The sequence below is a fragment of the Vibrio sp. 10N.247.310.17 genome (genome assembly GCF_041466605.1).
In the GTDB taxonomy this organism is placed as follows: domain Bacteria; phylum Pseudomonadota; class Gammaproteobacteria; order Enterobacterales; family Vibrionaceae; genus Vibrio; species Vibrio tasmaniensis_A.
The window spans coordinates 1-90,178 of the sequence record NZ_JBFSTC010000009.1; the positions used below are offsets into that span (position 1 = coordinate 1).

The 90,178-nt window shown below is 45.1% G+C and carries 90 protein-coding genes, 1 pseudogene and 1 riboswitch; of the genes and pseudogenes, 47 read left to right on the forward strand and 44 right to left on the reverse strand.

Features of this window, described 5'->3' with window-relative positions; genetic code table 11:
• Window positions 1-155 precede the first annotated feature (155 nt).
• The gene (locus AB6D80_RS04610) at window positions 156-701 is read left to right on the forward strand and encodes a gamma carbonic anhydrase family protein (protein ID WP_017099694.1); all 546 of its coding nucleotides are present in this window, start codon (window positions 156-158) and stop codon (window positions 699-701) included.
• On the opposite strand, the gene AB6D80_RS04615 is transcribed toward AB6D80_RS04610, so the two are convergent.
• The 4 genes from AB6D80_RS04615 to AB6D80_RS04630 all read right to left on the reverse strand — a co-directional run bounded on the left by AB6D80_RS04615 (window position 698) and on the right by AB6D80_RS04630 (window position 3,387).
• On the reverse strand, window positions 698-967 hold the full coding sequence (locus tag AB6D80_RS04615) for a DUF1488 domain-containing protein (protein ID WP_017099693.1): 270 nt from the start codon (window positions 965-967) through the stop codon (window positions 698-700). The two genes, AB6D80_RS04610 and AB6D80_RS04615, sit on opposite strands and share 4 nt — an antisense overlap.
• A gap of 17 nt (window positions 968-984) precedes the next feature.
• Window positions 985-1,815, reverse strand: coding sequence for a shikimate dehydrogenase (gene aroE, locus AB6D80_RS04620; RefSeq protein ID WP_371702041.1), 831 nt, complete (start codon window positions 1,813-1,815; stop codon window positions 985-987).
• 77 nt (window positions 1,816-1,892) lie between these two features.
• Complete coding sequence (hemF, locus tag AB6D80_RS04625; protein ID WP_372187882.1) at window positions 1,893-2,810, reverse strand: oxygen-dependent coproporphyrinogen oxidase; 918 nt, start codon at window positions 2,808-2,810, stop codon at window positions 1,893-1,895.
• A gap of 19 nt (window positions 2,811-2,829) precedes the next feature.
• Window positions 2,830-3,387, reverse strand: coding sequence for an L-threonylcarbamoyladenylate synthase (locus tag AB6D80_RS04630; RefSeq protein WP_029222950.1), 558 nt, complete (start codon window positions 3,385-3,387; stop codon window positions 2,830-2,832).
• 195 nt (window positions 3,388-3,582) lie between these two features.
• Here AB6D80_RS04630 and purE point away from each other — a divergent pair, with 195 nt between their 5' ends.
• Both purE and AB6D80_RS04640 read left to right on the forward strand, forming a co-directional pair.
• Complete coding sequence (gene purE / locus AB6D80_RS04635; protein WP_004735777.1) at window positions 3,583-4,068, forward strand: 5-(carboxyamino)imidazole ribonucleotide mutase; 486 nt, start codon at window positions 3,583-3,585, stop codon at window positions 4,066-4,068.
• Window positions 4,069-4,073: 5 nt separating this feature from the next.
• A complete protein-coding gene (locus AB6D80_RS04640) occupies window positions 4,074-5,204 on the forward strand; it encodes a 5-(carboxyamino)imidazole ribonucleotide synthase (protein ID WP_017098118.1) in 1,131 nt (376 codons plus the stop codon).
• Window positions 5,205-5,290: 86 nt separating this feature from the next.
• On the opposite strand, the gene AB6D80_RS04645 is transcribed toward AB6D80_RS04640, so the two are convergent.
• The 4 genes from AB6D80_RS04645 to AB6D80_RS04660 are packed head-to-tail and all read right to left on the reverse strand — an operon-like array spanning window position 5,291 to window position 8,553.
• Entirely contained in the window at window positions 5,291-5,860 is a 570-nt protein-coding gene (locus tag AB6D80_RS04645) for a type I DNA topoisomerase (RefSeq protein WP_081230711.1), read from the reverse strand.
• A gap of 12 nt (window positions 5,861-5,872) precedes the next feature.
• Window positions 5,873-6,349, reverse strand: coding sequence for a DUF494 family protein (locus tag AB6D80_RS04650; protein WP_009848094.1), 477 nt, complete (start codon window positions 6,347-6,349; stop codon window positions 5,873-5,875).
• 3 nt (window positions 6,350-6,352) lie between these two features.
• Window positions 6,353-7,465 carry a DNA-processing protein DprA gene (gene dprA / locus AB6D80_RS04655; protein ID WP_372187884.1) on the reverse strand — a complete coding sequence of 371 codons (1,113 nt, stop codon included), beginning with the start codon at window positions 7,463-7,465 and terminating at the stop codon, window positions 6,353-6,355.
• On the reverse strand, window positions 7,462-8,553 hold the full coding sequence (locus AB6D80_RS04660; protein ID WP_372187886.1) for a LysM peptidoglycan-binding domain-containing protein: 1,092 nt from the start codon (window positions 8,551-8,553) through the stop codon (window positions 7,462-7,464). The genes dprA and AB6D80_RS04660 overlap by 4 nt, the downstream gene beginning before the upstream one ends.
• Before the next feature lie 140 nt (window positions 8,554-8,693).
• Here AB6D80_RS04660 and def point away from each other — a divergent pair, with 140 nt between their 5' ends.
• The 6 genes from def (at window position 8,694) to AB6D80_RS04690 (ending at window position 15,202) form a co-directional block, all read left to right on the forward strand.
• Complete coding sequence (gene def / locus AB6D80_RS04665) at window positions 8,694-9,206, forward strand: peptide deformylase (RefSeq protein ID WP_004735769.1); 513 nt, start codon at window positions 8,694-8,696, stop codon at window positions 9,204-9,206.
• Window positions 9,207-9,244: 38 nt separating this feature from the next.
• Entirely contained in the window at window positions 9,245-10,192 is a 948-nt protein-coding gene (gene fmt, locus AB6D80_RS04670; protein WP_372187887.1) for a methionyl-tRNA formyltransferase, read from the forward strand.
• 119 nt (window positions 10,193-10,311) lie between these two features.
• A complete protein-coding gene (gene rsmB, locus AB6D80_RS04675; RefSeq protein WP_372187889.1) occupies window positions 10,312-11,592 on the forward strand; it encodes a 16S rRNA (cytosine(967)-C(5))-methyltransferase RsmB in 1,281 nt (426 codons plus the stop codon).
• Between the two features lie 110 nt (window positions 11,593-11,702).
• A complete protein-coding gene (gene trkA, locus AB6D80_RS04680; protein WP_004735766.1) occupies window positions 11,703-13,079 on the forward strand; it encodes a Trk system potassium transporter TrkA in 1,377 nt (458 codons plus the stop codon).
• Between the two features lie 96 nt (window positions 13,080-13,175).
• Entirely contained in the window at window positions 13,176-14,621 is a 1,446-nt protein-coding gene (locus tag AB6D80_RS04685; RefSeq protein ID WP_017077319.1) for a TrkH family potassium uptake protein, read from the forward strand.
• A gap of 26 nt (window positions 14,622-14,647) precedes the next feature.
• Window positions 14,648-15,202: a DUF3157 family protein gene (locus tag AB6D80_RS04690; RefSeq protein ID WP_371702039.1), complete on the forward strand. Its 555-nt coding sequence runs from the start codon at window positions 14,648-14,650 to the stop codon at window positions 15,200-15,202.
• A 22-nt stretch (window positions 15,203-15,224) separates the two neighbouring features.
• Here the strand turns inward: AB6D80_RS04690 and AB6D80_RS04695 are convergent, their stop codons facing one another.
• Both AB6D80_RS04695 and AB6D80_RS04700 read right to left on the reverse strand, forming a co-directional pair.
• Complete coding sequence (locus AB6D80_RS04695; RefSeq protein ID WP_009848101.1) at window positions 15,225-15,878, reverse strand: hemolysin III family protein; 654 nt, start codon at window positions 15,876-15,878, stop codon at window positions 15,225-15,227.
• A 173-nt stretch (window positions 15,879-16,051) separates the two neighbouring features.
• Entirely contained in the window at window positions 16,052-16,843 is a 792-nt protein-coding gene (locus tag AB6D80_RS04700) for a sporulation protein (RefSeq protein WP_371702037.1), read from the reverse strand.
• Between the two features lie 283 nt (window positions 16,844-17,126).
• Between AB6D80_RS04700 and AB6D80_RS04705 the strand changes: the two genes are divergently transcribed.
• The 6 genes from AB6D80_RS04705 (at window position 17,127) to AB6D80_RS04730 (ending at window position 22,241) form a co-directional block, all read left to right on the forward strand.
• Window positions 17,127-17,294 (forward strand): hypothetical protein, encoded by a 168-nt coding sequence (locus tag AB6D80_RS04705; protein WP_009848103.1) that lies wholly within the window; start codon window positions 17,127-17,129, stop codon window positions 17,292-17,294.
• 131 nt (window positions 17,295-17,425) lie between these two features.
• Window positions 17,426-17,689, forward strand: coding sequence for a YihD family protein (locus AB6D80_RS04710; RefSeq protein ID WP_009848104.1), 264 nt, complete (start codon window positions 17,426-17,428; stop codon window positions 17,687-17,689).
• A 326-nt stretch (window positions 17,690-18,015) separates the two neighbouring features.
• A complete protein-coding gene (gene ccoG, locus AB6D80_RS04715; RefSeq protein ID WP_017098109.1) occupies window positions 18,016-19,434 on the forward strand; it encodes a cytochrome c oxidase accessory protein CcoG in 1,419 nt (472 codons plus the stop codon).
• A 74-nt stretch (window positions 19,435-19,508) separates the two neighbouring features.
• Window positions 19,509-20,495 carry a serine/threonine protein kinase gene (locus tag AB6D80_RS04720; protein ID WP_009848107.1) on the forward strand — a complete coding sequence of 329 codons (987 nt, stop codon included), beginning with the start codon at window positions 19,509-19,511 and terminating at the stop codon, window positions 20,493-20,495.
• A gap of 53 nt (window positions 20,496-20,548) precedes the next feature.
• Complete coding sequence (locus AB6D80_RS04725) at window positions 20,549-21,148, forward strand: thiol:disulfide interchange protein DsbA/DsbL (RefSeq protein WP_371702035.1); 600 nt, start codon at window positions 20,549-20,551, stop codon at window positions 21,146-21,148.
• Between the two features lie 139 nt (window positions 21,149-21,287).
• On the forward strand, window positions 21,288-22,241 hold the full coding sequence (locus AB6D80_RS04730) for a DUF2860 domain-containing protein (protein WP_371702033.1): 954 nt from the start codon (window positions 21,288-21,290) through the stop codon (window positions 22,239-22,241).
• A 141-nt stretch (window positions 22,242-22,382) separates the two neighbouring features.
• On the opposite strand, the gene AB6D80_RS04735 is transcribed toward AB6D80_RS04730, so the two are convergent.
• The gene (locus AB6D80_RS04735) at window positions 22,383-23,906 is read right to left on the reverse strand and encodes a YifB family Mg chelatase-like AAA ATPase (RefSeq protein WP_135445424.1); all 1,524 of its coding nucleotides are present in this window, start codon (window positions 23,904-23,906) and stop codon (window positions 22,383-22,385) included.
• Between the two features lie 471 nt (window positions 23,907-24,377).
• Between AB6D80_RS04735 and ilvG the strand changes: the two genes are divergently transcribed.
• From ilvG to ilvA, 5 genes are read left to right on the forward strand one after another with little or no spacing between them, the layout of a single operon-like run.
• A complete protein-coding gene (ilvG, locus tag AB6D80_RS04740) occupies window positions 24,378-26,024 on the forward strand; it encodes an acetolactate synthase 2 catalytic subunit (protein WP_017096608.1) in 1,647 nt (548 codons plus the stop codon).
• A gap of 1 nt (window position 26,025) precedes the next feature.
• Window positions 26,026-26,310 carry an acetolactate synthase 2 small subunit gene (ilvM, locus tag AB6D80_RS04745; RefSeq protein WP_009848112.1) on the forward strand — a complete coding sequence of 95 codons (285 nt, stop codon included), beginning with the start codon at window positions 26,026-26,028 and terminating at the stop codon, window positions 26,308-26,310.
• A 12-nt stretch (window positions 26,311-26,322) separates the two neighbouring features.
• Entirely contained in the window at window positions 26,323-27,291 is a 969-nt protein-coding gene (locus AB6D80_RS04750) for a branched-chain amino acid transaminase (protein ID WP_017103133.1), read from the forward strand.
• A 45-nt stretch (window positions 27,292-27,336) separates the two neighbouring features.
• Complete coding sequence (gene ilvD / locus AB6D80_RS04755; protein WP_009848114.1) at window positions 27,337-29,178, forward strand: dihydroxy-acid dehydratase; 1,842 nt, start codon at window positions 27,337-27,339, stop codon at window positions 29,176-29,178.
• Between the two features lie 2 nt (window positions 29,179-29,180).
• Window positions 29,181-30,725 carry a threonine ammonia-lyase, biosynthetic gene (gene ilvA / locus AB6D80_RS04760; protein WP_102558252.1) on the forward strand — a complete coding sequence of 515 codons (1,545 nt, stop codon included), beginning with the start codon at window positions 29,181-29,183 and terminating at the stop codon, window positions 30,723-30,725.
• A 100-nt stretch (window positions 30,726-30,825) separates the two neighbouring features.
• On the opposite strand, the gene punR is transcribed toward ilvA, so the two are convergent.
• On the reverse strand, window positions 30,826-31,740 hold the full coding sequence (gene punR / locus AB6D80_RS04765) for a DNA-binding transcriptional activator PunR (protein WP_009848116.1): 915 nt from the start codon (window positions 31,738-31,740) through the stop codon (window positions 30,826-30,828).
• Between the two features lie 163 nt (window positions 31,741-31,903).
• Between punR and punC the strand changes: the two genes are divergently transcribed.
• A complete protein-coding gene (gene punC / locus AB6D80_RS04770) occupies window positions 31,904-33,115 on the forward strand; it encodes a purine nucleoside transporter PunC (RefSeq protein ID WP_009848117.1) in 1,212 nt (403 codons plus the stop codon).
• A gap of 123 nt (window positions 33,116-33,238) precedes the next feature.
• On the opposite strand, the gene glmU is transcribed toward punC, so the two are convergent.
• From glmU to AB6D80_RS04885, 23 genes are all read right to left on the reverse strand, one after another.
• A complete protein-coding gene (glmU, locus tag AB6D80_RS04775) occupies window positions 33,239-34,600 on the reverse strand; it encodes a bifunctional UDP-N-acetylglucosamine diphosphorylase/glucosamine-1-phosphate N-acetyltransferase GlmU (protein ID WP_372187892.1) in 1,362 nt (453 codons plus the stop codon).
• A 182-nt stretch (window positions 34,601-34,782) separates the two neighbouring features.
• Window positions 34,783-35,205 carry a F0F1 ATP synthase subunit epsilon gene (locus tag AB6D80_RS04780; RefSeq protein WP_004735742.1) on the reverse strand — a complete coding sequence of 141 codons (423 nt, stop codon included), beginning with the start codon at window positions 35,203-35,205 and terminating at the stop codon, window positions 34,783-34,785.
• Between the two features lie 18 nt (window positions 35,206-35,223).
• Window positions 35,224-36,627, reverse strand: coding sequence for a F0F1 ATP synthase subunit beta (gene atpD / locus AB6D80_RS04785; protein WP_009848119.1), 1,404 nt, complete (start codon window positions 36,625-36,627; stop codon window positions 35,224-35,226).
• 34 nt (window positions 36,628-36,661) lie between these two features.
• Window positions 36,662-37,528 carry a F0F1 ATP synthase subunit gamma gene (gene atpG / locus AB6D80_RS04790; RefSeq protein ID WP_009848120.1) on the reverse strand — a complete coding sequence of 289 codons (867 nt, stop codon included), beginning with the start codon at window positions 37,526-37,528 and terminating at the stop codon, window positions 36,662-36,664.
• A 48-nt stretch (window positions 37,529-37,576) separates the two neighbouring features.
• Window positions 37,577-39,118 (reverse strand): F0F1 ATP synthase subunit alpha, encoded by a 1,542-nt coding sequence (atpA, locus tag AB6D80_RS04795; protein WP_009848121.1) that lies wholly within the window; start codon window positions 39,116-39,118, stop codon window positions 37,577-37,579.
• Between the two features lie 13 nt (window positions 39,119-39,131).
• On the reverse strand, window positions 39,132-39,665 hold the full coding sequence (atpH, locus tag AB6D80_RS04800; protein WP_009848122.1) for a F0F1 ATP synthase subunit delta: 534 nt from the start codon (window positions 39,663-39,665) through the stop codon (window positions 39,132-39,134).
• A gap of 15 nt (window positions 39,666-39,680) precedes the next feature.
• A complete protein-coding gene (gene atpF, locus AB6D80_RS04805; RefSeq protein ID WP_010433231.1) occupies window positions 39,681-40,151 on the reverse strand; it encodes a F0F1 ATP synthase subunit B in 471 nt (156 codons plus the stop codon).
• Window positions 40,152-40,210: 59 nt separating this feature from the next.
• A complete protein-coding gene (gene atpE, locus AB6D80_RS04810; protein ID WP_004411110.1) occupies window positions 40,211-40,468 on the reverse strand; it encodes a F0F1 ATP synthase subunit C in 258 nt (85 codons plus the stop codon).
• A 49-nt stretch (window positions 40,469-40,517) separates the two neighbouring features.
• Window positions 40,518-41,315, reverse strand: coding sequence for a F0F1 ATP synthase subunit A (gene atpB / locus AB6D80_RS04815; RefSeq protein ID WP_009848124.1), 798 nt, complete (start codon window positions 41,313-41,315; stop codon window positions 40,518-40,520).
• Between the two features lie 8 nt (window positions 41,316-41,323).
• Entirely contained in the window at window positions 41,324-41,713 is a 390-nt protein-coding gene (locus AB6D80_RS04820) for a F0F1 ATP synthase subunit I (protein ID WP_008221392.1), read from the reverse strand.
• A 192-nt stretch (window positions 41,714-41,905) separates the two neighbouring features.
• Window positions 41,906-42,787: a ParB/RepB/Spo0J family partition protein gene (locus tag AB6D80_RS04825; RefSeq protein ID WP_012605105.1), complete on the reverse strand. Its 882-nt coding sequence runs from the start codon at window positions 42,785-42,787 to the stop codon at window positions 41,906-41,908.
• A gap of 23 nt (window positions 42,788-42,810) precedes the next feature.
• Complete coding sequence (locus AB6D80_RS04830) at window positions 42,811-43,584, reverse strand: ParA family protein (protein ID WP_009848126.1); 774 nt, start codon at window positions 43,582-43,584, stop codon at window positions 42,811-42,813.
• Window positions 43,585-43,598: 14 nt separating this feature from the next.
• Entirely contained in the window at window positions 43,599-44,231 is a 633-nt protein-coding gene (rsmG, locus tag AB6D80_RS04835) for a 16S rRNA (guanine(527)-N(7))-methyltransferase RsmG (RefSeq protein WP_009848127.1), read from the reverse strand.
• Window positions 44,231-46,126 carry a tRNA uridine-5-carboxymethylaminomethyl(34) synthesis enzyme MnmG gene (gene mnmG / locus AB6D80_RS04840; RefSeq protein ID WP_012605106.1) on the reverse strand — a complete coding sequence of 632 codons (1,896 nt, stop codon included), beginning with the start codon at window positions 46,124-46,126 and terminating at the stop codon, window positions 44,231-44,233. The genes rsmG and mnmG overlap by 1 nt, the downstream gene beginning before the upstream one ends.
• Window positions 46,127-46,606: 480 nt before the next feature.
• A complete protein-coding gene (gene mioC / locus AB6D80_RS04845; protein ID WP_029225327.1) occupies window positions 46,607-47,041 on the reverse strand; it encodes an FMN-binding protein MioC in 435 nt (144 codons plus the stop codon).
• 50 nt (window positions 47,042-47,091) lie between these two features.
• Window positions 47,092-48,453 (reverse strand): tRNA uridine-5-carboxymethylaminomethyl(34) synthesis GTPase MnmE, encoded by a 1,362-nt coding sequence (mnmE, locus tag AB6D80_RS04850; protein WP_029225326.1) that lies wholly within the window; start codon window positions 48,451-48,453, stop codon window positions 47,092-47,094.
• 129 nt (window positions 48,454-48,582) lie between these two features.
• Window positions 48,583-50,202 carry a membrane protein insertase YidC gene (yidC, locus tag AB6D80_RS04855; protein WP_371702029.1) on the reverse strand — a complete coding sequence of 540 codons (1,620 nt, stop codon included), beginning with the start codon at window positions 50,200-50,202 and terminating at the stop codon, window positions 48,583-48,585.
• A gap of 2 nt (window positions 50,203-50,204) precedes the next feature.
• Window positions 50,205-50,462, reverse strand: a complete 258-nt coding sequence (gene yidD, locus AB6D80_RS04860; RefSeq protein WP_004735802.1) for a membrane protein insertion efficiency factor YidD — start codon at window positions 50,460-50,462, stop codon at window positions 50,205-50,207.
• Window positions 50,429-50,752, reverse strand: a complete 324-nt coding sequence (rnpA, locus tag AB6D80_RS04865; RefSeq protein WP_029223763.1) for a ribonuclease P protein component — start codon at window positions 50,750-50,752, stop codon at window positions 50,429-50,431. The genes yidD and rnpA overlap by 34 nt, the downstream gene beginning before the upstream one ends.
• 45 nt (window positions 50,753-50,797) lie before the next feature.
• Entirely contained in the window at window positions 50,798-50,932 is a 135-nt protein-coding gene (gene rpmH / locus AB6D80_RS04870; protein WP_004735800.1) for a 50S ribosomal protein L34, read from the reverse strand.
• Window positions 50,933-51,126: 194 nt separating this feature from the next.
• On the reverse strand, window positions 51,127-51,876 hold the full coding sequence (locus AB6D80_RS04875) for an amino acid ABC transporter ATP-binding protein (protein ID WP_135445416.1): 750 nt from the start codon (window positions 51,874-51,876) through the stop codon (window positions 51,127-51,129).
• Entirely contained in the window at window positions 51,873-52,544 is a 672-nt protein-coding gene (locus AB6D80_RS04880) for an amino acid ABC transporter permease (RefSeq protein WP_009848134.1), read from the reverse strand. The genes AB6D80_RS04875 and AB6D80_RS04880 overlap by 4 nt, the downstream gene beginning before the upstream one ends.
• Before the next feature lie 134 nt (window positions 52,545-52,678).
• Window positions 52,679-53,428, reverse strand: a complete 750-nt coding sequence (locus tag AB6D80_RS04885; protein ID WP_029223762.1) for an amino acid ABC transporter substrate-binding protein — start codon at window positions 53,426-53,428, stop codon at window positions 52,679-52,681.
• 309 nt (window positions 53,429-53,737) lie between these two features.
• On the opposite strand from AB6D80_RS04885, the gene dnaA reads away from it, so the two are divergent.
• The 5 genes from dnaA to AB6D80_RS04910 all read left to right on the forward strand — a co-directional run bounded on the left by dnaA (window position 53,738) and on the right by AB6D80_RS04910 (window position 60,869).
• On the forward strand, window positions 53,738-55,159 hold the full coding sequence (gene dnaA, locus AB6D80_RS04890) for a chromosomal replication initiator protein DnaA (RefSeq protein WP_009848136.1): 1,422 nt from the start codon (window positions 53,738-53,740) through the stop codon (window positions 55,157-55,159).
• A gap of 81 nt (window positions 55,160-55,240) precedes the next feature.
• Window positions 55,241-56,341 (forward strand): DNA polymerase III subunit beta, encoded by a 1,101-nt coding sequence (dnaN, locus tag AB6D80_RS04895; RefSeq protein WP_009848137.1) that lies wholly within the window; start codon window positions 55,241-55,243, stop codon window positions 56,339-56,341.
• Window positions 56,342-56,415: 74 nt separating this feature from the next.
• Window positions 56,416-57,495: a DNA replication/repair protein RecF gene (gene recF / locus AB6D80_RS04900; protein ID WP_135445414.1), complete on the forward strand. Its 1,080-nt coding sequence runs from the start codon at window positions 56,416-56,418 to the stop codon at window positions 57,493-57,495.
• A gap of 17 nt (window positions 57,496-57,512) precedes the next feature.
• A complete protein-coding gene (gyrB, locus tag AB6D80_RS04905) occupies window positions 57,513-59,930 on the forward strand; it encodes a DNA topoisomerase (ATP-hydrolyzing) subunit B (protein ID WP_371702025.1) in 2,418 nt (805 codons plus the stop codon).
• Window positions 59,931-60,434: 504 nt separating this feature from the next.
• On the forward strand, window positions 60,435-60,869 hold the full coding sequence (locus tag AB6D80_RS04910) for an Hsp20 family protein (protein WP_009848140.1): 435 nt from the start codon (window positions 60,435-60,437) through the stop codon (window positions 60,867-60,869).
• Between the two features lie 230 nt (window positions 60,870-61,099).
• Here AB6D80_RS04910 and AB6D80_RS04915 read toward each other — a convergent pair whose 3' ends face one another.
• Complete coding sequence (locus AB6D80_RS04915) at window positions 61,100-62,350, reverse strand: valine--pyruvate transaminase (protein ID WP_371702023.1); 1,251 nt, start codon at window positions 62,348-62,350, stop codon at window positions 61,100-61,102.
• Between the two features lie 331 nt (window positions 62,351-62,681).
• On the opposite strand from AB6D80_RS04915, the gene AB6D80_RS04920 reads away from it, so the two are divergent.
• The 14 genes and pseudogenes from AB6D80_RS04920 to AB6D80_RS04990 all read left to right on the forward strand — a co-directional run bounded on the left by AB6D80_RS04920 (window position 62,682) and on the right by AB6D80_RS04990 (window position 74,172).
• Window positions 62,682-62,900, forward strand: a complete 219-nt coding sequence (locus AB6D80_RS04920; protein WP_009848142.1) for a Flp family type IVb pilin — start codon at window positions 62,682-62,684, stop codon at window positions 62,898-62,900.
• Between the two features lie 3 nt (window positions 62,901-62,903).
• Window positions 62,904-63,341: a prepilin peptidase gene (locus AB6D80_RS04925; protein WP_017103127.1), complete on the forward strand. Its 438-nt coding sequence runs from the start codon at window positions 62,904-62,906 to the stop codon at window positions 63,339-63,341.
• A gap of 7 nt (window positions 63,342-63,348) precedes the next feature.
• Window positions 63,349-64,137: an RcpC/CpaB family pilus assembly protein gene (locus tag AB6D80_RS04930; RefSeq protein ID WP_017103126.1), complete on the forward strand. Its 789-nt coding sequence runs from the start codon at window positions 63,349-63,351 to the stop codon at window positions 64,135-64,137.
• A gap of 10 nt (window positions 64,138-64,147) precedes the next feature.
• On the forward strand, window positions 64,148-65,467 hold the full coding sequence (locus tag AB6D80_RS04935) for a type II and III secretion system protein family protein (protein WP_009848145.1): 1,320 nt from the start codon (window positions 64,148-64,150) through the stop codon (window positions 65,465-65,467).
• Window positions 65,464-65,982 (forward strand): hypothetical protein, encoded by a 519-nt coding sequence (locus AB6D80_RS04940; RefSeq protein WP_102249191.1) that lies wholly within the window; start codon window positions 65,464-65,466, stop codon window positions 65,980-65,982. The genes AB6D80_RS04935 and AB6D80_RS04940 overlap by 4 nt, the downstream gene beginning before the upstream one ends.
• Before the next feature lie 24 nt (window positions 65,983-66,006).
• Entirely contained in the window at window positions 66,007-67,230 is a 1,224-nt protein-coding gene (locus AB6D80_RS04945; RefSeq protein ID WP_372187895.1) for a P-loop NTPase, read from the forward strand.
• Between the two features lie 9 nt (window positions 67,231-67,239).
• Window positions 67,240-68,523 carry a CpaF family protein gene (locus AB6D80_RS04950; protein ID WP_372187897.1) on the forward strand — a complete coding sequence of 428 codons (1,284 nt, stop codon included), beginning with the start codon at window positions 67,240-67,242 and terminating at the stop codon, window positions 68,521-68,523.
• A gap of 9 nt (window positions 68,524-68,532) precedes the next feature.
• The gene (locus AB6D80_RS04955; protein ID WP_372064224.1) at window positions 68,533-69,453 is read left to right on the forward strand and encodes a type II secretion system F family protein; all 921 of its coding nucleotides are present in this window, start codon (window positions 68,533-68,535) and stop codon (window positions 69,451-69,453) included.
• On the forward strand, window positions 69,453-70,358 hold the full coding sequence (locus AB6D80_RS04960; protein WP_372187898.1) for a type II secretion system F family protein: 906 nt from the start codon (window positions 69,453-69,455) through the stop codon (window positions 70,356-70,358). Before AB6D80_RS04955 ends, AB6D80_RS04960 begins: the two co-directional genes overlap by 1 nt.
• Window positions 70,351-71,130 (forward strand): tetratricopeptide repeat protein, encoded by a 780-nt coding sequence (locus AB6D80_RS04965; RefSeq protein ID WP_372187900.1) that lies wholly within the window; start codon window positions 70,351-70,353, stop codon window positions 71,128-71,130. Before AB6D80_RS04960 ends, AB6D80_RS04965 begins: the two co-directional genes overlap by 8 nt.
• Window positions 71,120-71,605, forward strand: a complete 486-nt coding sequence (locus AB6D80_RS04970) for a TadE/TadG family type IV pilus assembly protein (RefSeq protein WP_372064230.1) — start codon at window positions 71,120-71,122, stop codon at window positions 71,603-71,605. The genes AB6D80_RS04965 and AB6D80_RS04970 overlap by 11 nt, the downstream gene beginning before the upstream one ends.
• Window positions 71,580-72,158, forward strand: coding sequence for a tight adherence pilus pseudopilin TadF (gene tadF, locus AB6D80_RS04975; protein ID WP_009848153.1), 579 nt, complete (start codon window positions 71,580-71,582; stop codon window positions 72,156-72,158). The genes AB6D80_RS04970 and tadF overlap by 26 nt, the downstream gene beginning before the upstream one ends.
• Window positions 72,159-72,174: 16 nt before the next feature.
• A pseudogene (locus AB6D80_RS04985) lies at window positions 72,175-73,481 on the forward strand (hypothetical protein).
• A gap of 49 nt (window positions 73,482-73,530) precedes the next feature.
• Complete coding sequence (locus AB6D80_RS04990; protein WP_017099661.1) at window positions 73,531-74,172, forward strand: OmpA family protein; 642 nt, start codon at window positions 73,531-73,533, stop codon at window positions 74,170-74,172.
• Between the two features lie 15 nt (window positions 74,173-74,187).
• Here the strand turns inward: AB6D80_RS04990 and AB6D80_RS04995 are convergent, their stop codons facing one another.
• From AB6D80_RS04995 to glyQ, 4 genes are all read right to left on the reverse strand, one after another.
• Window positions 74,188-75,570 carry a sensor histidine kinase gene (locus tag AB6D80_RS04995; protein ID WP_017099660.1) on the reverse strand — a complete coding sequence of 461 codons (1,383 nt, stop codon included), beginning with the start codon at window positions 75,568-75,570 and terminating at the stop codon, window positions 74,188-74,190.
• 1 nt (window position 75,571) lies between these two features.
• On the reverse strand, window positions 75,572-76,252 hold the full coding sequence (locus AB6D80_RS05000) for a response regulator transcription factor (RefSeq protein ID WP_009848157.1): 681 nt from the start codon (window positions 76,250-76,252) through the stop codon (window positions 75,572-75,574).
• A 110-nt stretch (window positions 76,253-76,362) separates the two neighbouring features.
• Entirely contained in the window at window positions 76,363-78,429 is a 2,067-nt protein-coding gene (glyS, locus tag AB6D80_RS05005; protein WP_017099659.1) for a glycine--tRNA ligase subunit beta, read from the reverse strand.
• 2 nt (window positions 78,430-78,431) lie between these two features.
• Window positions 78,432-79,346: a glycine--tRNA ligase subunit alpha gene (glyQ, locus tag AB6D80_RS05010; protein WP_009848159.1), complete on the reverse strand. Its 915-nt coding sequence runs from the start codon at window positions 79,344-79,346 to the stop codon at window positions 78,432-78,434.
• Window positions 79,347-79,556: 210 nt separating this feature from the next.
• A riboswitch (yybP-ykoY riboswitch) is annotated at window positions 79,557-79,732 on the forward strand.
• 34 nt (window positions 79,733-79,766) lie between these two features.
• Here glyQ and AB6D80_RS05015 point away from each other — a divergent pair.
• Window positions 79,767-80,321: a TMEM165/GDT1 family protein gene (locus tag AB6D80_RS05015; protein ID WP_009848160.1), complete on the forward strand. Its 555-nt coding sequence runs from the start codon at window positions 79,767-79,769 to the stop codon at window positions 80,319-80,321.
• 151 nt (window positions 80,322-80,472) lie between these two features.
• The gene (locus tag AB6D80_RS05020) at window positions 80,473-80,727 is read left to right on the forward strand and encodes a hypothetical protein (protein WP_004736676.1); all 255 of its coding nucleotides are present in this window, start codon (window positions 80,473-80,475) and stop codon (window positions 80,725-80,727) included.
• An 83-nt stretch (window positions 80,728-80,810) separates the two neighbouring features.
• Here AB6D80_RS05020 and tusA read toward each other — a convergent pair whose 3' ends face one another.
• Window positions 80,811-81,062, reverse strand: a complete 252-nt coding sequence (gene tusA, locus AB6D80_RS05025; protein WP_004736675.1) for a sulfurtransferase TusA — start codon at window positions 81,060-81,062, stop codon at window positions 80,811-80,813.
• A gap of 149 nt (window positions 81,063-81,211) precedes the next feature.
• Between tusA and AB6D80_RS05030 the strand changes: the two genes are divergently transcribed.
• A complete protein-coding gene (locus tag AB6D80_RS05030) occupies window positions 81,212-81,397 on the forward strand; it encodes a hypothetical protein (RefSeq protein ID WP_004736674.1) in 186 nt (61 codons plus the stop codon).
• Between the two features lie 156 nt (window positions 81,398-81,553).
• A complete protein-coding gene (locus AB6D80_RS05035) occupies window positions 81,554-82,495 on the forward strand; it encodes a LysR family transcriptional regulator (RefSeq protein ID WP_012602956.1) in 942 nt (313 codons plus the stop codon).
• Between the two features lie 103 nt (window positions 82,496-82,598).
• On the opposite strand, the gene AB6D80_RS05040 is transcribed toward AB6D80_RS05035, so the two are convergent.
• From AB6D80_RS05040 to fadB, 3 genes are all read right to left on the reverse strand, one after another.
• The gene (locus tag AB6D80_RS05040; protein WP_372187905.1) at window positions 82,599-83,579 is read right to left on the reverse strand and encodes an MDR family oxidoreductase; all 981 of its coding nucleotides are present in this window, start codon (window positions 83,577-83,579) and stop codon (window positions 82,599-82,601) included.
• Window positions 83,580-83,822: 243 nt separating this feature from the next.
• Entirely contained in the window at window positions 83,823-84,986 is a 1,164-nt protein-coding gene (gene fadA, locus AB6D80_RS05045; protein WP_009848166.1) for an acetyl-CoA C-acyltransferase FadA, read from the reverse strand.
• 26 nt (window positions 84,987-85,012) lie between these two features.
• Window positions 85,013-87,184, reverse strand: coding sequence for a fatty acid oxidation complex subunit alpha FadB (fadB, locus tag AB6D80_RS05050; RefSeq protein WP_371702002.1), 2,172 nt, complete (start codon window positions 87,182-87,184; stop codon window positions 85,013-85,015).
• Between the two features lie 227 nt (window positions 87,185-87,411).
• Between fadB and AB6D80_RS05055 the strand changes: the two genes are divergently transcribed.
• From AB6D80_RS05055 to hemG, 3 genes are read left to right on the forward strand one after another with little or no spacing between them, the layout of a single operon-like run.
• Window positions 87,412-88,035, forward strand: a complete 624-nt coding sequence (locus AB6D80_RS05055) for a YigZ family protein (RefSeq protein WP_371702000.1) — start codon at window positions 87,412-87,414, stop codon at window positions 88,033-88,035.
• Between the two features lie 34 nt (window positions 88,036-88,069).
• Window positions 88,070-89,527, forward strand: coding sequence for a TrkH family potassium uptake protein (locus tag AB6D80_RS05060; RefSeq protein WP_009848169.1), 1,458 nt, complete (start codon window positions 88,070-88,072; stop codon window positions 89,525-89,527).
• A 9-nt stretch (window positions 89,528-89,536) separates the two neighbouring features.
• Complete coding sequence (gene hemG, locus AB6D80_RS05065; RefSeq protein WP_269337150.1) at window positions 89,537-90,064, forward strand: menaquinone-dependent protoporphyrinogen IX dehydrogenase; 528 nt, start codon at window positions 89,537-89,539, stop codon at window positions 90,062-90,064.
• Window positions 90,065-90,178: the final 114 nt, after the last annotated feature.

Genomic DNA, 90,178 nt, shown 5'->3' on the forward strand with positions numbered 1-90,178 from the left:
AGGTGGCATTATAGAGATTTCGATCACACTGGCAAGCCCTTTTTGAAGTTTTTCTTACCTTTTTGATTGTTCGAGCGTTTTTTGTTCAAAACACCCCATTTTCACTAGTATTCCCCTTAATTAAGGGCTTAAGGTACCTATATAAAGGAGGATTTATGAGTTCAATACGCAGTTATAAAGGAGTATCCCCTCAGATTGGACAAGGTGTCTATATAGATACAAGCTCTGTACTGGTTGGTGATATAAAAATCGGTGACGACTCTAGTGTGTGGCCTTTGGTTGCAGCTCGAGGGGATGTAAACCACATTCATATTGGAGATAGAACGAATATCCAAGACGGTAGCGTTTTGCACGTCACCCATAAGAATGCAGAAAACCCAGAGGGTTATCCTCTACTAATAGGTAATGATGTCACTGTCGGGCATAAAGTAATGCTGCATGGCTGCACCATTGAAGATCGTGTACTTGTTGGTATGGGAGCTATCGTGCTCGATGGCGTGGTTATTAAAGAAGATGTGATGATTGGTGCTGGTAGCTTGGTTCCGCCTAATAAGGTACTTGAAAGCGGTTATCTATATGTCGGAAGTCCAGTAAAACAAGCACGCCCATTAAATGATAAAGAGCGTGCCTTTTTACAGAAGTCAGCTGACAACTATGTTCAGAATAAAAACGACTATCTAGACTCTGTGTTACCAGTCTAAAACGCTTTGATCTGAATCCGATGAGAGGAGTCATACTCCTCTTCTTCTATTAACTCTTCCGCTAGCTCTTCAATATCGAAACGTAACTCTGAAAAGATAACTAAAGCTTGATCGCCTTCTTCTATATCTTTACCTGCCAATCGAGACAGCTCTTCAATAGACATAACACACTCAATCAGTGCGCCAGACTGCTGTGCTGGAAAGATGATTGATTGATTTTCTTCATCCCAATCTTGGATATCAGGAAATAGAATTGATTGATTCATTTTTTATAAATACCTCATTACATCTCTAGGTTTTTACGTAGTTCTCTTAAAATCTGTTTTGTTCCCGGACGAAGGCCACGCCAAAGCATAAAGCTCTCTGCTGCCTGCCCCACTAACATACCCAAGCCATCATAAGCAGCATGAACACCATTATCTAATGCCCACTGATTGAATACCGTGGTGCCCGATCCGTAAACCATGTCATAAACGGCGCTATTCGAATTGAAGATAATCTCAGAAACTTCAGGAAGTTGGCCACTTAGACCAGACGAGGTCGAGTTAATGATGACATCAAACCCTTCATTAACATCGCTTAACCCCATTCCTTTGATGTTTCCATGTGAAGAAAACATCTCGGCCAGAAGTTCAGCCTTTGAACTGGTTCGATTAGCGACTACCAACTGTTGTGGCTTTTGGTCGAGAAGAGGTTGAATCACTCCTCGAGCAGCACCACCAGCGCCAAGCAGAAGAACGCGAGCCCCTTCGAGCATAACTTGATGTTGAAGAAGGTCTTGAACTAAACCCTCACCATCGGTGTTATCACCAATGATCTCTCCATCATCGAGCTTCTTAAGTGTGTTTACAGCACCTGCTAGTTCAGCTCTTTCAGTCAGGCGATTAGCGAACTGATAAGCATCTTCTTTAAATGGCGCTGTGACATTACACCCTCTACCACCGTCACTAAAAAAAGCTTGAGCAGCAGTGATGAATTCACCTTGTTCTGGCTGGAGTGCTGTATAGGTAAGTTGTTGGCTGGTTTGGCGAGCAAATAGTGTATGAATGAATGGCGATTTGCTTTGCCCAATAGGATTACCGAAAACGGCATAACGATCTACTTGCTGTGTCATATCCTTACCTAACAGAAATAATAAAAAGGGTCATCTATATAGATGACCCTATCACTATCCCTATAAGGAAGGAAGAACTACCAAACTCGAGGTTTTAGGTAGTCACTATAAAGCAGAGCTTCTGGTGAGCCTGCTTGTGGTTCATAGCGATATTCCCAACGAGCCAACGGCGGCATAGACATCAATATAGACTCTGTGCGACCACCGCTTTGCAGACCAAATAAGGTGCCACGGTCGTAAACTAGGTTAAATTCAACATAGCGACCACGACGATAAAGTTGGAAGTCACGCTCGCGCTCACCGTAAGACGTCTCCTTTCGTCGTTCTACAATTGGTAGATAGGCGACTGCAAAGCCTTCACCGACAGCCTGCATATAAGCAAAGCTCTTATCGAAACCCCACTCATTCAGATCATCAAAGAACAGACCACCAACACCGCGTGTTTCGTCTCGGTGAGGCAGATAGAAGTATTTATCACACCACTCTTTATGTTCTTGATAGGCATCATCACCAAACGGCGCACAAAGATCTTTAGCGGTTTGATGCCAAGACTGGCAATCTTCATCAAAAGGATAGAATGGTGTTAAATCAAAACCACCACCGAACCACCAGATAGGGTCTTCCCCTTCCTTTTCGGCAATAAAGAATCGTACGTTGGCGTGTGAGGTTGGGATGTATGGGTTTTTAGGATGGATAACTAACGACACCCCCATAGCTTCAAACTTACGTCCGGCTAATTCAGGGCGGTGAGCGGTTGCTGAAGCTGGCATTGCCTTACCTGCAACGTGAGAAAAGTTAACACCACCTTGCTCAAAGACCGCACCGTTGGTCATCACGCGAGTTCGACCACCGCCACCAAGGCGTTCGCCAGGTTCACGCTCCCATGCATCTTCTTCAAACAGTGCTGTGCCATCAGCTTGCTCAAGCTGTTGGCAAATCGAATCTTGTAGGCTCAGTAAAAACTGTTTTACTGCTTCTTTATCAATTGCTGACATCTTTCTTCCTTTGCAGGGTTTAACCCTGTCTTAATATTTTCGAGGTTTTTGCATCTCTAATTTCGCTTGGCTTCTCACGACCACCCGTTTGACCTTCGAGAATAGCCACCAAATGTTGACCCAGTTGCTGTTGAACTTCTTCAGTCGTCATACAAGGTGGTTCACCTGTCAGGTTAGCACTGGTCGAGGTTAACGGCTTACCGAATTCATTACACATTCTTTGAACCAAAGGGTGATCAGTCACTCGTACCGCGATCGAATCAAATTGACCGCTTACCCAGTCAGTAACTTTACTGCTGGTTGGCATAATCCAAGTGACCGGACCTGGCCATGTCGCTTTAACCGTCGCTAATTGGTCATCGGTTAGTTGGCTTTCGTCAATATAAGGCAACAACTGCTCGTAACTTGCAGCAATTAGGATCAACCCTTTTTCCATCGGTCGTTGTTTTAAGTCGAGCAGTTTCTTAATGGCTTGTGGATTATCGGGATCACAACCGACCCCAAAAACGCCTTCTGTCGGGTAAGCAATGACTTCACCTTGTTGTAATGCCTGCAAAGTATGTTGAAAGTTATCCAAGGGTTGCCTCATTAATTCTGTTATCGAACTCGCTAAGTGTACAAATTATCATTCACTGTGACTAAAGCTATTTGTTTATAAAATGTATCAATTAACAACTTAGACTGACGCAAACGTTTTCCTTGAGCAATTTTACCCGTATAATGCGCGCAAAATATCTAATCACTAATTAAATCGTACCTGAAGGAGTTTGAGATGACTGTCGGTATTATCATGGGTTCTAAATCTGATTGGCCAACAATGAAGCTAGCTGCAGAAATGTTGGATCAGTTTGGCGTGGCGTACGAAACAAAAGTGGTTTCTGCTCACCGCACACCTCAGTTGCTTGCTGACTACGCAACCAGTGCGAAAGAGCGCGGTATTAAAGTGATTATTGCTGGTGCTGGCGGTGCTGCGCATCTTCCGGGCATGGCTGCAGCTTTCACAAGCGTACCTGTTTTAGGTGTTCCTGTTCAGTCTAAAGCACTGAAAGGCATGGACTCACTGCTTTCTATCGTACAAATGCCAAAAGGTATCGCGGTAGGTACTCTGGCTATCGGTGAAGCTGGCGCAGCCAATGCAGGCATCCTAGCCGCTCAAATCATTGGTACACACAATGAAGAAGTGATGGCGAAAGTAGAAGCGTTCCGCTCTGAGCAAACAGAAACGGTTCTTGCTAATCCAAACCCTGCAGAGGACTAATTCCCATGCATGTTCTTGTGTTAGGCGCGGGCCAACTTGCTCGCATGATGTCCCTAGCTGGGGCACCGCTGAATATTGAAATTTCTGCTTTTGATGTTGGCAGCAAAAATATTGTTCATCCATTAACGCAAGCGATTCTAGGCAACGGCTTAGACAATGCGATTGAGCGTGCGGACGTCATTACTGCTGAATTCGAACATATCCCTCACGATGTTCTTGAGGTATGTGAGCGCAGCGGTAAGTTCTTACCGACAACAGAAGCAATCAAAGCTGGCGGTGACCGTCGCCTTGAAAAAATCCTGTTAGACGAAGCAAGCGTGAAAAATGCTAAGTACTACGTGATTAACTCTCGCGAAGACTTTGACGCTGCGATCGCTCACGTTGGCTTACCAATGGTATTGAAGAGCACACTTGGCGGCTACGATGGCAAAGGTCAATGGCGCTTAAAGACATTAGATAACGTTGACGCGACTTGGACAGAAATGGCTGAGTGCATCGCAGCAACAGACAACCAAGCCATTGTTGCTGAAGAGTTTGTCCCGTTTGACCGCGAAGTATCACTGGTGGGTGCTCGTGGCGCCAATGGTGAGATTCAAGTGTACCCACTGGCTGAAAATGTTCACACCGATGGCGTGTTGAGCTTATCGACAGCGATTGATGACATTGAACTGCAAGAGCAAGCGAAAACCATGTTCACTGCCATTGCTGAACGCTTAGATTACGTTGGTGTGCTCGCGCTAGAGTTCTTTGATGTTCAAGGTTCACTGCTGGTTAACGAGATTGCACCACGTGTTCATAACTCTGGCCACTGGACGCAGCAAGGCGCTGAAACTTGTCAGTTTGAGAACCACCTACGTGCCGTATGTGGGATGCCACTAGGCAGCACCAAACTGATTCGCCCAACCGCAATGATCAACATCCTTGGCGAAGATACCCTACCTGAAGCAATTCTTGCTCAAGGTGGCTGTCATGTTCATTGGTATGGTAAAGAGAAGCGTGCAGGTCGTAAGATGGGCCACATTAACGTGAGCGCTGACTACAACGCAGAGCTGCAAAGAGCGTTATGCTCACTGGCAGACATTCTCGATAAGCAAGCCTACCCTGCTGTGCATGAATTTGCTGAGCAGATGAAGTAAGTCTACATTGCTTGATGAATATAGAACGTTTATTGGATATAGAAACGGCGCTCAGTGAGCGCCGTTTTTTTGTCTATAACATCAGGTTATTGAGATTGAATGTGGTGACACTTGCGATCAGCGCATTGCTTCTTGGTACCACTGGCTGTTTTCTTCTCAAGTAACAACGGGAACTGGCACTCTTCACAACGACCGATAACCGGCGGTTGGTTAACTGCGAACTTACACTTTGGGTAGTTATCACAAGCATAGAAGGTTTTGCCATAGCGAGATTTACGCTCAACCAAATGGCCTCTGCCACACTCAGGGCAAGCAACAAGTGGCTGCTCTTCAAGTTGTTCTTTTGGTTGGTCCAAAGATTCGATGTGATTACACGTTGGGTAACTGCTACAGCCAATGAACATCCCAAAGCGGCCTTGCCTTAATACCAATTCGTTTTGGCATTTAGGGCACGGTACACCCAACTCTTTCACCACGTGGCCATCATTTTGATGCAACGGCTTGATGTAATCACAGCTCGGATACTGCTTACAGCCTAAAAATGGGCCGTGCTTACCATGGCGAAGCTGAAGCTCTCCACCGCACTGTGGACATGGTTCATGCTCTAATGCATGTTCATGTGCTGAAAAAAGCTGATTATCAATCTTACTACTCATGACAAGCCTGTATTAATGCAAGATACCTTGCTCTTTGGTGTACAACAGCTCTTCCATTTGCGTGTAAGCACTTTCATTACCCGGTACATTAAATAGCACCATTAAGATAATCCATTTCAGATCATCCAATTCAAATTCGTTTGTCTCAAGCCCCATCACACGATCAATCACCATTTCACGAATCTCTGTCGTAAGCACGTTGATCTGCTCAAGGAACAATAAGAAGCCTCGACACTCCATATTAATACGTGAAATCTCTCGACTGGTATAAATACGCATCGAGGTATTGGAACACACACTAATCGCCGCTTGGTTCTCGGTATCTTGCAATGCAGCAAGATCTTCTAACCAATGGAGGGCCTTATAAATATCATCTTGGTGAAACCCTGCTCGAAGAAGTTCATCTTCCAGCTCATCTTGATCCACCTGCAATTCAGAATCGCTATGGATGTAGGTTTCAAACAAGTACATCAGTATGTCCATCATCATAGCTTAGCCTCTCCCCTTTCGAATATAGCCACCGGAAACTGCAACAACATGCCCTGAGAGCTCAAGCTCTAAAAGCTGCATCATGACCTCATGCACAGGTATATGGGTTCTCTGTGCCAAAATATCAACGGGTGTCGCCTCTAATCCTACGTTAGCTAACAGCTGTGGAAATGGCAATTGTTCATTTTCACCCTCATTCGACGTAGGCTCGAACAAACTGGGCTGCTGATCTATAGACCAGTCTAACAGACTCTTTATTTCGATCAGAACATCTTGAGCATTTTGCACCAAACATGCACCAGCTTTAATTAAGCTATTGCCGCCACGGCTGGTTGGACTATGAATAGAGCCTGGCAGCGCAAACACCTCTCGACCTTGCTCCATGGCATAGCGAGCTGTAATCAAAGAGCCACTCTTTTCAGCTGCCTCAACCACCAAAGTTCCGAGCGACAACCCACTTATAATACGGTTACGGCGAGGGAAATGTTCAGGTCGTGGCTTTGCGCTTGGGCGAAACTCTGAAATCAGCGCACCATTTTCACAAATCCTATCAGCCAGGTTTCTGTGCCGCGCAGGGTAAATGGAATCCAAACCAGAACCCAATACAGCAAAAGTTTCCCCTCCTTTATCTAGAGCACCATCATGAGCATAGCCGTCAATACCCAACGCTAAGCCACTAGTGACAATCAAACCGTTTTGTACAAACTCTTTGGCGAAGGACTTCGCTGTCTGTAGTCCTTCGAGACTGGCATTACGACTGCCAACCATTGCGATTTGAGGCTCAATCAATTTTTCAACGTGACCTTTAACGAATAGAACGCTTGGCGCAGAGTCTGTCTCGTTCAGCAGTTTAGGGTAGTGTGGGCAGCTAGGGGTAATGATGTGATGGTTGGGCTGCCTTGTTTGCCACGCTAAGCAAGCCTCCACTTCTCTCGGGGCTTGCTCTCTTAGATAGGAAATTTGCTTGGCAGACAAACCAAGTGCTTGCAGTTGCTGGCTTGAGTAGCCAACAATATTAAAAGGAGAATCAATGCTCAGCAGTCGAGAAAGTCGCTTGCCACCCAATTGCGGTACAAAACTTAAAGTTAGCCAAGCGCTCAGTTGTTGCTCATTCACTCGGTGCCCTTAAGCTCTTCCGTCAAAGCAAGATCCAAAGGCGATACCGCCAGAATGTCATTGCTAACAGGCTTAGAGCTCTGAGTGATCAAAGCCAAGCTAAAATACTCATAAGGACGAATGACCATCAAACTACCAAGTGAGGTACTTGGCAATTGCACCTTATCGCTCGCCGCCGACTCTTTATAGCTGTATTCGCCTTGCTTACCAAACACCACCGCACCGCTTTCGCTGAGCGTAAACATAGAGCCTTGGCGAAGATTGTCTTGCGAGCCTTTGTTAATAACCACGACCTGATTCTTTGCACTGTATTGGCTGCCATCTAACGAACCCAAGATATTAGCAAACTGACCCGCAGCACTAGGCGCAGGATAAAACGTGGTTGAGAGCTTCACCTGATCAACGCCAAGTTCTGGTAACACGAGGTCGTTGAGCAGTACCTCTTGCAGCTGAGTCTCTATTTGCAAACTACTGAACTCAGCATCCACCTCTTTCAGGCGCGCCGTGGCGACCAAACGCAAAGAAGTCATACTAGCTTGAGGTTGCTGTCGTTGGTAAGTTTCGACAGAACGGTAAATACCCCATTTTTGATGTTGCTGGTTACCCGAGATAAATAGTCGGTCTTCACCCGATAAGAAACGTTTGCCATCACTTGTCCCCAACACTCGTTGAGCAGATTGGATATCTTGTTGCTCAACCAAACGATCAGATTGTAGATACGGTAGAACAAGCGCCTCATTCACGGTAGGTACTGCTTTCTTCTCTGATACACGAATCTTAGGGCTTAGCTTGATGACGGGTTTGAGGCTCAATACAGGCTCACCATTAACCCAAACCAGAGACAATTTATCTCCGGGGTAAATAAGGTGAGGGTTTTCTATCTCAGGATTGACCTGCCACAACCTCGGCCACAGCCATGGACTATCAAGATACATCGCGGAGATATCCCACAAAGTATCGCCCTTCACCACCACATACGCCTCGGGTGCGCCTTGTTTAATGGTTAAAGGTTGCTCACTATTTTCAGCCATAACGGCGAACGAAAGCGAGGCACAAATAAGAGAAAAAGTGGGAGAAAAATGACGCATGACCTAGGTTCCTTGGTCTGAATATATGACATCTGATTAGAGAATTAACTTCAGGATGCTGTCATTTGACCTCTAAAATGTCTAGAATTGAGCCAACAAGGTTTAAGCTGTTTCGGCACAGTTCAATATTTCGAGTGTATATGTCTGTATTACAAGTATTAACATTACCAGATGATCGTCTACGTACCGTGGCGAAACCGGTAAAAGAAGTTACCCCAGAGATTCAAAAGTTCGTTGATGACATGATTGAAACCATGTACGACGAAGAAGGTATCGGCCTTGCTGCAACGCAAGTAGATTTCCACCAGCGCATCGTTGTTATCGATATTTCAGAAACACGTGACGAGCCTATGGTTCTGATCAACCCTGAAATTACCGACAAACGTGGCGAAGATGGTATCGAAGAAGGCTGTCTATCTGTACCAGGCGCTCGAGCTCTAGTCCCTCGCGCTGCAGAAGTAACGGTTAAAGCATTAGACCGTGAAGGCAACGAATTCACATTCGACGCTGACGACCTTCTGGCTATCTGTGTTCAGCACGAACTTGACCACCTAGAAGGCAAGTTGTTTGTTGATTACCTATCGCCACTAAAGCGCAAACGTATTCAAGATAAGCTAGCGAAGATTAAACGTTTCAACGAGAAACAAGGTTAATAACCGCTGCTATTACTAAATTAAGAAGGAAGTCTACCTTGAGTCAATCTTTAAGAATTGTCTTCGCAGGTACTCCGGATTTCGCCGCCCGTCATTTGGCGGCGTTGTTGTCTTCGGAGCATGAAGTTATTGCTGTTTACACACAGCCAGATCGTCCAGCAGGCCGCGGTAAAAAACTCACTGCGAGCCCAGTAAAAAACATCGCACTTGAAAACAATATTCCGGTTTACCAACCAGAAAACTTCAAGTCAGATGAGGCTAAGCAAGAGCTAGCTGAATTGAACGCTGACATCATGGTTGTTGTCGCTTACGGCTTATTGCTTCCGCAGGTTGTATTAGATACGCCTCGCTTAGGTTGTATCAACGTACATGGCTCTATCCTACCGCGCTGGCGTGGTGCAGCTCCGATTCAACGCTCTATTTGGGCGGGTGATAAAGAGACAGGCGTAACGATCATGCAAATGGATATCGGCCTAGATACTGGCGACATGCTAAGCATCGCAACGCTGCCTATCGAAGCGACAGATACTAGCGCATCAATGTACGAGAAGTTAGCGGGCCTTGGCCCTGATGCGCTTGTTGAATGTCTAGCGGACATAGCTTCTGGCAAAGCAGTTGCAGAAAAGCAAGACGATGAGCTTGCGAACTACGCGAAGAAGCTAAGCAAAGAAGAAGCGCGTATCAACTGGAGTGATGAAGCTGCGCATATTGAGCGCTGCGTTCGTGCCTTCAACCCATGGCCAATGAGCCACTTTGAAGCTGCTGAGAACAGCATTAAAGTATGGCAAAGCCGTGTGGCAGAGCAAACTTCTGATAAGCCTGCAGGTACCATTCTGCAAGCGGATAAAACTGGTATCTACGTAGCGACAGGACAAGGCGTACTTGTTCTTGAACAGCTGCAAGTTCCAGGTAAAAAAGCCATGTCAGTTCAAGACATCTTGAACTCACGTGCAAGCTGGTTTGAAGTTGGTACTCAACTCTCTTAACCGCTTTAAAGCTACTCAATAGGCACTTAAAAACGTGTAGCTTGTAAAAACACAGTTTAGAAAACCTTTACGAGGGCAGAGATGCCCTCATGTATTCAAATAAATATTCGGTACCCCTCATGAATGTTCGCGCTGCTGCTGCAAATGTCCTATTCCAAGTTGTCGATAAAGGCCACTCTCTTTCACACGCTCTCCCTGCGGCTCAAAAAACGATCCGTCCGCGAGACCATGCTCTACTGCAAGAGATTTGCTACGGCGCACTTCGTTACCTGCCTCGCTTGGAGTCAATCGCTAACGAACTGATGGAAAACTCGCTTAAAGGTAAAAAGCGCGTATTCCACCACCTGATCTTAGTAGGCATTTACCAGTTGAGCTTTATGCGCATTCCTTCGCATGCTGCCGTTGCTGAAACAGTTGAAGCAACCAAAACACTGCGCGGCCCAAGCCTGAGTGGTTTGATCAACGCAGTGCTTCGCAGCTACCTGCGCGATCAAGAAGAGCTAGATGAGAAAGCCGTTAGCCACAATGCGGGCAAATACAGCCATCCAAGCTGGATCCTAAAAATGCTTCAAGAAAGCTACCCAGATCAGTGGGAGCAACTAGTTGAAGCAAACAACAGCAAGGCACCAATGTGGCTACGCGTAAACCGCCAACACCACACTCGTGACGAGTATGTTGAACTGCTTAAAAACGAAAACCTTGAATACACACTGCACCCTGAAGCGGCTGATGCCATAAAATTAGCGTCACCTTGTGATGTTACTTTGCTTCCTGGTTTCGACCGAGGCTGGGTATCAGTACAAGACGCTGCAGCTCAGCTTTCCGTTGATTTCCTAACACCAAAAGATGGTGAGTTAATCCTAGACTGCTGCGCAGCACCTGGCGGTAAGACTGCACACATTCTTGAACATACTCAAGACACTGAAGTGGTTGCAATCGACAGTGATATTAAACGCCTAGACCGTGTTTACGATAACCTTGAACGCCTACAACTACGTGCCGACGTAATCTGTGGTGATGCTCGCTACCCTGAAGAATGGTGGACTGGCAGTCAGTTTGACCGCATCCTACTTGATGCTCCATGTTCAGCAACCGGTGTAATTCGCCGTCACCCTGACATTAAGTGGCTACGCCGTGCATCTGATATTGATGCACTAGCAGAGCTACAAAGTGAGATTTTGGATGCAATGTGGCGCCAGCTAAAAGAAGGCGGCACCATGGTTTATGCGACATGTTCTATCACGCCGCAAGAAAACGTGCTGCAAGTGAAAGCATTCTTAGAGCGCACCGAGAACGCAACGCTAGTTGGGTCTGATATCGAAAAACCGGGTCGTCAAATACTACCTGGTGAAGAAGATATGGATGGCTTCTACTACGCAGTTCTAGTAAAACAGGCATAACAACTAACAGCGGCTAAGAATTTATTTCTTAGCCGCTGTTTCTTTCTAGTGCATTATCAAAGCGAAAAGAGATCACTAGAATTACAACGGCAAAAAATAAGAGAAAGGCTATGAAGATCATTATTCTAGGTGCTGGACAAGTTGGCGGTACCCTTGCTGAAAACCTAGTGGGTGAAAACAATGACATCACGATTGTCGACCGTAATGCCGACCGACTTCGTGAACTTCAGGACAAATACGACCTTAGAGTTGTAAACGGTTATGCCAGCCACCCGAACACACTACGTGAAGCGGGCGCGCAAGATGCCGACATGTTGGTTGCCGTAACCAACATGGATGAAACCAACATGGCCGCATGTCAGGTTGCCTTTTCTCTGTTTAACACACCAAACCGTATTGCCCGTATCCGCTCTCCACAGTATTTAGAAGAGAAAGAAGCACTCTTCAAATCAGGGGCGATTCCGGTCGATCATTTGATTGCCCCAGAAGAACTCGTCACCAGCTACATCGAGCGCCTGATTCAATATCCAGGTGCATTGCAGGTTGTGAGCTTTGCTGAACAGAAAGTTAGCCTAGTCGCGGTAAAAGCCTACTACGGTGGGCCACTGGTCGGTAACGCACTGTCTGCTTTGCGTGAGCACATGCCGCACATTGATACTCGTGTTGCCGCTATCTTCCGTCAAGGTCGCCCTATTCGCCCACAAGGTACTACCATCATTGAAGCCGATGATGAGGTTTTCTTTGTGGCAGCAAGTAACCATATCCGCTCAGTAATGAGTGAGCTTCAGCGTCTAGAGAAACCGTATCGTCGCATCATGATTGTTGGCGGTGGTAACATTGGTGCAAGCTTGGCAAAACGCCTTGAACAGAGCTACAGCATCAAGCTTATCGAGCGCAGCTACACTCGCGCCGAGAAGCTATCTGAAGAGTTAGAAAACACCATCGTATTCTGTGGTGATGCAGCCGATCAAGAACTGCTAACCGAAGAGAACATCGATCAAGTGGATGTGTTCATTGCCCTAACCAATGAAGATGAAACCAACATCATGTCAGCGATGCTGGCGAAGCGAATGGGTGCCAAAAAAGTAATGGTGCTGATTCAGCGTGGCGCTTATGTCGACCTTGTTCAGGGTGGCGTGATTGATATTGCTATCTCTCCACAGCAAGCGACCATTTCTGCGCTGCTTACTCACGTTCGTCGTGCTGATATCGTAAACGTATCATCTCTACGTCGCGGCGCTGCAGAGGCGATCGAAGCGATTGCTCACGGTGACGAAACCACATCGAAAGTCGTTGGCCGAGCAATTGGCGACATAAAACTGCCACCGGGCACGACTATTGGTGCTATTGTTCGCGGAGAAGAGGTACTTATCGCGCACGATAGAACCGTAATCGAACAAGATGACCACGTAGTGATGTTCCTAGTGGACAAGAAATACGTACCTGATGTTGAGTCTCTATTCCAACCGAGCCCGTTCTTCTTATAGCCTTGTTCTCGTAAGCTTCTTCTCGCAGCTTTCTTCTTGTGAGAGCGACGCTCCGGCTCAAAGCTGTAATCTATTTAAGCTATGGTCTATTAAGCTATGGTCAACTTTCGTCCGATATTATTAGTGATAGGGTTAGTGTTATCAAAACTCGCCCTTTTCATGTACATCCCTACATTGGTTGCCTTTTTCACAGGCACCGGTGGCTTCCTCGAGTTTGGTCAATCGGTAGTAATCACGCACATAGTGGCGTTTATCTGCTTGAGTTTAGGCCGTTCAGCTAAGTTCCGACTTGGGGTGCGGGACATGTTCCTGATCACCTCTTTGGTTTGGACCATTGCCAGTGCCTTTGCTGCACTGCCGTTTGTCTTCATCAACCACATCAGCTTTACGGACGCCTACTTCGAAACCATGTCTGGCATCACCACGACGGGTTCAACCGTATTAAGCGGCTTAGACAGCATGGCACCAAGCATTCTGTTGTGGCGTTCAATACTGCAATGGTTAGGTGGCATCGGCTTCATCGTTATGGCCGTAGCGGTTCTACCAATGCTCAACGTCGGTGGTATGCGCCTGTTCCAAACCGAATCATCCGACTGGTCAGATAAAAGCAGCCCACGAGCAAAAACCGTCGCGAAGAACATCGTGGCGGTTTATCTGGTTCTGACTGGTTTATGCATCATTAGCTATTTGTTTGCAGGCATGGGCATCTTTGACGCGATCAATCACGCGTTCACAACACTGTCGACGGGGGGGTACTCAACCTCAGATGGATCGATGAACCACTTCTCCAACAGTGCTCACTGGGTGGGAACCCTGTTCATGTTCCTTGGCGGCCTGCCGTTCTTACTGTTTGTTAGCGCACTGCGAGGCCGAAAACTCTCAATCCTCTACAAAGACGCGCAAGTGAGAGGTTTCACGTACCTGTTCTTGGTCACCAGCGCCGTAATATCAACATGGTTGGTGGTTAGAGATGGCTACACTGTTATGGATGCGATGCGTGTTTCGATGTTCAACATCGTATCAGTCGTCACCACAACCGGTTTTGGCCTAGAAGACTTCACCGCCTGGGGTGCACTGCCAACCACCTTGTTTGCATTCCTAATGATGGCGGGAGCTTGCTCGGGTTCAACCTCTGGCGGTATTAAAATCTTCCGTTTCCAGATTGCGATGACCATGCTTCATAAGCAAATGATGAAACTGATCCACCCGTCGGGTGTGTTTGTTCAACGCTATAACCAAAGACCCGTAAATGACGACATTGTGCGTTCACTGGTCGCATTTGGTTTGATGTTCTTTATTACGATTATCTTAATTGCAGGTGGCTTGAGCGCAATGGGGCTTGATCCCGTGACCAGTATATCTGGCGCTATCACAGCCGTTGCCAACGTTGGTCCTGGTATGGGCAGCGTGATCGGTCCAACCGGGAATTTTGCTCCACTGCCAGACGCCGCTAAATGGTTGCTAAGTTTAGGCATGCTAATGGGACGACTCGAGATACTGACGCTCATTGTTCTATTTTTCCCAGCCTTTTGGCGACGCTAATTCCGCGAATATTTAAGGAAACACAGATGAAATCATACGTACTTCTCGCTAGCGCATTGCTCGCAAACTCAGTATTCGCAAGTTCTGCCTTTGCTGATCAAATGGTCACATTGTCTGATGGTAAGCAAGTGTTACTAAAAGACGATTTTACTTGGCAGTATGTGAGTAACGCATCATCGAATGCAGAGTCAGCATTGACGAGTATTCCTGTAGCCAAAAACACACGCGGTACCACAATCAAGATTGGAGACACCAAGCCAAGCTTGCAGCTTTCCAAATCAGGTGTGGACGTTTTGATTGGGGCAGGACTCTACGAGAATGAACAGCTAATCTTACCTATTTCAGTCACTAACCAAAGCACAGAAGCCGTTGTGCTAGTTACGCTAAATATCACAGTCTACTCACCAACGGGTGAACTGCTGCATCAAGGCAGTATCAACACTTGGCAATCCATTAAGCGCCTTGCTGATACCTACCTTCGACCACAAACTTCGGCAGAAGGTAAATACTTAGCGATCGATGTTGATAAGTATCCTGAATATAAAATAGACGTGGAGATCACTGACGTTTCTACCCGTTAGGGGCATACCGGTTCAATCAAAACTAAACTGGTGTCACAAACAGATAGATAGCGAAGAAATGGCAAGCGCAGCCCGCCAATACAAACAAGTGCCAGATGGCATGGTTATAAGGGATGCGTTTTGCCACATAGAAAATCACACCCAGCGAGTAAATCACTCCGCCAACTGCCAGTAACACCAAACCACCTATATCGATATTCATCGCTAATTGATAAACAACTATCAAAGATAGCCAACCCATCGCTAGGTAAATGAACAGCGATAAACGCTTGAATCGATAAACGAAGGCTATCTTCATGATGATGCCCACCAGCGCAATCCCCCAGATCACCGCCATCAAACCCATAGCCAATGGGGTTCTTAAGCCCACTAAGAGAAACGGCGTGTAACTGCCTGCAATCAACAAATAAATCGCACAGTGGTCAAGGGTTTTGAGTAAGCGCTTGGTTTTCTCAGTGGTGATCGAGTGGTATAACGTGGAGGCGATAAAGAGCAGAATAATACTGCTGCCATACACCGCCATACTAGCAACAGTTAGCATGTCGGCTTGGTAATCAAACGCACGAATAAGCAGCAAGATCAGACCAACCACGCCGAGCACAACGCCCAAGCCATGGGTTATTGCATTAGCGCGTTCTTCGATGTCACTGTATTCGCTGGCTGATGATGCAGACATGAATATCCTACTAGAGTAAATGTTCGATTGACCCAGTATTGCACATTAAGCTTACACGTGTAAGCTTAAATTTTTATGACACCTTTTATGACACTAATAACGCCTGAAATATGAAATGAGGCTAAAAGATCCAAAACTAAATAACCAAAGAGTTAAATAAAGGATTATAGGAACTAAGAGGCGTTATCTAGATATTCAAGTACCATCTTGCCAGCATCTTGTGGTGAGGTATCCAGTGGCACACTCAATTGACGCTGTAGCTTACCAACGCCTAGCAAGCTAGCTAACATGCCTTTTGCACCATCGCGATTTCTATCAATCTCGAACCACAACTTCAGCTCTGTTTCATCACGATGAGCCACCACTTCCAATTCACGCCAACGGCCATGATAAGGACCCGTCGTCGGCACAAACTCAAACTCTTGTACAAACGGCAGTTCAAAGCCTTTGACCGCTTCACATTCCACTTGACGAATACGCAGGCCTTGAGCTTCAAGCTCGTCAAAAATACCATCGAGCAGTGGGTCGGGACGAACCGTTAAGGTGTCTTTATCCGATGGGTCAATCGCCATCGCAATATCCAACCCGGTTTCCAGCCATACCTTTGAATCACCAATCGTAACCGGTGTGTTCAGTGGCACATCAAACTCACATTCAAAGTCACGGGTTTCACCCGGTTGAATCACAAAGGCATACGGCAAGCTCCATTTTGCCAGCGAGTATGTCTGGTGCATTCGGCGTTTATGACCGCCCTCTTGCCCTTGCGAGTTCGCGGTAACTTCTTTGACGTAGCGACAGCATAAGTTGAGATCAATGTTATCGATCTCCTGCGGCTGAGCGCCTCCGTAGACATGTACAATAATGCTCGCCTTCTTACCTGGATAAAGCACTTCCTGTTGCAATACAGAATCCACCTTGGCAGATCCAATTCCAAAACTTGCTAACGTTTTCTTTAAGAACGACATATGCACCTCCTTTAAAGCATCATCTTAAGCCTGAAAGAGGTTCAAACTCAAATATACTGCTCACACTATTTTAGCTCTAATATCGTTTAATTATCACTCAGGCGTCGATCGATAACTTAGATAGTGATAATCTAACCCTTGATATGCATGCATATCATTATCCTGATTTATTTTTCGGATTGGCGAAAGCCAGACGAGTGACTCTTCAAGCAATTGAGGCGGAGCTCATGATAAATCAGGCCATTAGATTGGCAATGGATATGCCTGACCGTTAGGTAAATTAATGCGCCCAACAGCTGTCAGGTTCTCGCACACCAACCGTAGTGCGATGCGTCGTCGTAGTGGCTTTGTTGCTGCTCCAACGGCTAAGAAATTGGCTCCTACAATGACTCTCGTTGAGAAGGCTGCTTTATTAGCACCGACTGCAACAAAAGTAATTAAAGCCGCTTAACAAAAAGCGCAGTTTTTACTGCGCTTTTTTCTTGCCCGCTCCCATCTTGAAATGTGTTTACACATTGGTATTCCCTACCCGATTTGATACCTTAGCCACAAATCATTATAAAATTTGTGGAGAAATAAAGTATGAAGTGCCACCGCATTGAAGAACTGCTTGAACTGATGGAGCCTGAGTGGCAGAAAGATCAAGAGCTTAACCTATTAGAGTTCATCATTAAGCTATCAAAAGAAGCGGGCTACCAAGGTAAGCTTGAAGAGCTAACTGACGATGTTCTTATCTACCATCTAAAAATGCGTAATAGCGAAAAAGATGAAATGATCCCAGGCCTTAAAAAAGACCAAGAAGATGATTTCAAAACCGCAATTCTAAAAGCGCGTGGCCTTCTTTAGTCGCCTATTTATTTAGGGCTCAATTGCCGTATAGATAAAACACTCAATGTTTAAAAGCGACCACTCGGTCGCTTTTTTGTTTCTGTTCGCTATTTTTTCGTCACAACTGTTATGACTTTTGTTGTTAAAGGTTGATAGCGTTAAAGAAATGAGAACAAGATTGTCGCTATAATCGCCATCCATAAGAATCTTCTAAAATAATAAGAGTGAGTGCGATACCAACAAATGCACCAAGCTCAATTTCTACAGGTTCTCTAAACCATACTTTCAAGTAATGTCGTCATGCTCGAGTTAACCGGGCAAACAAGCCACAAAAAGGATAGTCCATGAGTCAGGATAAAATCGATATCAAAGATGTGACTCCTAAAACCTTTAACCCAAAAACACATAAAGGTAATGGAGATCGATTTAACCCAAGTAACCGAATCTATGTTCGAGAAAGCAAAGGTAAATTCCAACAACTTCGTCGTTACGGAGGTTGGTTCTTACTTTTACTTTTTGCGCTTATCCCATGGATCCCATTTGGTGAACGACAAGCGATCTTGCTCGATATAGGTAGCCAGCAGTTCAACTTCTTTGGCACCACGCTATACCCACAAGATCTAACGCTACTCGCTATCCTCTTCATGATTGCGGCGTTTGGCTTGTTCTTCATAACCACCTTCTTAGGGCGAGTCTGGTGTGGTTATTTATGCCCGCAAACCGTCTGGACCTTCATGTACATCTGGTTCGAAGAGAAACTGGAAGGTGCTGCCAATAAGCGAAGAAAACAAGACTCAGGCAAACTGACGAGCAATTTAATTCTCAGAAAAACTATCAAGCACATCGCGTGGTGGGCGATTGCGATTGCGACGGGCTTAACCTTTGTCGGTTATTTCATCCCAATCAAAGAGCTGGTGGTTGGCTTCTTTACCTTTAACTCGACTTTCTGGCCAGTGTTTTGGGTATTGTTCTTTGCTGGGTGTACTTATGCGAATGCCGGATGGATGCGTTCTATTGTTTGTCTGCACATGTGTCCTTACGCGCGTTTCCAATCGGCAATGTTCGATAAAGATACCTTCATCGTGGGTTACGACACTGAACGAGGTGAAAGCCGCGGCCCTCGCTCTCGTAAAGCCGATCCAAAAGAACTTGGTCTAGGCGACTGTATTGACTGTAATTTATGCGTTCAAGTGTGCCCAACGGGTATCGATATTCGTGACGGTCTGCAATACGAGTGTATTAACTGTGGCGCGTGTATTGATGCTTGTGACAACACCATGGAACGTATGGGTTATGAGAAAGGTCTGATCAACTACACCACCGAACATAGGCTTGAGGGGCACTCAACCAAGGTGATGCGTCCTAAGCTCTTGGGCTATGGCGTAATACTGATCGTTATGTTGGGGCTGTTTTTCGCACAAATCGCGAGTGTTGATCCTGCAGGCTTAAGCGTTCTGCGCGATAGAAACCAACTATTTAGAATCAATAGCCAAGGGCTTGTCGAAAATACTTACAACTTAAAAGTCATCAACAAGACTCAGCAAGAGCAAGAGTACAAACTTGATGTCAGCGGGCTGCCGGATTCTATCTGGTACGGTAAACAAACGATTACCGTAGACCCAGGTGAGGTTTTAAACCTTCCTATCAGTTTGGGCGTCGATCCAGAAAAACTGAGCTCACCAGTTTCGACAATTCAGTTTATACTCTCGGATAATGAAGAGTTTACGATGAAAGTCGAAAGCCGCTTTATCAAAAAGCTCTGATACCAGTCACCTTAGTGCTAGGTATAACAACCCAATAAATGGAAAAAGGCTCAGTAATGAGCCTTTTTTATTCTATGACGATGCAAGCCTTTAACTTTGATAACCTGACTCCTGACTTCATGTGGTACGCACTGGAGAGTATTGGAGTCCGTGCTGAATCCGGGCTTCTCGCTCTCAACAGTTACGAAAATCGAGTGTATCAATTCACCGATGAAGACCGTAAACGCTACGTCGTTAAGTTTTATCGTCCGCAGCGCTGGAACAAAGCACAGATCCAAGAAGAGCATGACTTCGCACTCGAGCTTATCGAACAAGAGATGCCAGTTGCACCTCCAATGCGAATCAATGGCGCAACCTTACATGAATATCAAGGCTACCTATTTGCCTTATTTGAAAGTGTTGGTGGCAGACAGTACGAAGTCGACAATCTAGACCAATTGGAAGGCGTTGGACGTTTTCTTGGGCGTATTCATAAAGCCAGCGCAGGAAGAACATTCCAGCATCGCCCGACCATCAGCTTAGACGAATACCTTTATCAACCACGTAAAATTCTAGAGAACTCTCAGTTTATCCCGACACACCTAGAGAACGCGTTCTTCAATGATGTCGACCTTCTGATCAAAGAGCTAGAGAGCCAGTGGCCAAGCAATATTGAAAATATCCGCCTGCATGGTGACTGCCACCCTGGCAATATCTTATGGCGTGACGGGCCAATGTTCGTCGATCTTGATGACGCACGTAACGGCCCTGCGATACAAGATTTGTGGATGCTGCTTAACGGCGAGCGTCAAGATAAGCTAATGCAACTGGATATTCTGCTAGAGAGCTATCAAGAATTTTGCGATTTTAATACCGCGCAACTGAAACTAATCGAACCACTACGCGGTCTACGTATGGTGCATTACATGGCATGGTTGGCGAAACGATGGAACGATCCTGCATTTCCTCTAGCCTTCCCATGGTTTAATGATCCAAAATATTGGGAGCAACAAGTACTTGCTTGTAAAGAGCAAATTGCTACCCTGCAAGAGCCACCACTTTCGTTAATGCCTCAGTGGTAACAGCAATCGCAACACAACTAGATAAAAATTCAAACATAATGGAGATTGGATAAATGAAAAAGCTATTCGCATTTTTCTCATTGATCATGTTGAGCCTTTCAGCTCACGCTGCGAAATTTAACGAAGGTGAACACTACAAAGTTCTCGATCTAGAAGCATCAAAAAAACCAATGGTGACAGAGTTCTTCTCTTTCTACTGCCCACACTGTAATAGCTTTGAACCAATCATCCAGCAGCTAAAACAACAGCTACCAAAAAACGCTAAGCTACAGAAGAACCATGTTTCATTCATGGGTGGCAACATGGGTCTGCCAATGAGCAAAGCTTACGCAACCATGATTGCCCTGAAAGTTGAAGATAAAATGGTGCCAGTGATGTTTAACCGCATCCACACCATGAACAAGCCACCACGCGATGAAGAAGAATTGCGTCAAATCTTCCTAGACGAAGGCGTTGATGCTAAGAAATTCGATGCGGCATACAACGGCTTTGCAGTCGACTCTATGGTTCGCCGCTTCGACAAAGCATTCAAAGACAGCGGTCTTTCTGGTGTTCCTGCGGTCGTCGTTAACAACCGCTACCTAGTCGACGCTCAAGGTATCAGCTCTCTCGATGAATACTTCGAGCTCGTTAACTTCCTACTTAAGAAGTAACGTATTGATTAAAGGAAGCTTCGGCTTCCTTTTTTGCACTAGTTCAAAAATATTCATAGATAAACAATCATCCTGAAAACGTTGTGCTTTACTGATATTAATATCCAGTCCTAAGAACTGGTAGGCAAGGAGCCTTTGAATGAAAATAAAAATAACGCTTTTGGCACTGAGCATTGCAGCCTCTCCTGCTTTTGCCAAGCTTGCAGACGAACAAGGTTTCAGTGGTGAAATATCGATTAATACAGGGGTTACCTCTTCCACCTCAAACTTTAATACCGATGCAGATAGCACCATTTCGTCCATTAACCAGAAAGCCTCATCTGAGAGCTCATTTCTTATCGCTCCTTTGGGTAGTATTGCTTACACCTTTGGCGAAAAATTAAATCACCAGGTATACACAGGTACAACTCGTGATGACGTAGCAACAGGTACTGTGGTGCTTGAATTGGGTTATAAATACCAACTAGAGTCAGGCATGACCATCGACGCTTCACTTCTGCCGACTGTCATGTCTGGTGAGACTTGGGCCGATCCGTACAACACCACTTCAGGTCGCACCAAAACGGATGAAACAGGCAATGCCTTTCGTGTGAAACTAAGTAGCATTGCGGGGTCTGCTTTCTCGTTAGACATGGCCTACGCCACCAAAGATGTGGAAGATGATCGGGTTAGAGAAGAATTACAGCGTGATGCCAATACTTTCTACCTGAAAGGTCAGTACCGTCAACCAATCAATCGCACCATGATGTTAGTACCATCATTGATTTACCAATCAAGGGATGCCGACGGTAACGCTGAGTCTTACGAACAGTTTGGTGGTGAAGTGAGTCTATTTGGTGGCATAGGCCGCCACCAGTACGCTCTGACAGCGGGTTATAATCAACGTTCTTACGACGCAAGTAACCCAATCTATAATAAAAAACGCAGCGACGATAATATCAACCTTTTTGCCGCCTATGAGTATGAGCAATTCATGGATTGGGAAAACTGGTCGTTTATTTCTCTAGCCGGTTATGGTGTCAGCGATTCGAACATTACTTTCTACGATGAGTCGCAATACATCGTCTCAGTCGGCCTGAACTACAAGTTCTAGTTAGGCATCACTGATCGCTAATAACCATTAGTTCATAACAACTGGTTCATAACAACGAAAGCCTACGTAAAAAGCAGGCTTTCTTGTTTCTATACCAATCACAGTAAATAAATGACCCGTTGTTTACTACGATTGGTATGACTACACCGCTTGAGCCGTAAGTTGCTTCAACAATCGATCCATTGCTCGGTAGCCAAGCGCTTCCGATAAGTGCTTCTTTTCAATCTGTTCGTTACCGTCTAGGTCTGCAATGGTTCGCGCTACCTTGATGATTCGATGATAAGCACGAATTGATAAACCTAATCGATGCAGAGCCGTTTCCAGAAATTCTGCATCCTCACGCCTCAATGGGCAGTACTTTTCAATTTCTCGGCTACCTAACAGTGCATTCGATTTATGGTTTCGAGATAACATCAACTCGCGAGCCTGCTTAACCCTTTGCTTAACGACTTGAGTGGTTTCACCACGGTCACCACCTTCGGCTAACATCCCTTTAGGCAACAGAGGGATCTCTAATGACATATCGAACCTATCCAGTAATGGCCCCGATAATCGATTGAGATAGCGCAATATGATCTGCGGATTAGCTCGCGCTTGATTGCCTTCGTAATAACCTGTTGGGCTAGGGTTAAGTGCACCAACTAATTGAAAGCGAGCAGGAAAGCGAGTTTTACCCGCAACACGGGAGATAATGATTTCACCCGACTCTAGTGGCTCTCGCAGTGAATCAAGCACCTTACGCTCAAACTCTGGCATCTCATCAAGAAACAATAAGCCGTTATGCGCCAAAGAGATCTCTCCGGGGCGAGGTATCGAGCCACCACCGACCAATGCTGCCATCGAACTCGAATGGTGTGGGGAACGGAAAGGTCGTTGCTTCCAGTTGTATTGATTGATCTCTTGCTGCGTTAAAGAGGCTACCGACGCGGTTTCCATCGCCTCGCCGTCACTCATTTCGGGCAACAAATCGCGCAATCGAGACGCCAACATGGTTTTTCCAGTTCCGGGCGGGCCGAGAAAAAGCAGGTTATGGTTGCCCGCTGCGGCGATCTCCAGTGCTCGCTTACCTTGTTGCTGGCCAATAATATCTTGTAAGTCACGATTATCAGACACATCTACATGATGATGCTCGGTTCGATATAAACCAAGCTGAGCCTGGCCACACATATCAGCGCAAACCTCCAACAAGGTTTGTGCAGATTTATGCGCTCCCTTGCCAACTAAGGCCGCCTGATCACCGTTATGGTGCGGAACCACTAAGCATCGTTCAACGCTATCGGCGGCTAACGTCGCTGGCAACACGCCCTTTACTGAACGCAACTCTCCGGACAACGCCAACTCACCGATAAATTCATGTTGAACTATTTTTGATGTAGGAAGCTGATCGGACGCCACCAAAATCCCAAGCGCAATTGGCAGATCGAAACGTCCTCCCTCTTTGGGTAAATCTGCAGGTGCAAGGTTGACCGTGATTCTTTTCGATGGAAATTCAAAGCGAGAATTGATGATGGCACTCCTTACTCGATCTTTAGATTCCTTGACCGTCGTTTCAGGTAGACCCACCAGCGTAAAACCGGGCATTCCGTTGCTAATATGCACTTCCACAGTCACTTCTGGTGCCTCTACACCCACACTAGCTCGGCTATGAATTATTGCGAGTCCCATAACTTTCCTTTGTCTTTGATTTAAAAGTATTCACTCTGGATATTCATTGCTCACCAAAGCCATAAGGTTGTTATATAGCGTGGTGGAATGGTGTTTTAATGTGAAAAAAGAATGACATTTTCCTTGTCATGCAGCAGATTTGTGTGATAACACTAGAGATGTAGACATTTACTTAAGACAATAAACGAGAAAACTCGAACTTTATGACATTTAACGCTCGCATTTACGCACTGATTAACCTGATTATCGTAGTCATTATTGAGACTGCGCGGGGGCGAGTGGGAAAAAAGTAACCACGAATTAGAAAAAACCCCCGCACTGAAAAGTCCGGGGGTTTTTTCTAATTTAGACATTCGATTTTATATTTTGAAACATTTTCGGCTTTGCCGATTTACAGGAAGAATGGGAGCACAAGATGTGCAGAGACAATGGAAACAATTACCAAAACAAAGGTAATACGGAGGAATTACGATGAAAGGCGCAGAACTGGTCGTATCCGCACTCAAGCAACAAGGCATTGAGACCGTATTTGGTTACCCTGGCGGTGCCATCATGCCAATCTACGATGCACTCTATGACGGCGGGGTTGAACATATCCTATGTCGCCATGAGCAAGGCGCTGCAATGGCCGCTATCGGTATGGCTCGAGCAACGCAAGACGTCGCTGTTTGTATGGCAACCTCAGGCCCGGGTGCAACTAACCTAGTCACAGGTCTTGCTGATGCTTTTATGGATTCCATCCCACTCGTAGCGATCACTGGTCAAGTTGCTAGTTCCCACATTGGTACCGATGCATTCCAAGAAATGGATGTGATTGGTATGTCTCTGTCATGTACTAAACACAGCTACCTTGTTACCGATATTGAAGATCTTGCGCCGACATTGGCTGAAGCATTTATCGTTGCAAAAGCAGGGCGTCCCGGTCCGGTTATTGTCGATATCGCTAAAGATGTTCAACTAGCAGAGTCCCCTGTAAAAATTCTTCCTGAATTTACACCCCCCGCAATTCCTGTAGTGACAACGGATGCTATTGAGCAAGCTCAGTACTTCTTGTCTCAAGCGACTCGTCCTGTTTTATACGTAGGTGGTGGCGTTCAACTGGCGAAAGCAACCGATGCTGTTCGTGAGTTTTTACGTCTAAACCCAATGCCTGCAGTAAGCACACTAAAAGGCTTAGGCACCATTGAACGTGACGACCCACACTACTTGGGTATGCTGGGTATGCACGGCACCAAAGCCGCTAACCTAGTGGTTCAAGAAAGTGACCTGTTGATTGTTGTTGGCGCTCGTTTTGATGACCGAGTAACCGGCAAGCTCGACACCTTTGCACCGCACGCTAAAGTTATCCATATTGATATCGATGCGGCAGAGTTCAGTAAACTACGTCTTGCCGATGCACCAATTCGTGGTGACATCAACAAGATCATGCCTCAACTGGAGCTAAGCCAAGACATCTCTTCTTGGGTTCATCACTCCGAAGGCCTTCGTAGCTCATTCAAATGGCGTTACGACCACCCTGGCGACCTTATCTTCGCACCTCTGTTGTTGAAACAACTGTCAGACATGATGCCTGCGAGTTCTATGGTTTCGACCGATGTTGGCCAACATCAGATGTGGGCAGCTCAACACATTCAGCCACGCGATCCACAAAACTTCATCACTTCAGCGGGCTTAGGCACTATGGGCTTTGGCCTACCTGCAGCCATGGGTGCATCGGTTGGTCGTCCTAATGACCAATCTATACTTATCTCAGGTGACGGCTCGTTCATGATGAACATTCAAGAGCTTGGTACGCTGAAGCGTCGCCAAATCCCAGTAAAAATGGTGCTGCTTAACAACTCGCGCTTAGGCATGGTTCGCCAATGGCAATCGCTGTTCTTTGATGGCCGACACAGTGAAACCATCTTGGATGACAACCCGGATTTCGTCATGCTAGCGAAAGCATTTGATATCCCGGGCAAAACCATCACGCGTAAAGAAGAAGTAGAACCAGCACTGAAAGAGATGCTAGAGAGCAAAACCGCTTACCTACTTCATGTTCTTATCGATGAAGAAGAGAACGTATGGCCACTAGTACCGCCAGGTGCTTCAAACAGTGAGATGTTGGAGAACACATAACATGAAAAGATACCTATTAGACATCAAAGCCGATGATAAGCCTGTACTACTAGAGCGTGTTCTTCGTGTTATCCGCCACCGTGGCTTTATTGTTAAGCAAGTAGCTGGCACTCAAAACCACGAAAGCAAAGTGGCGAGTGTTGAGATCATTGTCGACAGTGAGCGTCCGATCTCTTTCTTGGTAAACCAAATCGAAAAACTGTGGGATGTGCGTACCGTTGACGTTATCTCGATCAGCCGTAATGAATTGCCAAACAACAACTTACAACAAAAGATAAACGCATAAGGAACCGCTAACATGACAGCTAAAACAGCAGACTATATTTGGTTTAATGGTGAGATGGTTCCTTGGGCAGAGGCGAACGTTCACGTCCTGACTCACGCAATGCACTACGGTACTTCTGTGTTTGAAGGTGTTCGTTGCTACAACACACCAAAGGGTCCGGTTATCTTCCGTCACCCAGAGCATGCTAAGCGCCTAAAAGACTCAGCAAAAATCTACCGCTTCCCTATTCCTTACACTGAGGAAGAAATTATGGATGCGACTCGCGAAACGCTACGCCAAAATAAGCTAGAGTCAGCGTACATCCGCCCTCTCGGCTTTGTCGGTAACGTTGGCTTAGGTGTTTGCCCGCCTGAAAACACAGAGATGGATCTGATCATCGCTGCTTTCCCTTGGGGTTCTTACCTAGGCGAAGAAGCGCTAGAAAACGGCGTTGATGCGATGATTTCTAGCTGGAACCGTGCCGCTCCAAACACTATCCCAACCGCAGCAAAAGCCGGTGGTAACTACCTATCTTCACTACTGGTTGGTGGTGAAGCTCGCCGTCATGGTTACGATGAAGGCATCGCACTGAGTGTTGATGGTTACCTTTCAGAGGGTGCAGGTGAGAACATCTTTGTGGTACGTAACGGCGTACTATCAACGCCACCAGCGACCAGCGCAATTCTGCCGGGTATCACTCGTGATTCGATCATGACACTAGCAAAAGACATGGGTTATGAGATCCGTGAGGAGAACATTGCTCGTGAAGCACTATACCTTGCCGATGAAGTATTCATGACAGGCACAGCTGCCGAAATCGTTCCGGTTCGCAGCGTAGACAAAATTACAGTAGGTGAAGGCAAACGCGGTCCTATCACTGAAAAAGTTCAAGCGGCTTACTTTGGTTTATTCAATGGCACGACTGAAGATAAGTGGGGCTGGTTAGATTATGTTTACCCAGCAGACCAAACTTCAGCAAACCAAACGCAAACAACTAAGTAAGCAACTAAGTAAGCAACAGCCAAATATTTTATAAGGATTTAAGCAATGCCAATCTATCGTTCAGCAACGACTACCCACGGACGCAACATGGCTGGTGCGCGCGCTTTATGGCGTGCAACTGGCGTTAAAGATGATGACTTCGGTAAGCCGATCATCGCGGTTGTAAACTCGTTCACTCAATTTGTACCAGGCCACGTTCACCTTAAAGACATGGGTCAACTGGTTGCGGGTGAAATCGAGAAAGCCGGCGGTATCGCTAAAGAATTCAACACCATCGCAGTCGATGATGGTATCGCAATGGGCCACGGCGGTATGCTGTACTCACTGCCATCACGTGAGCTTATCGCAGACTCGGTAGAGTACATGGTCAATGCACACTGTGCAGATGCGATGGTGTGTATCTCTAACTGTGACAAAATCACTCCGGGAATGATGATGGCAGCAATGCGCCTTAACATCCCAGTGATCTTTGTATCAGGCGGTCCAATGGAAGCAGGTAAAACCAAGCTTTCAGATCAAATCATCAAGCTCGACCTTGTTGATGCGATGATTCAAGGCGCCGATCCAACGATTTCAGACGAGCAAAGTGAGCAAGTAGAACGTTCTGCATGTCCAACCTGTGGTTCATGTTCAGGTATGTTCACAGCAAACTCAATGAACTGTCTAACAGAAGCACTTGGCCTATCTCAGCCGGGTAACGGTTCAATGCTGGCGACGCACGCAGACCGCGAAGAACTGTTCATCAATGCCGGTAAGCGCATCGTTGATCTAACCAAGCGTTACTACGAGCAAGACGACGAGTCAGCACTGCCACGCAACATCGCAAACCGCGCTGCTTTCGATAATGCGATGGCGCTTGATATCGCAATGGGTGGTTCTAGTAACACCGTTCTTCACCTTTTAGCAGCCGCTCAAGAAGGCGACATTGATTTCGATATGGATGATATCGATGCGATGTCTCGCCGTGTACCACACCTATGTAAAGTGGCACCTTCAACACCGAAGTACCACATGGAAGACGTTCACCGTGCTGGTGGCGTAATGGCTATCCTTGGTGAACTTGACCGTGCAGGTCTATTGAACAACCAAACTCGCACTGTGCTTGGTCTAAGCATGCAAGAGCAACTTGCTCAGTACGACATCATGCAGACAGAAGACGAAGCCGTGCTTAAGTTCTTCCGTGCTGGCCCTGCGGGCATCCGTACAACTAAAGCTTTCTCACAAGATTGCCGTTGGGATCGCCTTGATGACGATCGCAAAGAAGGTTGTATTCGCACTAAAGAAAACGCATTCAGCCAAGAAGGCGGCCTAGCGGTACTTTCAGGTAACATCGCGGTTGATGGTTGTATCGTTAAGACCGCGGGTGTTGATGAAGAAAACCTTAAATTCCAAGGCCCTGCTATCGTATTCGAAAGCCAAGATACGGCAGTAGACGGCATCTTAGCGGGTAAAGTAAAAGCCGGCGAAGTGGTTGTTATTCGTTACGAAGGTCCTAAAGGTGGTCCGGGTATGCAAGAGATGCTCTACCCAACGACTTACCTAAAATCTATGGGGCTAGGAAAGTCGTGTGCGCTTCTAACTGACGGACGTTTCTCTGGTGGTACATCAGGCCTGTCTATCGGTCACGCATCTCCAGAAGCTGCAAGTGGCGGTGTGATAGGTCTAGTAAACACTGGCGATATCATCACTATCGACATCCCTAGCCGCTCAATCACACTTGATGTGCCAGAAGCAGAGCTTGAAGCACGTCGCGTTAAACAAGATGCACTAGGCTGGAAACCAGAAAACCGTCAGCGTGAAGTGTCTTTCGCACTGAAAGCTTATGCAAGCATGGCGACCAGTGCCGACAAAGGCGCTGTACGTGATAAGTCTAAACTTGAGGGCTAACTATGAGTGATGACACCTCCAGCCCCCAAAAACAAACTGGCGCAGATTATCTGCGTCAGATCCTGAGAGCGCCGGTTTACGAAGCGGCAATCGTGACACCTCTGCAGGATATGCCACGTTTAAGCGCGCGCATTGGTAATCAGGTTCAGCTTAAACGAGAAGACCGTCAGCCGGTGCACTCGTTCAAGCTACGTGGTGCCTACAACATGGTATCAAGCCTTTCTGAACAACAGAAAGCCGCAGGTGTGATTGCTGCATCGGCAGGTAACCATGCTCAAGGTATGGCGCTGTCCGGTTCTAAGCTTGGTATTCAGACCACGATTGTGATGCCAAAAACGACGCCGGATATCAAGGTTGATGCGGTACGCGGATTTGGTGGTAACGTGGTTCTGCACGGCAGTAATTTCGATGAAGCAAAAGCGGAAGCGGAACGCCTATCGGCTGAACATGGCTTCACCTTTGTACCTCCTTTCGATCACCCACTGGTGATTGCTGGGCAAGGTACTATGGGCATGGAGATGCTGCAGCAAAACGGTCACATGGATTATATCTTTGTGCCGGTTGGTGGTGGTGGCTTAGCCGCTGGTGTTGCAGTGCTTATCAAACAACTGATGCCAGAGATTAAAGTGATTGCGGTAGAGCCTGAAGACTCAGCTTGCTTGAAAGCAGCACTGGATGCGGGTGAACCAGTAGTACTGGATCAGGTCAGCATGTTTGCTGATGGTGTTGCGGTTAAACGCATTGGTGAAGAAACCTTCCGTCTTTGCCAACAGTACATTGATGGTCATATTACCGTCTCTAGCGATGAAATCTGCTCTGCGGTAAAGGACATCTTTGAAGACACCCGTGCAATTGCCGAACCTTCAGGAGCACTTGCTCTGGCAGGTCTTAAGAAGTTTGCTGAACAAAACAAACTGCAAGATAAGCAACTGGCGACGGTATTGTCTGGTGCTAACACCAACTTCCACGGTCTGCGTTATGTCTCTGAGCGTTGTGAGTTAGGTGAGAAGCGAGAAGGTCTGCTTGCGGTGACTATTCCAGAGCGACAAGGTGCGTTCCTAGAGTTCTGTAACATTATTGGTGGTCGAGCGGTGACTGAGTTTAACTACCGCCACAACGACGAAAGCCTGGCGAATATCTTCGTTGGTGTACGTCTACAAGGTGGACAAGAAGAACTCGAACACATCATCAATGACTTACGTGAGGGTGACTACGCGGTTGTCGACTTGTCTGATGACGAGATGGCAAAGCTGCACATTCGTTACATGATTGGCGGTAAACCATCGAAGCCATTAAAAGAACGTCTTTACAGCTTTGAGTTTCCTGAATACCCAGGTGCATTGATTAAATTCCTTGATACCTTAGGGACTCACTGGAATATCAGCCTGTTCAACTATCGTAACCATGGTGCCGATTACGGTCGAGTGCTGTGTGGCTTCGAACTCGGTGATGATGATTTGGCTCAGTTCTCTACGCACTTAGAAGAACTCGGCTACCAATGCAAAGATGAAACCGATAACCCTTCCTACAAGTTCTTCTTGTCTTAAGAGTTAACGACCGAATCAAAAAAGAGCGAGTATTTACTCGCTCTTTTTATTGGTGCTGATTCAGCTCAAGCTTGAAAAGGATCTTCTTGTAAATAGATCATTAGATCGCCTTGCGATGATCCAACCAATCTTGGTGAAGTTGCTCACTTGATCCTAAATATTTGACCATCCATTCGATCAATTTATGGTTATCGTCTTTTCGCCACACCAAACAACAATGACTCTGCGGGCTTGGCTCGGGCAATATTTTTTCTACCAGCAAACCTTGCTCAATAATAGGTGCGGCGATATGCCTTGGCATGTAACCCACCCCAACACCATTTTTAAGACACTCTATCGCACTGTACCAGTTAGGTAACAATAGACGTCTTTGATTCGAAAAGTGCCCTGTGTGTCGCTTAGGCAGTACACTAGAGGTATCATCCAAACATATTGCTGGGTATTGACTGACAAAGGCTTCATTAAGGTTTTGCTCTCGCACACACGGGTGACTGGGTGACATCACAAATGCCCAATCTAACCGCCCCATATCCTTAACTTCAAAGTCACCACCAACCGGAATCGCCGAGGTTGCACCAATCACGACATCCGCCCTGCCCTGTGCAATGGCTTCCCAAGAGCCGTTAAACACTTCCATGTTAATCTGCAGCTCAGCGAACTCAAAGGTTTGATAAAACTCTTCAATCATAGGCTTCATCTTGTCGAGCTTAACCACGTTATCAAGCGTTAGGCGCAAGGTTTTCTTCCAACCACGCGCTGCTCGGCGAGTTTGGGCACTGAGTTCTTCCATCTGTCTCAGCAGTTGACGAGCCTCTTCAATAAACAGCTCTCCTGCAGGTGTCAGCTCTACTTTTCTTGGTAAGCGTCTGAAAAGTAGAACATCAAGCTCTTGCTCTACCTGCCTAACCCCATAGCTGATCGCTGAGGGCACTTTGTGCAACTGTTCAGCAGCTGCGGTAAAACTACCCAAGCGCGCCACAGTGTCGAGCATTTCTAAAGAGGATTTAGAGAACATAAGCCTTCAAATTTTTTGATTGATAACCACATATTTTAGCGTTTTATTTTATCAGGTCTGAAAAATAGAATGTCAGCATAAATAAACAGGGGCTCTAACTTCTGTATATCAAACAATTTTTTTGATGATAAAAACATCATTACCTTTAGTTTAATGGCATCTTATGAATATTTCTAAATTTCAATTAGTCTACCTTGCAGTTCTTTCAATGCTTGGCTTTATTGCGACTGATATGTACCTTCCTGCATTTAAGGCAATGGAAGTTGATTTCGCAACCGGCCCAGAGCAAATTGCTCTTTCTCTAACTGTATTCCTTGGTGGTATGGCAATGGGTCAGCTTCTTTGGGGTCTGGCGAGTGACAAGTATGGTCACCGCAATACGTTGGCGGTTGGTCTAGTAATATTCACCGCCGCTTCATTTGGCTTAGCATTCAGTACCGAAGTATGGCATCTACTGACACTGCGCTTCATTCAAGCGATCGGTGTATGTGCGCCTGCGGTAATTTGGCAAGCCATGGTTATCAAGCGTTACTCTCAGAGCAGTAGCCAGCAAATTTTTGCTACTATCATGCCTCTAGTAGCGCTATCTCCAGCACTAGCACCTCAACTGGGTGTGTTGCTAGCAGACAGCTTTGGCTGGCACAGTATCTTCATTACATTGACTTTGATGGGCGCACTACTAATTGCAACAACAATGGCTCAACCAAAAGAAGCGCCTGAAGTAAAACAGACATCGATTAAGACAGACATCAAGATGTTGATAAAATCAAAACCTTACATGGGTAATGTTTTAATGTTTGCTTCGGCATCTGCAGCGTTCTTCGCTTACCTAACGGGTATGCCAGAGATAATGGCTCAGCTAGGTTATGAAGCAAAAGACATCGGTTTGAGCTTTATCCCACAGACAATCGCGTTCATGGCGGGTGGTTATTTCGGTAAGCAAGCGGTGAAGAAATATGGCGATGGCGTTGTACTAAGAAATCTTATCGGTTTGTTCAGCGTTGCAGCAATGCTTATCTTCATTGCATCACAGTGGGAGCTGACGTCAATCTGGCCTCTGCTTGCGCCTTTCTGTTTGATTGCTGTCGCAAACGGCGCACTTTACCCAATCGTAGTAAACCGTGCCCTATCAAGCGCTAAACAAAGCCCAGCAACAGCTGCTGGCCTACAAAACAGCCTGCAAATCAGCATCAGTGGCCTATCAAGTGCATTGGTCGCAGCAATGGCTAGCCAAGCACTAAGCGCGACGGGTATTGCAGTTGTGATCTGTTTGGGTGCGTTGTGGGTTGGTTATATTGTTTCGAACAAAGAGCTTTCTGAACACTTCGCGACACCAGACAACTCTCGAGTGGTCGCTGACGAGAAACAAGACTAGTTTCTAAGTTAAAGAAAACAAAAAAGAGCGAGATTAATCGCTCTTTTTTTATATCTAGATATCTAAGAAAAACCAGTAGAAGTGCTATTAGCTCTATCGCAGTCATCTGCTTTATAGTTGAGGCTACTTTTTCTTAGTCGGACGCTGCCAGTTGGCAATTTTACGTTCTTTCGCACGACTAATAACAAGCTCGCTCTCTGCAACATCACGAGTCACCGTTGAGCCCGCACCGACAGTTGCGCCGTTGCCAATAGTAACAGGTGCGATTAATTGGCTGTCTGAGCCAACAAATACGTCATCGCCAATGATGGTCTTAAACTTGTTCGCGCCATCGTAGTTACAAGTGATAGCACCCGCACCCACATTTACACGTTGACCGATCTCAGCATCACCTAGGTAAGTAAGGTGATTAGCTTTAGAACCCTCACCAAGACGAGTGTTCTTCACTTCAACAAAGTTACCTACATGCGAATTGTTACGCATGTCAGCTCCAGGACGTAAGCGAGTGAATGGACCAACCGTACAGTCTTCACCAATTGTCGCACCTTCGATTACGCTGTATGGGCGAACGATAGTGTTGTCATCAATCTCACAGTCTTTCAATACACAACCAGTGCCGATAACCACATTATCGCCAATGCTTACACTGCCTTCGATGATAACGTTAGTATCAATCTCAACATCCATACCACACTGCAATTCACCACGTAGATCAAAGCGGCTTGGGTCACGTAACATCACGCCTTGCTTTAATAACTTGTCTGCTTGTTCAGCTTGGTAAGCGCGCTCTAGACGAGCCAGTTGAGAGCGGTCGTTCACGCCTTCAACTTCAATTGGGCTTACTGGATGTACAGCCTCAACCGCACGACCTTCATCGTGAGCAGCTGCAATAACGTCTGTCAGGTAATATTCACCCTGTGCGTTATCGTTGCTTAAGCCAGACAACCAACGTTTCAGATCGCCACCAGTAGCCACCATAACGCCAGTATTAATCTCTTTGATAAGCTTCTGCTCATCGGTTGCATCTTTTTGCTCAACGATAGCGACAACCGGGCCATTGCGACGAATGATACGACCGTAGCCCATCGGGTTGTCTAACACGACCGTTAGTAGTGCGATACCACCGTTTGGTTGAGCGTCTAATAGGTTTTCAATGGTTTCAGGAGAGATTAGTGGAACATCACCGTATAGCACCAATACTTTTTCATCATCAGCGAAATGTGCAGATGCTTGATCTACAGCGTGACCAGTACCTAGCTGCTCAGCTTGCAGTGCCCAATTTACAGATTCTTCAGCTAGAGTAGCCTTCATCTGATCACCGCCGTGGCCGTAAACCAGGTTGATATTTTGAGCGCCTAAACCATTACATGTATCGATAACATGCTTCACCATTGGCTTACCCGCAAGCGTGTGTAGAACCTTTGGTGTGTTTGAATACATGCGAGTGCCTTTGCCCGCCGCGAGAATCACTGCGCTAAACTTCATTGTAAACCTATCCAACAGTATTTTTATTAAGCCGATATTGTAACCGTTTTTGGCCAAAAAATTAAATCACAATAACCATTTAACCAGTAGTGATGTGTAAAAGATGCATTTTTCAGAACCTAAAAATGCAAAAAGGCGACCCTTAGGTCGCCTTTATCTCAGAGTCTATAATCTTAAAAAGATTAACGACGCTGCTTTGTCAGTTCGATAACTCGTAACTGAGCAATGGCTTTAGCCAGTTCACCGGCCGCTTGTGCGAAGTCTATGTCGCCATGCTGATTTTGGATATTCTCCACAGCCTTGCGTTTAGCTTCTTCCGCCTTTGCTGCGTCTAGCTCTTCACCACGGATAGCTGTATCAGCCAGTACAGTCGCTGTACCAGGCTGAACTTCTACCATACCACCAGAAACATAAATAATTTCTTCGTGGCCGTGCTGCTTAACAATACGCACCATACCAGGCTTGATAGCGGTCAGCAGTGGAGTGTGACCATGGAAAATACCAAGCTCACCCTCACTACCGGTCACCTGAAACGTCTCAACAAGACCAGAGAAAATTTGTTTCTCGGCACTTACAACGTCTAGGTGAAAGGTTATTGCTGCCATATCGCCTCCTAGTTAGCCTTATAGCTTCTTAGCATTCTCGATAGCTTCGTCAATTGCACCACAGTACATGAACGCTTGCTCTGGAATGTCATCGTATTCACCAGATAGAAGACCTTGGAAGCCACGTAGAGTCTCTTTAAGAGGTACGTAAACGCCTGGGTCACCTGTAAATACTTCCGCTACGTGGTAAGGCTGAGTTAGGAACTTCTCAATCTTACGAGCACGAGATACAACTTGCTTATCTTCTTCAGATAGCTCGTCCATACCTAGGATAGCAATGATATCTTTCAGCTCTTTATAGCGCTGAAGAGTAGACTGAACGCCACGAGCGATGTCGTAGTGTTCTTGTCCAACTACCAATGGATCCAGTTGACGTGAAGTAGAATCTAGCGGGTCGATCGCTGGGTATAGACCCATAGATGCGATGTTACGGTTAAGTACAACCGTTGCATCCAAGTGAGCGAACGTTGTTGCTGGAGACGGGTCAGTCAAGTCATCCGCAGGTACGTATACCGCCTGTACAGACGTGATAGAACCAGCTTTAGTTGACGTGATACGCTCTTGTAGAACACCCATTTCTTCAGCTAGTGTAGGTTGGTAACCTACCGCAGAAGGCATACGACCTAGAAGTGCTGATACTTCAGTACCTGCTAGTGTGTAACGGTAGATGTTATCAACGAACAGTAGAACGTCACGACCTTCGTCACGGAAACGCTCTGCCATTGTTAGACCAGTCAGTGCAACACGTAGACGGTTACCTGGTGGCTCGTTCATCTGGCCGTAAACCATCGCTACTTTTGATTCTTCAGGTTTTTCGATGTTTACAACACCTGCTTCCTGCATCTCAAAGTAGAAATCGTTACCTTCACGAGTACGCTCACCTACACCTGCAAATACAGATAGGCCTGAGTGTTGAAGTGCGATGTTGTTGATAAGTTCCATCATGTTAACGGTCTTACCTACACCAGCACCACCGAATAGACCGATTTTACCACCCTTAGCGAATGGACAAATCAAGTCGATTACTTTAACACCAGTTTCTAGAAGAGCTGTCTCGTTAGACTGCTCTTCGTAGCTTGGAGCTTCACGGTGAATGGCGTAATGCTCTTCAGCACCAATCTCGCCACACTCATCAATCGCGTCACCTAGGACATTCATGATACGACCCAATGTCTTAGTACCTACTGGTACTGAGATTGGAGCGCCAGTATTTTCAACTGTCAAACCACGACGTAAACCATCAGAGCTACCCATTACGATTGCGCGAACTACGCCACCGCCAAGTTGTTGCTGAACTTCAAGAACTAGACGCTCTTTCACTTCATTAACATTCAGAGCATCGTATACACGAGGTACTTCGCCCTGTGGGAACTCTACGTCGACTACCGCACCGATGATCTGTACGATCTTACCTGTAGCCATCGTTAATCCTCTAACTATTTAGTTTTACCTAAGCTTAAACCGCAGCTGCGCCTGAAACGATCTCAGAAAGTTCTTGTGTAATCGCCGATTGACGGGCTTTGTTATACACAAGTTCTAAGTCATCAATAATGTCACCAGCATTATCTGTTGCTGATTTCATTGCAATCATTCGAGCCGCTTGCTCACAAGCAAGGTTCTCGACCACACCTTGGTACACTTGAGATTCGACATAGCGAACCAATAGTGCATCTAGTAGTGGCTTTGGCTCGGGCTCATAAATGTAGTCCCAAGAATGACTGCGTTTCATTTCTTCGCTGTCTGATTTAGGCAAAGGAAGTAATTGATCGATCGTTGGTTCTTGAACCATAGTGTTTTCAAACTTGTTGAACACTACGAACAGGCGATCTAGTTCGCCTTCATCATATTTCTTCAGCATAACGCTCACAGAGCCAATCAAGTCTTCAAGGCTTGGACGATCGCCCAGACCAGAAACTTGAGCTGCTACTTTCGCGCCGCTGTTGTTGAAAAATGCTGTTGCTTTAGAGCCTACAATTGCAAGCTCAACATCAGCACCTTTCTCAGACCAATCTTTCATGTCGTTCATGGCTTTCTTGAACAAGTTAATGTTCAAACCACCACAAAGACCACGGTCTGTAGAAACGATGATGTAACCAACACGTTTGGCTTCACGTTCCTCAAGATAAGGATGCTTATACTCGAGGCTACCATTAGCCAAATGACCGATCACTTTACGCATTGTTTCTGCATATGGACGAGTAGCTTCCATTGCGTCTTGAGAACGACGCATTTTTGAAGCTGCTACCATTTCCATTGCTTTCGTAATCTTCTGTGTGCTTTTAACACTACCGATTTTATTACGTATCTCTTTTGCGCCGGCCATCGTTACTCTCCGTTAATGGTATGAGGTGGCCCTAAGACCACCTACCAATTACCAGGTCTGGGTTGCCTTGAAATCGTCAACAAGCTTCTTCAGCTCAGCTTCGATTTCTTTGTTGAAAGCACCCGTTGCGTCGATCTGTGTTACTAGATCAGCGTATTGACCACGAGCAAACGACAGTAAAGCAGCTTCAAAGTCTAGAACTTTAGAAAGTTCAACGTCTTGAAGGTATCCACGCTCTGCAGCGAAGATTACTAGAGCTTGGTCAAATACAGACATAGGAGCGTATTGCTTCTGCTTCATCAGTTCTGTAACTTTTTGACCGTGGTCTAGCTGCTTCTTAGTCGCTTCATCAAGATCCGAAGAGAACTGAGCAAATGCTGCAAGTTCACGGTATTGAGCTAGAGCAGTACGGATACCGCCAGATAGCTTCTTGATGATTTTAGTCTGCGCCGAACCACCTACACGAGAAACTGAGATACCTGGGTCAACAGCTGGACGTACGCCCGCGTTGAATAGCTCAGTTTGTAGGAAGATCTGACCATCAGTAATCGAGATTACGTTCGTTGGTACGAATGCAGATACGTCACCAGCTTGCGTTTCGATGATAGGAAGAGCTGTTAAAGAACCAGTCTTGCCTGTCACTTCGCCGTTAGTGAATTTTTCTACGTATGCTTCGCTTACACGAGCTGCACGCTCTAGTAGACGAGAGTGAAGGTAGAAAACATCACCTGGGAACGCTTCACGACCTGGTGGACGCTTAAGTAGTAGCGAGATTTGACGGTAAGCGACAGCTTGCTTAGATAGATCATCATAAACAATCAGTGCATCTTCACCGCGATCACGGAAGTATTCGCCCATCGCACAACCAGCATACGGTGCAAGGTATTGCAGCGCTGCAGATTCAGAAGCCGATGCAACAACAACAACAGTGTTTGCTAGTGCGCCGTGCTCTTCTAGTTTGCGAACTACGTTAGCAATAGTCGACGCTTTTTGGCCGATAGCTACATAGATAGAGAAAATACCAGAATCTTTTTGGTTAATAATCGCATCGATCGCCATTGCTGTTTTACCAGTCTGACGGTCACCGATTACTAGTTCACGTTGACCACGACCGATAGGGATCATTGAGTCAACAGACTTGTAACCAGTTTGAACAGGTTGATCTACCGATTTACGGTCGATTACACCTGGTGCGATAATTTCTACAGGCGAAGTCAATTTAGCTTCGATTGGACCTTTACCATCAATTGGCTCACCTAGTGTGTTTACAACACGACCAAGCATTTCAGGACCTACTGGTACTTCTAGAATACGACCAGTACCTGTAACTTTCATGCCTTCCTGTAGGTCAGCATACGGGCCCATTACAACAGCACCAACCGAATCACGGTTCAAGTTTAGTGCTAGCGCGTAACGGCCACCCGGTAGTTCGATCATTTCACCTTGCATCACGTCCGCTAGGCCGTGGATGCTAAGGATGCCATCGCTTACAGAAACGATAGTACCTTCATTGCGAGCTTCACTAACAACGTCGAAAGATTCAATACGTTGTTTAATTAGATCGCTAATTTCAGTGGAATTAAGTTGCATGCTCCAATCCCCATTAAGACTGCAATGCATCGCTCAGGCGGTCTAAACGACTGCGCGCTGAGTTATCGATGACTAGGTCTCCGGCTCGAATAATAACTCCACTAAGTAGAGTCTCATCTATACTGCAATTCAGCTGAACTTTGCGCGCTAAGCGCTGTTCCAATTTGCTGCTAATCTCTGCACGTTGCTCTTCAGAAAGTTCTACCGCTGAAGTTACTTCAACGTCGATCTCTTTCTCATACTCTTTTTTGAGTATAAAGAACTCTTTACAAACATCAGGAAAAGCCATTAAGCGGCCATTCTCTGCCATCACTTTAATTAAGTTCTGACCGAATTCATCAAATTGTTCGCCACAAATTACAATGAATACTTCAGCTAATTTTTCAGCAGTCATAGAACCGCTTAATAAATTGTGAACATCATCATTTTGTGCCACTTCGGCAGCAAAAGTAAGCATTTGACCCCATTGGTCTAGCTCACCTTTATCTACCGCAAAGTCAAACGCTGCTTTAGCATAGGGGCGTGCGATTGTAGTCAAATCAGACATATACAGCCCCTTGCTTTAAAGTTTTGCAGTAATGTTGTTAAGAAGATCATCGTGTACATCTTTATCGATTGTACGTTCAAGGATTTTCTCAGCACCAGCTATAGCCAGAGTTGCGACTTGTTTGCGCAGGTCATCACGGGCACGTGTACGCTCTGCTTCAATTTCTGCTTCAGCTTGCGCTAAGATCTTCTGGCGTTCTGCCTGAGCCTCTTCGCGTGCTTCATCAATAATTTGAGCTTTACGTTTGTTTGCCTGATCAATAACCTCAGTTGCAGTGCGCTTTGCTTCTTTCATTTGCTCAGAAGCGTTGGCTTGTGCCAGGTTCAAGTCTTTAGCAGCGCGTTCAGCGGCTACCAGACCGTCAGCAATTTTTTTCTGACGTTCTTCAATTGCTTGCATGATTGGTGGCCATACATATTTCATGCAGAACCAAACAAACAGTGAAAAAGCAATTGCTTGACCTAGCAGAGTTGCGTTCATATTCACAACAGCTACCCCTCGTTAAGAATCAACTACAAAAATTTAATTAACTATTTAGAAGTTAATTAGCCTGCTAGTTGACCAACAAATGGGTTAGCAAACGTGAATAGTAGTGCGATTACGATACCGATCATTGGAACAGCATCCAATAGACCAGCGATGATGAACATCTTAACTTGTAGCATTGGAGCCATTTCAGGTTGACGCGCAGCGCCTTCTAGGAATTTACCACCAAGAATAGCAAAACCAATTGCAGTACCTACGGCACAAAGACCAACAATGATAGCAACAGCGATTGCTGAAAAACTTAGTACAGTTTCCATTTACGTTCTCCGATTAACATTAATAGTTAGAATAAAGCTTAAAAATTTTTTAGTGATCACTATCTTCATGAGCCATTGATAAGTAAACGATTGTCAACATCATGAAAACAAACGCTTGAATCAAAATAACCAAGATATGGAAGATAGCCCAAGGTAGTGCACCTACCCATTGTAAGTACCACGGTAGCATTGCCGCGATAAGAATAAACACCACCTCACCCGCAAACATATTACCAAATAAACGCATACCTAGAGATAGTGGCTTCGCTAATAACGAAATTACCTCAAGTACCAAGTTAAATGGAATCATGATTGGGTGATTAAATGGATGCAGTGCCAATTCTTTAGCAAATCCGCCTAGACCTTTCACTTTGATGCTGTAGTAGATCATCAGAGCAAAAACACCTAAAGCCATTGCCATTGTTATATTAACATCAGCTGTAGGAACCACTTTCAAGTAAGGGATACCTAGCCAATGCTCTGCAGGATATGGTAAGAAATCGATAGGCACTAAGTCCATCAAGTTCATAATGATAATCCAGCAGAATATAGTCAGTGCTAGTGGGGCAATCAGAGGGTTGCGGCCATGGAAAGTTTCTTTAACGTTGTCACCAACGAATTCCACTACCATTTCAACAAAACACTGAAGCTTACCAGGTACACCTACTGTTGCTTTCTTAGCGACTGAGCGAAAAACCCAAAGGAATAACATCCCTGTCAACACCGAAAAAAACAGACTGTCTATATGTACGTTCCAGAAACTTGTCTCCTCTACAAGACCAAACTTAGCTAAAGAAAGGTTTTGTAAATGGTGTTCAATGTATCCGGATGCTGTTGGCGCAGCCATAACTCATCCTATTTTTTATTGTTAATGAAAAGCACTGGCGCAAAGATATTAATACCTAGAACCAGTAAATAGGTCAGTTTGAGGGGAATTAATTCCACCTGCATATACATGTAGACGATAGAGAATAGTAGAACTGTGATTAAGATTTTGAGCGCTTCACCTGCATAGAACGACGCCGCAACTAACTTAGTTGCGCGAGCTCCACAAAATAGAAAAGCACACACACAAAAAACTACATTCGCGATGACAAAAATACCGCCACCGATTAATGCAGCAAAACCCCAATCAGGATTAACAGCTAAACCTAACCCTATCGCCACTAATATAACCGCGCTAAGCTCGATCAATAACATTTGCTTTGCAAGCACTCGTCCTGGTCTTGCTAACGCCGCTACCATGTATTCGTTCCTCTTTTAAGCCTACTTTGATACTCGCTTAAAAGCGTGCTGATAAATTGGCGAAAATTATACGTTCAGCCAAATTGATTGCAATAAGAATGCAGCAATCATTTACATTTTTGTATACAAACCGACAACTTTTGTACGAAATCACTTGTTCATTACATAATTGACCTAAATCAATTATCTCACTTAGTACTCTAATTTAGCAATAAGTTGATCTAATTTGTGAGGCTCATCAAGAGTAATTGTCACTTTTGACTTCCCACTAACAGAACGAGTAACTGAAACGTTTGCTTGCAATTTTTCCGTGAGTCTTCGTGAAAGTTCGATAGCTTCAGTGTCTTCTTGCTTCGATTCTGATTCAACGTCTGGCTTTAAGCACTTTTTAACAAGCTGCTCAGTTTGACGCACGGTCATTTTTTTGGTTGCCGCAGTGTTTGCTGCCTCAACCTGGGTATCGCCTTCGAGCGCAAGCAATGCTCTAGCATGCCCCATTTCCAGGTGTTTGTTGGAAACTAAACCTTTTACTTCATTTTCGAGCTGATTTAGACGTAATAAGTTACTAACCGTTGCTCTCGATTTACCGATCACTTCAGCAACTTGTTGATGTGTCAGCTCAAATTCGTTCTGCAAGCGCTCTAACGCTTGTGCTTCTTCTATAGCATTCAAGTCTTCACGCTGAATGTTCTCGATCAACGCCATCGCAATCGCGGCCTTGTCTTCGACTCTCTTAATTAGACATGGCACTTGCTTAAGGCCAGCTTGACGAGCAGCTCTCCAACGACGTTCGCCAGCAATAATCTCAAACTGGTCGTGTGCTAAGGGGCGTACAACGATTGGCTGAATAATACCTTGAGATTGGATTGATGCTGCCAGCTCTTCTAGCGCTTCCGGCGCAATATCCTTACGCGGTTGATATACACCTGGCTTTAAGCAACCAACAGCCAATTCGATAAGCTCACCATCAGCCGACAACGCCTGACTATAAGAAGCAACTTGCTGCTTTTCACGAGCTAATGAGCTAGTTGCAAGCAATGCATCTAGCCCCTTTCCTAAACCACGCTTAGACATTGAGCGAATTCCTTTGGTTGGACCTATACTGGGACTTCTTCACGACGTAACATTTCGCCAGCAAGAGCAAGATATGCCTTAGCTCCTGCAGAATATTTGTCGTAGTACATTGCTGGCTTGCCATGACTCGGCGCTTCTGCCAGACGCACATTTCTAGGGATCACAGTTCGATAGACTTTGCTACCGAAGTGCTTTTTGAGTTGATCAGATACTTCGTTCGATAAGCGGTTACGAGGGTCGTACATAGTACGCAGAAGACCTTCAATCTTCAGATTCTCATTGACCACCGCAGCGAGCTTGCTAATGGTATCCATCAACGCAGTCAAACCTTCCAGAGCAAAGTATTCACATTGCATAGGAACCAATACGGAATCGGCCGCAGCCATCGCATTAATTGTAAGAAGATTTAATGACGGTGGGCAATCGATAAAGATGAAATCATAGTTATTACGAATGGATGCCAACGCGTTCTTTAGGCGAACTTCACGAGCAAACACTTCCATCAATTTGATTTCTGCCGCTGTAACATCACCATTTGCGGCGATAAGGTCATAATTGCCAGATGTACTTCGGCAAACTACCTCATCAAATGGGGTGTCTTCAACTAGCAAATCGTAAGCAGTTGCTTCAACCTGATACTTGTCAACACCGCTCGCCATCGTGGCATTACCTTGAGGATCGAGGTCAACAACCAATATCTTGCGCTTTGTTGCCGCCATTGATGCTGCTAAGTTAATGCAAGTTGTTGTTTTTCCTACGCCACCCTTCTGGTTGGCAATTGCTACGATTTTACCCACTATGGCCTCGCTGATTATCCCTGACGCGATAAAGTAACTAGATGACGCTCTCCATCAAGCTCTGGCACTTGCAAAGCTTTAATGTCTGTCACTGAACACCATTCAGGTAACAGGTCGATTTCGTCTCTAGGATGTTGTCCCTTAAGAGCCAAAAATACACCGGATTGCTCTTTAGGTAAATGATGACACCACTCTACCATGTCTGTCATTGATGCAAATGCGCGACTGAGCACGGCATCAAACTTTTCTTCTGGTTGAAATTCTTCAACGCGACTTTGAATCGGCACCACGTTGTCGATACCCAGCTCATGAATCACTTGCTTGATAAAACGAATACGCTTACCCAAGCTGTCTAGCAAGTAAAACTCGCAGTCAGGATTCATGATTGAGAGCGGAATCCCAGGAAGACCAGGGCCTGTGCCAACGTCAATAAAGCGCTTGCCTTGTAAGTGAGTGCTAACAATGATGCTATCTAAGATATGTTTCACCATCATTTCTTGCGGATCACGAACTGACGTCAGATTGTATGCTTTGTTCCACTTGTTTAGTAACTCAACGTAGCCAACCAATTGGCTGCGTTGCTTTTCAGATACTTCAAGTTCAGTCTGGCCAATCAGGTGATCCAGTTTTTCGCGTAATGCGCTCATTATGCTTCCTCACCTTTTTTCAACAGGCCGTGTTTTTTCAAGTAAACCAACAGAATTGAAATTGCAGCAGGTGTGATACCTGAGATTCGCGATGCAATACCAATTGAGTCTGGTTTAGCGGTAGTTAGTTTAAGAACCACTTCGTTAGAAAGCCCTTTTACCTTACTGTAATCGATGTCAGCCGGCAGTTTGGTGTTTTCATGACGCAGTGATTTTTCAATTTCATCTTGTTGACGTTGGATATAGCCATCGTACTTCACTTGGATCTCAACTTGCTCAGACGCTTGTTGATCTTCCAGTGCAGGACCAAAACGATCCAACGACGTTAGCTGTGAATAAGTCATTTCAGGACGACGAAGAAGATCTTCACCACTCGCTTCACGAGACATTGGTGTTTTCAGGATCTGGTTCAATTGATCAATATCTTCAGATTTTGGATTAATCCATGTTTCTTTAAGACGTTGACGCTCTTTCTCCATGTTTTCCATCTTCTCGTTGAATCGCGTCCAACGAGCATCGTCGACCAAGCCAAGTTCACGTGACTTTTCAGTCAAACGGATATCAGCGTTGTCTTCACGAAGCAACAAGCGGTACTCCGCGCGAGATGTAAACATTCGGTACGGTTCTTTAGTACCCATCGTCGACAAGTCATCGATAAGTACACCCATGTAAGCTTGATCGCGGCGTGGGCTCCAGCCCTCTTTGCCTTGCGTAAACAAACTCGCATTCAAACCGGCCATTAAGCCTTGTGCTGCAGCTTCTTCGTAGCCGGTGGTGCCATTGATTTGCCCCGCAAAGAACAGACCCTTAATAAACTTGGTCTCGTAAGTCAGTTTAAGATCGCGAGGGTCAAAGAAGTCGTACTCAATCGCGTAGCCAGGACGGACGATGTGTGCGTTCTCAAAACCTTTCATTGAGTGAACGATTTTTACCTGAACATCAAACGGCAAACTGGTTGAAATACCATTCGGGTATAACTCGTGCGTCGTTAGGCCTTCAGGCTCAATGAAAATTTGGTGACTGTTTTTATCAGCAAAGCGCATCACTTTATCTTCAATCGACGGACAGTAACGAGGGCCAATACCTTCAATCACACCTGCGTACATCGGGCTGCGATCGAGATTGGCACGAATAACGTCATGCGTATTTTCGTTAGTGTGTGTGATGTAACATGGAATCTGACGCGGCTGCTGAGCTCGGTTACCCATGAATGAGAAAACCGGAGTCGGATTATCGCCGTGTTGAACCTCAAGCTCAGAAAAATCAACGCTGCGTGCATCGATGCGAGGAGGTGTACCCGTTTTCAGGCGATCAACACGAAATGGAAGATCACGAAGACGGTCAGCGAGCGCGATCGATGGTGGATCACCAGCACGTCCACCCGATGAACTTTCCATACCAATATGAATCTTACCGCCTAGGAATGTGCCTACCGTTAAGACCACAGCATTAGCGCGGAATTTGAGGCCCATTTGTGTAACCACACCCACCACTTGATCTTGTTCAACGATCAAGTCATCAACCGACTGTTGGAACAGAGTTAGGTTTGGTGTGTTTTCAAGAACATTACGGACAAAGGCTTTGTAAAGTGCGCGGTCAGCTTGTGCACGAGTTGCACGTACCGCAGGGCCTTTTGATGCGTTTAATGTTCTGAACTGAATACCTGCATGATCAATAGCTTGCGCCATTAATCCACCCATAGCATCGACCTCTTTTACCAAGTGGCCCTTACCGATCCCACCAATGGCTGGGTTACAAGACATCTGTCCCAACGTATCGATATTATGAGTTAGTAATAACGTACTTTGACCAGTACGTGCAGATGCGAGTGCGGCTTCCGTTCCTGCATGGCCACCACCAACAACGATGACGTCAAATTTTTCGTGATAAAGCATGAACCGACCTCAGGTACTCAAACGTTTCTAGATTGATAAAAAGGAGCGATATTCTACCTGTTTTCATAGCTTGAGAAAACGTTTTTGGAATTTTTCGAAAAAGCTGTTTTTAATTAATATAGATAAGATCTTTAGAGAGATCTTTTATTAGATCTATTATTAGGATCGAGGGTGTCTGTGGATAAGTAGAAAATGATCAACAAGATCATGGATCTTTTTTGGATCAAAGGGTGTGATCTAACTTTGATCACAATGAGGATTAGCTGGGATCAAAATGGCTACTTATACACAAGGAGAAATTACCTAGAAAGTTGTTATTTGGATAACTATAGGTTGATCACCGTATATGTATGATCTTATCCACAGAGAAAATTGAAAAAAAGGACATGTATTTCGATTTATTTTCAAAAAAGTTATTCACAATCACGATTTTCAGAGACAAAAAAAGCGGCATAAGCCGCTTTTTAGAAGATTGAGGTGTTAAAACTGGTCACTATGATCGTTAAACCATTCCTCTGCAGCATCTTCTGGGACCGGTGTTTCAAGAACATCGATGGTAAAACAGCCAGAAATAGCTTGAGCACCGAGCTCGTTTAGTTGGCTGTGGACTGATTTACCTGCCAAACAGAAGGTATCGTAGCTCGAATCTCCAAGCGCCACTACAGCAAAGCGAACCCGGCTTAAATCTGGAGATTGCTGGGTCAATGCGTCGATAAACGGCTTAATATTATCTGGAAATTCACCGGCACCATGAGTTGAAGTGACCAACAACCAAAAGCCTTGTTGGGGGATATCATCGTATTCAGGTTGATTATGAAGGGTTATTTCATGACCTTGCTCTTCAAGAAGATCATTAAGGTGATCGCCAACGTACTCTGCACCACCTAAGGTGCTACCTGTAATAATGTGGATCATTAAGCTGTCCTTACTAAAGAAGAAGGCCAGCATGAGCCGGCCTTTTAAGGTTATTTACCAATACAGAATGAAGAGAAGATGCGACCTAAAAGATCGTCTGAACTGAACTCACCCGTGATCTCATTGAGGTGCTGCTGAGTAATTCGAAGCTCTTCCGCTAAAATCTCACCCGCCATGTAGCCTTCAAGCTGCTGTTGGCCGATATCTAGGTGTTCTGATGCTCGTTCTAGGGCATCTAAGTGACGACGACGTGCCATAAAGCCACCTTCATGACCACCAGCAAAGCCCATACAATCCTTTAGATGACTACGCAGAGCGTCGACACCTTGGCCTGTTTTGGCTGATAAGCGAATCAGGGTTGGATCGTTAACATGACAAATGCCTAACTCTTCACTGGTTTGATCCGCTTTATTACGAATTACCGTCATTCCGATGTTGTCTGGTAGACGATCAACGAAATCTGGCCAGATATCTTTCGGGTCGGTTGCGTCTGTTGTTGTGCCATCAACCATAAATAAAACTCGGTCTGCCTGAGCTATTTCTTCCCAAGCACGTTCAATACCTATCTTTTCTACTTCATCAGAGGCCTCACGTAGGCCTGCGGTATCAATAATATGCAGTGGCATGCCATCAATATGGATATGTTCACGCAGTACATCACGCGTAGTGCCGGCAATATCAGTCACAATGGCAGATTCTTTGCCTGACAATGCATTTAATAGGCTCGATTTACCCGCATTTGGGCGACCTGCAATCACGACTTTCATACCTTCACGCATGATGGCACCTTGATTGGCTTCTTGGCGCACAGCTTCGAGATTGTCCATGATAGCCTGTAAGTCAGCACTTACTTTACCGTCAGCAAGGAAATCAATTTCTTCTTCAGGGAAGTCGATAGCCGCTTCAACGTAGATTCTTAGGTAAATCAGGGAATCTACCAGTGTATTAATACGCTTTGAGAATTCACCTTGCAGGGATTGTAGTGCAGATTTCGCCGCTTCTTCTGAGCTTGCGTCAATCAGGTCAGCAATCGCTTCGGCTTGAGTTAAATCCATCTTGTCGTTTAAGAAGGCACGCTCTGAAAACTCACCTGGACGCGCAGCACGCACGCCTGAGATCGCGAGGATTCGTTTGATTAGCATATCCATCACCACCGGACCGCCGTGGCCTTGCAGCTCTAACACGTCTTCGCCAGTAAACGAATGTGGGTTAGGGAAGAAAAGCGCGATACCTTGGTCGAGTTCGATGCCATCGTGAGATTTAAACGGCAGGTACTCAGCGTAGCGAGGCTTAAGTGTTTTTCCTGTTACTTCTAGGGCAACCTGAGTCGCCAATGGGCCGGAAACGCGGATAATACCGACGCCACCACGGCCTGGCGCGGTCGCTTGAGCAACAATCGTATCTGTAGTCATAGGTGTGCCTGCTAGCATGTGAAAGCCAAAGAGGGCATTCACGATTAATCAATTAGCTGAATTGTAATCAGCTAAAAACAAAAAGGCGACCTTTTGGTCGCCTTTCTTTATCTCTTTCTATTATCGAACTTACTTAGAATGTAAGCCTTTCTTTTCCAGTGCGCGGTAGATAAGCGTTTGCTGAATTAGAGTTACGATGTTCGATACTAGCCAGTAAAGAACCAGACCTGAAGGGAAGAACAGGAAGAAGAATGTGAACATAACCGGCATAAAGGTCATGATCTTCTGCTGCATTGGATCCGTTACAGTTGTCGGGCTCATCTTCTGGATTAGGAACATTGAAGCACCCATCAGAAGTGGCAAGATGTAGTATGGGTCTTGTGCTGAAAGGTCAGTAATCCAACCGAAGAACGGTGAGTGACGCAGTTCAACAGACTCCATTAGTGCCCAGTATAGCGAAATGAAGATAGGCATTTGAAGAAGGATAGGTAAACAGCCACCTAGTGGGTTTACTTTCTCTTTCTTGTAAAGCTCCATCATTTCTTGACTCATGCGTTGACGGTCGTCGCCAATACGCTCACGCATTGCAGTCAGCTTAGGCTGAAGCATACGCATTTTCGCCATAGACGTGTACTGAGCTTTCGTTAGTGGGTACATAGCACCACGAACGATGAAAGTTAGACAGATGATTGCCAGACCCCAGTTCACAACGATGCCTTGAATAAATGAAAGCAGAGTATGAAGTGGTTTAGCAATGAACCATAACCAACCGTAGTCAACTACTAGGTCTAGGTTTGGTGCAACAGCAGCCATTTGGTCTTGAAGTTTAGGACCAACCCAAAGCGTTGCTTTGAAGCTTGCTTCGTCGCCAGTAGCGATGGTTTTGTTCGGCATGCGAACACCGATGTCGCCAAGGTTACCAATTACACGAGTGTAAAGGTTGCTGCCTGCTTCGTCGCGTGGAATCCAAGCACTTGCAAAGTAGTGTTGAATCATCGCTGCCCAACCTTGACCGTTTGCTAGGTTAAGAGAAAGGTTGCGATCTTGCATGTCGTCGAAGCTGTATTTTTTGTAACGCGTATCTTCCGTAGAGTAAGCACCACCACGGTAAGTTGGCATTGTTAGGCTACCACCGTCATCCATAACGTTTTGACGTAGGTGAGCGTACATGCCGAATGTTGCGTTATTGCCAGAGTTGTTGACTACATCGTATTCAACGTCAATCGCGTAGCTGTCGCGCTTAAGGACGAATGTTTTTGTGTAATCCAGGCCGTTTGCTTGGTAAGTCATTGGGATGCGTAGTTCATCTTGACCTTCAGCCAACGTGAAGCTGTCTGCTGAAACCGTGTAGCTAGGGCGGTTAGTGCTGCTTAAATCGATACCTTGAGGACCCACTAGACCGCTTTGAGCGATAAATTGGTGACCAGGCTCGTTTTTAAGAAGAACAAAAGTATCTTCAGAATCGAACTCAGCAGAGTAATCGTTTAGGTTTGCTGTAACGACATCACCACCAACCGTATCAATTGACAGAGTCAGAACATCAGTTGTTACTGTGATAGTTTTAGCAGAAGCAACTTGACCAGGAGCCGGGTCTAGATCATCTGCATAAGATGGCGCTGGTAGGGTGCTGCCAGATTGTGCCTGCTCAACCGCTTGTGGAGCTGGGTTCTGAGCTACGTTCCATTGTTGGAACAGTAGGAAAGAAACCAAAGCCAATGCGATTAACAGGATATTACGTTGAGAATCCATCGTTATTTATCTCTGTCTTGTTTTTGGACTGGTGGAACGGGGTCAAAGCCCCCTTCGTTCAAAGGATGGCATTTTAATAGACGTTTGCCTGATAACCAACACCCTTTTACAAAACCGTGAGCTTTCAACGCTTCTATCGCATATAAAGAGCAGGTTGGAGTAAATCGGCAGCGTGGGCCGATGAGTGGACTAATAAACCATCTATAAAAATAGATGGGTATTAGCGCTATCCACGCGAAGGGCGAGACAGGCGAAGCCATAATTTGTCGAGTAGCTTGAACATTTCTTCATTGCTTAAATCTTGCGCGCTCTTCTTAGCGATTACAACATAATCTTTGTTAGGAAGTTTGTGTTGAGTGTTACGAAAGCTTTCACGAGTAAGACGCTTGAATCGATTACGACCCACGGCGGTTTTAATCTGCTTTTTCGGAACGGCTAATCCAAGGCGAGGATTTGAAAGAGAGTTATTTCGGGCAATGATGGTGAAATGAGGGGAGCCTGCTCGATGAGCTTGCTTGAAGACATTCTGATAATGTTCGGGAGTTAACAAGCGTAACTCCCGACCGAAGGCTAGCTTATTCAAAATAATCAAAGATTACTTAGAAAGACGCTTACGGCCTTTTGCACGACGTGCATTGATTGTTGCGCGACCGTTCTTAGTAGCCATGCGAGCACGGAAACCGTGTGTACGCTTACGCTTTAGAACTGTAGGTTGAAAAGTGCGTTTCATTGTAATTACCTTACTGATCAGTAGTTTTAGGTTTTTGTTAAACCCGGCGTGGGCATTTTTTCTCTTCTTTATATAAGAAAGGAAAACCGACGCCTCTCAACAAAGAGGCGGAATTGTAATCACTGTCACAAAAAGTGTCAATGATTGGGTTAACTAAAATTCCGGTCGGGGGATTATACGTAGAATAACTAAAATCACAAGGATCCTTCGTCGATCCCGACCTTATTTAAGAATTTCTTTAATTTAGGATCCTGTGGATTACCAAAAATATCCTGTGGAGATCCCTGTTCGACAATGTGGCCATCAGCCATGAAGATCACTCGGTCTGCGACCTCTCTAGCGAACTGCATTTCGTGAGTAACCACCAGCATGGTTTGATGCTGATTTGCTAGTTTTTTCATTAGGTTAAGCACTTCGCCAACCCATTCAGGATCAAGCGCTGAAGTCGGCTCATCAAACAGTAAAAGCTCTGGTTGTAGAGCCATTGCACGGCCAATACCAACCCGTTGCTGCTGGCCACCAGAGAGCGCGGCTGGGTAGCTATCAGCTTTCTCTCCTAAGCCAATGTCGTCGAGTATTTGTTGTGCTTTTTCATGGGCTTGCTTCTTTTTCCAACCACGAACGGTAATCAAACCTTCAGCTATATTCTGTCTCGCGGTTTGGTGAGCAAATAGTGCATAGTTTTGGAATACAAAACCAGTCTTACGACGCAGTGCAAGCACCTCTGCTTTGGTGTGTTTCTGAGCATCAACCTTAATATCATCAATCGAAATAATGCCTTGATCGGCTTGCTCTAGAAAATTCACACAACGCAGCAGGGTAGACTTACCCGTACCACTTGAACCTATGATGACAATTATCTCACCTTGTTTGATTTCTAGGTCGATCCCTTTCAAAACTTCGGTGTCACCAAACTGCTTGTGGATATTTTGTAATTTGATCATCGTACATACGCCTTATTCAGTTTCACTTCGGCCCAAATTTGAATACGAGTGAGGATAACCACTACACCCCAGTAAATCAGCGCGACTGCTAAGAAAGCCTCGAAGAAGCGGAAACTTGAAGAAGCTTCCATCTGAGCTTTAGCCATGATTTCGGCGACACCTAAGGTGAATGCAAGTGAAGTCGACTTGATCATGTCGATGAAATAGTTCATTAAAGAAGGCAGTGCTACGCGGGTTGCTTGCGGCAAGATCACTCGGCGCATCGCTTGACTGGTTGTCATACCGACTGAGAGGCTGGCTTCCATCTGGCTACGATCAATACCGATAATCGCGGCACGAATACTTTCTGCCATATACGCGGCAAAGTGCAGGGTTAAGCCAATTACAGCGGCGCTGAAAGCATCCAACCCAACCATCCAAGGGAATACTTGTGGTAAGCCGTAATAAAGGAGGAAAAGCTGTACCAACAGAGGTGTGCCTCGAAAGAAGCTAATGTACAGCTGGCTCAGTTGGTCGAGTACTGGGATTTTGAATACACGAATATTCGCCAGTATCAGAGACAGGATCAGAGCAAAGAACAAGCCCCAAGTCGCCATCTCCATCGTGGTGCCTAAATACTTCAGTAGTATTGGCAACAGCTCTAGCATGTAATTAAAGTCAAATCCCATAATCTATCTCGTATTAATATTGGAAGTGTTGTTCTATTTGGAAATACTGTTCTATCAGGCTTTTAATCAGTGCACAAAAGCAAAAAGCCCACCGCCGTGTAAAGCAGTGGGCCTCGAATGGAGATAGTGAGTGATTACTTCTGAGTAATGTCCGCACCAAACCATTTCTGAGAGATACTTTCTAGCGTACCATCTGCGCGCATTGCTGCTAATGCTTGGTTTACTTCTGCTTGCAGTTTTTTACCGTTGTCGTTGTCCACGAAAGGCCAAGCGTTTTCAATGGTTTCGAATGGCTGACCTGCTAGCTGTAATGGTAGACCCGTCTTCTTGATAAGCTCTAGTGCTGATAGGCGATCCATTACGAATGCATCGGCACGACCAAGAGCGACATCATGCTCAATACCTGTATCGTAGGTTTTAACATTGATCTTGCCATCTTTATCGTAGCTGCGAAGCAGTTGTTCAAAGTTTGAACCTAGGTTTACCGCAACCGTCTTGCCATCAAGGTCTTCGATACCCTTAATGCTGTCATTACCTTTACGAACGGTAATTTGTGCACCGTCTACTACGTATGGGTCTGCGAATAGGTATTTCGCTTTACGTGCATCCGTCATTGTAATTTGGTTTGAAATGGTATCGATACGACCCGTTTCAAGAAGACCAAACAGACCAGAGAAGTTTGCCGTTACGTATTCAACCTTGTAATCGTTACGCTTACCGATCTCATCCCATAAATCCACTTCAAAACCTTGTAGTTGGTCTTGTTTAACGAACGTAAACGGGAAGTAGCGACCAGACATGCCGACTTTAACTTCAGTCGCGGCTTGAACAGTAGCAGCAGAGAGTGCGATAGCCGCAATTGCAGCCTTAATCCAGTTATTCATTTGGTAACTCCTTATATTTATAGGGTTGGATGTTACTGGGAAAATGCTCAATAGAATAAATAACCAGATGTTATTAACCATAACCAGATCGCATTCTCGATTTGGGGATAACTAGCAAGGATCCGGGCATAAGTGGATCATTGTGTGAGTAAATTTGGGGCAAGATGTGTGGATCCACCGATTATTTACAAATTTATTGTGAATAACTTGGATCTTATTCACTGGATCTGTGATCAATTGCTGGTGATCTGACTTATCAACAGGTAAAATTAACGGTCATTTCATATAACTTAAATAGAGTGGGGCACCGTGTCATCTTCGCTTTGGTTGCAATGCTTGCAACAGCTTCAAGAAGAGTTACCAGCTACAGAGTTCAGTATGTGGGTACGTCCGTTACAAGCGGAGCTCAATGGTAATACTCTAACTCTATTTGCACCAAACCGATTTGTACTCGATTGGGTGCGCGATAAGTACCTAAATAGCATTAACCGTTTGCTACAAGAATATTGTGGTAATGATATCCCGCATCTTCATTTTGAAATTGGGAACAAACGAGTTACGGCTCCAAAATCTGAGACTATCGCCCCAGCTCGTACCCGCACAGCCGCTGATGTGGCCGCTGAATCGTCAGCACCTGCGCAGTTACAAGCTCGTAAGCCTGTTCACAATATCTGGCGTGATGAAGAGCCTGTAGCGGTTGATCTTAACCACCGTTCAAACGTAAACCCAAAACATAAGTTCAATAACTTTGTTGAGGGTAAATCAAACCAATTGGGTTTAGCGGCGGCACGTCAGGTTTCTGATAATCCAGGAACAGCCTATAACCCGTTGTTTTTATACGGTGGCACCGGTTTAGGTAAGACACACTTGTTGCATGCGGTGGGTAATGCCATTGTTGATAATAAGCCGAATGCGAAAGTGGTTTACATGCATTCTGAGCGTTTTGTTCAGGATATGGTGAAGGCGTTACAAAATAACGCGATTGAAGAATTTAAGCGCTACTACCGTAGTGTTGATGCTTTGCTTATCGATGATATCCAATTTTTCGCAAATAAAGAGCGCTCTCAAGAAGAGTTCTTCCATACCTTTAATGCGCTGCTTGAAGGCAACCAACAGATCATCCTAACCTCTGACCGTTATCCAAAAGAGATCAACGGGGTAGAGGATCGTCTTAAATCTCGCTTCGGCTGGGGTTTGACGGTAGCGATTGAGCCTCCTGAGCTTGAGACTCGTGTTGCGATCTTAATGAAGAAAGCCGAAGACCACCAAATTCACCTTGCGGATGAAGTGGCATTCTTTATTGCTAAGCGTTTACGCTCTAACGTTCGTGAGCTAGAAGGCGCATTGAACCGTGTTATTGCGAATGCAAACTTCACTGGCCGTCCGATCACGATCGATTTCGTGCGTGAAGCACTGCGTGACTTACTTGCCTTGCAAGAAAAACTGGTCACTATTGATAATATTCAAAAGACAGTCGCTGAATACTACAAAATCAAAGTTGCTGATCTATTATCTAAACGTCGTTCTCGTTCTGTTGCTCGTCCACGCCAACTGGCGATGGCACTGGCTAAAGAATTAACTAACCACAGCTTGCCTGAGATTGGCGATGCATTCGGTGGCCGTGACCACACGACCGTACTGCATGCTTGTCGTAAGATTGCTCAGTTGCGTGAAGAGAGCCACGACATTAAAGAAGATTATTCGAACTTGATTCGTACCCTTTCTTCTTAATACACAGTATTCTTAACCTTAATAAGCAGAATCTTGGCCACGTACTATTACGCAGTGCCATTTAGACCGTAAGAGCAAGATATGAAATTTACCATTGAACGTAGTCACCTGATTAAGCCATTACAACAAGTATCTGGCGCACTCGGTGGCAGGCCAACGCTTCCAATTCTAGGAAATCTACTGATTAAAGTAGAAGATAACGTGTTGTCGATGACAGCAACGGATCTAGAAGTTGAACTGATCAGCCGTGTAACGCTTGAAGGTGATTTCGAAGCGGGCAGCATTACTGTACCTTCACGTAAATTCCTAGATATCTGTCGTGGCTTGCCAGACAGCTCAGTGATCACTGTGGTATTGGATGGCGACCGTATTCAGGTTCGTTCTGGTCGTAGCCGCTTCTCATTAGCAACATTACCTGCGGCAGATTTTCCAAACATTGAAGACTGGAGCAGTGAAGTTGAAGTGTCAGTGACACAAGCTGAGCTACGCGGTCTTATCGAGAAAACCCAATTCTCAATGGCGAACCAAGATGTTCGTTATTACCTCAACGGTATGTTGTTTGAGATTGAAGGTTCAATCCTACGAAGTGTCGCAACTGATGGTCACCGTATGGCGGTATCTCAAGCACAATTGGGTGCCGATTTTGCTCAGAAGCAGATCATTGTTCCTCGTAAAGGTGTGCAAGAGTTAGTGAAGCTACTGGATGCACCAGAGCAACCGGTAACGCTGCAGATTGGTAACTCTAATGTGCGTGCTGAAGTGAACAACTATGTCTTCACTTCTAAGCTGGTTGATGGTCGTTTCCCTGATTATCGCCGCGTAATGCCGCAAAATACTACCAAGACACTTGAAGCTGGTTGTGATGAATTACGTTCAGCATTTTCTCGTGCTGCGATTCTGTCGAATGAAAAATTCCGTGGTGTTCGCGTTAATCTTGTAGATAGCGAGATGCGTATTACCGCGAACAACCCAGAGCAAGAAGAAGCGGAAGAAGTGCTAGACGTAACCTTTGATGGTGATGCACTAGAGATTGGTTTCAACGTAAGCTACGTGTTGGATGTTCTGAACACACTACGTTGTGAGCAAGTTCGCATCTCAATGTCAGACGCCAATGCGAGTGCTCTTATCGAGAACGCACAAGACGACAGCGCGATGTACGTTGTTATGCCTATTCGCTTATAAGCGTTGTTTGTGATGTTTACTGATCAACAACGTTTACCTATCGAGTCGTGATTGAAGATTAATATGAAGACGTTATGCCTTTATCGCGCTTAATCGTTAAGCAGTTTAGAAATATAGAAGCCTGTGACATTCAACCGTCATCAGGCTTTAACTTTCTTATAGGGGCTAACGGGAGCGGAAAAACCAGTGTCCTTGAAGCGGTATATCTGCTCGGACATGGTCGCTCATTTAAGAGTTCACTCACCGGCCGTATCATACAAAACGAGTGCAGTGAGCTGTTTGTACATGGCCGTTTTATGACCTCGGATCAATTTGAGCTGCCAATTGGCATTAATAAGCAGCGCGATGGCACAACAGAGGTTAAAATAAGCGGTCAAACTGGGCAAAAATTGGCTCAGTTAGCTCAGGTTTTACCTTTGCAGTTGATTCACCCGGAAGGGTTTGATTTACTAACCGATGGACCTAAGCATCGCCGCGCATTTATTGATTGGGGAGTCTTCCACAGTGAGTCCGGCTTTTATGATGCATGGGGCAGGGTAAAGCGCCTCAATAAGCAGCGAAACGCCTTATTGAAAACGGCAACAAACTATCGAGAACTGAGCTATTGGGACCAAGAGTTGGCCCGTTTAGCGGAAAGTATCAGCCAGTGGCGTGCCACTTACGTTGAACAGCTTAAAGAAGTCGCCGAAGAAATCTGTGCGACCTTCCTTCCTGAGTTTGAGATAAAGATTAACTATTATCGTGGTTGGGACAAAGACACCCCATATGCCGATATTTTAGAAAAGAATTTTGAAAGGGATCAGCAGCTTGGTTACACCTTTAGTGGGCCAAACAAAGCGGATCTGAAGATAAAAGTGAACGGCACTCCAGTGGAAGATGTCTTGTCACGAGGTCAATTGAAGTTGATGGTGTGCGCGCTGCGAGTAGCACAAGGGCAACACCTCACTCAAATGACAGGTAAGCAGTGCATCTATTTGATAGATGACTTTGCTTCCGAATTAGATAGCCAACGCCGAGCACGTCTTGCTGAGTGTTTAAAGGCGACCCAGGCTCAAGTTTTTGTAAGCTCTATTACCGCTGATCAGATTGCAGATATGCATGACGAAAATAGCAGGATGTTTCATGTGGAACATGGCAAAATAGAGCAAGGATAATTAGTCAGAGAGTAACTATGTCAGATAATTACGATTCATCGAGTATTAAAGTACTGAAGGGTCTGGATGCGGTACGTAAGCGTCCTGGAATGTACATTGGCGACACGGATGATGGTACCGGTCTGCACCACATGGTTTTTGAGGTGGTAGATAACTCTATTGATGAAGCGCTAGCTGGTCACTGTAATGACATCATTGTAACTATCCATGAAGATAGCTCAGTGTCTGTAAGCGATGACGGCCGTGGTATTCCAACAGAATTGCACCCAGAAGAAAAAGTATCAGCAGCAGAAGTAATCATGACGGTTCTTCACGCTGGTGGTAAGTTCGATGATAACTCGTACAAGGTATCTGGTGGTCTGCACGGTGTTGGTGTTTCAGTAGTTAACGCACTTTCTAAGCAAGTTACTCTTACTATCCACCGCGGTGGCAAAATCCACACTCAAACTTACAGTCACGGTGAGCCTCAAGCGCCACTAGCGGTTATCGGTGATACGGATAAAACCGGTACAGAGATTCGTTTCTGGCCGAGTGAAGAAACCTTCACTAACATCGAGTTCCATTACGACATTTTAGCTAAGCGTCTACGTGAGCTATCATTCTTGAACTCAGGTGTATCAATTAAGCTAATTGATAAGCGTGAAGAAGACAAAATGGATCACTTCGAATACGAAGGCGGTATCCAAGCGTTTGTTGAACACCTTAATACCAATAAAACACCAATCATCCAAAAGATTTTCCACTTTGATTCAGAGCGTGATGACGGCATTACCGTTGAAGTTGCAATGCAGTGGAACGATGGTTACCAAGAAAACATCTACTGTTTCACTAACAACATCCCTCAACGCGATGGTGGTGCTCACTTAGCGGGTTTCCGTGCTGCACTAACGCGTACTCTGAACAGCTTCATGGATAAAGAAGGCTTCTCGAAGAAAGCGAAGACTTCAACATCAGGTGATGATGCTCGTGAAGGTTTGACGGCGATTGTTTCGGTGAAAGTGCCAGATCCTAAGTTCTCAAGCCAAACGAAAGACAAGCTGGTTTCTTCAGAAGTGAAGTCTGCCGTTGAGTCTACGATGGGTGAGAAGCTATCTGAGTTCCTAATTGAGAACCCAGGTGAAGCGAAAATCGTTTGTTCTAAAATTATCGATGCAGCGCGTGCTCGTGATGCAGCGCGTAAAGCTCGTGAGATGACTCGTCGTAAAGGCGCATTAGATTTAGCCGGTCTTCCAGGTAAACTAGCTGACTGTCAGGAAAAAGATCCTGCTCAGTCTGAACTATACATTGTGGAAGGAGACTCTGCTGGCGGATCAGCCAAGCAGGGGCGTAACCGTAAGAACCAAGCAATCCTACCGCTTAAAGGTAAAATCCTTAACGTAGAGAAAGCGCGTTTCGATAAAATGCTGTCTTCTCAAGAAGTCGCAACGCTAATCACAGCCCTTGGTTGTGGTATTGGCCGTGATGAATACAACCCAGATAAACTGCGTTACCACAACATCATCATCATGACCGATGCCGATGTCGATGGTTCTCACATCCGTACACTGCTACTGACGTTCTTCTACCGTCAAATGCCTGAGCTGATTGAACGTGGTTACATCTACATTGCTCAACCGCCACTTTACAAAGTGAAGAAGGGTAAGCAAGAGCAGTACATCAAAGATGAAGATGCGATGAACCAGTATCAAGTATCTTTGGCTTTAGACAATGCAGAACTGCACGTAAACCCTGAAGCACCTGCGTTTGCCGGTGAAGGCTTAGAGAAGCTTGTTCAGCAATACAATGCAGGCATCAAGCTCGTTGATCGTATGAGCCGCCGCTACCCACGCGCATTGGTTCACGAACTGATTTACGTTCCTCGCCTAACCGCTGAGCAGTGTCATGATGATGCGGTGGTTGAAGCTTGGGGTAAGCAGCTAGTAGAGCAGCTAAACGGTAAAGAAGCGGGTGCAAGCCAATACAGCCTTGAAGTTGAAAAGCACGAAGAGCTAGATTTAAGCGTTCCTAAGATTGTGGTTCGTACTCATGGTGTAACTCATGAGCACGTGCTGAGCATTGATCTGATTAACTCGAAAGAGTTTGGCAAGCTAGCGGATCTTTCTGAAGCACTTGATGGCCTGATTGAAGAAGGTGCTTACATTAAGCGTGGCGAGCGTACTCAAGAAGTGTCTAGTTTCGTTGAAGCTCTGAACTGGTTAGTGAAAGAGTCTCGTCGTGGTCTAAGCCTACAACGATACAAAGGTCTAGGTGAGATGAACCCTGATCAACTTTGGGAAACGACAATGGATCCTGAAACTCGTCGTATGATGCAAGTAACGATTGAAGATGCTGTTGGTGCTGATCTGTTGTTTACAACATTGATGGGCGACCAAGTAGAACCGCGTCGTAACTTCATCGAAGAAAACGCACTTAAAGTAGCAAATCTAGACGTTTAGTATCTTTGATACTTCGCTCTTTCGCTTAATTTCTGTGTCAGAGGTGCTCACATACATTCGTATGCTCCGCGCCTCTTCTTTGAACTAAAACGAAATAGCTTCGTCTCAAAAAACTAAATTTGTTGTTAAAAAGACTGCCAAAAATGGCGGTCTTTTTTGTTTTTAAGTGATTGAAAAATATTGGATTGGAAAAATAATTGAAAATAAGCGCTTGAAACTGATTTGCTCAATCCACATATCTAGTTGTGAAGAGAATGACTGTCTTGCTCTACAAGAGAAGAAACAGAACCTTCATAATCGTTGCTAGAGTATCGCTCAATAGAGGATAACTTTGGCAGCACACAATTTAAAAATTGATTTATTGTCATGTCCCAGAGTTGTCATCAAACGAGGTGAAACCCGTGGAATGCGAACTGAATCCCTTAGCTGTTTACTGAATCATTCACAGGTTCGATCTCAGTAAAAATTACAGCTAAGACTATTGCTTACTAAAAGGATAGCATTATGAGAACTGTAGATTTCACTCCACTTTACCGCAACGCAATCGGCTTCGATCGTCTATTCAACATGATGGAAGCGAACACATCGAAGAACTCTTCTGGCGGTTACCCTCCATACAACATCGAGCAAAAAGACGAGAACAACTACCGTATTACTATGGCCGTTGCTGGTTTTGCTGATGACCAATTAGATCTTACTCAGAAAGAGAACATGCTAATTGTTAAAGGTGAGCGTAAAGCAGAAGCAGAGAAAACCTTCGTATACCAAGGTATCGCAGAGCGTGATTTCGAGCGTAAATTCCAACTGGCAGACTACGTAAAAGTGGTAGGGGCAAGCATGGAAAATGGTCTTCTTCACATCGACCTAGAACGCGAAATTCCAGAAGCGATGCAACCACGTAAGATTGCTATCAACGGTAATAGCCTACTAGAAGGCTAATACCCGTCATACTTGAAGCTACAGCGTTGTTGACGTCGTAAATTCCCCCTAATTACATAGGTTCCCTATGCTCATAGGGCTGAATTTTCTAGTCGCCTAGCTGAACCCCCAATTATTTAGGGTATTCAAGTGACAAACATTATCGGGAAGTAGAAGTGAAAGAGCACCAGTACCTTGAAGAAGGTCGGTGCTCTTTTTGTATTTGGGTTACAGTAAGCTAAAAGCTCAGATTACTGTTCTGAGTAAGCCTTTTTCACTTCTTCAGCAATGATTGAAATGCCTTTTTGCATCGCCTCATCATCTTGTACGTAGTTCATGCGTAAGCACTGGTGAGCATGATCCCACTCGTCTTCTTGGCCGATAAAGAAGTATTCACCCGGAACAATCAATACGCCACGAGCTTTGAGGCGGTCGTACAGCTCCATGGTGGTAATCGGCAGTTCATCAAACCATAGCCATAAGAAAATCGCGCCTTCAGGCTTGTGGATACGGAAGCGAGGGTCGTCGATCGCTTCTTGTAAAAGCTCAACCGCACGTAGAGATTTGTCTTTATAGAAAGGTTTGATTACTTCACTGCTCAATCGCAATAAATCGCCTTTTTCAATCATATGATTGGCAATTGCCGGCCCAACACTGCTCGGCGCTAAGCTGATAATGCCATTCATGTTAGTCAGAGCTTGGGTTACTTCTTCGCTCGCAATCACGATACCGCAACGTACACCCGGCAAACCAAGCTTAGATAAGCTCATGCACAGAATGGTGTTTTCATTCCAGAACGGTTCCACATCTTCAAAGATGATGTTTGGAAACGGCAGGCCGTAAGCATTATCGATCAGTAGCGGGATGTTGTTTTCACGCGCTAGTTTATCCAGTTTACGCACTTCTTCGTCGGTCAGTACGTTACCGGTTGGGTTGGTTGGGCGAGAGGCACAGATAGCCGCGACCGAGTCATCAACTTTTAGCTGTTCAAAATCGACGTGGTATTTGAACTGTCTGTTTTCAAGTAGTTCGATCTCTGGGTGGTAAGAGATAAAAATATCGTCATCAATGCCCGCATCGCCGTAGCCGATGTATTCCGGTGCGATCGGCAGTAGGATTTTCTTGTGTGAACCGTCTGGCTGTTGACCCGCTAACAGGTTGAATAGGTAAAAGAAGCCACTCTGACTGCCATTAGTCAGGCTGATGTTCTTCTCGCTGATGTCCCAACCATAGGTCTCTTTCAGCATCGCCGCTAACGACTTAATGAAGCTGTCTTTGCCCTGCGGACCATCGTAGTTGGCGAGGGCGGCGATGAGTTCTCCACTGGCGAGCATGTCGGCACTGGCTTGGTTAAAGTAATCGAGCATGGCTGGGATAGCGGCTGGGTTACCACCACCGAGCATGATTGCACCAGGAGTGCGCAGGCCATCATTTAAATCATCCATTAAACGAGTGATTCCAGAGTATCGATTAAACTTTTCACCAAACTTTGAGAATTGCATTGCTTCGTATACCTAATTCATTGTGATTATTATTCGTAGATTATGATCAATCTTATGAACCCGAGCGTGGCGGGTTACAGTGGGTAATCTTTGAACATACCGCAATGTTTTTGCGGCGCAAAGCACGAATTGCCCTCACACGGAAAAAACTTCTCTTCTCACCACTCCCGTTTAATCACTTTTTTCACTTTAAACTGAACTCAAACTGAATAGAACGACGGCAAATGTCAGAGCAATGTGAGGAAGGTCACTCTTGGATTGCTCAAAAATAGCGCACTGAATATTATTTCCTCCGAAGAAAAAACAACCTATCTATCTTTTGGAGAAACGAATGTTAACTAATTTATTTGTTAGAACTCAGCTATTTATTCAATCTTTTAATAATGATCAACGTGGTGTTACAGCGATTGAATACGCAATCCTAGGTGTGTGTATGTCAGCAATCGTATTGGCTGTATTTAACGACTCTCTTCGTGAAGCTTTAGAAGGTGCCATCACAACCATCACTAATAATATTGAAGCCGCTAATTCGTCGCCAAGTGTAGGTTAATTAATGCCTCATAAACTGTGGTGGTTAATTCCCTTAGCCACCATGGCTGCAATCGTCAGTTATCAAGATATCCGATACCGAATAATACCTAATGGAGTGGTGGTAGCTGTTGCTCTCTTGGGTGTTTTTTATATCTGTCAAACCGAAAAGTTTGAGCAGTTTTATAATTTTTTCATAGTGTTAGCCGTCGGCGCAGTTTTATTTTATTTCAATGTTATAGCTGCTGGAGACAGTAAATTATTGGCTGTGTTCAGTTTAATGGTATCGCCCAATATGATGTTGTTGGCGGTTAATGTGATTTTATTTGCAGGTGGAACCCTAGCGATTACTCAGTGGGTATTAGGAAAAACAACTGGTAATTCTGAGTGGATAAATAGAGGCGTTCCTTATGGGGTACCTATTTGTCTAGGAAGCCTACTAGGTATAGCTGCATCGTTATAGGTGAATCATGAACTCCAAAATCATTCTTGGCTTAGCGTTTCTCGCTATATCTATAGGCCTCTATGGTGTGGTGAATGTACCGATGGATACTTTCCCCGTTCAGCCTGAAGAACCCATTATAGAAGTGACTTTTAAGGTATGGAAATTAACTCACCCGGCAGTGAAAGGTCAGCAGCTGAAGCGTAGCGACTTCGTTATAGAGTACTTGCCTGAAGCTCGTGCAGCGCTATTGGGAATCGATCGAAACATTGAGTTAGATTGGAATGCTCCTCAATTCGCAGTGCATGACATTGCCGCATATGAGCTGGTGGACTTGAATATGTTGACATCTCCCGGAGACAGTCAGTACTTACAGGCGGTGATCCGCCCTGGATTTGTGCCTTATAACGTTACGGTACCGGGAAGAGATGTACTAGGTGGCACCATCGCAGTCGGAGATTTAGTCGATATATCTGTTCTTTCAACGCCGGATCAGAACTTATCAAGTGAGGATACGGTGTCAGATATTCAACATCTCACTATGGTGCCATTACTGGCCCAAATACCGGTTTTGGACATGGTGACGTCAGAAAAAGCAGTGAGCACGTTAACGTTGGAAAAAGAGACTCAGGTGACATTGATCTTACAAGTGACGAATCAACAACTGGCACAACTCACGGTGGCACAGCGGATTGCAGAAGTGGCCGTGCACAAGTCATTGGGTAAGGAATTTTCTGATGATCTAGAAGCTGATTCTTCAGACATCATTCCAAGCAGTGGCGGCACTGGTGGAATTCGTGAATACCGTTTTGAGTAGGGCGTTAACCATGAAAACAACAATGTTGACTTTAGTATTGGTTCTGCTGCTTCCATTCGAGGTTTTGGCTCAAGGCTCGACTAATTTAGCTCAGGGAGAAGCTAAAACCTTTTCGATTCGAGGGGAAATCGCTTCTGTATTTATCTCAGGGAAGAATATTGCAGATTACCAAGTGATTGATAGTAATAAGGTCGTGGTGTTTGGGAAGAATATAGGATCTGCCTCGTTTATCGCATTTGATGCGAAAGGACGTGAATTATTTAACCGCTTATTGTTGGTGAATAAAAGTTATCGCGAAATAGAGCAACAAATTGATGTGTTATTTCCCGATGCGGAAGTGTTTGTAGCAGGCATCGGTGAGAACGTTGTTCTGAGTGGTGTCGTCGCTAATGAACAGGAAAAGGATAACATTCACCAGTTGGTGGGTGAGCTTTTGGGGAAAACAGCGAACTCAACCTCTTTTCAAATGAGTGATGAAGAGAGTGACGACATTGATGTGGGTTTTATGACTCAACTTAATTACGCAGGCGTCGTGAATAATATCGAAATATCAGCGACTAAGCAGGTGAACGTTAAGTTGACCATTGCAGAGGTATCGCACTCTTTTATGCAAGACTTCGGCATCAAGATGGGCAGTAATGGTACGCCCGGCATATTTGTGGATCAACTTACTCATTTTAGTGCTAGCGATATTGTCTCTGTTATTTCAGCTTTAGGTACCGATAGCGTTGGTCAAGTTCTAGCTGAACCTAATTTGTCGGTGATTTCAGGTGAGAAAGCGAGTTTCTTAGTGGGTGGAGAACTGCCCGTTGTGACGGTTATAGATGGTGCAACCAACGTTGAATATAAGGAATTCGGTGTGCGACTGGAATTACTGGCTAAGGTGCTTCGAGATGACAAAATTAAGCTCGCACTGACACCAGAGGTTAGCTCCCTAGATGGTAGTTACAGCAGTGACAACTTTGATTTACCAGCATTAAGAACACGACGCGCCCAGACAACCGTGGAACTGGGGGATGGACAAAGCTTCGTTCTTGGTGGGTTGCTTAACAGTGAAGAGAAAGAGTCACTGACTCGAATTCCCTACATTGGTGATATACCTATTATCGGTGCTTTGTTTCGCCATACAGGAACCGAACGTAGTAAAACTGAGTTAGTCATTGTAGCGACCGTTAATTTAGTTCAACCAGTCAAAGCGGAGCAGATCCAATTACCTACGATGAAAAAGACTAGCACGCTCAAGCGCTTTTTTGGACTAGGTAGTGGCTATGAACAATCACAACAAAAGTGGGCTGATGAAGTTTTGTCTGCTGGAGGGTTTAGCCAATGAAATCATTGATGGTTACTTTGTTTACCGCCGTCATTATTACAGGGTGTGTTGACCGTATATCGGAGCCTCGCGGAACGGAAGTTGAAGTTTTTCCTGTGACTTATCAGCTTAAACTTCGCTCTGACCAACCCCAGTTGGTGACCAGAAAAGTGAGTGAGTTTATCTTGGGTTACCCTAAAAATGTAAAGGTGGCGCAATGGAAAATACGCACCAAAGGGAGCGGGAATCAGGCGCTTTATAAAGAGGTTGTGAGCCAGTTAATCCAAGCTGGTGTGATGTCGAGTCAGATTGAATACAGTCAAATAGGTTATAGCTCAAATGAGCATAACTCAAACGCATCAGATCCGTTACCACTAGAGAGTCGCTTTGACTTAAGTCTTTCAGTCACAACATATAAGACCAAACTAGAAATTTGCCGCCAGGAACGGGTCGGCGAGTATGGGAATGGAAGCTTAGGGTGCAATGTGGACACGAGCCGTTGGCAGTCAATGGTCAACCCGCACAAAGCAATCTAATTACTAACTGTTAGAGAATTTCAGATGTTTGATTTAGTGAATAAACTAAACAGTGCGGAACCGAAAAAATCGGAGAAACAGAATCGTTGTGCGATGCTTTTCCAAACCGAGATATGCCGCGACTTCATCCAAAAATCGTTCAGATTTGAAGGGTTGATTGAGCCTAGATCGTTCGCCAGCCAAGACACAAATGTGACTAGATTAGAGCAATACCCAGATGTTGAAGTGGTATTTGTTGAATTAAATCAAAGCCAAGATATTGTCGCTGATGCTCAGTTATTGACTCATACCTTACCTCCTCATGTGTCAGTGATCATTATTGGCAGTGAAGATACCATATCCATCATTCGAGCCTTAAGACAGTTGGGTTTCTATTACTTGTTTTGGCCAGCGGGTGAAGCGGAAACGATCGATTTTTATCACAACGTTTCCCGTAACCACGCAGCACAACAAGGCGTGAGTACAAATCGTAAAGCCAAGCAAATAGCAGTCATGGGCGTGAAAGGTGGGGTCGGTACTTCACTTGTAGCGTGTGAGATATCTCGCCGTTTGGCCAAGCATCAAAATGCGAGTACTTTGCTAGTCGACTATACCTACACTGGCAGCAATATTGACGTGATGTTAGGGCTTAAGACGTTTACTAAGCGCAGTGTTCAAAAAGGCACCCTTACTACAGGAGTGGATAATGATATCGCGACAAGCTTAGTACAAAATATTGAAAAAAATTTGTCACTTCTTGCGGTGGAATCAGATGAGTTTGGCCGTGATGAGTTATTCCAGTACACCCAGTCTTTAAAGAAGCAGATGATTTCAAGTCATGCTTTTGTCGTGGAAGACTATTCTCACACTGCGACAACCAATGAAGAGTTTAGACAAGCGGTGGGGAAACTAGATGCTTTAGTCTTGGTATTTGATGCAACAGTATCGTCATTAAGAGAGCTGAATCGAATTCGTTCTGAAATCGACGTGCATTATCCCAACCTTGTCGTACTGACGGTAATGAACCGCTCTCGGCCACATAACGCAGCGTCAATTAGTGAGGCGGATGTAGTTAAGTATTTTGGTCGAGAGGCAGACGCGAATTTAGTGTTTGATTTCAAAGCTAATCAATACCTACTTCAAGGTGAGTTGCTTAGTGAATCACGTTCTGAAATGAAATACGGACTGCAAACGTTAGTTGCCTTATTGATGGGAGAGAAAGTTGCGGAAAAAACAGCATTTTCATTCTTCCAGTGGTTAAAACGGTAAGGGGACGATATGGAACATGCACAGCGCATTTATTTACAACTGCGTAAGCAGATATTTGATGCACTTGATGCCAGTGTTATTGAAAGCTTACCGCGTCTAGAGTTAGAAGCTCAGTTAGCTAGCGCAGTTGATATGCTAGTGAGTCGAGATCAGTTATCTATTTCATCACTGGCAAAATCAGAATATGTCACCAGCATGGTACATGAGTTAGTTGGCCTCGGGCCTTTGCAGGTGTTGATGGATGATGACTCGATCACCGACATCATGATCAATGGCCCACAACAGGTTTATATTGAGCGTCATGGCTTAGTCGAGAAAGCACCTGTTCTATTTATCGATGAGAAGCAGTTGCTTGATATTGCTAAGCGCATCGCTAGTCGGGTTGGGCGCAGGGTCGATGAGTCTTCTCCTACTTGTGATGCCCGGTTAGATGATGGTAGCCGCGTGAATATTGTCATTCCTCCTATCACATTGGAAGGGACGTCAATCTCGATTCGTAAGTTTCAAAAGCAAAGTATTGGTTTTGAAGAATTAGTTGAATTTGGGTCTCTTACTCCCGAGATGGCAGGTTTACTTCAATTAGCTGCACGTTGCCGACTCAATATTATTGTATCTGGTGGTACGGGATCGGGAAAAACAACGTTACTTAATGCTTTATCACAGCATATATCAGAGGGTGAACGAACCGTCACTATTGAAGATACCGCTGAGTTAAGGCTTCAGCAGTCACATGTTGTTCGAATGGAAACTCGTCATGAGGGCATTGAAGGGACGGGGGCTATTACCGCTCGAGATTTAGTGATTAATTCACTGCGAATGCGCCCAGACCGAATTATTGTGGGTGAATGCCGTGGTGGTGAAGCATTTGAAATGCTGCAAGCCATGAATACTGGGCACGATGGTTCAATGTCTACGTTGCACGCCAATACACCACGAGATGCTTTGGCTCGTGTCGAATCAATGGTGATGATGGCGACCAATAATTTGCCCTTAGAAGCGATCCGCCGCTCAATTGTAAGCGCGGTCGATTTAGTCGTTCAGGTCAGCCGATTGCATGATGGTTCTCGAAAGATCATGAATATCACTGAAGTGGTCGGTATTGAGGGAAGCAACGTGGTGTTAGAAGAGTTGTTCTCTTTCCAAACTTCACCTCACAGCCCTGATGGTCGCATTCGAGGTAGTTATGTGACATCTGGTGTTATGGCTCGTTCTGCGCTTTATGAAAAAGCCCGTTTCTTTGGTGTAGAGCAGAAGTTAACTCAAGTGATTGAGTCTATGACACTCAATCAATAGGAGTGAGACATGTATTGGTTGATTATTTTGGGTGGGGCAATACTCATGATTGTAGCGCTTAAGCCGAATAGAGCTCCTTCTGTTGATGAGTATTTATCACAGCAAGCGAAAGGTAATCTGAAAAGCGATCTGAGTTTTACGCAACAAGCGGTTAATTTTGCCAGTCTTTCTGATCGTAACTTCAAACAGAAACTTCATGTGCGTTGGGATAACTTACAGCGCCAACTTGGAAAAATGGCATTAGGTAAGGTCGTCATTTTTTCTGTTGTAGCACTGCTTGCGATCGGCACTCTTAATCAAATGTCACTGCGCTTACCTTGGTTCGAAATTTTGCCTTTGACTCTCATTACCGCTTGGTTTTTGGGTTATCTCCATTTACAGAAACGAGAGAAAAAACGCTTTGAAGAAACCTTCCCTGATGCGTTGAACATGCTGGCAAGTTCCCTTAGTGCGGGTGAAAGCATAGGGCGAGGCATTGGGTATGTAGGGAAGAAACTTGAAGGTGAGGTAGGTAAAGAGTTTAAGCTGATGAGCGAGCGCCTCAATTTAGGCGAGCCGATTGATGATGTGTTTCGTAAATATTGTCGTCGCTTTCCGTATCCGTCGTTTCATTTTTTTGTCATTACCTTGCGAGCTAACATGCAAAGAGGGGGGCAATTAAAAGAGGTGATGTCACGTCTGAATCGACAAATGTTCGAAGCGAGAGCTGTAGAAAGAAAAAAGTTTGCTCTTACTTCAGAGGCTCGTATCTCCGCAAAAATTGTAGGAGCAACACCATTCTTCTTTCTGTTTATTTTGCAGTTTCTTAGTCCTGAAAATTTTGAGTTCGTAATGCACCACCCAGAAGGGAGACCGATTCTTTACTACCTCATCACAAGTGAAAGTATCGGCATGCTGATCATCTGGGCGTTAATGAAAAAGGTGAAGTAATGGCTTCTTCAATAAACTTCTCGAACGTTGGGTTATTTTTCGCCTGGGCCGGCGTAGCATTTGGCTTGTTGCTCATATTTTATTGGTTAGTCGTGTGTACTCAGAAAAAACACCGTATCGCAGCCTTAGCGAAACATCATCGATTGGCCGATCAGTCAAAAGAGGCAGAAATAAAACTGAATCGTTGGTTGACGCCCATGTCGACTATTTTCGTCACCTCCGAAAGTGATATTGCAGTGCGCTTTGCTAATGCAGGCGTGAGTGACATCCGGTGGGCTCAATGGTTTATGCCACTGAAGTACAGTGCGTTGTTTATCGGGCAAGTGGTTGTTGCAGGCGTGTGTTGGTTTTTTGAGGTTTCGTCTGAATCATGGATCGCGATAGCTGCGGGGTGGGCTATGGTGGTTATTGTGATACCTGACCTAGTCTTGAGCTCGATGGCTAAAAACCGTCAACGTCGAATCTCTCGTCAAATGCCGTACCTGATTGACCTAATGGCGATTTGCGTCCAAACCGGCATGACAATCGAAGCATCAATGAAATACCTCTCCATTGAAATGAAAAGCTTTGATAAAGAGCTTTCTAGCTTGTTGGAGGTGACAAACCAACGGGCTCGTTTGGTCGGAATGGAAAATGCCTTAGAGGAGTTGTATCGCAAGGTTCCATCACCAGAAGTTCGTAGTTTTGTGATGACGCTGACGCAGAGCATTCAACATGGATCCTCGATTTATAACGTGTTAACGACGTTGGCAGGCGATATTCGAGAAGTGCAAATGCTAGAGCTGGAAGAAGAAATAGGGAAGTTAGCTGCCAAGATGTCGATTCCACTGATCGTGTTTATCTTGATCCCAATTGTATTCGTAATTGCCGCTCCGGGGGTAATGAGGATGATGCTTAATGTTTAAGAAAATAATCGCGCTAACGTTAGTTTTAATGTTGGCGGCATGCAGTTCAACTCAAGCGAGTTGGCAGAAAGATGAGTCAAAAGAGGCGATCTATCAAAAAACACATAATTACGTTCAGTTAACCCGTTTGTATAAAAATCAGCTGCAGCAATACGACGCTGATGAAGTGAGAGAAAAACTCTCGAATACATATTTAGCTATGGGCGATGCTGAGTCGGCTCTGTTTTACATTGCGCCTGTTACTCAAAAATCACAACCCAGTGTGAACAGTTTATTGATGCAAGCGAAAGCATACGGTGAATTAGGTCAGTACCCAGCAGCGATCAGTAGTGCTAAACAAGTATTAGTGGAAAATGCTACACATGCGGCAGCCGAGAATTTACTGGGAACGTTTTATGGTTACAGCTATCAGTTTGATCTATCTCGTCGGTATTTTGAACGCGCGCGCGAGCATTTTTATGACTCGGTATCCGTGAATAATAATTTGGCTGTGCTCGATATTACGCAAGAGCATTATCAAGCAGCTATGGAGCGTTTATTACCATTGTATAAGCGCGGTCAGATGAACGAACAGATGATGGCAAACTTGACGTTGAGTATGGCTAAGTTGGGCCACTACCCGTTTGTCGAAAGTGTGTTGAGTGAAAGATACAGCAAGCACCAAATCCAAAAAATTTATCAGGCGTTGCGCCACCACACTCCTTATTCATTAGAGAGCCAAACGCTGGCAGTCAGTGGTCTTTCGTTATCGGAGGCGGGTAATGCGATATAAGCAAAAGGGTGTCGCGAGCATAGAGTTTGCGGTGGGCTTTTTTGCTTTTTGGTTGATGTGTATGGCGTGGGTTGAGATGAGCTATATCTCGTACATTTCGGCGATCAACGACTTGGCGATTTCAGAAGTGGCTCGCACAGCTAAAAAGGGCTCAGGAAATTATCTCGATACGGTAGATAAGGTTTTGCACCGAGAAGGCAGTATTTGGAATCAGGTAGTCGACGGCGACAATTTTCAAGTCACGATTCATTACTCTCAAAGCCTGAATGATCTAGCCAGTATTACCGACCAGTGCAGTATTTTGGGTAATCAGAAATTCAAAGAATGCGGTGATGCTGATAATGCTGCGCTTGCCATTTATCGAATTAACTACCGTTTTTCACCTATCTTTAGCTACTTCTTCACGACTCAGAATTTAATGAGCAGAGAGATGATTGTTGTGCAGGAATATGAAAGGTCAAAATTTGAAATTTAGAACCCTAAAGCATGGGAATTTGAAGAGTAAGCAGCAGGGGGTTTTTAGTATTGAGTTTGCCATGGTCGCTGTATTTTTCAGCTTATTGATTGCTTTCAGTGGTGACGTGATCATCAAGCTTTCATTGAAAGGAAAACTCGATCGACTCTCTTATTCACTGGTCAATGTACTTAAAGAGAGAACCCAACTTTATGATACTGATTATCAGCTTACAACTAAAGAAGTCGATGATATCGATATCATTGCTCAGCATTCCTTACTGCGTACCTTTGGTCATTTTGAACGGGAACACTATGGGTTGTTGGTGGAAGAGTTGAGCTTCAAACAAGTGGGTACCCCCAACCCCGCGATCAGTGAAAAACGCGGTGTCGTTGCCTGCAGAATAAAGCAAACCATTGATTCATTAGAGTCCATGACGGTAGTGACTAACCGAGGTCGAGAAATGCCCCTGTACCGAGTGACGGTTTGTTATGAATCGGATAATTGGATTGGTGGTATTTTGGGGCGTGAGTTTACTCACGTGATGTCTGATTCTGTCGTGATCGGCAGGTAGAGCGAAGAGAAAGGCTATGAGACACGCTATGCGTAAGCAGTCTGGCCATGCAGCTATGCTGTTTGCCATGATGATCCCAGCTTTGTTTGGAGTGTTTATGCTTGGTTCTGATGGTGCCCGCGCATTACAAACCAAAGCTCGATTAAGGAAGCTTCAGAAGCGGCTGTTCTAGCGGTATCAGCAAAAGATGAGCAAGACCACCAATTGGCGGAGCGCTATATTCAGCATTATCTATATGACATGGACTCGATCCTAGATATTGAAGTTAAGAAGCTAGGGTGTGATGAGATACCTGAATGTGTTGCTGCTACGGAAAGAGGCGAAGCACGCTACTTTGAATATCGTGTTGCGGGTCAAACACTGCACAAGTCCTGGTTTCCTGGTAACGATGTGATTTCTGGCTTTGGTGATAGCTTCAATGTGACGGGATCATCGAAAGCACGACGCTATCAAAGCCAGCCGATAGACATTACTTTTATCGTCGATTTTTCAGAATCTATGAATGACTCGTGGAGTGGTGGTCGGCATTCTAAGCTAAATGATCTGAAAGACATTATTGAAGATGTGGCTGATGAACTCGGCGCGTATAACGATCTATATCCAGAGCACCCTCATCGGGTTGCACTTACCGGTTTTAATCGCCGAACCATCAATAAAGATAAGAATGATAACTTAGTGGTTCGTGATCAGCGGGTAGTTTCAAGAGAAGGTGAATACGATAAAGACGATACGGTGAATTTTAACAAAACGATAGCTCAACAATTTATCGTTAAAGGAGAAGCCTCGCGTGTGCCTAATGGCGATGATGATGCACGGTTCTACGACCTCTATTTTACCACCGATTTTTCATCCTTCACTAAAACGGTCAAGAAATTCAAAGCTGGGGGAGGCACTGCTTCACTGCAAGGCATTATTCGTGCAGGGCAAATTGTGACTTCAATGTCGAAGAACCAAAAGCAGCTGATCATTATTCTGTCTGATGGGGAAGATTGGAATCACTACGCAGGGCAAACCAATAAGCTTGTGTCGAAAGGTATGTGTAGCAACATTCTTAATATGGTCAACGGCGGCAAAGTTTCGGCAGATAATACGCATGATGACATAGAGGTAATTGGCGGGGTAAGCCAAGGAATGATGACACCTGATGGTGAACGAATGAACGCGCGCATGGCTGTGATTGGTTTCGATTATGAACTTAATAAAAACGTGGGTCTGCGTAATTGCGTTGGCCGAAATAATGTTTATAAGGCTGAAAACAAGGAAGACATTCTCAATAAAATTTTGGGATTAATTACGGAAGAAGTGGGTCACTTAGCGCAATAGAGATATGTGACATCCTTTTTATTAACTGAATATTATTAAGAGAGCAAAAATGAAAACGCTTATATCTGTTATGTCTTTATTTACTCTGTCGTTTTCTATACTGGCAGCCCCTTTAAAACCAGATACTAACGAACTACTTTATCATTACTGCCATATGAGCGACTCTGAACTTGAGAAGACGGTAACGATCGGTCAGGGGAAGAAAGTGATGTATCACCAAGGCCCGTTCATGCAAGTGAACACAAGCACAGCTAATCAAGCGATTAAAAATCTGATTCAAGATAAGTTAACTCAAGTATCAGAAAGTGCTGATTGCGCACAATACTTACTGAGTCGAACTAAATTTGTAGAAGGTAAGTTGGCTCGTGAGGTGTTGGCTCGCGTGACTTTTGATTTCGATGACGATGAACTGAATCAAAAATCTCGTTATTTATTGTTAAACCTTATAGCTAAACTTGAACATCAAACTCCCGAATTTATCGTCACGGGGAATACCGACTCAAAAGGTAGTGATAGTTACAACTTAAGCTTAGGCTTGCAGCGCTCGAATGCTGTTGTTGGGTATTTGAAAGAGCAAGGCGTAAATATTGAAGACCTGACAGTGAGTTCACAAGGTGAGGCGAACCCAGTGCAGAGTAACGAGACTGAATCCGGTCGCCATAACAATCGCAGGGTTGATATTCACTCTTAACCCTGCCCTACAAATTTAACTTGTTGGGAGCAGTATTTTTAAAACGACACCCACGGATGGGTTATCTGATTGCTCAAACCAGATTGTCCCTTTGTAGCTATGGAGTATCTCATCACATAGCGCCAAACCTAATCCTGTACCATGGGTCTTCTGATCGGCTCTTACGCCACGTTGAAATAAGGTTTGGCTGATCGAGTTATCTATTACTGGCCCATCATTATAGATCTCAATCAGGATCTGCTGTTCGCTTTGAGTGGCTTTGAATTCGATAGAGGTTTGTGCGAACCGATAAGTATTTTCTAATAGGTTACCGAGCACTTCCATAAGATCATCTTTATTAAGAGGCACGGTCTGTTGGTCGTCAAACTGAGTGATGAATTGGATCTTTTTGTCGGCATGGATTTTCGTAAACATGCCTACTAGGCTGTCGAGGATTGGTTTTATCGGTGTCGATGAAGTCGTTATACCTTTAACGCCTAGCGAAGCCCTTTTGAGTTGTGCCTGAATTAAGCTATCCATTTCTAACAGTTGTTGGTTGATTTGGTCATTCTTTGTTTTGGATGAGTCTTCATCAAGTAATGCTTGAGAAACTGTCACGCGAGTCTTCAAACTATGGGCGAGATCATTGAGAGAACGCTTATAACGCTCCTGATTTTCTTTTTGTTGGTATAGCAATTCGTTCAATGCACTGGTGACGCTATGTAAATCTTCAGGGTATGACTGGGCTAATTGGTTTTGTTTACCCTGCTTTATGTCATTCAGTTCATTCTCTAGTCGAGTAAACGGCGCAAAACTAATACGATAAAAAACCAAAAGTAGAGCACTGATCAAAGCAAGCGCAACCACTAACACTCCAACCGCGGTGTATTTTAACTGATGTATGGGTTCTATTTTCTCTTCGACCCTTTGGGTAAAGATAACTCTGCCATCTTTTTTTTCCTGGAAACCTTTCCAGAGAATTGTGTGGACAATAAAAGCGGCGCCATTCGGTCTTTCAACCAAACGAATAGTATCTATGGGGAAATTTAGATCATGACACAGTTCGTTGACTTGAGATTGGCTGACGCCTATCTCTGATAGCAGCTTAGCTCGTCTTTCAATATTTACTGATGTCCATACTTGTTGATTGTTGTGATCACATAGAGTGACGCTAGTGTTGGGAGACTCTTTCGCATAGAACCTATCCCACTCCGTCAATGGCGGTATTTCCCCAGAAGACAGCAGTTCATTGATTACAGCAGGCAATTCTCGAAGGGTATTTTTCGAGTAGTACTCAAAAAGTTGGTGTTTTTGACTGTTGTAGTAGAACCAGGCGCTAGTGAGTACCATTGAAATCATAATGGAAGCAGCAACGGCGAATGTCCGACGTCTGAACTGAGTTTTGTACAGTCTTTTCATACTACTTGGCTTCTAGTTCAAAACGATAACCTTGCCCGCGAATGGTGCTGATCAGCTTAGCTTGAGTGTATTGCGTTAACTTTTTACGTAAGCGTGAAACGATAACCTCAATATTGTTTAGCTGAACATTTTCACCCTGCGCATAAAGGGAGTCTGCGATTTGTTGTTTAGATACGATTTGTAAGCAATGGCGAATTAAGTACTCGAATATTTGAAATTCTAAGGCTGTAAGTTCAATCAGAGCGTCATCGTAACTGATACGTTTGGCTTGAGTGTCTAAGGTGAGCGATTGCGCTTTGATTTGGGAAGCGGAAAACCCTTGATTGCGACGAACAAGCGCCTCAAGGCGAGCGTGTAGCTCTTCAAATTGGAAGGGCTTGGTAAGGTAATCATCAGCCCCGGAGTTAAGCCCTTCTACTTTATCTTGCCAGTTGCCACGTGCGGTTAAGATTAATATTGGGACTGCAATTTCTTTACGACGTATTTGCTTGATCAGCGTAATGCCATCAAAGTCAGGGAGGCCAAGGTCAATGATCATCACATCTGTATTGGACTGTTTTTGAATCGTTTGTAAACATGCAGAAGCTGTTCTATCTGCATGGACAGTATGTCCTTGCTCACTGAGCTGAGAAGATAGGTGGTGATTCAATATTTCATTATCTTCAACCAAAACAACCAGCATGTAATATCCCTATCTACAATAATATTCAACCAGATAGAGCTTACACTAGCTTTGGATAAAAAAAAGGGAGAAGCCAAAGCTTCCCCCTTAATATTTATTCCAAATTGGTTTTACTTCTGTAGTAAAGAAATATCAGCAATCTGTAGGAACAGGTTACGTAGGTTGTTCAGTAGCGTTAGACGGTTCTTCTTAAGCGCTTCGTCATCAGCCATAACCATTACGTTATCGAAGAATGCATCAACAGGTTCACGTAGATCAGCAAGCTTGCTTAGGGCTTCTTGGTAGTTGCCTGTTGCGAATGCTGGTTCTAATGCTTCTGTCATTACTTCAACGTTTTCAGCCAGTGCTTTCTCTGCGTCTTCTTGAAGAAGAGCAAGATCGATTTCAGCAGGTAGCTCGCCATCGAATTTAGCAAGGATGTTACCTACACGCTTGTTCGCTGCTGCTAGTGCTTCTGCTGCTTCCAGTTCACGGAAGTGAGAAACCGCTTTAACACGTTGGTCAAAGTCAGCTGGCTTAGTTGGACGACGTGCTAGTACCGCTTGGATGATATCAACGCTGAAACCAGCATCTTGGTACCATGCGCGGAAACGACCTAGCATGAAGTCGATAACGTCAGCTTCAACATTGTCGTTAGTTAGCTTGTCGCCTAGTAGCTCTTTCGCTTTACCGATTAGATCGGTTAGGTCTAGGTTGTAGCCGTTTTCAACGATGATACGTAGCACACCTAGTGATGCACGACGTAGAGCGAATGGGTCAGAACCTTTTGGTGCTTGGCCAATACCGAAGATACCTACGATAGTGTCTAGCTTGTCTGCCATTGCTACTGCTGATGAAATACCAGTGCTTGGCAGTGTGTCACCCGCGAAACGAGGCATGTACTGCTCGTAAAGTGCTAGTGCTACTTGCTCGTCTTCACCATCGTGAGTCGCGTAGTGCATGCCCATCACACCTTGAGTATCCGTAAATTCGAATACCATAGATGTCATTAGGTCACACTTAGCCAGTAGGCCTGCACGCTTAGACTTTTCAACGTCAGCATCGATTTGCTCAGCGATGTAGCCAGCAAGTTCTGTGATGCGGTCGGTTTTGTCTTTGATAGTACCCAATTGCTTCTGGAAGATAGCTTGGTCTAATTCAGCAAGACGGTCGATCAGCGGGCGCTTACGGTCTGTGTTGAAGAAGAACTCAGCATCAGCAAGACGTGGACGTACAACCTTCTCGTTACCTTCGATTACGTGACGAGGCTCTTTAGACTCGATGTTCGAAACGAAGATGAAGTTTGGCAGAAGATTTTTATCAGCGTCATACACTGGGAAGTACTTCTGGTCGCCTTTCATGGTGTAAACCAAAGCTTCAGAAGGTACTTTTAGGAACTCTTGCTCAAACTTAGCAGTAAGCACCACTGGCCATTCAACCAAAGAGGTAACTTCTTCAACAAGGTCATCTTCTAGGTCTGCAATACCGCCAACCGCGTCTGCTGCTTTTTTAGCATCAGCAAGAATGATCGCTTTACGCGCATCGTAATCTGCCATTACTTTACCGCGCTCTTCTAAGATCGCAGGGTATTGGTCAGCAGAGTCGATTGTGAACTCTTGTTCGCCCATGAAACGGTGGCCACGGATAGTACGAGCAGAAGCTACGCCTAGGATTTTGCCTTCAACAAGCTCATCACCTAGTAGTACTGTCAGTGTTTTCACTGGACGGATAAATTGAATGTCTGAGTTACCCCAGCGCATTGCTTTAGGAATTGGTAGGCCAGCGAGAGCTTTCGCAGCGATGTCCATCACCAATTCTTGAACAGGTTTGCCAGCCACTTCTTGTTTGAAAAGAAGCCACTCGCCTTTGTCTGTTTTCAGGCGGTCAGCTTGCTCAACAGTAATACCGTTACCACGAGCCCAACCTTGTGCAGCTTTAGTCGCGTTGCCTTCCGCATCGAATGCGACAGAAATTGCAGGACCGCGCTTCTCAACGACTTTGTCTGCTTGGCCTTCAGCCAGTGCAGTCACTTTAAGTGCTAGACGACGAGGTGCTGCGTACCACTTGATGCCTTCGTGAGAAAGCTCAGCCGTTTTAAGACCCGCTTCAAAGTTAGAAGCAAAGGCTTCTGCTAGAGAACGAAGTGCTGTTGGTGGAAGCTCTTCCGTACCTAGTTCAATTAGAAAATTCTTCGCCATGATTATTTATCCTTCTTACACATTGGGAAGCCAAGCGCTTCACGTGACGCGTAGTACGCCTCTGCAACAGCTTTAGTCAGGTTGCGGATACGAAGGATGTAACGTTGACGCTCTGTTACAGAGATAGCTTTACGCGCATCAAGGATGTTGAATGCGTGACCTGCTTTCAGAATGCGCTCGTAAGCTGGAAGCGGCAGTGGCTTCTCAAGCTCAAGTAGCTCTTTACACTCTTTTTCGCACTGGTCGAAGAAAGTGAATAGGAAATCTACGTCTGCGTGCTCGAAGTTGTATGTTGATTGCTCAACTTCATTTTGGTGGAAGATATCACCGTAAGTCACGTTAGAACCGTCTGGTGCTACGTTCCATACAAGGTCGTAAACAGAGTCTACTTCTTGGATGTACATTGCTAGACGCTCGATACCGTAAGTGATCTCGCCCGTTACAGGCTTACACTCAAGACCGCCAACTTGTTGGAAGTAAGTGAATTGAGTCACTTCCATACCGTTTAGCCATACTTCCCAACCAAGACCCCATGCGCCTAACGTTGGGTTTTCCCAGTTGTCTTCTACGAAGCGAATATCGTGAACAAGTGGGTCGACACCAAGAACTTCAAGCGAGCCTAAGTACAACTCCTGGATGTTATCTGGAGAAGGTTTTAGAGCTACTTGGAATTGATAGTAGTGCTGCAGGCGGTTCGGGTTTTCACCGTAACGACCATCAGTCGGACGACGAGAAGGTTGAACGTATGCCGTAGACATTGGCTCTGGGCCAAGTGCACGTAGACATGTCATTGGGTGAGAGGTGCCAGCACCTACTTCCATATCTAGTGGTTGAACAATGGTACAACCGTTTTGTGCCCAGTAATCCTGCAGCGCGAGGATCATTCCCTGGAAGGTTTTGATATCGTATTTTTGCATAGTCAGGTTCGCGCGATTCTTTTAAATGAATGATAAAAATAACCTCTGAGTATACCGAGATATTGGTAAAGCGAGTAGGGGTAATCTTGTTTAATTAGTGGTCTAAAATGTCGTTTAGTGGATTTTTTTGCCTTTAATGTTTGTTTTTCGGCACAAGTGGATATTTTGATAACTTTGACTCTTGTGTTTGAAAGCGTGGGTGATTAAAATCTCGCGGTCTTTGGGGAGTAGCTTACTTATTCATATCCTATTGAATGAGTTCGTTCGTCAACATAATTGATGCAAAATCATCATGGCGTTCGAGGCAACCACCACCTTGGTGGCGCTTAGCAAGACCTTAGACAAGCATCGTGAACCGGGATGGGGCGCGAGGTTTGTCTTTGGTTAAATATAATAATCCTCATCCCAAATGAGCATGTCGTGAGCGTTTTAGCAATTTCAATTACAACTGTCGCCTTAGCCGAGATCGGTGATAAGACTCAGTTGTTATCCCTTTTATTAGCCAGCCGATATCGAAAACCGCTACCTATTATTGCGGCTATTTTCTTTGCCACCATTGCCAACCATGCCCTTGCTGCGTGGCTAGGTGTTGTGGTCGCTGATTATTTATCTCCTGAGGTACTTAAGTGGGTGCTGGTGGTCAGTTTCATTGCGATGGCAGGCTGGATTCTGATTCCGGATAAATTAGATGACGATGAACAGATCTCGAACCGAGGGCCGTTTGTCGCCAGTTTTATCGCTTTCTTCATTGCTGAGATCGGTGATAAGACTCAGATTGCGACATCGATTCTAGGGGCTCAATATTCGGATGCATTAACGTGGGTCATTCTCGGTACTACCATTGGTATGTTGCTGGCGAATGTGCCTGTGGTGATCATTGGTAAGCTATCGGCAGATAAGATGCCACTTGACCTGATTCGCAAGATCACAGCCTTGTTGTTCGTGGGTTTGGCTATCGCAGCAGCGTTCTATTAAGCGGTAGTATTGAGTCCTATTATACTCAATCAGTAGAGTAATGTGTTGTAGGTCATACTCTTACAGTATTGTGGGGTTTATCGAGCGAATGGACATATAACTGTCATACTTGTCATGATATTTTAATCTTGTGAGTTAAGAACACGAGGGCATGATTATGTTGACGCGTTATATGGGTATTACTCCACAAAGCCAAAGTTATCTATTTACCTTTGGTCTTGCACTTACACTACTAGGCATGGTGTTGACGGACATGTGGCTACCAATGGTGGCTGGTTCGATGATCATGACCGGGCTTGCGGTAGAAGCTTGGATTCGGGTCGCGCATATTATTCCTATGCGAAAAGATATCCGAGAAATTCAGCATCAGCTTGAGCATCTGCAAAATAAATCTAGAAACGAATAAACAAAAAGCCGCTCGTACTCTGAGTTCTGTTGAAGAACATAAGGTACGAGCGGCTTTTTTGATACTTGATAGTCGGTGGGGCGTTACGCCTCCAATCCCTTTCTGATCAAATACTGGTAAGGCAACGTTTCTGTCGCTTGGCCTACCAACTGGTGATCCATGAATCGACAAAAGCTCGGAATATCACGAGTTGTCGAAGGATCGTCAGCTTTTACCAGTAACACATCGCCATCCTGCATGTTTCTAATTGTCTTCCTGACCATCATTACTGGCTCTGGGCAACGCAGGCCTTCAGCTTCTAAAGTGTGGGTTGCCAGTTCAGGTTTGAATGTCATGGTTTGTATCTCTATATCTATCTAACGAGTGAATAATACGTCTGCAGAAAAAATATGCAATAAGTGCTTGGCAAACGGAACCATTTCCTATAACTTAATTAACAAGTTGATAACAACTCAAATCAAAGGCAACTAGCTAAGGAGTGGCGATGTTGACAGGATTAGATAGATTAACAATTTATTCAGTTCTCTGTTTTATTTCTTTTTGTGCGTTAGTACTACGCTCATCGACAGAGACCTCTCTAATGCCAATTTTTGGCATAGTAGCAACGATTATTGGTATTTGGGTAGAGATGCGCCGTTGGCAAGGCATAGCCGAGGAGCAAGAGCACTAACCTGAATACAGCAAGCAAATTCCAATACGACAACATTCCGACACTATCCCCAGATTTTCTTGGGCTTCCCCGCGTAATTGCGGGATTTTTTTTATCTAAAGCATGCTATAAACAACTTAGTGACCAATGATAATTGTATACAGCTAGGTAAGTGGCGTGGAATTAGAAGACATCTATCGTAGAGACCTGAATTTACTGGTCGCCTTAAAGGTATTGATTGAAGAGGGCAGTGTTAGTCAAGCTGCGCTTCGTCTTAACCTAAGCCAGTCGGCAACCAGCCGAGTATTAGGCCGCTTAAGAGAACTACTCAATGATCCCCTGTTTACACGCCAAGGTCAGCACCTTATTCCCACTAAGAAAGCTCTCGAGATCAGCCAGCGCATTGATCAGCCTTTAGAATCATTCCGTCAGTTGCTTAGTCCGAGTGATTTCGATCCTTACTATTGCAGTGAGCGTTTTTTAATTGCGACCACTGACTACGCGATGCAAACTATCTTGCCTTATGCTCTGCCGAAGATTTATGAGCAAGCGCCGAACATCTCTTTGGAGTTTGCACCATTGCAGCATGAGCATTTGTTTAAACAGCTCAGCACCGAACGTGTCGATATGGCGATTTGTCGCCCGAGTGGCAGCATTGCACCACTTCATCAAGAGGTATTGGGGCCGGTCGGTGTGTCGTGTCTGTTATCTAAGAATCACCCATTAGCCGATAAGCCTTTAAGCCTTGAAGACTATGTATCACTCCCGCACGCGATGATTGCGATCAGTGATGGTGTTAAGGCTTTATTAGATAACGCGTTAGCCAATCAACAGCCTCGTAAAATGGTGTTGCGTGCTTATCACCTTGAAGCGGCATTGGCGATTGTCGATAGAATGCCGTTGGTGATTACTGTGCCTGCTGATTTGGCTTATTTGGTGGCGGAGCGTTATGACTTGGTTGTTAAGCCATTACCATTTGAATTTATGCCGTTTGATTACTCACTGATCTGGCACTCGCGTTGCGATTCTTCTGCCTCGCAACAATGGTTAAGAAGAGTAGTAAAAGAAGAATGTGGTGAGCTGATTCAGAAGCGTATTGCGGATGTAGGTTTGGGTTAACTGAGATCTCGCTTTAGTTTACTCGATCCAAATGACAAAAACGCAAAAGGGCTGATTACTATCAGCCCTTTGTTATTCTGGGTTACGGAAGTTTAATTTTCAATTACAGTTTAATAACTACGCGACCAGTGATTTGACCGTTAGTGATGTCTTCCGCAGCTTGAATTGCGCCATCTAAAGACACTTCTTTAGTCGCTTGGCCGTAGAAAGACTCAGGTAGTAATTCAGCCAGTTGTTCCCACGCTTTAATACGTTTTTCACGAGGGCACATTACTGAATCCACACCTTGTAGACGAACGTTACGTAGAATGAATGGCATTACCGTAGTTGGTAAGTCAAAGCCGCCGGCTAGGCCACACATTGCAACCGCGCCGTTGTAATCAATTTGCGCCAATACTTTAGCAAGTACCTTGCTACCTACTGTATCGATAGCACCAGCCCACAGTTGTTTCTCAAGTGGTTTCGCCGGTTCTTCTAATTCAGCACGCTCTACAATGCGTGTTGCACCTAGTGATTTTAGAAGCTCGCCATTTTCTGAAGCTCGGCCAGTAACCGCTGCTACTTTGTAGCCTAGTTGGTTTAGTAGCGTAATAGACACGCTGCCTACGCCGCCACTTGCACCCGTTACTAGGATTTCACCGTCTTCTGGTTTGATGCCTGCATCTACGATAGCTTGCACACAAAGCATTGCTGTGAAACCAGCTGTACCAATCGCCATGACTTTCTTCGCATCTAGACCTGCAGGCATTGGCACTAACCAGTCACCATTTAGGCTCGCTTTCTCAGCCATACCGCCCCAGTGGCCTTCACCAACACCCCAACCCGTCAGAACAACTTCGTCGCCTGCTTTGTAGCGCGGGTCATCAGATTGTGAAACCACACCAGAAAGGTCGATACCAGGAACCATAGGGAAGTTGCGAACAATGCGCCCTTTACCTGTTATCGCCAAACCATCTTTGTAGTTCAAAGAAGAGTAGCTCACATCAACCTTCACGTTACCTTCTGGTAATTGAGACTCATCAATTTGATAAACTGATGCGATAGTTTTTTTGTCTTCTTGGTTTAGTACAAGTGCTTTAAACATGATCTGCTCCGTAGGAGGAATATTAGGAAACTGAAGTAACTTTAGTTGAATCATCCGAGAAAAAATAATGAAACATCAACATTGAATATATGCGTTTTGTGCATAGATGTCAGTGTTGGCTTTTCTCTCGCTGAGTTCGCTGAACGCAATCGATGCATTGTTGGATGCCAAGTAATAAAAAGTGCAGCTATATAAATATAGCTGCACAAAAGATTACCCTACAAGTATTACAACCAGTGATCGCTATGGGCGTTCAAATACCGTTGCAATACCTTGGCCTAAACCAATACACATGGTCGCCAAGCCGTATTTCACGTCTTGCGCTTCCATCAGGTTGATTAGCGTCGTCGAGATACGAGAACCAGAACAGCCTAGTGGGTGACCAAGAGCAATCGCACCGCCGTTAAGGTTAACTTTCTCGTCAACTACATCCAATAGACCGAGATCTTTAGCACATGGAAGAGATTGAGCAGCAAACGCTTCGTTTAGCTCGATCACACCCATATCTTCGATGGTTAGGCCTGCACGTTTCAGTGCTTTTTGAGTTGCTGGTACCGGGCCGTAACCCATGATTGAAGGATCGCAGCCAGCGATAGCCATCGACTTCACGCGAGCGCGAATCTTCAGGCCAAGTGCGTTGGCTTTCTCTTCGCTCATGATCAGCATTGCCGATGCACCATCAGACAGTGCTGATGAAGTACCTGCTGTTACCGTTCCGTTTGCTGGGTCGAATACTGGGCGAAGTTGAGACAAGCCTTCAACCGTAGTTTCTGGACGAATGACTTCGTCGTAATCCAGAGTGAACAGTGAACCGTCTGCTGCGTGAGCTTCGGTTGGTAGGATTTCGTTCTTGAAACGACCTTCTACTGTTGCTGCTTGTGCTCTAGCATGTGAACGAGCGGCGAAGGCATCTTGGTCTTCACGGCTAATACCGTGCATTTTGCCTAGCATCTCAGCGGTTAGGCCCATCATACCGGCAGCTTTCGCTACGTGTTTAGACATGCCAGGGTGAAAATCAACACCATGGTTCATTGGTACGTGACCCATGTGTTCGACACCACCGATCAGGCAGATTTCAGCATCGCCAACCATGATAGAGCGAGTTGCATCATGCAAAGCTTGCATAGATGAACCACATAAACGGTTGACCGTTACCGCACCAATCTCAATCGGTAGGCCAGCAAGCAAAGCGGCGTTACGAGCCACGTTGAAGCCTTGCTCTAGCGTTTGTTGTACACAACCCCAGTAAATGTCTTCAATTTCGACAGGGTTTACTTCTGGGTTGCGCTCTAAAATGCCTTTCATCAAATGTGCCGATAGATCTTCAGCACGAGTGTGACGGAAAGCTCCACCTTTGGAACGTCCCATTGGGGTACGAAGGCAATCAACAACAACTACATTATTCATTTTGCTATTCCTTTTCCAAATGTGGGTTACAGAGAACTGGCTTGTTGGCCGTCGTAAAAGCTTTCGCCTTTCGCTGCCATATCAAGCAATAGTTGAGGAACTTGGTACATTGCACCTAAGTCTTGGTAGCTCTTCGCCATTTCAACGAAGTTACCAATACCCACACTGTCTAAGTAGCGGAATACGCCGCCTCTGAATGGAGGGAAGCCTAAACCGTAAACCAGTGCCATATCCGCTTCTTGCGGTGTCGCGATGATGCCTTCTTCTAAACAAAGCACCACTTCGTTGATCATAGGAATCATCACACGTTGGATAATTGTCTGGTCATCAAAGTCTTGTGGCTGTTGGCATACGTCAGCCAAAATAGGAAGAATGTCTTCAGAGAAGGTTTTCTTCGGGCGACCACGTTTGTCTACGCTGTATGTGTAGAAACCGCTGCCGTTCTTCTGGCCGTATTTTTCAGCGACGTAAAGTGCGTCAATTGCATCACGACCTTCTTTACCCATACGTTCTGGGAAACCTTGCGCCATTACTGCTTGTGCATGGTGTGCTGTGTCTAAACCTACAACGTCTAGCAAGTAAGCAGGGCCCATTGGCCAACCGAACTTACGCTCCATGACTTTATCGATCTTCGTGAAGTCAGCACCATCACGTAGCAACATGCTGAAACCGCCAAAGTAAGGGAAAAGTACACGGTTAACGAAGAAGCCTGGGCAGTCGTTAACAACGATAGGAGATTTACCCATCTTCGCTGCGTAAGCAACCACGCGATTAATGGTTTCTTCTGAAGTATGCTCGCCACGGATTATCTCAACCAAAGGCATGCGGTGTACTGGGTTAAAGAAGTGCATGCCACAGAAGTTCTCTGGGCGCTTCAAAGATTTCGCTAACAGGTTAATCGGAATTGTTGAGGTATTTGATGTTAGAACCGTGTCTTCACCAACCAAACCTTCCACTTCGCTCAGTACCGCTGCTTTTACTTTAGGATTCTCTACAACCGCTTCCACAATCACATCTGATTGCTCAACACCTGCATAATGCAGGCTTGGAGTAATAGAAGACAGAATGCCAGCCATCTTGAATCCATCGAGGCGACCGCGTGATAAGCGTTTATTCAACAACTTAGAAGCTTCGTTCATACCAAGATCAAGCGATGCTTGTGCGATGTCTTTCATCATCACTGGCACGCCTTTCAATGCTGACTGGTAAGCAATACCGCCACCCATGATGCCAGCACCAAGCACCGCTGCGCGTTCAGTTGCCTTATTCGCAGACTTACCAGCTTGTTTCGCTAGGCCTTTGATGTATTGGTCATTAAGGAATAAGCCGACCAATGCTTTCGCTTCTTCAGATTTTGCTAGCTTAACGAAGTGTTTACGCTCTATATCCAATGCAGCATCACGATCGCTACGTGCTGCTTCTTCGATAGCAATCACCGAAGTGATTGGTGCTGGGTAATGAGGCCCTGCTTTTTGAGCCACTAAGCCCTTAGCCATGGTAAAGCTCATCATCGCTTCTAGTTTGCTTAGTGAAAGCGCTGATGTTTTTTGTTTACGACGTAGCTGCCAATCGAGTTTTTCATTGGCTGCTAGAGAAACAGTGTTAATCGCTGATTCTAATAGTTGGTCTGTTTCAACAATCGCATCTAACAAGCCAACTTTAAGTGCTTCATCTGCACGGTATGCTTTGCCTTGCGTGATAATTTCCATTGCACTGTCAGCACCGATAACACGTGGCAGACGTACACAACCACCAAAGCCAGGCATGATGCCAAGTTTGGTTTCTGGTAGGCCTATGCTGGTGGTCTTGTCACCGATACGGAAATCGGTAGCGAGTACACATTCACAGCCGCCGCCAAGGGCATGGCCACGCATCATTGAAAGAGTTGGGACAGGAAGGTCTTCGAGCTTGCTGAAAATTGAATTAGCGAATCTTAACCATTCATCAAGTTCTGCTTCTGGCTTAGCAAATAGGCCAAGAAATTCAGTGATGTCTGCGCCTACGATGAACGCGTCTTTGTTTGAAGTTAAGATTAAACCACGTAATCCAGCGTGAGCATTAAGAGCATCTAACGCTTTATCTAGTGATTCTAAAGTAGCAAGGTCGAGTTTGTTTACAGAGGCCGGAGCACAGAAGCTAAGTTCTGCAATACCATCTTGTAATTCCTTTACCTGTAAGGTGTTAGCTTGGTAAATCATTGTCTATCTCCATGACATACAATCCACGATTGTTTGAGAGAATCTTGTTATCTTTCTATTATTGTAGAATACCTGGTAAGACCAGTTGTTCTAGTCTGTACCTCTGCTTGGTGAATTTCAATACATTTTTTAAACAATTGTTTAACATTGTGCGATAGCACAGATCCTCTAACCCTTATTATTCACGCGTGATACACTTCGCCGCTCTTATTAATTAAGTTAACGATATGAATGAACTGCCCTATTTAATACCGTCAGCGTCGGCTCTGTTTGAAGAAGAGATCAAGAAGAGCGTCTTCATTACTCATCTTGCTCATACTCCAAGTGTAGAAGCTGCTAAACAGTTCGTAGAACAGGTAAAAAAAGAGCATTCATCAGCGCGACATAATTGTTGGGGCTTTGCTGTAGGGCGACCTGAAGACTCAATGCAATGGGGCTTTAGTGACGATGGAGAGCCATCTGGTACTGCGGGTAAGCCTATCTTGGCGCAACTGTCTGGTTCTGGTGTTGGTGAACTGACAGCTGTTGTTACTCGTTATTCTGGCGGAATCAAGCTTGGAACGGGTGGCCTAGTAAAGGCTTACGGTGGTGGAGTGCAACAAGCTCTCAAGCTGCTTCAAACTATCGAGAAAAAAATAACCACAAAATTACGGCTAGAGTTAGACTATGGCTTTGTGCCAATTGCGCAATCCATTATGGCTCAGCATCAGGCTGTTGAAGTCCAAGCGGATTATGGTGTGCAAGTTGAGCTTATTATTGAAATAGAGCTCCTTCAGGTAGATTCGTTTACCCAAACCATGATCAATAAAAGCGGTGCTAAGGCACTGGTAACGAAAGTCAAAGACAACTAGGAAGTGTGAAGCATTTCGCTTCGTTCAATAGCTCATGCAATTTCGCTCAATTATTCGAATCGTCGGATTATTATTAGCACTTTTTAGTGTATCAATGCTCGCACCTGCGCTCGTCGCACTGATCTATCGAGATGGTGCGGGTGTGCCATTTGTGACGACTTTCTTTGTTCTATTATTTTTTGGAGCAACTTGCTGGTTTCCAAACCGACGCTATAAACATGAATTGAAGGCGCGAGATGGCTTTCTCATTGTGGTGTTGTTCTGGACGGTAATCGGCAGTGCTGGTGCGCTGCCGTTTTTGATCGCGGATAATCCGAGCGTTTCCGTTACTGATGCCTTTTTCGAATCGTTTTCTGCATTAACAACGACAGGTGCAACCGTAATTGTTGGCCTCGATGACTTACCTAAAGCAATTCTATTTTACCGCCAATTCCTGCAATGGTTTGGTGGTATGGGTATCATCGTATTGGCGGTAGCCATCCTTCCTGTTCTGGGTATCGGTGGTATGCAGCTATATCGTGCTGAAATCCCGGGTCCAGTAAAAGACAGCAAGATGACTCCGCGTATTGCTGAAACGGCAAAAGCGCTCTGGTACATCTATTTAAGCTTAACTATTGCTTGTGCGGTCGCGTTTTGGCTTGCAGGCATGAGTTTCTTTGATGCCATCAGTCATAGCTTTTCAACTATTGCGATTGGTGGCTTCTCGACTCACGATGCGAGTATGGGGTATTTCAATAGCCCTGCTATCAATATGATTACGGTCGTGTTCCTTCTTATATCTGCGTGTAACTATTCTCTGCACTTTGCAGCATTTGCTTCAGGTGGTGTGCATCCTAAGTATTACTGGAAAGATCCTGAGTTCCGCGCTTTTATCTTTATTCAAGTCGTCCTGTTCTTAGTTTGTTTCTTGTTACTACTGAATCATCACTCTTACGATTCGTATTATGATGCTTTCGATCAGGCGTTGTTCCAGACAGTATCAATTTCAACAACCGCAGGCTTCACCACCACCGGTTTTTCTGAATGGCCGTTATTCTTACCTGTACTGCTTCTGTTCTCTTCTTTTATAGGTGGGTGTGCAGGTTCAACGGGTGGCGGTATGAAAGTCATTCGAATATTACTACTTACTCTACAGGGTGCTCGTGAAATGAAGCGTCTTGTCCACCCGCGTGCTGTCTATACCATCAAGGTTGGTGGTTCGGCTCTACCACAACGTGTCGTTGATGCGGTTTGGGGCTTCTTCTCTGCATACGCATTGGTTTTTGTGGTTTGTATGTTGGCTCTTATTGCTACGGGGATGGATGAGCTGAGTGCTTTCTCTGCTGTAGCGGCAACATTGAATAACCTTGGTCCAGGCTTAGGTGAAGTGGCAATGCACTTCGGCGATGTGAATGACAAGGCTAAATGGGTGTTGATCGTATCCATGCTGTTTGGCCGTTTAGAGATATTCACCTTATTAATTTTATTGACCCCTACGTTTTGGCGTAGCTAAGGACATATTGTGGCAAAAGCTCTATTTTTGTATTCAAGCCGTGAAGGGCAGACCAAGAAAATCTTGAACTATATAAAAGAAGAAATGAATGAGTTCGAATGTGAGCTTCAAGATCTGCACACCATTGGTAATGTCGACTTTGCTCAATACGACCGAGTTTTGATTGGCGCATCTATTCGCTATGGGCACCTCAATAAGAAGCTATATCAGTTCATTGATGCCAACCTTGCTCAGCTGCGATCAAATAAGGTTGCTTTCTTTTGCGTTAACTTAACGGCTCGTAAAGAAGACCAAGGCAAAGATACTCCTGAAGGTAGCGCCTATATTAAGAAGTTCCTTCTTAAGTCCCCGTGGCAACCCACTTTGATCGGTGTGTTTGCTGGAGCCCTCTATTATCCTCGTTATAACTGGTTCGATAAAACCATGATTCGATTCATTATGAATATGACAGGTGGAGAAACGGATACAACCAAGGAAGTTGAGTACACAAACTGGGAAAAAGTCTCTTTATTCTCTAAGAAACTACAAGAGATGTAAGAGAAAAGCCTACTTTTGAGGCGTTTTGAGTTCTTTTTAATCGAATGAATAAAAAAACGAGAAAAACTTCAAAAAGGGCTTGCCAGTGTGATCGAAATCTCTATAATGCCACCT

What these genes read in the sequence shown, in the direction of transcription:
- AB6D80_RS04610 (WP_017099694.1), top strand. Translation starts at nt 156, where the DNA reads ATGAGTTCAATACGCAGTTATAAAGGAGTATCCCCTCAGATTGGACAA.
- AB6D80_RS04615 (WP_017099693.1), bottom strand. Translation starts at nt 967, where the DNA reads ATGAATCAATCAATTCTATTTCCTGATATCCAAGATTGGGATGAAGAA.
- aroE (WP_371702041.1), bottom strand. Translation starts at nt 1,815, where the DNA reads ATGACACAGCAAGTAGATCGTTATGCCGTTTTCGGTAATCCTATTGGG.
- hemF (WP_372187882.1), bottom strand. Translation starts at nt 2,810, where the DNA reads ATGTCAGCAATTGATAAAGAAGCAGTAAAACAGTTTTTACTGAGCCTA.
- purE (WP_004735777.1), top strand. Translation starts at nt 3,583, where the DNA reads ATGACTGTCGGTATTATCATGGGTTCTAAATCTGATTGGCCAACAATG.
- AB6D80_RS04640 (WP_017098118.1), top strand. Translation starts at nt 4,074, where the DNA reads ATGCATGTTCTTGTGTTAGGCGCGGGCCAACTTGCTCGCATGATGTCC.
- AB6D80_RS04645 (WP_081230711.1), bottom strand. Translation starts at nt 5,860, where the DNA reads ATGAGTAGTAAGATTGATAATCAGCTTTTTTCAGCACATGAACATGCA.
- AB6D80_RS04650 (WP_009848094.1), bottom strand. Translation starts at nt 6,349, where the DNA reads ATGATGATGGACATACTGATGTACTTGTTTGAAACCTACATCCATAGC.
- AB6D80_RS04660 (WP_372187886.1), bottom strand. Translation starts at nt 8,553, where the DNA reads ATGCGTCATTTTTCTCCCACTTTTTCTCTTATTTGTGCCTCGCTTTCG.
- def (WP_004735769.1), top strand. Translation starts at nt 8,694, where the DNA reads ATGTCTGTATTACAAGTATTAACATTACCAGATGATCGTCTACGTACC.
- rsmB (WP_372187889.1), top strand. Translation starts at nt 10,312, where the DNA reads ATGAATGTTCGCGCTGCTGCTGCAAATGTCCTATTCCAAGTTGTCGAT.
- trkA (WP_004735766.1), top strand. Translation starts at nt 11,703, where the DNA reads ATGAAGATCATTATTCTAGGTGCTGGACAAGTTGGCGGTACCCTTGCT.
- AB6D80_RS04685 (WP_017077319.1), top strand. Translation starts at nt 13,176, where the DNA reads ATGGTCAACTTTCGTCCGATATTATTAGTGATAGGGTTAGTGTTATCA.
- AB6D80_RS04690 (WP_371702039.1), top strand. Translation starts at nt 14,648, where the DNA reads ATGAAATCATACGTACTTCTCGCTAGCGCATTGCTCGCAAACTCAGTA.
- AB6D80_RS04695 (WP_009848101.1), bottom strand. Translation starts at nt 15,878, where the DNA reads ATGTCTGCATCATCAGCCAGCGAATACAGTGACATCGAAGAACGCGCT.
- AB6D80_RS04700 (WP_371702037.1), bottom strand. Translation starts at nt 16,843, where the DNA reads ATGTCGTTCTTAAAGAAAACGTTAGCAAGTTTTGGAATTGGATCTGCC.
- AB6D80_RS04705 (WP_009848103.1), top strand. Translation starts at nt 17,127, where the DNA reads ATGCGCCCAACAGCTGTCAGGTTCTCGCACACCAACCGTAGTGCGATG.
- AB6D80_RS04710 (WP_009848104.1), top strand. Translation starts at nt 17,426, where the DNA reads ATGAAGTGCCACCGCATTGAAGAACTGCTTGAACTGATGGAGCCTGAG.
- ccoG (WP_017098109.1), top strand. Translation starts at nt 18,016, where the DNA reads ATGAGTCAGGATAAAATCGATATCAAAGATGTGACTCCTAAAACCTTT.
- AB6D80_RS04720 (WP_009848107.1), top strand. Translation starts at nt 19,509, where the DNA reads ATGACGATGCAAGCCTTTAACTTTGATAACCTGACTCCTGACTTCATG.
- AB6D80_RS04725 (WP_371702035.1), top strand. Translation starts at nt 20,549, where the DNA reads ATGAAAAAGCTATTCGCATTTTTCTCATTGATCATGTTGAGCCTTTCA.
- AB6D80_RS04730 (WP_371702033.1), top strand. Translation starts at nt 21,288, where the DNA reads ATGAAAATAAAAATAACGCTTTTGGCACTGAGCATTGCAGCCTCTCCT.
- AB6D80_RS04735 (WP_135445424.1), bottom strand. Translation starts at nt 23,906, where the DNA reads ATGGGACTCGCAATAATTCATAGCCGAGCTAGTGTGGGTGTAGAGGCA.
- ilvG (WP_017096608.1), top strand. Translation starts at nt 24,378, where the DNA reads ATGAAAGGCGCAGAACTGGTCGTATCCGCACTCAAGCAACAAGGCATT.
- ilvM (WP_009848112.1), top strand. Translation starts at nt 26,026, where the DNA reads ATGAAAAGATACCTATTAGACATCAAAGCCGATGATAAGCCTGTACTA.
- AB6D80_RS04750 (WP_017103133.1), top strand. Translation starts at nt 26,323, where the DNA reads ATGACAGCTAAAACAGCAGACTATATTTGGTTTAATGGTGAGATGGTT.
- ilvD (WP_009848114.1), top strand. Translation starts at nt 27,337, where the DNA reads ATGCCAATCTATCGTTCAGCAACGACTACCCACGGACGCAACATGGCT.
- ilvA (WP_102558252.1), top strand. Translation starts at nt 29,181, where the DNA reads ATGAGTGATGACACCTCCAGCCCCCAAAAACAAACTGGCGCAGATTAT.
- punR (WP_009848116.1), bottom strand. Translation starts at nt 31,740, where the DNA reads ATGTTCTCTAAATCCTCTTTAGAAATGCTCGACACTGTGGCGCGCTTG.
- punC (WP_009848117.1), top strand. Translation starts at nt 31,904, where the DNA reads ATGAATATTTCTAAATTTCAATTAGTCTACCTTGCAGTTCTTTCAATG.
- glmU (WP_372187892.1), bottom strand. Translation starts at nt 34,600, where the DNA reads ATGAAGTTTAGCGCAGTGATTCTCGCGGCGGGCAAAGGCACTCGCATG.
- AB6D80_RS04780 (WP_004735742.1), bottom strand. Translation starts at nt 35,205, where the DNA reads ATGGCAGCAATAACCTTTCACCTAGACGTTGTAAGTGCCGAGAAACAA.
- atpD (WP_009848119.1), bottom strand. Translation starts at nt 36,627, where the DNA reads ATGGCTACAGGTAAGATCGTACAGATCATCGGTGCGGTAGTCGACGTA.
- atpG (WP_009848120.1), bottom strand. Translation starts at nt 37,528, where the DNA reads ATGGCCGGCGCAAAAGAGATACGTAATAAAATCGGTAGTGTTAAAAGC.
- atpA (WP_009848121.1), bottom strand. Translation starts at nt 39,118, where the DNA reads ATGCAACTTAATTCCACTGAAATTAGCGATCTAATTAAACAACGTATT.
- atpH (WP_009848122.1), bottom strand. Translation starts at nt 39,665, where the DNA reads ATGTCTGATTTGACTACAATCGCACGCCCCTATGCTAAAGCAGCGTTT.
- atpE (WP_004411110.1), bottom strand. Translation starts at nt 40,468, where the DNA reads ATGGAAACTGTACTAAGTTTTTCAGCAATCGCTGTTGCTATCATTGTT.
- atpB (WP_009848124.1), bottom strand. Translation starts at nt 41,315, where the DNA reads ATGGCTGCGCCAACAGCATCCGGATACATTGAACACCATTTACAAAAC.
- AB6D80_RS04820 (WP_008221392.1), bottom strand. Translation starts at nt 41,713, where the DNA reads ATGGTAGCGGCGTTAGCAAGACCAGGACGAGTGCTTGCAAAGCAAATG.
- AB6D80_RS04825 (WP_012605105.1), bottom strand. Translation starts at nt 42,787, where the DNA reads ATGTCTAAGCGTGGTTTAGGAAAGGGGCTAGATGCATTGCTTGCAACT.
- rsmG (WP_009848127.1), bottom strand. Translation starts at nt 44,231, where the DNA reads ATGAGCGCATTACGCGAAAAACTGGATCACCTGATTGGCCAGACTGAA.
- mnmG (WP_012605106.1), bottom strand. Translation starts at nt 46,126, where the DNA reads ATGCTTTATCACGAAAAATTTGACGTCATCGTTGTTGGTGGTGGCCAT.
- mioC (WP_029225327.1), bottom strand. Translation starts at nt 47,041, where the DNA reads ATGATCCACATTATTACAGGTAGCACCTTAGGTGGTGCAGAGTACGTT.
- mnmE (WP_029225326.1), bottom strand. Translation starts at nt 48,453, where the DNA reads ATGACTACAGATACGATTGTTGCTCAAGCGACCGCGCCAGGCCGTGGT.
- yidC (WP_371702029.1), bottom strand. Translation starts at nt 50,202, where the DNA reads ATGGATTCTCAACGTAATATCCTGTTAATCGCATTGGCTTTGGTTTCT.
- yidD (WP_004735802.1), bottom strand. Translation starts at nt 50,462, where the DNA reads ATGGCTTCGCCTGTCTCGCCCTTCGCGTGGATAGCGCTAATACCCATC.
- rpmH (WP_004735800.1), bottom strand. Translation starts at nt 50,932, where the DNA reads ATGAAACGCACTTTTCAACCTACAGTTCTAAAGCGTAAGCGTACACAC.
- AB6D80_RS04875 (WP_135445416.1), bottom strand. Translation starts at nt 51,876, where the DNA reads ATGATCAAATTACAAAATATCCACAAGCAGTTTGGTGACACCGAAGTT.
- AB6D80_RS04880 (WP_009848134.1), bottom strand. Translation starts at nt 52,544, where the DNA reads ATGGGATTTGACTTTAATTACATGCTAGAGCTGTTGCCAATACTACTG.
- AB6D80_RS04885 (WP_029223762.1), bottom strand. Translation starts at nt 53,428, where the DNA reads ATGAATAACTGGATTAAGGCTGCAATTGCGGCTATCGCACTCTCTGCT.
- dnaN (WP_009848137.1), top strand. Translation starts at nt 55,241, where the DNA reads ATGAAATTTACCATTGAACGTAGTCACCTGATTAAGCCATTACAACAA.
- recF (WP_135445414.1), top strand. Translation starts at nt 56,416, where the DNA reads ATGCCTTTATCGCGCTTAATCGTTAAGCAGTTTAGAAATATAGAAGCC.
- gyrB (WP_371702025.1), top strand. Translation starts at nt 57,513, where the DNA reads ATGTCAGATAATTACGATTCATCGAGTATTAAAGTACTGAAGGGTCTG.
- AB6D80_RS04910 (WP_009848140.1), top strand. Translation starts at nt 60,435, where the DNA reads ATGAGAACTGTAGATTTCACTCCACTTTACCGCAACGCAATCGGCTTC.
- AB6D80_RS04915 (WP_371702023.1), bottom strand. Translation starts at nt 62,350, where the DNA reads ATGCAATTCTCAAAGTTTGGTGAAAAGTTTAATCGATACTCTGGAATC.
- AB6D80_RS04920 (WP_009848142.1), top strand. Translation starts at nt 62,682, where the DNA reads ATGTTAACTAATTTATTTGTTAGAACTCAGCTATTTATTCAATCTTTT.
- AB6D80_RS04925 (WP_017103127.1), top strand. Translation starts at nt 62,904, where the DNA reads ATGCCTCATAAACTGTGGTGGTTAATTCCCTTAGCCACCATGGCTGCA.
- AB6D80_RS04930 (WP_017103126.1), top strand. Translation starts at nt 63,349, where the DNA reads ATGAACTCCAAAATCATTCTTGGCTTAGCGTTTCTCGCTATATCTATA.
- AB6D80_RS04935 (WP_009848145.1), top strand. Translation starts at nt 64,148, where the DNA reads ATGAAAACAACAATGTTGACTTTAGTATTGGTTCTGCTGCTTCCATTC.
- AB6D80_RS04940 (WP_102249191.1), top strand. Translation starts at nt 65,464, where the DNA reads ATGAAATCATTGATGGTTACTTTGTTTACCGCCGTCATTATTACAGGG.
- AB6D80_RS04945 (WP_372187895.1), top strand. Translation starts at nt 66,007, where the DNA reads ATGTTTGATTTAGTGAATAAACTAAACAGTGCGGAACCGAAAAAATCG.
- AB6D80_RS04950 (WP_372187897.1), top strand. Translation starts at nt 67,240, where the DNA reads ATGGAACATGCACAGCGCATTTATTTACAACTGCGTAAGCAGATATTT.
- AB6D80_RS04955 (WP_372064224.1), top strand. Translation starts at nt 68,533, where the DNA reads ATGTATTGGTTGATTATTTTGGGTGGGGCAATACTCATGATTGTAGCG.
- AB6D80_RS04960 (WP_372187898.1), top strand. Translation starts at nt 69,453, where the DNA reads ATGGCTTCTTCAATAAACTTCTCGAACGTTGGGTTATTTTTCGCCTGG.
- AB6D80_RS04965 (WP_372187900.1), top strand. Translation starts at nt 70,351, where the DNA reads ATGTTTAAGAAAATAATCGCGCTAACGTTAGTTTTAATGTTGGCGGCA.
- AB6D80_RS04970 (WP_372064230.1), top strand. Translation starts at nt 71,120, where the DNA reads ATGCGATATAAGCAAAAGGGTGTCGCGAGCATAGAGTTTGCGGTGGGC.
- tadF (WP_009848153.1), top strand. Translation starts at nt 71,580, where the DNA reads ATGAAAGGTCAAAATTTGAAATTTAGAACCCTAAAGCATGGGAATTTG.
- AB6D80_RS04990 (WP_017099661.1), top strand. Translation starts at nt 73,531, where the DNA reads ATGAAAACGCTTATATCTGTTATGTCTTTATTTACTCTGTCGTTTTCT.
- AB6D80_RS04995 (WP_017099660.1), bottom strand. Translation starts at nt 75,570, where the DNA reads ATGAAAAGACTGTACAAAACTCAGTTCAGACGTCGGACATTCGCCGTT.
- AB6D80_RS05000 (WP_009848157.1), bottom strand. Translation starts at nt 76,252, where the DNA reads ATGCTGGTTGTTTTGGTTGAAGATAATGAAATATTGAATCACCACCTA.
- glyS (WP_017099659.1), bottom strand. Translation starts at nt 78,429, where the DNA reads ATGGCGAAGAATTTTCTAATTGAACTAGGTACGGAAGAGCTTCCACCA.
- glyQ (WP_009848159.1), bottom strand. Translation starts at nt 79,346, where the DNA reads ATGCAAAAATACGATATCAAAACCTTCCAGGGAATGATCCTCGCGCTG.
- AB6D80_RS05020 (WP_004736676.1), top strand. Translation starts at nt 80,473, where the DNA reads ATGATTATGTTGACGCGTTATATGGGTATTACTCCACAAAGCCAAAGT.
- tusA (WP_004736675.1), bottom strand. Translation starts at nt 81,062, where the DNA reads ATGACATTCAAACCTGAACTGGCAACCCACACTTTAGAAGCTGAAGGC.
- AB6D80_RS05030 (WP_004736674.1), top strand. Translation starts at nt 81,212, where the DNA reads ATGTTGACAGGATTAGATAGATTAACAATTTATTCAGTTCTCTGTTTT.
- AB6D80_RS05040 (WP_372187905.1), bottom strand. Translation starts at nt 83,579, where the DNA reads ATGTTTAAAGCACTTGTACTAAACCAAGAAGACAAAAAAACTATCGCA.
- fadA (WP_009848166.1), bottom strand. Translation starts at nt 84,986, where the DNA reads ATGAATAATGTAGTTGTTGTTGATTGCCTTCGTACCCCAATGGGACGT.
- fadB (WP_371702002.1), bottom strand. Translation starts at nt 87,184, where the DNA reads ATGATTTACCAAGCTAACACCTTACAGGTAAAGGAATTACAAGATGGT.
- AB6D80_RS05055 (WP_371702000.1), top strand. Translation starts at nt 87,412, where the DNA reads ATGAATGAACTGCCCTATTTAATACCGTCAGCGTCGGCTCTGTTTGAA.
- AB6D80_RS05060 (WP_009848169.1), top strand. Translation starts at nt 88,070, where the DNA reads ATGCAATTTCGCTCAATTATTCGAATCGTCGGATTATTATTAGCACTT.